General features: G+C 46.2%; 119 protein-coding genes and 2 pseudogenes (1 of these 121 only partly in view). 35 read left to right on the top strand and 86 right to left on the bottom strand.

Features of this window, described 5'->3' with window-relative positions:
- A protein-coding gene (locus ABRS97_RS09785) for an alpha/beta fold hydrolase (RefSeq protein WP_367813309.1) crosses the window boundary here: on the bottom strand, positions 1-597 show its 5' portion. It extends 240 nt beyond the left edge of the window; 597 of the gene's 837 nt are visible here — the first part of the coding sequence; the start codon lies at positions 595-597; its stop codon lies off the left edge, out of view.
- A 34-nt stretch (positions 598-631) separates the two neighbouring features.
- The gene (locus ABRS97_RS09790) at positions 632-1,906 is read right to left on the bottom strand and encodes an amidohydrolase family protein (protein WP_367813311.1); all 1,275 of its coding nucleotides are present in this window, start codon (positions 1,904-1,906) and stop codon (positions 632-634) included.
- Between the two features lie 175 nt (positions 1,907-2,081).
- On the opposite strand from ABRS97_RS09790, the gene ABRS97_RS09795 reads away from it, so the two are divergent.
- Positions 2,082-2,513, top strand: a complete 432-nt coding sequence (locus tag ABRS97_RS09795; RefSeq protein ID WP_367813313.1) for a MarR family winged helix-turn-helix transcriptional regulator — start codon at positions 2,082-2,084, stop codon at positions 2,511-2,513.
- 161 nt (positions 2,514-2,674) lie between these two features.
- Here ABRS97_RS09795 and ABRS97_RS09800 read toward each other — a convergent pair whose 3' ends face one another.
- Positions 2,675-3,136 carry a phage tail protein gene (locus tag ABRS97_RS09800; protein WP_367813315.1) on the bottom strand — a complete coding sequence of 154 codons (462 nt, stop codon included), beginning with the start codon at positions 3,134-3,136 and terminating at the stop codon, positions 2,675-2,677.
- Positions 3,137-3,386: 250 nt separating this feature from the next.
- Complete coding sequence (locus ABRS97_RS09805) at positions 3,387-4,580, bottom strand: MFS transporter (RefSeq protein WP_367813317.1); 1,194 nt, start codon at positions 4,578-4,580, stop codon at positions 3,387-3,389.
- A gap of 264 nt (positions 4,581-4,844) precedes the next feature.
- On the opposite strand from ABRS97_RS09805, the gene ABRS97_RS09810 reads away from it, so the two are divergent.
- Positions 4,845-5,453 (top strand): TetR/AcrR family transcriptional regulator, encoded by a 609-nt coding sequence (locus tag ABRS97_RS09810; protein ID WP_367813319.1) that lies wholly within the window; start codon positions 4,845-4,847, stop codon positions 5,451-5,453.
- A gap of 761 nt (positions 5,454-6,214) precedes the next feature.
- Here the strand turns inward: ABRS97_RS09810 and ABRS97_RS09815 are convergent.
- The gene (locus ABRS97_RS09815) at positions 6,215-6,559 is read right to left on the bottom strand and encodes a winged helix-turn-helix transcriptional regulator (protein ID WP_367813321.1); all 345 of its coding nucleotides are present in this window, start codon (positions 6,557-6,559) and stop codon (positions 6,215-6,217) included.
- Positions 6,560-6,746: 187 nt separating this feature from the next.
- Here ABRS97_RS09815 and ABRS97_RS09820 point away from each other — a divergent pair, with 187 nt between their 5' ends.
- Together ABRS97_RS09820 and ABRS97_RS09825 are read left to right on the top strand one after the other, a co-directional pair.
- A complete protein-coding gene (locus ABRS97_RS09820) occupies positions 6,747-7,640 on the top strand; it encodes an SDR family oxidoreductase (protein WP_367813323.1) in 894 nt (297 codons plus the stop codon).
- Positions 7,641-8,393: 753 nt separating this feature from the next.
- Positions 8,394-8,519: a hypothetical protein gene (locus ABRS97_RS09825; protein WP_367813325.1), complete on the top strand. Its 126-nt coding sequence runs from the start codon at positions 8,394-8,396 to the stop codon at positions 8,517-8,519.
- Between the two features lie 164 nt (positions 8,520-8,683).
- On the opposite strand, the gene ABRS97_RS09830 is transcribed toward ABRS97_RS09825, so the two are convergent.
- From ABRS97_RS09830 to ABRS97_RS09870, 9 genes are all read right to left on the bottom strand, one after another.
- Positions 8,684-8,881 carry a hypothetical protein gene (locus ABRS97_RS09830; RefSeq protein WP_367813327.1) on the bottom strand — a complete coding sequence of 66 codons (198 nt, stop codon included), beginning with the start codon at positions 8,879-8,881 and terminating at the stop codon, positions 8,684-8,686.
- 8 nt (positions 8,882-8,889) lie between these two features.
- Complete coding sequence (locus ABRS97_RS09835) at positions 8,890-9,384, bottom strand: hypothetical protein (RefSeq protein ID WP_367859105.1); 495 nt, start codon at positions 9,382-9,384, stop codon at positions 8,890-8,892.
- Between the two features lie 161 nt (positions 9,385-9,545).
- Positions 9,546-9,968 carry a DoxX family protein gene (locus ABRS97_RS09840; protein ID WP_367859106.1) on the bottom strand — a complete coding sequence of 141 codons (423 nt, stop codon included), beginning with the start codon at positions 9,966-9,968 and terminating at the stop codon, positions 9,546-9,548.
- Positions 9,969-10,281: 313 nt separating this feature from the next.
- On the bottom strand, positions 10,282-11,694 hold the full coding sequence (locus ABRS97_RS09845) for a DHA2 family efflux MFS transporter permease subunit (RefSeq protein ID WP_367813332.1): 1,413 nt from the start codon (positions 11,692-11,694) through the stop codon (positions 10,282-10,284).
- Between the two features lie 69 nt (positions 11,695-11,763).
- Positions 11,764-12,393, bottom strand: a complete 630-nt coding sequence (locus tag ABRS97_RS09850; protein WP_367813334.1) for a TetR/AcrR family transcriptional regulator — start codon at positions 12,391-12,393, stop codon at positions 11,764-11,766.
- A 268-nt stretch (positions 12,394-12,661) separates the two neighbouring features.
- Entirely contained in the window at positions 12,662-13,141 is a 480-nt protein-coding gene (locus tag ABRS97_RS09855) for a hypothetical protein (protein WP_367859107.1), read from the bottom strand.
- A gap of 161 nt (positions 13,142-13,302) precedes the next feature.
- Entirely contained in the window at positions 13,303-13,725 is a 423-nt protein-coding gene (locus ABRS97_RS09860; protein WP_367859108.1) for a DoxX family protein, read from the bottom strand.
- Positions 13,726-13,821: 96 nt separating this feature from the next.
- Positions 13,822-14,289, bottom strand: coding sequence for a phage tail protein (locus tag ABRS97_RS09865; protein ID WP_367813338.1), 468 nt, complete (start codon positions 14,287-14,289; stop codon positions 13,822-13,824).
- Positions 14,290-14,315: 26 nt separating this feature from the next.
- Entirely contained in the window at positions 14,316-14,795 is a 480-nt protein-coding gene (locus ABRS97_RS09870) for a GyrI-like domain-containing protein (protein WP_367813340.1), read from the bottom strand.
- A 399-nt stretch (positions 14,796-15,194) separates the two neighbouring features.
- Between ABRS97_RS09870 and ABRS97_RS09875 the strand changes: the two genes are divergently transcribed.
- Positions 15,195-16,163 carry a helix-turn-helix transcriptional regulator gene (locus tag ABRS97_RS09875; protein WP_367813342.1) on the top strand — a complete coding sequence of 323 codons (969 nt, stop codon included), beginning with the start codon at positions 15,195-15,197 and terminating at the stop codon, positions 16,161-16,163.
- A gap of 146 nt (positions 16,164-16,309) precedes the next feature.
- Here ABRS97_RS09875 and ABRS97_RS09880 read toward each other — a convergent pair whose 3' ends face one another.
- Both ABRS97_RS09880 and ABRS97_RS09885 read right to left on the bottom strand, forming a co-directional pair.
- Entirely contained in the window at positions 16,310-16,444 is a 135-nt protein-coding gene (locus ABRS97_RS09880; protein ID WP_367813344.1) for a hypothetical protein, read from the bottom strand.
- A 200-nt stretch (positions 16,445-16,644) separates the two neighbouring features.
- Positions 16,645-19,215 (bottom strand): helix-turn-helix domain-containing protein, encoded by a 2,571-nt coding sequence (locus ABRS97_RS09885; RefSeq protein WP_367813346.1) that lies wholly within the window; start codon positions 19,213-19,215, stop codon positions 16,645-16,647.
- A gap of 221 nt (positions 19,216-19,436) precedes the next feature.
- On the opposite strand from ABRS97_RS09885, the gene nadB reads away from it, so the two are divergent.
- Positions 19,437-21,062: an L-aspartate oxidase gene (nadB, locus tag ABRS97_RS09890; RefSeq protein ID WP_367813347.1), complete on the top strand. Its 1,626-nt coding sequence runs from the start codon at positions 19,437-19,439 to the stop codon at positions 21,060-21,062.
- A pseudogene (locus ABRS97_RS09895) lies at positions 21,056-21,250 on the top strand (serine hydrolase); the annotation flags it as partial. The gene nadB and the pseudogene ABRS97_RS09895, both read left to right, overlap by 7 nt.
- 130 nt (positions 21,251-21,380) lie before the next feature.
- Here ABRS97_RS09895 and ABRS97_RS09900 read toward each other — a convergent pair.
- Positions 21,381-21,950 (bottom strand): 5' nucleotidase, NT5C type, encoded by a 570-nt coding sequence (locus ABRS97_RS09900; RefSeq protein ID WP_367813349.1) that lies wholly within the window; start codon positions 21,948-21,950, stop codon positions 21,381-21,383.
- A gap of 566 nt (positions 21,951-22,516) precedes the next feature.
- Between ABRS97_RS09900 and ABRS97_RS09905 the strand changes: the two genes are divergently transcribed.
- Positions 22,517-22,843, top strand: a complete 327-nt coding sequence (locus ABRS97_RS09905) for an NIPSNAP family protein (RefSeq protein WP_199613863.1) — start codon at positions 22,517-22,519, stop codon at positions 22,841-22,843.
- Positions 22,844-22,957: 114 nt separating this feature from the next.
- Entirely contained in the window at positions 22,958-23,194 is a 237-nt protein-coding gene (locus ABRS97_RS09910) for a hypothetical protein (protein WP_367813351.1), read from the top strand.
- Between the two features lie 434 nt (positions 23,195-23,628).
- Here ABRS97_RS09910 and ABRS97_RS09915 read toward each other — a convergent pair whose 3' ends face one another.
- On the bottom strand, positions 23,629-23,751 hold the full coding sequence (locus ABRS97_RS09915) for a hypothetical protein (protein WP_367813353.1): 123 nt from the start codon (positions 23,749-23,751) through the stop codon (positions 23,629-23,631).
- Positions 23,752-23,957: 206 nt separating this feature from the next.
- Here ABRS97_RS09915 and ABRS97_RS09920 point away from each other — a divergent pair, with 206 nt between their 5' ends.
- The gene (locus ABRS97_RS09920; protein ID WP_367813355.1) at positions 23,958-24,719 is read left to right on the top strand and encodes a DUF3800 domain-containing protein; all 762 of its coding nucleotides are present in this window, start codon (positions 23,958-23,960) and stop codon (positions 24,717-24,719) included.
- A 446-nt stretch (positions 24,720-25,165) separates the two neighbouring features.
- On the opposite strand, the gene ABRS97_RS09925 is transcribed toward ABRS97_RS09920, so the two are convergent.
- The 5 genes from ABRS97_RS09925 to ABRS97_RS09945 form a co-directional block, all read right to left on the bottom strand.
- A complete protein-coding gene (locus ABRS97_RS09925; protein ID WP_367813357.1) occupies positions 25,166-25,777 on the bottom strand; it encodes a flavin reductase family protein in 612 nt (203 codons plus the stop codon).
- 31 nt (positions 25,778-25,808) lie between these two features.
- On the bottom strand, positions 25,809-26,417 hold the full coding sequence (locus tag ABRS97_RS09930; RefSeq protein WP_367813359.1) for an alpha/beta hydrolase: 609 nt from the start codon (positions 26,415-26,417) through the stop codon (positions 25,809-25,811).
- The gene (locus ABRS97_RS09935) at positions 26,414-27,367 is read right to left on the bottom strand and encodes a ring-cleaving dioxygenase (protein ID WP_367813361.1); all 954 of its coding nucleotides are present in this window, start codon (positions 27,365-27,367) and stop codon (positions 26,414-26,416) included. Before ABRS97_RS09935 ends, ABRS97_RS09930 begins: the two co-directional genes overlap by 4 nt.
- A gap of 32 nt (positions 27,368-27,399) precedes the next feature.
- Positions 27,400-28,035 (bottom strand): nitroreductase family protein, encoded by a 636-nt coding sequence (locus ABRS97_RS09940; RefSeq protein ID WP_483312438.1) that lies wholly within the window; start codon positions 28,033-28,035, stop codon positions 27,400-27,402.
- Positions 28,036-28,156: 121 nt separating this feature from the next.
- Positions 28,157-28,606, bottom strand: coding sequence for a MarR family winged helix-turn-helix transcriptional regulator (locus ABRS97_RS09945; protein ID WP_367813362.1), 450 nt, complete (start codon positions 28,604-28,606; stop codon positions 28,157-28,159).
- 311 nt (positions 28,607-28,917) lie between these two features.
- On the opposite strand from ABRS97_RS09945, the gene ABRS97_RS09950 reads away from it, so the two are divergent.
- Positions 28,918-29,304: a hypothetical protein gene (locus tag ABRS97_RS09950; protein ID WP_367813364.1), complete on the top strand. Its 387-nt coding sequence runs from the start codon at positions 28,918-28,920 to the stop codon at positions 29,302-29,304.
- On the opposite strand, the gene ABRS97_RS09955 is transcribed toward ABRS97_RS09950, so the two are convergent.
- The 10 genes from ABRS97_RS09955 to ABRS97_RS10000 all read right to left on the bottom strand — a co-directional run bounded on the left by ABRS97_RS09955 (position 29,301) and on the right by ABRS97_RS10000 (position 42,478).
- Positions 29,301-29,849, bottom strand: coding sequence for a DinB family protein (locus ABRS97_RS09955; protein WP_367813366.1), 549 nt, complete (start codon positions 29,847-29,849; stop codon positions 29,301-29,303). The two genes, ABRS97_RS09950 and ABRS97_RS09955, sit on opposite strands and share 4 nt — an antisense overlap.
- A gap of 77 nt (positions 29,850-29,926) precedes the next feature.
- A complete protein-coding gene (locus tag ABRS97_RS09960) occupies positions 29,927-31,690 on the bottom strand; it encodes an ABC transporter ATP-binding protein (protein WP_367813368.1) in 1,764 nt (587 codons plus the stop codon).
- Between the two features lie 696 nt (positions 31,691-32,386).
- Positions 32,387-34,129 carry an ABC transporter ATP-binding protein gene (locus ABRS97_RS09965; RefSeq protein ID WP_367813370.1) on the bottom strand — a complete coding sequence of 581 codons (1,743 nt, stop codon included), beginning with the start codon at positions 34,127-34,129 and terminating at the stop codon, positions 32,387-32,389.
- 294 nt (positions 34,130-34,423) lie between these two features.
- The gene (locus tag ABRS97_RS09970) at positions 34,424-35,881 is read right to left on the bottom strand and encodes a DEAD/DEAH box helicase (protein WP_367813372.1); all 1,458 of its coding nucleotides are present in this window, start codon (positions 35,879-35,881) and stop codon (positions 34,424-34,426) included.
- 415 nt (positions 35,882-36,296) lie between these two features.
- Positions 36,297-38,207, bottom strand: coding sequence for a beta-N-acetylhexosaminidase (locus tag ABRS97_RS09975; protein WP_367813374.1), 1,911 nt, complete (start codon positions 38,205-38,207; stop codon positions 36,297-36,299).
- Between the two features lie 231 nt (positions 38,208-38,438).
- Complete coding sequence (locus ABRS97_RS09980) at positions 38,439-39,110, bottom strand: hypothetical protein (protein WP_367813375.1); 672 nt, start codon at positions 39,108-39,110, stop codon at positions 38,439-38,441.
- A 19-nt stretch (positions 39,111-39,129) separates the two neighbouring features.
- A complete protein-coding gene (locus ABRS97_RS09985) occupies positions 39,130-39,612 on the bottom strand; it encodes a CcdC protein domain-containing protein (protein ID WP_367813377.1) in 483 nt (160 codons plus the stop codon).
- Between the two features lie 132 nt (positions 39,613-39,744).
- Complete coding sequence (locus ABRS97_RS09990) at positions 39,745-40,581, bottom strand: YitT family protein (protein ID WP_367813379.1); 837 nt, start codon at positions 40,579-40,581, stop codon at positions 39,745-39,747.
- The gene (locus ABRS97_RS09995) at positions 40,565-41,725 is read right to left on the bottom strand and encodes a glycerate kinase (RefSeq protein WP_367813380.1); all 1,161 of its coding nucleotides are present in this window, start codon (positions 41,723-41,725) and stop codon (positions 40,565-40,567) included. Before ABRS97_RS09995 ends, ABRS97_RS09990 begins: the two co-directional genes overlap by 17 nt.
- Positions 41,726-41,890: 165 nt before the next feature.
- Entirely contained in the window at positions 41,891-42,478 is a 588-nt protein-coding gene (locus tag ABRS97_RS10000) for an NAD(P)H-dependent oxidoreductase (protein ID WP_367813381.1), read from the bottom strand.
- 141 nt (positions 42,479-42,619) lie between these two features.
- Here ABRS97_RS10000 and ABRS97_RS10005 point away from each other — a divergent pair, with 141 nt between their 5' ends.
- Complete coding sequence (locus ABRS97_RS10005) at positions 42,620-43,066, top strand: MarR family winged helix-turn-helix transcriptional regulator (protein ID WP_367813383.1); 447 nt, start codon at positions 42,620-42,622, stop codon at positions 43,064-43,066.
- A gap of 15 nt (positions 43,067-43,081) precedes the next feature.
- Here ABRS97_RS10005 and ABRS97_RS10010 read toward each other — a convergent pair whose 3' ends face one another.
- The gene (locus ABRS97_RS10010; RefSeq protein WP_367813384.1) at positions 43,082-43,495 is read right to left on the bottom strand and encodes an Lrp/AsnC family transcriptional regulator; all 414 of its coding nucleotides are present in this window, start codon (positions 43,493-43,495) and stop codon (positions 43,082-43,084) included.
- Positions 43,496-43,636: 141 nt separating this feature from the next.
- Here ABRS97_RS10010 and ABRS97_RS10015 point away from each other — a divergent pair, with 141 nt between their 5' ends.
- Positions 43,637-44,080, top strand: a complete 444-nt coding sequence (locus tag ABRS97_RS10015) for a hypothetical protein (RefSeq protein WP_367813386.1) — start codon at positions 43,637-43,639, stop codon at positions 44,078-44,080.
- 399 nt (positions 44,081-44,479) lie between these two features.
- Here the strand turns inward: ABRS97_RS10015 and ABRS97_RS10020 are convergent, their stop codons facing one another.
- Positions 44,480-45,529, bottom strand: a complete 1,050-nt coding sequence (locus ABRS97_RS10020; RefSeq protein ID WP_367813388.1) for an NAD(P)/FAD-dependent oxidoreductase — start codon at positions 45,527-45,529, stop codon at positions 44,480-44,482.
- 192 nt (positions 45,530-45,721) lie between these two features.
- On the opposite strand from ABRS97_RS10020, the gene ABRS97_RS10025 reads away from it, so the two are divergent.
- The 4 genes from ABRS97_RS10025 to ABRS97_RS10040 are packed head-to-tail and all read left to right on the top strand — an operon-like array spanning position 45,722 to position 49,462.
- Entirely contained in the window at positions 45,722-46,567 is an 846-nt protein-coding gene (locus ABRS97_RS10025; RefSeq protein WP_367813389.1) for an ABC transporter ATP-binding protein, read from the top strand.
- Positions 46,518-47,441, top strand: coding sequence for an iron-hydroxamate ABC transporter substrate-binding protein (locus ABRS97_RS10030; RefSeq protein WP_367813390.1), 924 nt, complete (start codon positions 46,518-46,520; stop codon positions 47,439-47,441). The genes ABRS97_RS10025 and ABRS97_RS10030 overlap by 50 nt, the downstream gene beginning before the upstream one ends.
- A 3-nt stretch (positions 47,442-47,444) precedes the next feature.
- Positions 47,445-48,458, top strand: coding sequence for a FecCD family ABC transporter permease (locus tag ABRS97_RS10035; RefSeq protein WP_483312439.1), 1,014 nt, complete (start codon positions 47,445-47,447; stop codon positions 48,456-48,458).
- Positions 48,455-49,462: a FecCD family ABC transporter permease gene (locus ABRS97_RS10040; protein ID WP_367813392.1), complete on the top strand. Its 1,008-nt coding sequence runs from the start codon at positions 48,455-48,457 to the stop codon at positions 49,460-49,462. Before ABRS97_RS10035 ends, ABRS97_RS10040 begins: the two co-directional genes overlap by 4 nt.
- Before the next feature lie 63 nt (positions 49,463-49,525).
- Here the strand turns inward: ABRS97_RS10040 and ABRS97_RS10045 are convergent, their stop codons facing one another.
- The 3 genes from ABRS97_RS10045 to ABRS97_RS10055 all read right to left on the bottom strand — a co-directional run bounded on the left by ABRS97_RS10045 (position 49,526) and on the right by ABRS97_RS10055 (position 50,890).
- A complete protein-coding gene (locus ABRS97_RS10045; RefSeq protein WP_367813637.1) occupies positions 49,526-49,978 on the bottom strand; it encodes a GNAT family N-acetyltransferase in 453 nt (150 codons plus the stop codon).
- A gap of 67 nt (positions 49,979-50,045) precedes the next feature.
- Complete coding sequence (locus ABRS97_RS10050; RefSeq protein ID WP_367813394.1) at positions 50,046-50,414, bottom strand: DUF4180 domain-containing protein; 369 nt, start codon at positions 50,412-50,414, stop codon at positions 50,046-50,048.
- A 98-nt stretch (positions 50,415-50,512) separates the two neighbouring features.
- Positions 50,513-50,890 carry a winged helix-turn-helix transcriptional regulator gene (locus ABRS97_RS10055; protein ID WP_367813395.1) on the bottom strand — a complete coding sequence of 126 codons (378 nt, stop codon included), beginning with the start codon at positions 50,888-50,890 and terminating at the stop codon, positions 50,513-50,515.
- A gap of 154 nt (positions 50,891-51,044) precedes the next feature.
- On the opposite strand from ABRS97_RS10055, the gene ABRS97_RS10060 reads away from it, so the two are divergent.
- The 4 genes from ABRS97_RS10060 (at position 51,045) to ABRS97_RS10075 (ending at position 54,975) form a co-directional block, all read left to right on the top strand.
- On the top strand, positions 51,045-52,262 hold the full coding sequence (locus ABRS97_RS10060; RefSeq protein ID WP_367813396.1) for an MFS transporter: 1,218 nt from the start codon (positions 51,045-51,047) through the stop codon (positions 52,260-52,262).
- Between the two features lie 30 nt (positions 52,263-52,292).
- Entirely contained in the window at positions 52,293-53,135 is an 843-nt protein-coding gene (locus ABRS97_RS10065; RefSeq protein WP_367813397.1) for an aldo/keto reductase, read from the top strand.
- A gap of 389 nt (positions 53,136-53,524) precedes the next feature.
- Positions 53,525-53,986, top strand: a complete 462-nt coding sequence (locus ABRS97_RS10070) for a MarR family winged helix-turn-helix transcriptional regulator (protein WP_367813399.1) — start codon at positions 53,525-53,527, stop codon at positions 53,984-53,986.
- Between the two features lie 110 nt (positions 53,987-54,096).
- Positions 54,097-54,975: a haloalkane dehalogenase gene (locus ABRS97_RS10075; RefSeq protein ID WP_367813401.1), complete on the top strand. Its 879-nt coding sequence runs from the start codon at positions 54,097-54,099 to the stop codon at positions 54,973-54,975.
- Between the two features lie 126 nt (positions 54,976-55,101).
- Here ABRS97_RS10075 and ABRS97_RS10080 read toward each other — a convergent pair whose 3' ends face one another.
- Positions 55,102-56,277, bottom strand: coding sequence for an MFS transporter (locus ABRS97_RS10080; protein WP_367813403.1), 1,176 nt, complete (start codon positions 56,275-56,277; stop codon positions 55,102-55,104).
- Between the two features lie 140 nt (positions 56,278-56,417).
- On the opposite strand from ABRS97_RS10080, the gene ABRS97_RS10085 reads away from it, so the two are divergent.
- Positions 56,418-56,747, top strand: coding sequence for a winged helix-turn-helix transcriptional regulator (locus ABRS97_RS10085; RefSeq protein ID WP_367813405.1), 330 nt, complete (start codon positions 56,418-56,420; stop codon positions 56,745-56,747).
- Positions 56,748-56,874: 127 nt separating this feature from the next.
- On the opposite strand, the gene ABRS97_RS10090 is transcribed toward ABRS97_RS10085, so the two are convergent.
- The 7 genes from ABRS97_RS10090 to ABRS97_RS10120 form a co-directional block, all read right to left on the bottom strand.
- Entirely contained in the window at positions 56,875-57,519 is a 645-nt protein-coding gene (locus ABRS97_RS10090; RefSeq protein ID WP_367813407.1) for a peroxiredoxin family protein, read from the bottom strand.
- A 212-nt stretch (positions 57,520-57,731) separates the two neighbouring features.
- Entirely contained in the window at positions 57,732-58,703 is a 972-nt protein-coding gene (locus tag ABRS97_RS10095; protein WP_367813408.1) for an SDR family NAD(P)-dependent oxidoreductase, read from the bottom strand.
- Between the two features lie 231 nt (positions 58,704-58,934).
- On the bottom strand, positions 58,935-59,384 hold the full coding sequence (locus tag ABRS97_RS10100) for an EVE domain-containing protein (RefSeq protein WP_367813639.1): 450 nt from the start codon (positions 59,382-59,384) through the stop codon (positions 58,935-58,937).
- Positions 59,385-59,590: 206 nt separating this feature from the next.
- Positions 59,591-59,947, bottom strand: a complete 357-nt coding sequence (locus ABRS97_RS10105; protein WP_367813409.1) for a nucleotide excision repair endonuclease — start codon at positions 59,945-59,947, stop codon at positions 59,591-59,593.
- A gap of 27 nt (positions 59,948-59,974) precedes the next feature.
- Entirely contained in the window at positions 59,975-60,316 is a 342-nt protein-coding gene (locus ABRS97_RS10110) for a zinc ribbon domain-containing protein YjdM (protein WP_367813410.1), read from the bottom strand.
- Positions 60,317-60,444: 128 nt separating this feature from the next.
- Positions 60,445-61,080, bottom strand: coding sequence for a stalk domain-containing protein (locus ABRS97_RS10115; RefSeq protein WP_367813412.1), 636 nt, complete (start codon positions 61,078-61,080; stop codon positions 60,445-60,447).
- A 614-nt stretch (positions 61,081-61,694) separates the two neighbouring features.
- Positions 61,695-62,027 carry a hypothetical protein gene (locus tag ABRS97_RS10120; RefSeq protein WP_367813414.1) on the bottom strand — a complete coding sequence of 111 codons (333 nt, stop codon included), beginning with the start codon at positions 62,025-62,027 and terminating at the stop codon, positions 61,695-61,697.
- Between the two features lie 313 nt (positions 62,028-62,340).
- Here ABRS97_RS10120 and ABRS97_RS10125 point away from each other — a divergent pair, with 313 nt between their 5' ends.
- Positions 62,341-63,393, top strand: coding sequence for a bifunctional transcriptional activator/DNA repair enzyme AdaA (locus ABRS97_RS10125; RefSeq protein ID WP_367813416.1), 1,053 nt, complete (start codon positions 62,341-62,343; stop codon positions 63,391-63,393).
- 54 nt (positions 63,394-63,447) lie between these two features.
- On the opposite strand, the gene ABRS97_RS10130 is transcribed toward ABRS97_RS10125, so the two are convergent.
- The 4 genes from ABRS97_RS10130 to ABRS97_RS10145 all read right to left on the bottom strand — a co-directional run bounded on the left by ABRS97_RS10130 (position 63,448) and on the right by ABRS97_RS10145 (position 65,386).
- Positions 63,448-63,582: a type II toxin-antitoxin system RelE/ParE family toxin gene (locus ABRS97_RS10130; protein WP_367813641.1), complete on the bottom strand. Its 135-nt coding sequence runs from the start codon at positions 63,580-63,582 to the stop codon at positions 63,448-63,450.
- A gap of 52 nt (positions 63,583-63,634) precedes the next feature.
- Entirely contained in the window at positions 63,635-63,820 is a 186-nt protein-coding gene (locus ABRS97_RS10135) for a hypothetical protein (RefSeq protein WP_367813418.1), read from the bottom strand.
- 84 nt (positions 63,821-63,904) lie between these two features.
- Positions 63,905-64,384, bottom strand: coding sequence for a GyrI-like domain-containing protein (locus tag ABRS97_RS10140; protein ID WP_367813420.1), 480 nt, complete (start codon positions 64,382-64,384; stop codon positions 63,905-63,907).
- A 63-nt stretch (positions 64,385-64,447) separates the two neighbouring features.
- Positions 64,448-65,386 (bottom strand): helix-turn-helix transcriptional regulator, encoded by a 939-nt coding sequence (locus ABRS97_RS10145; RefSeq protein WP_367813421.1) that lies wholly within the window; start codon positions 65,384-65,386, stop codon positions 64,448-64,450.
- A 235-nt stretch (positions 65,387-65,621) separates the two neighbouring features.
- On the opposite strand from ABRS97_RS10145, the gene ABRS97_RS10150 reads away from it, so the two are divergent.
- The gene (locus ABRS97_RS10150; protein ID WP_367813422.1) at positions 65,622-66,470 is read left to right on the top strand and encodes a LysR family transcriptional regulator; all 849 of its coding nucleotides are present in this window, start codon (positions 65,622-65,624) and stop codon (positions 66,468-66,470) included.
- Here ABRS97_RS10150 and ABRS97_RS10155 read toward each other — a convergent pair.
- Positions 66,467-67,120 carry an NADPH-dependent F420 reductase gene (locus ABRS97_RS10155; RefSeq protein ID WP_367813424.1) on the bottom strand — a complete coding sequence of 218 codons (654 nt, stop codon included), beginning with the start codon at positions 67,118-67,120 and terminating at the stop codon, positions 66,467-66,469. The two genes, ABRS97_RS10150 and ABRS97_RS10155, sit on opposite strands and share 4 nt — an antisense overlap.
- Before the next feature lie 185 nt (positions 67,121-67,305).
- On the opposite strand from ABRS97_RS10155, the gene ABRS97_RS10160 reads away from it, so the two are divergent.
- The gene (locus ABRS97_RS10160; RefSeq protein WP_367813425.1) at positions 67,306-67,599 is read left to right on the top strand and encodes a Dabb family protein; all 294 of its coding nucleotides are present in this window, start codon (positions 67,306-67,308) and stop codon (positions 67,597-67,599) included.
- 110 nt (positions 67,600-67,709) lie between these two features.
- Here ABRS97_RS10160 and ABRS97_RS10165 read toward each other — a convergent pair whose 3' ends face one another.
- The 3 genes from ABRS97_RS10165 to ABRS97_RS10175 all read right to left on the bottom strand — a co-directional run bounded on the left by ABRS97_RS10165 (position 67,710) and on the right by ABRS97_RS10175 (position 70,417).
- On the bottom strand, positions 67,710-68,480 hold the full coding sequence (locus tag ABRS97_RS10165; protein WP_367813427.1) for an SDR family NAD(P)-dependent oxidoreductase: 771 nt from the start codon (positions 68,478-68,480) through the stop codon (positions 67,710-67,712).
- Between the two features lie 60 nt (positions 68,481-68,540).
- Positions 68,541-69,113, bottom strand: coding sequence for a TetR/AcrR family transcriptional regulator (locus ABRS97_RS10170; protein WP_367813429.1), 573 nt, complete (start codon positions 69,111-69,113; stop codon positions 68,541-68,543).
- A 110-nt stretch (positions 69,114-69,223) separates the two neighbouring features.
- On the bottom strand, positions 69,224-70,417 hold the full coding sequence (locus tag ABRS97_RS10175; RefSeq protein ID WP_367813430.1) for an MFS transporter: 1,194 nt from the start codon (positions 70,415-70,417) through the stop codon (positions 69,224-69,226).
- Positions 70,418-70,699: 282 nt separating this feature from the next.
- Between ABRS97_RS10175 and ABRS97_RS10180 the strand changes: the two genes are divergently transcribed.
- From ABRS97_RS10180 to ABRS97_RS10195, 4 genes are all read left to right on the top strand, one after another.
- The gene (locus ABRS97_RS10180; RefSeq protein ID WP_367813432.1) at positions 70,700-71,278 is read left to right on the top strand and encodes a TetR/AcrR family transcriptional regulator; all 579 of its coding nucleotides are present in this window, start codon (positions 70,700-70,702) and stop codon (positions 71,276-71,278) included.
- A gap of 512 nt (positions 71,279-71,790) precedes the next feature.
- Positions 71,791-72,108, top strand: coding sequence for an ArsR/SmtB family transcription factor (locus ABRS97_RS10185; protein ID WP_367813434.1), 318 nt, complete (start codon positions 71,791-71,793; stop codon positions 72,106-72,108).
- Positions 72,101-72,544: an SRPBCC family protein gene (locus tag ABRS97_RS10190; RefSeq protein WP_367813436.1), complete on the top strand. Its 444-nt coding sequence runs from the start codon at positions 72,101-72,103 to the stop codon at positions 72,542-72,544. The genes ABRS97_RS10185 and ABRS97_RS10190 overlap by 8 nt, the downstream gene beginning before the upstream one ends.
- 136 nt (positions 72,545-72,680) lie before the next feature.
- The gene (locus ABRS97_RS10195; RefSeq protein WP_367813438.1) at positions 72,681-73,172 is read left to right on the top strand and encodes an SRPBCC family protein; all 492 of its coding nucleotides are present in this window, start codon (positions 72,681-72,683) and stop codon (positions 73,170-73,172) included.
- A 350-nt stretch (positions 73,173-73,522) separates the two neighbouring features.
- On the opposite strand, the gene ABRS97_RS10200 is transcribed toward ABRS97_RS10195, so the two are convergent.
- The 6 genes and pseudogenes from ABRS97_RS10200 to ABRS97_RS28190 form a co-directional block, all read right to left on the bottom strand.
- Entirely contained in the window at positions 73,523-74,512 is a 990-nt protein-coding gene (locus ABRS97_RS10200) for a zinc-binding dehydrogenase (protein ID WP_367813440.1), read from the bottom strand.
- Positions 74,513-74,669: 157 nt separating this feature from the next.
- Positions 74,670-75,236, bottom strand: coding sequence for a TetR/AcrR family transcriptional regulator (locus tag ABRS97_RS10205; protein WP_367813442.1), 567 nt, complete (start codon positions 75,234-75,236; stop codon positions 74,670-74,672).
- 248 nt (positions 75,237-75,484) lie between these two features.
- Complete coding sequence (locus tag ABRS97_RS10210) at positions 75,485-75,949, bottom strand: methyltransferase family protein (RefSeq protein ID WP_367813443.1); 465 nt, start codon at positions 75,947-75,949, stop codon at positions 75,485-75,487.
- 95 nt (positions 75,950-76,044) lie between these two features.
- Positions 76,045-76,647: a class I SAM-dependent methyltransferase gene (locus ABRS97_RS10215; protein WP_367813445.1), complete on the bottom strand. Its 603-nt coding sequence runs from the start codon at positions 76,645-76,647 to the stop codon at positions 76,045-76,047.
- Between the two features lie 49 nt (positions 76,648-76,696).
- Positions 76,697-77,404 (bottom strand): DNA alkylation repair protein, encoded by a 708-nt coding sequence (locus ABRS97_RS10220; protein ID WP_367813447.1) that lies wholly within the window; start codon positions 77,402-77,404, stop codon positions 76,697-76,699.
- Positions 77,405-77,497: 93 nt separating this feature from the next.
- A pseudogene (locus ABRS97_RS28190) lies at positions 77,498-77,578 on the bottom strand (YdeI/OmpD-associated family protein); the annotation flags it as partial.
- A gap of 154 nt (positions 77,579-77,732) precedes the next feature.
- On the opposite strand from ABRS97_RS28190, the gene ABRS97_RS10225 reads away from it, so the two are divergent.
- Both ABRS97_RS10225 and ABRS97_RS10230 read left to right on the top strand, forming a co-directional pair.
- Positions 77,733-78,650, top strand: a complete 918-nt coding sequence (locus ABRS97_RS10225) for a helix-turn-helix transcriptional regulator (RefSeq protein WP_367813449.1) — start codon at positions 77,733-77,735, stop codon at positions 78,648-78,650.
- A 578-nt stretch (positions 78,651-79,228) separates the two neighbouring features.
- The gene (locus ABRS97_RS10230) at positions 79,229-80,320 is read left to right on the top strand and encodes a sensor domain-containing diguanylate cyclase (protein WP_367813451.1); all 1,092 of its coding nucleotides are present in this window, start codon (positions 79,229-79,231) and stop codon (positions 80,318-80,320) included.
- Positions 80,321-80,436: 116 nt separating this feature from the next.
- On the opposite strand, the gene ABRS97_RS10235 is transcribed toward ABRS97_RS10230, so the two are convergent.
- The 4 genes from ABRS97_RS10235 to ABRS97_RS10250 all read right to left on the bottom strand — a co-directional run bounded on the left by ABRS97_RS10235 (position 80,437) and on the right by ABRS97_RS10250 (position 86,569).
- Positions 80,437-81,426: a quinone oxidoreductase family protein gene (locus ABRS97_RS10235; RefSeq protein WP_367813453.1), complete on the bottom strand. Its 990-nt coding sequence runs from the start codon at positions 81,424-81,426 to the stop codon at positions 80,437-80,439.
- 95 nt (positions 81,427-81,521) lie between these two features.
- Entirely contained in the window at positions 81,522-82,355 is an 834-nt protein-coding gene (locus ABRS97_RS10240; RefSeq protein WP_367813455.1) for a helix-turn-helix transcriptional regulator, read from the bottom strand.
- A 297-nt stretch (positions 82,356-82,652) separates the two neighbouring features.
- The gene (locus tag ABRS97_RS10245) at positions 82,653-84,257 is read right to left on the bottom strand and encodes a chitinase (protein WP_367813457.1); all 1,605 of its coding nucleotides are present in this window, start codon (positions 84,255-84,257) and stop codon (positions 82,653-82,655) included.
- Positions 84,254-86,569, bottom strand: coding sequence for a glycosyltransferase family 2 protein (locus ABRS97_RS10250; protein WP_367813459.1), 2,316 nt, complete (start codon positions 86,567-86,569; stop codon positions 84,254-84,256). Before ABRS97_RS10250 ends, ABRS97_RS10245 begins: the two co-directional genes overlap by 4 nt.
- 209 nt (positions 86,570-86,778) lie before the next feature.
- Between ABRS97_RS10250 and ABRS97_RS10255 the strand changes: the two genes are divergently transcribed.
- Positions 86,779-87,243, top strand: coding sequence for an ATP-binding cassette domain-containing protein (locus ABRS97_RS10255; RefSeq protein WP_367813461.1), 465 nt, complete (start codon positions 86,779-86,781; stop codon positions 87,241-87,243).
- Between the two features lie 320 nt (positions 87,244-87,563).
- Here the strand turns inward: ABRS97_RS10255 and ABRS97_RS10260 are convergent, their stop codons facing one another.
- The 9 genes from ABRS97_RS10260 to ABRS97_RS10300 form a co-directional block, all read right to left on the bottom strand.
- The gene (locus ABRS97_RS10260) at positions 87,564-88,325 is read right to left on the bottom strand and encodes an SDR family NAD(P)-dependent oxidoreductase (protein ID WP_367813463.1); all 762 of its coding nucleotides are present in this window, start codon (positions 88,323-88,325) and stop codon (positions 87,564-87,566) included.
- 1 nt (position 88,326) lies between these two features.
- Positions 88,327-89,997: an alpha-amylase family glycosyl hydrolase gene (locus ABRS97_RS10265; protein WP_367813464.1), complete on the bottom strand. Its 1,671-nt coding sequence runs from the start codon at positions 89,995-89,997 to the stop codon at positions 88,327-88,329.
- Complete coding sequence (locus tag ABRS97_RS10270) at positions 89,991-91,709, bottom strand: glycoside hydrolase family 13 protein (RefSeq protein ID WP_367813466.1); 1,719 nt, start codon at positions 91,707-91,709, stop codon at positions 89,991-89,993. Before ABRS97_RS10270 ends, ABRS97_RS10265 begins: the two co-directional genes overlap by 7 nt.
- A 109-nt stretch (positions 91,710-91,818) precedes the next feature.
- The gene (locus tag ABRS97_RS10275; protein ID WP_367813468.1) at positions 91,819-92,712 is read right to left on the bottom strand and encodes an AraC family transcriptional regulator; all 894 of its coding nucleotides are present in this window, start codon (positions 92,710-92,712) and stop codon (positions 91,819-91,821) included.
- A 633-nt stretch (positions 92,713-93,345) separates the two neighbouring features.
- Positions 93,346-93,627 carry a hypothetical protein gene (locus tag ABRS97_RS10280; RefSeq protein WP_367813470.1) on the bottom strand — a complete coding sequence of 94 codons (282 nt, stop codon included), beginning with the start codon at positions 93,625-93,627 and terminating at the stop codon, positions 93,346-93,348.
- A 79-nt stretch (positions 93,628-93,706) separates the two neighbouring features.
- Complete coding sequence (locus tag ABRS97_RS10285) at positions 93,707-93,994, bottom strand: hypothetical protein (protein WP_367813472.1); 288 nt, start codon at positions 93,992-93,994, stop codon at positions 93,707-93,709.
- A 91-nt stretch (positions 93,995-94,085) separates the two neighbouring features.
- Positions 94,086-94,712 (bottom strand): type 1 glutamine amidotransferase family protein, encoded by a 627-nt coding sequence (locus ABRS97_RS10290; protein WP_367813474.1) that lies wholly within the window; start codon positions 94,710-94,712, stop codon positions 94,086-94,088.
- 110 nt (positions 94,713-94,822) lie between these two features.
- Entirely contained in the window at positions 94,823-95,785 is a 963-nt protein-coding gene (locus ABRS97_RS10295) for a helix-turn-helix transcriptional regulator (RefSeq protein WP_367813476.1), read from the bottom strand.
- A gap of 403 nt (positions 95,786-96,188) precedes the next feature.
- On the bottom strand, positions 96,189-96,560 hold the full coding sequence (locus tag ABRS97_RS10300; protein ID WP_367813478.1) for a MerR family transcriptional regulator: 372 nt from the start codon (positions 96,558-96,560) through the stop codon (positions 96,189-96,191).
- 135 nt (positions 96,561-96,695) lie between these two features.
- On the opposite strand from ABRS97_RS10300, the gene ABRS97_RS10305 reads away from it, so the two are divergent.
- The gene (locus tag ABRS97_RS10305; RefSeq protein WP_367813480.1) at positions 96,696-97,454 is read left to right on the top strand and encodes an SDR family NAD(P)-dependent oxidoreductase; all 759 of its coding nucleotides are present in this window, start codon (positions 96,696-96,698) and stop codon (positions 97,452-97,454) included.
- Positions 97,455-97,688: 234 nt separating this feature from the next.
- Here ABRS97_RS10305 and ABRS97_RS10310 read toward each other — a convergent pair whose 3' ends face one another.
- Entirely contained in the window at positions 97,689-98,867 is a 1,179-nt protein-coding gene (locus ABRS97_RS10310) for an MFS transporter (RefSeq protein WP_367813482.1), read from the bottom strand.
- Between the two features lie 115 nt (positions 98,868-98,982).
- On the opposite strand from ABRS97_RS10310, the gene pdxR reads away from it, so the two are divergent.
- On the top strand, positions 98,983-100,398 hold the full coding sequence (gene pdxR / locus ABRS97_RS10315) for a MocR-like pyridoxine biosynthesis transcription factor PdxR (RefSeq protein ID WP_367813483.1): 1,416 nt from the start codon (positions 98,983-98,985) through the stop codon (positions 100,396-100,398).
- A 74-nt stretch (positions 100,399-100,472) separates the two neighbouring features.
- Here the strand turns inward: pdxR and ABRS97_RS10320 are convergent, their stop codons facing one another.
- The 4 genes from ABRS97_RS10320 to ABRS97_RS10335 all read right to left on the bottom strand — a co-directional run bounded on the left by ABRS97_RS10320 (position 100,473) and on the right by ABRS97_RS10335 (position 104,614).
- Positions 100,473-101,042, bottom strand: coding sequence for a hypothetical protein (locus ABRS97_RS10320; RefSeq protein ID WP_367813485.1), 570 nt, complete (start codon positions 101,040-101,042; stop codon positions 100,473-100,475).
- Positions 101,043-101,290: 248 nt separating this feature from the next.
- The gene (locus tag ABRS97_RS10325; RefSeq protein ID WP_367813486.1) at positions 101,291-101,986 is read right to left on the bottom strand and encodes a response regulator transcription factor; all 696 of its coding nucleotides are present in this window, start codon (positions 101,984-101,986) and stop codon (positions 101,291-101,293) included.
- Positions 101,983-103,404, bottom strand: a complete 1,422-nt coding sequence (locus tag ABRS97_RS10330) for a HAMP domain-containing sensor histidine kinase (protein ID WP_367813488.1) — start codon at positions 103,402-103,404, stop codon at positions 101,983-101,985. Before ABRS97_RS10330 ends, ABRS97_RS10325 begins: the two co-directional genes overlap by 4 nt.
- A 238-nt stretch (positions 103,405-103,642) precedes the next feature.
- Positions 103,643-104,614 carry a helix-turn-helix transcriptional regulator gene (locus ABRS97_RS10335; RefSeq protein ID WP_367813490.1) on the bottom strand — a complete coding sequence of 324 codons (972 nt, stop codon included), beginning with the start codon at positions 104,612-104,614 and terminating at the stop codon, positions 103,643-103,645.
- Between the two features lie 127 nt (positions 104,615-104,741).
- On the opposite strand from ABRS97_RS10335, the gene ABRS97_RS10340 reads away from it, so the two are divergent.
- Complete coding sequence (locus ABRS97_RS10340) at positions 104,742-105,635, top strand: alpha/beta hydrolase (RefSeq protein ID WP_367813492.1); 894 nt, start codon at positions 104,742-104,744, stop codon at positions 105,633-105,635.
- 252 nt (positions 105,636-105,887) lie between these two features.
- Here ABRS97_RS10340 and ABRS97_RS10345 read toward each other — a convergent pair whose 3' ends face one another.
- The 8 genes from ABRS97_RS10345 to ABRS97_RS10380 form a co-directional block, all read right to left on the bottom strand.
- Positions 105,888-107,156, bottom strand: coding sequence for a phytoene desaturase family protein (locus ABRS97_RS10345; protein ID WP_367813494.1), 1,269 nt, complete (start codon positions 107,154-107,156; stop codon positions 105,888-105,890).
- A 5-nt stretch (positions 107,157-107,161) separates the two neighbouring features.
- Positions 107,162-107,383, bottom strand: a complete 222-nt coding sequence (locus ABRS97_RS10350; protein ID WP_367813496.1) for a hypothetical protein — start codon at positions 107,381-107,383, stop codon at positions 107,162-107,164.
- A 519-nt stretch (positions 107,384-107,902) separates the two neighbouring features.
- Positions 107,903-108,649 carry an ABC transporter permease gene (locus ABRS97_RS10355; RefSeq protein ID WP_367813498.1) on the bottom strand — a complete coding sequence of 249 codons (747 nt, stop codon included), beginning with the start codon at positions 108,647-108,649 and terminating at the stop codon, positions 107,903-107,905.
- Between the two features lie 2 nt (positions 108,650-108,651).
- On the bottom strand, positions 108,652-109,572 hold the full coding sequence (locus ABRS97_RS10360; protein WP_367813499.1) for an ABC transporter ATP-binding protein: 921 nt from the start codon (positions 109,570-109,572) through the stop codon (positions 108,652-108,654).
- A 22-nt stretch (positions 109,573-109,594) separates the two neighbouring features.
- Positions 109,595-110,755 (bottom strand): YhgE/Pip domain-containing protein, encoded by a 1,161-nt coding sequence (locus tag ABRS97_RS10365; protein WP_367813501.1) that lies wholly within the window; start codon positions 110,753-110,755, stop codon positions 109,595-109,597.
- Between the two features lie 65 nt (positions 110,756-110,820).
- Positions 110,821-111,489 (bottom strand): TetR/AcrR family transcriptional regulator, encoded by a 669-nt coding sequence (locus ABRS97_RS10370; protein ID WP_367813503.1) that lies wholly within the window; start codon positions 111,487-111,489, stop codon positions 110,821-110,823.
- A 653-nt stretch (positions 111,490-112,142) separates the two neighbouring features.
- On the bottom strand, positions 112,143-113,312 hold the full coding sequence (locus ABRS97_RS10375) for an Abi family protein (protein WP_367813505.1): 1,170 nt from the start codon (positions 113,310-113,312) through the stop codon (positions 112,143-112,145).
- A gap of 493 nt (positions 113,313-113,805) precedes the next feature.
- A complete protein-coding gene (locus tag ABRS97_RS10380; RefSeq protein WP_367813506.1) occupies positions 113,806-115,101 on the bottom strand; it encodes an FRG domain-containing protein in 1,296 nt (431 codons plus the stop codon).
- Positions 115,102-115,343: the final 242 nt, after the last annotated feature.

A 115,343-nucleotide genomic window follows, 5' to 3' on the forward strand; every position in this document is an offset into this window, starting at 1 on the left:
AAGCGTGCCTTTCGGCGATGCTACGGCCGCAATATCGCGATTGTACAGGCGGAACGCTTCACTGACTAAGTCCGTTCTGTCCCCCGCGGCGAAGAAATTAGTCGTGAATGCGTCTAGGAACGCCAGTCGGTCCGCCTGCACTCCGTCTTGGAATCCTTTGATCGCTGCATCGTCGAACCCTCCGTCCGGGTTATCCGCGGATTTGTATAAATATGGTGGAATCGCCCCTGCTAGCACTGCTTTCGAGACCTGTTTCGTTCCGTAGGTGCCGATATAACGCGCAACCTCGCCTCCACCCATGGAGAAGCCGACTAGCGTTACATCGCTAAGATCCAGATGCACAATCAACTTGTGCAGATCATGCGCGAATGTATCGTAATCGTAACCGTTCCACGGCTGAGAAGACTGACCAAACCCACGACGGTCATAGGTAATTACGCGGTAACCAGCGCCCACCAGTGCAGGGACTTGCTTCTCCCAGGACCTTCCGCTAAGCGGCCATCCATGAATCAATACAATTGGTTTGCCCGAACCTACATCCTCATAATGCAGCTCGATCACATTTCCATTTTCTTTTCCTACGCTAACCTTTGCCATGATTCATTCCTCCATTTTTTAATAAAAGTATTTTTTATTTTGTTTTTCGAATACCACGTTGCCATACTTCACGGATCGATAGCGTATCTGCAATACTCGTCGTCGGATCTCCATCAACTAAGACCAAGTCCGCTCTAGCCCCCAGCACGATACGTCCACGATCGTCCAGACCGAATCGGCGAGCTGTTACGGAAGTAGCAGACTTAAGGGCCTCTATAGGTGTGAAACCCGCTTCAACTAAGAGCTGCATCTCATGGTGTACGCTGGCGCCATGGGCAAGCCCACCTAGCGTTGGAACCGGCACAGACACATCTGTACCCACCAGGATGTCTACACCTGCACGATGAAGGTCCATCACATTTCGATAGTTGTCCTCCATGCTGCCTTGCGGGTAGGTATCGAAACTGGCATTCAGCGTATCGATCCATTCCGGACTTAGCTTGGAGCTCACGCGCGGGTCTCTCGCCAATTCCGCAGCGGGATTACCAATAATTGAGGAGTTCAAGACGAGGCACGGCGTAACAAAAGCACCGGACTCCGCAATCCTTCTCACCAGCTCCGGGGTGGTCTCGGGGCGGTCGATAAATAAGTGAGCGAGTCCATCGACCCCGACTTCAATCGCTTTCAGCGAAGATTCAACAGTCAATACATGGGCAATTGCAATCTTGTTCTGCCGATGAGCTTCCTCTACAGCCGTTCTCAGAATATCTTGACTTAAGACAGGTAATCCGGGTGCCGCTAACACAGTCCCTTCCTCGATCATAATCTTGATATAATCGGCACCCTGCTTGACTTGTTCACCCACGAATGCTAGTGCTTCATCCCGGTTCGTTACCGTTGGCGCCTCTCCATGATCGTGCGCATGTGCGGCCAACATGGCGTTCCGGTCTTCCTCGCTCATCTTCTCTAACTCTTTCCTTACGAACTCCGGAATTTCCCCGTCTCCTGGCATGAGTTCATCGGGATGTCCACCAGGAGCCGTGACCCCCATCCCAGCAGAACGTACATCGGCGATATCCTCCACTCCTTTCAATTGTGCCTCGCGGCCGCTTTTCGTGAACCCGCCCATCATTTCCAGTTCCGTCGTAATGCCGAATTTCAGAGCATCTCGCAGGCCTTCTACGGAAGTGTGAACGTGAGCGTCGATCAGTCCCGGTAACAAAGTCCCTCCTTCTGCATCGATAATGACCGCATGTTCCGGTATTTCTCCGCCAATCGATATGATCTTTTCACCTTCGATCAGAAGCGTTGTGGCTCCAATTACTTTCTCCCCATCAAAAATACGCGCATTGGTAATTGCTGTAATCATTGCGTTCCCTCCTGTAATTATAATGTGTTATTGATTGAAATATAACAGTTAGAATTCTAAGTGTCAACAATAAAAACTAAATGACTTCTAACAATAAGAGATTGACAAGATGAGGTTCGAAAACTAAGATAATCTTATTATTAGAATCCTAACTATAACAAGGGAGTCATACAGGATGACGAAGCAAGCTTTCTTTACCCCCTATTCGGATTTGATCCGAGACGTCGGAATGAAAATCAGAAGCATGGCGAATACCCGACTATCAGAGTTGGGACTGAACACTCAGCAAGGGCAGATGATGGGATACATTTTTGAAAAACAGGACAAAGGCGTAATCCAGAAGGATTTGGCTGATCACTTTAACCGTAAAGGCGCTACCATTACCAGTATGCTTCAAGGGTTGGAGAAGAAAGGTTACATCAAACGGGTGATACCAGAAGATAATGAACGGCAGAAAAAAATATATTTATTGAAAAAAGGAACCGATCTTGTCGAAGAATTCAACGAAATATTCATGGAAGTTGAAAAAAGCATTACCCAGGGCCTTACCGCGGAAGAAAGCGACACCTTCATGAAGTTATTAATTAAAGTTAAAGCGACCCTATAACAAGGACAGGCGGAAATTTCGACTTACTTATGATACGGTTCAACGTAACAGCTAAAGAGCGAAATCGAAAGGCACCCGTGCGGGTGCCCTCGTCTGAATGGCATCAACTACTCGCCTATGTATGGTAGGGCTGGATTCCTCCACTTGCGCTTTTGCTTACTTTAGTATTGCCCTTTAATTACAAAAAACGAACCCCGAATTGTTCCAGCTAATGCAGACTTCTGCCTAGCAAACTTAAACTTCCCTTCTAACTCCTGTGGTACCTCCATCCCCTCAGAAAGCTTAAAACCAACGGCCCGCTTCTTAGCGTCATCAACCGTGTACATGACATTGATCGCAAGACCATCCTCATAAAAGACGTAGGCAAATTTAATATTTTCCACTTGAAAACGCGACGTTTCTAAAGGTTTGGCCGCAAACTCAATATCACGCTCTTTCAAAATTCCGTTCACATAATCAAGGGTCTCCTGACTTTCACTAGCTGGTACAACCGTAAATTCATGCTTGTATTTGTTCATAAAGTAACGGGCTTCATTGGCACGTAAACCAGCAAGCGCTTCTATTACAGGTGAAGTCTCTAAACCAACCGTAGACACATTTTTAAAATCAACCCTATAGGACATTTCCATCTCTCCTTTAATCTCTTTATTTCCTAACAACGTTACGAGTCTTAAAACCACTGTATCATAATACACACTACAAAAAAACTTGCCATTACTTTTGGGTACGATAGAAAAAGCCGACAGTTTAGTCGACTTTTAAGGTATTTATTCTTAAGTTAGATCATGTTCCGACCAGACTTGCTGTATTAGATCTATGCTCTAGGATCTTCGTCTTGATCAAGATCATTGAGCTGCCCTTCACAAAATCCGCTCACCCAAGCTTTACGCTGCTTGGCGTTGGTCGGAGTTTGCTTTTTCCGGACTGTAAAACGACTCTCCATGCAATAGCCACCAGGCTAAGCGCAAGGAATAATAAGCCGGCCCAAATGACATAGTGGGTTCCCATATTTGCAATAAATGACCCGCCAATAAAGGTACCGACCGTGATGCCTAGATTAGCGAAGGCTACAAACAAACCGTTAGCGAAGTCGGGCGCTTCCGGCGCAGCAGAAGTAATCCAATATTGAGAGATATTGAGTCCCAAGGTGAACAGAATGCCCCATACTGCGATAATCATCATCATTGGAGTGGAGTAATAACCCAAGAAGTACACGAGCAAATAAATGGCTCCGAAGACAATGGGATAAACTAGCGCTGTTGGCAACGCTTTTTTGCTAAGGGTCTTGCCGGCCACTAGATTGCCTACTATGCCGGTTACACCGAATAGAACTAACATTAGGCTTATTTGTTTGCCTGACATGTGGGTGACCGCATCCAGATACTCGGCGAAGTAACTATAAACGGCATACATCGCAGAGTTAATCAAAATGACGGTCACAATGCTAAGCCAAACCAAGGGTTTTTTCAAGACCCTTAACTGTGCTCCGTAAGTTAGTTTCTCCTTGACCGGCATCGACGGCACGAAGATAAGTATAGCTGTGAACGTAATCGCGTTGACTATGGCAAAGAACCAGAGTGAGGCTTCAAGCGAAACGGCGTCAGCGATAAAAGAAGTAATCGGCGTGCCGATGACCATCCCGGCGGTAACGCCCATGAACACTTTGGCCGTTACCCTCGTGACTTGTTCTTGGCTGACGGTATTTGCTGCTGCCACGAAAGCCACCGAGAAATAAACGGGGTGCAGGAATGCGGGCACGATCCGGGCAAATAAAAGTGTGGCAAAGTTAGGCGCAAAAACGGATACCACATTGGTAATGACGAAAAGTCCAATGACCATGAGCATCGCCGTCTTGCGATTCATTCCTGAGAACAATAAGGGCATAACCGGGCCGGAAATCGCAACAGCCAATGCGAAAAGACTGACAAGTAAACCGGCCTGGGATGCGCTAATGTTAAATTGTTGGGCAATCTGGGGCAAAATTCCGATTACGCCCATTTCGGTATTGATGATGCCAAAGACACCGAAAGCAAGAATGTAAACAATTAAGGTTTTGTATGTTGGCATGTTCTCCTGCTCCTTCCACTATATTCGAATCTGGTTACGAATGAAGCTCGATCTGAAGAGACGAATGTGATAACGGCCGCCGTTTCTTCCGTCGTATTCTCCTTTCTTTTAATTTACCATAAAGAAAGTTATAACATAACAAATGGTAAATTATAACTTAACAAATGTCAAGTAAATAACTTTACTAAATTCAAATTAAACTTGACATTAGTCAAATAACTATCTACCATGAACATTATTATTACATATGGGAAGGTAACGAATATGGGGGAAATACGTAATGCGGACCGTACGCGCAAGTGTATACTTGATGCAGCTAAAGCTGAATTTTTCGAAAAAGGATATTCCGGAGCACGTATAGAATCAATCGCGCAAAGAGCTGAAGTCAAAAAGCAACTGCTCTATCATTACTTCAAAGGGAAAGATGAGTTGTATGACGAGGTAATGGGGTATATTCTCTCTCAGGTCCCTCAAGAGGGCTTTATGCTTCCTGCCAATCCTGTGCGTATTGCGGAACACCGGTTTAAAGTAAACTCGGAGCACTTATTGGATTTTTTACGATTTACCTTGTTAGAGGTGATCGACGCTCGCCCCGGCAATTTAATGGGGGAAGCACAAAGAAAAAGCGTACTCCAGTCCTATAATAACGATATGAAAGAAAAGCAAGAGATGGGGCTTGTACCCGATGATCTGGATCCAGCAATGTTGACTTTAGCGATATCCAGTTTGACCATCTATCCGCTTATTTTTGAAGAAGTGACTCGAATGATAACGGGGAATCTGCCTTCGGATTCTGAATTCCAAGAGAAATGGACGATTTTTCTCCAAAAATTCAGCGAGAGAATGTTTAGAAACCTACGAGAGAATGAATAATCCGAACGACAGAAGGGTAGCGGGAGGATCTTGTCCATCCATCCGTACATCAGTGGTTAGCCTCCGGTGTTGATAAACTTAAATCCATTCCTGGACCTTTTCTAAGTTCAAGTTGGGTGTATGGACGACGGCGAATTGTGGATTTGCCAAGCTACGGCTGAGCATGTTGAGTCCCTTTCCTCTAATTTAGTTATTAGTAAAGGCCCGTAGTAGCTCTAATACAAGCTAATCGGGCCCTATCTTTTTCATCCCTCACCTATGCCTCTTATCGCGCCGGTACGGTTCACCGGTCTATTTCTATCAGCAAGTTAAAGCCTTCTCGGTCATTTTCAATTCGCGGTTCTCACAGGTGTAATTAAGAATAGGGTGGACGATAGATCGTTTAATGGCTGTATGATAATTGGACTTACGCAAGATCAAAGAAAGGGCCATTCCTGGAATGGCCCTAAAACTTGCCGTTACAGACAACGCGGAGATGCGTATCGCGCATACTGGTACAGCAGAAAGTAGAGTTGCGCGTAGAAGCGGAAATGTTAAATTTGCAGATTGGTGTTTAAGTTACAGCACTCGACACAAGTGGAGTGCTGTGTGTTGCTGGTGAGTGAGTAGTGACTGGAACCACACTTACCTAAAATTATACCTAATAAGCATCTTTTGCTCTCTATTAATGGGTAGCAGAGGTGCTTTTTTCTTCACTAAATGAGATTGTCAGCTGCTTTTTCACGAAAAAATAGTCCATTATAAGGAATAATGTTGCCTCCCTAGACAAGCTCTTGCTCTCGCCCTGCCTCCCGCTCCAAGTAACTCTCGCCCCAGTTGCTCAGCAGCATTAACAATGGAATTAGGCTCTTACCTGTCTCTGTTAAGGAATATTCCACCTTGGGTGGAATTTCGGTGTATATTTTACGGTGGACGAGGTCGTCATTCTCCAACTCTCGTAATTGCCTGGTCAAAGTGCGCTGGGTAATGTCAGGAAAAACCCTTCGGAGCTCGTTAAATCTCTTGATACCGTGCGTTGCTAGTTGATAGAGGATAACAAGCTTCCATTTACCTCCGATTAGGTTAACGGTTGCTTCCACTGGACATTGTGCTTCTAACTTCTTCAACTTACTCGCCCCCCTTATATGGTAGTATCAAATAGGATACTATATATCAATAATGTGCGTACTTACAGGAATCACTTCTTTATTCTATTATAAGGTATAAGGACAGGCAAACAAACCTTACAAGTGATTTTACTGTAGAGGACTTAGAGGGACTTAAGAATCTAGAAGCGAAGAAGGGATGATGAACGTGACGAATACAAATAAAGTTCTCGTATATGGAGCAGCAGGTGTACAAGGAGGGGCAGCAGCAAGAAAGCTGCTAGCGGAGGGTTATATTGTTCAAGCCATTGCGAGGAATCAGAAGAAAGCCGACCAGCTTGCAGAACAGGGCATCCATGCACTCATTGGAGATATGGCTGATTATGATAGCCTAGTCGCAGCTAGCCAAGGTGTTAGCATTGTTTTGCTCTCTATTCCAGTGGAATTTAATTTGGAGCGCGCTCGAAAATATTATCGTAATGCAGTCGATGCAGCCAAGCAGGCAAATGTCGAACTATTAGTGGTCAATACCAGTGTCTATGTACCGAATGAACGCACTGATCTGGTCGCAATCGAGCTCAAGCGAGAACTGATTGACTATGTCAAACAAAGTGGAGTTCCGTCCATTATTCTTCAGCCTACTCTTTACTTGGAGAACTTTTTAATTCCAGGTATTCTGAATAATCAGACACTGGCTTATCCCGTACCTGCGGAGGAAGCTATTGCGTGGGTTAGTATAGAGGATGCTGCCAGCTATGCAGTTTATGCTTGTAACCATCCCGAGCTGGAAGGAACAACCATAAATGTAACGGGTCCTGAGGCGCTTACTGGTAATCAATTAGCCGAACTCTTCAGTCAAACTCTTGAACAGGATGTACATTTCTACTCACTTCCAGTCGAGACTTTCGAAGCAGCTATCACCCCCTTATTAGGCACAGAAACTGCTTCTGGATTAGCTGGCTTGTATCATTGGGTAGCAGCTAACACGGCATCATTACCACAGCATGAGGGAATACATTCTGCTATACGATCCGCGATTCCAGGCACCTTAGTAGCGGAATGGATCAACGGAATGATTAAACAAGGATATATTACTAAATAATTCGACTAGTTTAGTCGCAGGTCTCTGGCGGGTTACTCTGCGGGCGGTCGAACAAACCGCTTGAGGAGTAACCCTTGTTTTATTTCTATGTTGAATATCGATGGTTCGAAATGCATGATGAGTGAGCGTTAAATAGCCCTCGACTCTCAGTTAATTAGGAGCGATGGAGGGGGATTTGTGTTGACTCTGCTTACTCCACACATGTGGAGTGTTGTGTGTCGCTAGTAAAAAAATATTGATTTGGAGCCACATTTACCTATAATATAACCTGAAAAAGCTCAAGCGGGTACAATGCTTGAGCTTTTCTTTATCATGAAGAAAGATACTTGTGAACACTCCCCTTCCAAGCTATCATACCAACATTATATCAAGGTTAGGGGAATTACTTATGAACGCTATAACAGAAAATATCGTTTCGATATCCACTGATGAAACCGTAGTACGAAATCGCTATTCCTTAATTGGACTGGATGTGGACGATACGACATCGGAATAATTGTTAGAAGTCGCTAGCCGACACTGCAAGCTCGTTCTTGAACACGGCAGAGCGACCACGCCAACGGATCGGCGGCGCGAAATCATCGAAGAAATTCAGAGTTTACGGTCGACAAGGCATGCTCTTATCGAGCAATTGAGAGTATCGCAAAATATCGAGCTTGTTTGGTGAAAATGCGGTTGATCCGAAACTGGATATTGAAAACAATCCCCTTCTACGGTGTGCTGAACGAACTTTTACCTTGGGAGGGGATTTCTATGTCACATGACAGTTGTCCAGATTGGTTAAAGCAAGCACTTGGCGAAAGGTTCAATTCTCTGGCAAGAATAGTGACTACGCTTGAAACAGATCGAACCATTACGACAGCAGCAGTCGAACATTGAGAAGCAGTTGAAACAAGAACTGACAGCGGATCAGTTCCAGAAAGAGTATTAAGAATATCGTCTTCTGGTTTACAGAAGACGATTACTTTATGAAATCTGCTGTACCAGTGAGCGATGTGCGGGAGAACCCTATCACAAGTAACGGCAAGTTTTTTCGCGGATCCTTATTTTTTAACCACAGGCACCCAAAATTCGCCGTAGAAAGTGCCGTCGCCATTTCCTGCGACCACGATGTACTCGCTCTCTGGAAACCCGATGATGCGCGTTGCGTCAGCCACTGATTTACGAGCTTCTACCTCGAAATAATTCCACGGTTTGCCTTGATAAACCTCGTTGACTGACCATTCGCGATTTGTGTTCAAGTGTGTAATCAGCCTTGCGGGTGCTCCTTATCTACTTTTTTTGCGCGAAGCCACATTTCGCCGTAGAATTCACCGTTTTCAGCTGCTTTGACGAATGTTGAGTTACCAGGCCCAACGTATTTGTAGTCTGTGATTTCTTGTGACATGCCGCCGAAAAATTTGCCTGTGATTTCGTCAGCAAGGCGGTCTTTGTCAGCGCCTGTGCCTGGCACAACAAGGTAGTCGCCAGCGAGGAAATCGAGGACGACCGTGCCTTCCACGTCGAACTCGCCCATCACGCCGAAGCCGCGCCAAGCCTTGCTGTCTATGATGTAGTTGATTTGATATTCTTGCCCGTCAGCGAGCGCGAGTAGCTCAGCAAGCTTGCCGTTTTCGGTGATTTCAGCTTTTTTCGCTGCCGTTTTTGCTGCATTACCTGCCCAGTCGTTGAAGTCTTCAAAAGTAACACCGAATGCAGTCATTTTGTAGTTTTCCGAGATGGTTTTGATTGAGTAGTTAGACATTTTGTTCTCTCCTTGTGGTTTTATTTTGTACAAGATTGATTCTATATGCTGAATGTATCAAAAAATGATACTCTTTATTGCCTTTAAAATCGCCAGACTTTTCAATACATCTATGTAGGAAATTTAACATTTGAGAAAGAAAATCTAATATATATCAAGTCTTAAAGTTTGCGGTTCTTCGGACGTAGCGCCCACGAGACGAGAGCTAGGATTGCAAGACCAAGAGTGCTCCAAATATGGTACCCATAAGCCCCGTAGTCCCCCACGAATGCATGTGATGCAGCTGCACCCGTCATTCCAAAGAATATGCCTGCATACGCCCATTCCTTAAGCCGCGGAAAGCGCGGCACGAGGATGGCTATCGTCCCAAGTACTTTCCAAATCCCGAGAATGGTCAGAAAGTACACCGGATACTCTACGATCTCCACTGTATCGAGCGTTCCCCATTGATGGGTTAGTTCCCCAATTCCACCGCTCCCCTCAACGAATGCAAGCAGCGCAGTTGTAATCCAATAGGCGACAACTTTTCCCCGGGGATAGGTTTCTTCTTTTAAGTTTGTTACCGCATCGACTATCTTGCTCACTTGTTTCCTCCTCAAAGTCTAATTAGACACCATTTACTGTCTTGTCAACAGTTGTTTTTCATCTTCACATGAAACAGTTTCTGTGGAAAGAAGTTGGACCTATTAGCCTCGTACGCGTTGCCGTTCATTTCAAGAAAGGGAATCAAATTCGTACTCACAACAATCATCTCCTAGGTTCAATTTTATTATTGCCAAGTGCCGAGCCGTTTTCCTTGCCGCTAATCATTTCGTATTTCGCATGCTTCTTATCGTTCGAATATCACCACCTCCAAATAAAAGCCTTACCAGGTATTCGATCGGCATATGACTCAACTCAGCGAGCCGCCGTTCCGGCCGGCGTCCCTGCCTGTGCTTTCGACGGAGCCTTCCCCTTCATAAACATGGCAAGCATTAGCCCTACGAAAGCCATTCCGGCTGTTACAAGCGAAGCTACATTCATGCCGTGAATCATGCCGCTCGCTCCTCCCGTCCCGCCGCCGTGCGTCATAATCGTCACGAGCAATGCCGTTCCAATCGCGCCGGCAACCGTCCGGACCGTGGTGTTGACCGGTACCCCGTGAGGAATAAGCGCCGGCGCAAGCGTGCTCATGCTGCTGGTGACGGATGGCATCATGCACAAGCTGATTCCGATCATGCGGATGACGTACACCACGATCAAATAGGAGTAAGAAGTAGACGTCGTCAATTGCGCGAATAGGACCGACGTGATGATCGTCAAGACAAGTCCGATCGAGATAACGACCTTCCCTCCCAACCTGTCGAACAGCTTTCCGGCGATCGGCGACATCACTCCGTTCACGAGGGCACCGGGCAACAGCATAAGCCCTGCCTTCAGCGGCGAATACCCCAGCATGATCTGCATGAAGATCGGAAGCAGCAATTGCGAGCTCAGCATGACGACCATCAAGATCATGCTGATCAAAGTGCCTGTCGTATAGTTCTTGTTTTTGAATACGCGCAATTCCAGAAGCGGATTTTCCTTCATCAATTGCCGCCAACCGAACAGTCCAAGCGAGACTGCGCCGATGAAGAGCGCTATCCAAGTCTCCGAGCTGCTCCAACCGACGTTGCCCGATATGCTGAATCCGTAGAGTACGCCGCCAAAGCCTAACGAAGAGAGCAGGACGGACAACACATCCAACTTGATCGCGACTTGCTTCGTCACATTGCGAACCAAGAACAAACCGACGGCAAAAATCAGAAGGGATAGCGGGGCCATGAGTTGGAACAACAAGCGCCAGGAGTGAGTTTGCACCAACCAACCCGATAACACCGGTCCGATCGCCGGAGCGAAGGAAACCGCCAAACCTACGATCCCCATGAAAAATCCGCGATTAGCGGCAGGTACATGCGTAAACACAAGTGTCTGCAGCAGCGGAAGCATGATCCCCGCTCCTACCGCCTGCACGACCCGACCCGTAAGCAGTAAGCCGAAGCTCGGAGAGATTGCACAGATGCACGTGCCCGCGATCAGGAAGCCCATCGAGGTCACGAACACTTGCCTAGTCGTGAACCGTCGAACAAGAAAAGCCGTTGCCGGCACAACGATCCCTGTCACCAACGCGAAAGCCGTCGTCAGCCATTGTGCCGTGTTCGCCGAAATGCCCAAATCCAACATAATGGCATGCAATGCCGTATTGACCGCCGATTGATTCATTAATGCCACGATCGTACTGAAAATCATGATAATGATCGTAGATAATGCACCCTTTTGCATTTTATCCATAATTATTCCTCCTCATATAATTAATTCACCCAACGTTCATTGAGTTAAATTCCTAAAAGAAAATGGTCCCTAGATAGACCATATCTCCACATAGTAGTCAACCATTCGTTCCAGGTGCTCCGCAGCTCTTTCTTTGCCAAACAATATATTCTGAAATGCTCCGATCGCCGCATGCGAGCTAAGTTGGGACGCTGCCATCTCAAAATCCATCTGACGAATTTCCCCGAGCTCCGCCCGACTCCTCAAGAAGCCGACCAACGCCTCGGAGGGCTGCTTCGCCATGCGATTTAACCCATCCATCTGCTGCTCCTCTAACAGATTACGTTCACGGAGCAAAATCTGAAAGTATTCCTTGTCGTTCATAAATCGCTCATCAAAGCCGCGAATAGCGTTCAGCAGCACTTCCCGCAGCTGCAAATCGTCACGGAACGTATCAGCGAATGAGGTACGAATGTTGGCCATTCGCTTTTCCTGCGCATTCAGCAATACGGCCTGTAAAATCTCCTGTTTGCCACCGGGAAAATAATGATAGGTCAGCGCGTCGGCCATTCCGATTTCTTTATTCAATTCGCGCATGGAAGTCGCATGAAACCCTTTCTCCGCGAACAATCGCTTGGCGATATCGAGGATCTGCTGCCTCCTCTCCTCCGCCAGAAGATCGCGATTTGTCTTTTTTCTTGTGCCAATGTCTGGAGCCATTTCGCCCTCCTTTTTTTCACCAAGCATTCGTTGAGTTAAATATACATGGATATTTTTACCTTGTCAAGGGGTTGGAAAACAACTAACTTTCGACGATTGTGACTGAGAATGATTGGATTTCGCCCTACTTATGATAACGTTCTCCGTATCACTTATTACGCAAAATGAAAGGGCGCCTGTTCTGGCGCCCTTTCATTTATTCTTGAATAATTCCAACGATCCCCAAATCGATCAAACGAGAAGCCTTCTTTGCCACCAAAAGCTTGCATTAGCCTTCGACTTTTTTTGCGCGAAGCCACATTTCGCCGTAGAATTCACCGTTTTCGGCTGCTTTGACGAATGTTGAGTTACCAGGACCAATGTATTTGTAGTCTGTGATTTCTTGCATCATGCCGCCGAAAACTTTGCCTGTGATTTCGTCAGCAAGGCGGTCTTTGTCAGCGCCTGTGCCTGGCACAACAAGGTAGTCGCCAGCGAGGAAATCGAGGACGACCGTGCCTTCCACGTCGAACTCGCCCATCACGCCGAAGCCGCGCCAAGCCTTGCTGTCTATGATGTAGTTGATTTGATATTCTTGCCCGTCAGCGAGCGCGAGTAGCTCAGCAAGCTTGCCGTTTTCGGTGATTTCAGCTTTTTTCGCTGCCGTTTTTGCTGCATTACCTGCCCAGTCGTTGAAGTCTTCAAAAGTAACACCGAATGCAGTCATTTTGTAGTTTTCCGAGATGGTTTTGATTGAGTAGTTAGACATTTTGTTCTCTCCTTGTGGTTTTATTTTGTACAAGATTGATTCTATATGCTGAATGTATCAAAAAATGATACTCTTTATTGCCTTTAAAATCGCCAGACTTTTCAATACATCTATGTAGGAAATTTAACATTTGAGAAAGAAAATCTAATATATATCAAGTCTTAAAGTTTGCGGTTCTTCGGACGTAGCGCCCACGAGACGAGAGCTAGGATTGCAAGACCAAGAGTGCTCCAAATATGGTACCCATAAGCCCCGTAGTCCCCCACGAATGCATGTGATGCAGCTGCACCCGTCATTCCAAAGAATATGCCTGCATACGCCCATTCCTTAAGCCGCGGAAAGCGCGGCACGAGGATGGCTATCGTCCCAAGTACTTTCCAAATCCCGAGAATGGTCAGAAAGTACACCGGATACTCTACGATCTCCACTGTATCGAGCGTTCCCCATTGATGGGTTAGTTCCCCAATTCCACCGCTCCCCTCAACGAATGCAAGCAGCGCAGTTGTAATCCAATAGGCGACAACTTTTCCCCGGGGATAGGCTTCTTCTTTTGAGTTTGTTACCGCATCGACTATCTTGCTCATTTGTTTCCTCCTCAAAGTCTAATTAGACACCATTTACTGTTTTGTCAACAGTTTCCTTGCCGCAAGGTAATTAATTGTCTCGATAGCTTGACTGCTTCAATATTCCCCTTTAATGACGAAGAACGTACCTCGAATGGTCCCCGCAAGTTTGGACTTCTGTCTTGCGAATTTGAATTTCTTCTCTTCCAGCTCCTTGGGTACTTCCATCCCCTCAGATAGCTTAAACCCTACGGCCCGCTTCTTAGGATCATCCACCGTATACAGAACGTTGACCGCTAGACCGTCCTCATAAAAGACGAAGGCCCATTTGATATTTTCTACTTGAAAACACGATGTTTCCAGCGGTTGGGCCGCAAACTCAATACCACGTTCTTCTTTCAAAACTCGATTCACATAATCAAGCGTCTCCTGGCTTTCGGCCGCTGGTACGATCTTAAATTCGTGCTTGTATTTGTTCATGAAGTAACGGGCTTCATTCGCACGCAAACCAGCTAGCGCTTCTGCTACCGGCGAAGATTCCAGACCAACCGCAGACACATTTTTAAAATCAACGATAATTGACATTCCCTCATTCCTCCTACTGATCTCGTTTACTTCTTCACAACCGGAATCCACATTTCCCCATATACAAGGCTGTCTCGTTGCCCCATCTCAACCGTTGCATTGGGCCCTCCAACATAGGCGTAATTATCGGCTGCTGGCAAGACTTGACCAAAGGCAATGCCAGTAAGCATACTACTCAACTCATCAGCCGACTTCCCCTCGCCTTTAACGACGAGGTATTGTCCCTTAGGGAATTGGATCACTCTGTGTTCTTCCGGTACCGATGAATCTGTCATCACGCCAGCATAATACATCATCTTGTGATTTACCGCTTCGTTTACGGCAAAAATATAGTCGTTTGCAGCAATCGCCTTTAACGTGCCAAGCCTTCCATCCTGCTCCACTGACCGCCAAAAGTTTTCCTTCTCCTTATTCATGCCTGCATAATCCGTGTAATCGCTCTTCAGTTCCGTTCCAATACCAAGAACGATAAAGCTTTCTTTTTCCTCAAAGGTATACGTTGCCATGATTCCAGCTCCTTTTTTGAATGAATCAATTAATTTGTTTATTCACTTGATAGGTTTATCATAACCTTGAATCATGTCAAAATATGATACTGTTTAGAGTTCAACCAATTGTTCTCTCCCACAGCACCTACCCACCTAATATTAGTGTCTTTGGTAGAAAGAGTCTATCGGATTCGCGAATGGGCTGGCGTTAATTTCACTTCCACTAGAGTCTTAGTCCGTGTACTCGCTCTTCAGTTCAATTCCAATACCTACAACGATAAAGCAGTCTTTCTCCTCAAGGGTATGTGCTGCCATCATCCTCCTTTTTTTGATTGGATTAAATCATTTGTTTTTTTACTTGATAGGTTTATAATAACGATAAATCATGTCAAAATATGATACTGTTTAGAGGGCCCGATGAAAAAAGTAGAACGGATTAACATCATTATGCGGTACATCAACAACCGCGCCCATTTTACCATTTCGGAAATCATGCATGAGTTTAACATCTCCCGTTCGACTGCGATTCGAGACATCAGGGAAATTGAAGCGATGGGAATGCCGCTAGTCGCCGAAGTCGGGAGGGACGGGGGCTACTTTGTGATGAACAACTCCTTCCTGCCCACTGTCCGCTTTACCGATAATGAGATTAAAGCTCTTTTTATCGCCTTCATGGCCACACGCAATCTGCAACTCCCTTATCTCAAGAGCCGCCACTCTTTAGCGGAAAAATTGCTCGGCCTCATCTCTCAAAACCAGCAAGATGATCTTGTTCTGTTAAATCAAATCTTGCTCTTCGAAGGTACCAACCCCCACAATCCTGACCTGCTTGATCTATCAGATCTGCCCCATCCTATGTTAGAACAACTCATCCAGATCCTTCTTGAAGACTGCTACTTAGTGGTTTCCGTCGAAGAAGGAAGAGAAATCAAGTCTTATCCCATCTATCTCATGCGCCTATATCGTGAGAAAAGCTCTTGGCAAATTGAAGGCTTCGACCTAAAGGAGGAGAAGAGGCGGATTATTCCTGTCGACAATCTCACCGCTGTCAAACCATACCCCGAGAAAAAAAGAATAAGCAAGAAGAAGATTGTAGAACAACTAAGCAAGCAGGAAGAAGCAATCAACCTAGTCCTCGAACTTGGTCCCAAGGCGATTGCCCAGTTCAAAAAGTACCATCCTTTAAAAATTACAATTTCATATACGAATCCTTATCAAACTACAGCTATTTTAAAGACCTTCATCAATGTTCATCATCCGGATGAATTGACCGAAATCACAAATTGGCTTCTTTTCCTAGGTGGAGATATCAAGGTCAGGGAAATACCGAAGGAAGTTTTAGAGGGATTTCAGGAGAGAGTGGATGTGTTGGGAAGAAGTAATTGACCCTAGCGCGCCTCCCGGCGCGCGGTGTCTACCGACTGTAAAGCTCATTGAAGATACAGCGATCGCATAGTTTCGATTTTCAAAGATGACATTTCCGCCCTCCACGAGGTTAAGGACGATTATTTTCGCCCTACTTATGATACGGTTCAGCTTAACGGGTCTATCGGCGAAAACAAATGGCGGCCCTGTGGCCGCCAAGCTTCAACTTCGCTAATGATCGCCGTGACTTTATCGGCTACCGCTTTCCCCCACGTTTTAAGCTTCTGCGCAATCACACCCACGCCAATAAACCACTTTAAAATTCTCTACTTTAGAGGGCTTGGTCATGTCAGCCTTTTTACAGGGGGAGGCGAAACAGATGGTGGCCCTGTGTGGCAGAATGCTTGTTGGAGTGGCTGAATTAAAATCGGACAGCGACTCGCTGCCGCCGAAGAAGAAAATACCAAGCGTTGCTCGACAAACGGCGCAACAAGGAATGCCCTTACACCTCTAACGCAAAAGAAACGGCCTGCTCTCTCGTCATTCCTCTTCCAATCGCAATGGCCTCGTTAAACGGCGCATCGCCGCATTCTAGCCTGCAGGTTCGTTTCGCCTGCTCGTAAATCCATTGAAACTGGGGCTGGGCCGCGGAGCCAAGATTGGCTCGTAATTTCTCGGAGACTCCGATCAGCGTAGCGGCCGCCCGGTATTCTCCCAGCCCGCACAACGCGCTTGCAAGCCCCTCGACTCCTCGCGCGAGGAACCACGTTCCTGGATACGTTTGGCAGATGGCGATGCCTCTCTTGAAAAGTGCCAACGCTTCTCTGGGTTTCTGCCGGTTTAACGCAATATATCCCAAGGCCCGAAAAGGTCCCGACAACTCCAAGTCGTCTTTTGCTTTCTCGAATAGCGTGGCACTTTCGACGAGCAAGGGTTCCGCCCGTTCCCACTGCTGCTGCGCCACCAGGATGTTACTCAGAGAACCTAAGGATGACGCAAGGCTCCAATCGTCACCTGAATTCCTGGCATGAAGCACGCTCTCTTCCGCGAGCCGGATCGCCTCGTCCGCTAAGCCCGAATGCGATGCCATCTGAGTCAGCATGCGAAGCTGAGATGCCAGGAGCGCCGGATGTGCGAGCTTCCGAGCTTCATCCGCGCTTTGTCTGGCCAAGTCTTTGGCTGCATCGACTTCTCCCATGACCCACAGCAACACGCTCAGACCATGCTTCGCCTTGACCGCGTGTTCTTGAACGGAAGTTTGACAGTGCGTCGCCAGAGCCGCACGCAGCTGCGCGGATCCTTCCTGCAAAGTCCCTTCATGCAGCCAGTAATAATAGAGGCAGGACGTCATTCGTATTGCAGCTCCCGCCTCCCGCGGATGATCGCAGGCTAGTTTCAGCGCGGAGCGAATGTTGGCGTATTCCCGCCGAATCGCCACGAATGCGGCATCCCGGTCTCGACTACGGAATCCCCGTTCCGCTCTCTCGACGAACCGACAGTAGTGCTCGACGAAGCGGCTGTTCAGCCGTTCGCGTTCCTCGTCCGTGCAGTGCCTCTCCCATTGTTCGCTTCCAAATTGTTTAATCGTCTCGAGCATCGCATATCTGCGCCTAGGTCCGCTACTAACCAAATCAACAGATAGAAACGATTTATTGAATAGGCTCGCAATCAAGCTTAAGGCTTCCTGACGATCGAACCGTCCGAGTGAGGGGTCCGATTCTTCATCCGCGCATATCTGTTCGACCGCGTCTAGCTCGAATCCTCCGGTAAAAGCACTCAGCTTCCGCAGCAGCAACCGCTCTTGCTCTGTCAGCAGGGCGAAGCTCCATTCCAGGGTGGCTCGAAGCGATTGATGACGGGGGGCAGCCGTTCGCTTCCCAGCTGTAAGGACGGCAAACAAATCGGACAGCCGTTCGTCGATTTGTTCGATGCTAAGCACGTCCGTCCGGGCGGCAGCCAGCTCGATAGACAGCGGGATGCCCTCCAGACGTTCGCAGATTCGCCCGAGCATCTTGACGTCCGCTTCCGTAACGCGGAAGGTGGGAGATAGGGCGGTCGCGCGCTCGATGAACAGCTGAACGGACTCGCAGGATAGAATGGCGTCATCCACTGCATGATCCCGCAGCTCATTTTCCGTGGGGAACGTAAGCGGCGGAATCCTCCATACGCGCTCCATGCCGATGTTCAACGGCTCCTGGCTGGTGGCCAAAATGGCGACCTTAGGGGATTCCGACAACAACCGCTCGATGAGAGCAGAGTAATAATCGATCAAGTGCTCGCAGTTGTCGAACACGAGAAGCATGCATTTGTTCCGGATATGGTCGAGCAAGGACTCGATAAGCAGCCTTTCCTTCTGTTCCTTGACGCCCAATACCGACGTGATGACTCTCAGCGCCGAGAGCGTATCCATCGCCGAAGCGAGCTCGAACAGCCACACGCCGTCAGGATAAGAAAGGCAGGCGTCCGATGCGACCTTATACGCCAGGCGCGTCTTGCCACTTCCCCCGGCACCCGCGAGCGTGACGAGGGGGGAATCGGCAAGATGTTGCCGAATCTCCCCGACCTGTTCGAGGCGGCCGATAAATGAGGACATTCTGCTTGGTAGATTCGTTGCTCCATATGGTGCGGTAGCACTTCGCGGCGATTCATCGGTCCTGTGTGCCGGCGAACCTGCCGATCGGATTCCGGAGTCAACATCAGCCTCTCTACCCGCAGAAGCAGCAGCGAGAATCGCCTCGAACCATGGTTCGTCAAAAAGGGGATACATCCGGTTGTTTCCTGACCTGTCGTCATGGAATCGACGGACCGTCTCCCAAAGCAACTGAGCCTCCGCGCGCTCGGAACCGCGAAGAAACTTTTGTTCAACGACAAAAAGTTGAATCAGCAATTGCAGATTATGAGCGCTCGGCAGCCGTTCGCCATTTTCCCACTGCTGAATCGTCCTTGTCTCCACCCCGATCCGCTTGGACAGATCGATCTGCCGCAGCTTCGCCCTTCCGGCCGGGCCCGGTCTCTGCCGCAGTTTGCGAATCATCTCTTCCGGCCATATCCGTTCCGTTTGATTACCAGCCATTTATTCTCCTCCCGATAACACGAACTTACACGAACTCTTCGTACGAACTCGCCTGCATTCTTAGCATAGACGTCATCGTGCTAAGATTCAATAGATTCAATCATACCGAACACGCCGAGTAAGCGTGAGGAAAAGACTAAGGGAAAACGAGAAGGAGGAATGCGGCATGCCATTCGTACGCATCGCATTGATGAAGGGCAAATCGGCGGAGTATCAAAAGAATGTTCCCACGCTATTTGGTTGATTTCGATGTGCAGAAGCTCCCTCGCGTCCGGACGGATGTGATCGTCATTGGGGCGGGGATTGCCGGATTGTTTACTGCGATTAAAGCGAGCGAGACGAAGTCGGTGGTAATGATTACGAAAAAATCGCTGCTCGATAGCAATACCCGATACTCCCAAGGCGGCATCGCGGCGGTCATCTCCGATGAAGACTCGCCGGAGTTTCATAGGCAAGACACCTTGGTTGCCGGAGCGGGTTTGTGTGACGAAGCAGCGGTTAGCGTGCTTGTGCACGAAGGGCCGGACGGCGTCCGCGACCTGATTCGAATGGGGACCGTATTTGACGAGGAGAACGGCGAATTGGCCTTGACGAAAGAAGGGGCCCATAGCCATCGACGTATCCTGCATGCCCATGGGGACGCGACGGGGGCGGAGATCGTACGCTCGCTGTCGGAACGGACGAAGCTAGACCCGAACATCGAGCTGTGGGATGACCATTATGTGATCGATCTGTTGACCGAGAATGGCGAATGCCGCGGTGCGCTTGTGCAGAAGCCGGATGGGACAAGAGTTGTGGTGGAGGCGGACGCCACGATTCTCTGCTCCGGAGGGGCAGGACAACTGTTCCGCTATACGACGAATCCGGACATTGCTACGGGCGACGGCATCGCGATCGCCCTTAGAGCCGGTGCGGAAATTCGTGATGTCGAATTAGTCCAGTTCCATCCGACCGCCTTGTGCTATCCGGGTGCGCCGCGGTTTTTGATTTCCGAGGCGGTGCGCGGCGAGGGTGCGCTCCTGCGCAACATGAAGGGTGAGCGCTTCATGGCCCGATATCACGAGCAGCTTGAACTGGCTCCGCGCGATGTTGTAGCGAGAGCTATTCTCGATGAGATGGAAGCAACGAAGTCGACGTTTGTCTACATTGATATTACGCATGAATCGGAAGAATTCGTCAAGCGCCGCTTTCCAACCATCTACGACTTCTGTCTGCAATTTGGGCTCGATCTGTCCACGGACTGGATCCCGGTTGCACCGGCGGCACACTACATGATGGGCGGCGTCAAGACGGACCTGTATGGGGAGACAACGGTGAAACGGTTGTTTGCCTGCGGCGAAGTGTCGTCGACTGGCGTGCACGGGGGGAATCGGCTGGGCAGCAATTCGCTGTCGGAGGCGATTGTGTTCGGGCGCCGCATTATCGAGCGAATCGCAGCGCTGCCGCCGCTTGGCCAGGGGGTGCAGCAGCTCTGCGTGGCGACGCACCGGCAAGAACCGCCGCGGCAGTCGATTGTGGAAAAGCGGCTTAAGCTGCAGAAAATCATGCTGCGCGAAGCCGGTATAAGGCGCGATGCGAAGGGGCTCCAACGCGGATTGAACGAGCTGAAGCGGCAAGTCGCATTCTTTGACGGGGCATTAACGAAGCAGGAAGAATATGAATTTGCCAATTTGCTTACGTGCGCGTTGCTTACTACGAAAGCCGCTCTGCGACGCGAAGAGAGCCGCGGCGGACATTATCGGGTCGATTACCCGAAGCGTGACGACGACCGCTGGATACGTCATATCGTCTTTCGGTTAACGCCCGAAGGACAGTTGGAGGAGAGCATTCAAGAGGCTGGGAGCTAATGACTACCAACCGCCTCACGCCTGAGCAGCAAGCGGCCCGGCACGCGATGGCTGCGATGGCTGTCAATAACGTCCATGTGTCATTCGGCCAAGGACAGCACGGCGGCTGGGGCATGGAGATGGCGGGGCGCACCTACCGCGGCGACTACGCCCCGATCGGCCAATTCGGCTGGGATGGCGGGGCGGGGCAAAAAGGTGGAGAGTAGGGGCAATAACGGCGCTGGTCCGCAACTGACGAAGTAATGCCATATGTTCTAAAATAGCGTACCTCATGTCCATAACCCACTTCGGAAACGCCAAGCGCCATGAGCAGTATATTTAGCGCCTGCCAAGCACTATTTCGTCGATATGCTGCTTCACCTCGAGCCAATTCGCCGCGCGGCGCACATGTGCGCCGGTCACGGTGCGGTTGTAGGGCTGGTCGTATAGGATAACGGGCATGCCGGCCGCGGTGAATTGCTCGGCGTAATGCGGGCCGTCGTCGATGAGCACATCGACCTCCGAATCGACGCAGTGACGGAGCTTGTCTGCGGTAAGCGCGATCGCGTGGTAATCGACGCCGTGATGGCGGAGCCATCGGACGGTAACCTCGCGGAACAACGGCGGCCGGGCCGTAATGATAGACAACCGGTGCCGCGCGAACAGCTCCCGCAGCACCTCCACGGCCATCGGCAAAGGCAGGGAATTCCAGTGAATGTCGTGCCCGTGCGCCTCGTAGATCGCATTTCGTTCTGCCTCGTCCCACCCGTACAACCGGTACAAATAAAAGTCGTTCACGTCCTCCGGCGTAAACGCCAAGCCCGACGCCTTGTTGTAGTAATGCAGATGCGCCGAGGTGGCGTCCAGTATTGTATTATCCAGATCGATGCCAATATGCAGCGGAATCATCTCCTCACCAAATCGTGAATCGATTATACGTCCGGGCGGGTAGACTGGCAAGTGCCGCAGGCAAGAAAGGAAGCTGGTGAACGAGCCGGGGAGAGCTGCGAAAGTCAACTCAATGCCTTTCCTGGCCAAGTTTCATCCGCAATGCTGGGTAGCGGCGATCAAGAATAGCGAAAGGTAGCCCTTGGTTCTTTCATGGGGCTGCTTGTGGTAAATGCTTATATAAATCTGGTCGTCAAGTATGAGCTCCCCTATTTGGTCGGGAAGTTGTGCACGTTACCGCCGGCACTCCCGGCGGCCAGACTCCTCCTTTGCGCTTTTTTCTTAAATCGTTTTAGCGGTTCCACATTCCAGTATAATGAAGGATGGACCGTTCGTATTGTAAATATCGGACTGGTTTAGAACGAGCCGAAGCTGTAGAATCATGGGCTTAACGAAACGAACAAGGAGAGCGGTTTCGAGGTCGGTAGTCCATCTATTAGTAGGTAATAATCGACATCGCTTGCAGGGATAATCAAATTGATCCCGCGACCGTTACACTTGCGAATTTGACCGAGGAGGCGAGAACTTTGTTATATGAATTGCGGGTTTATCATATTCACCCGGGCAAGATGAAAGCGATCCAGGACCGGTTCCGGGACCATGTCCTTGCTTTGTTCGCGAAGCACGGCATGAACGTAACGCAGTTCTGGGAAGACTGGGACGAAAGCGAGAATCGGCTATACTATCTCGTCGAGCATGAAGACATGGACGCGCGCAACTTGAACTACGACCGCTTCCGCAGCGATCCGGAATGGTTGGCGATCAAACAGGTGTCCGAGCTTGACGGTCCGCTCGTGGCGAAGCTGGAAAGCCTGTTCATGAAGAACGCGGCCTTCTTCACGGCCATGTCATGAAATGAAGTCCCAATCAACGATGGCGCGCACTGCTTGACGACCATTCTGCCGCCGTATACGCCAACGATACGTCCAACGTGACCGAATATAACGAACCGCAGCGGGGTACGCGAGTTGATAAGTGGATTCCACCAAGTACTCATCACTGCGTCATACGAACAGCGAAAAACGTTGCTGCACATGTTTATCAAGCGGATTACGATGAACACACGCAAGAAAATCGAGACGGTTGAGCTGAGCTTCGATGAAAATGTGGATTCCTATTTCTCCGCTCCTCCTGTCGCAGCAGCGGTGGGGGAATCTCACCGGCCACAAGCAGGGAAGCGGGAGAAAATCGAAATAGCGATTTAAAATGATGTAACACTGCATCGTAACTGCTCGCCTTAGCGCATAGGGTGAGCAGTTGTTTTATGGAAACAGCGAACAAACAACTTGACAGCCAAATACTCTGCCTGCACATAGCCTATCGGCTTGGTGACGCCTATTGTAGCAAGTAGCACGGGAGGCAATGGAAGTACATAGATAACTTAAGGAGAACGACTATAATGAACGTTCTTTTCTGGGCTGGCTTAGTGGAGCGTGCGTTGTAGAAATGAAGCTGATGGAACATGTGTGTCTAGCTGCGTCTATTCAGTTCCTCAGCTATCTGAACAAATATGCTTGAAAGGGTAATTTCCGATCCGCCTGTAGTTTGATTCATATGAAAGCCAGAATTACTAAAAAAGCATTTCATTAAAGCTTTATCTGTCAGCATCTCATTTACATCATCAATTCGGTCTAAGAGTTCAAAATTCCTCAGCTCTCTCAATATATCTTCTTGAACCAAAAAGTTGACATTCCTGAAGCAACTCTTCTTTCGGAACTTTTCTGTACACCTCTGGAATATCTTCTTCTTTATCAATAAGCACAATCCACCGCCCCCTAATCTCAAATCTTTACGGCATATCTAACATATTGTTAAAAGCGGTAATCACCCATAATAACAAAACTTTTTCGCCGTCACTTATGGTAGGGTTCTCCGTAACTGTAATGGTAAAGCACAATTATATTTTCATATCAATATCAGCATCATCTGGTATAATTGATCCAAATGCTTCTGAAAGTAGGCGTTCTTGTGACTTTATATGGATTTTATACAGATGAGTCTGGAAACAATGGTTTTGGTGACATAAGAAACCAACCAGTCCTCTGTTATGCAGGAATACTAGTCCCCATACACTATCAAATAGTTTTGCATAATGAGGTCCAGAAGATAAAAGACAATTTAGAAAAAGATATAAAAGCTAAAATTCATGGTATTCCAGTCGACCAGTTCTCAACCATCGATTTTTTCAAGAAGTTCGAGATCCATGGGAAAGCATTTATTGATGGCGAGGACTTCTATTATAATTTATCAGATGTGGAACGGTTCAAAGTCGTTGATGATTTGCTGTCTTTAGCGAATGCTGCTGATATAAAAGTTGTAGCGTCAATTACCAATAAACAACTCTACCAATCCAATACAGGAGATACTAATCATAACCGGATGCATATTCATACTTATACAGAGCTTGTTAAATGCATCTCAACCGAATTGAGTAATTCTGATTCCTACGCTTTTGTAATATGCGACGACGGGAAGCCTAGCGAAATAAATAATTTCTGTGACGCTTTAAGAAACCCCATAAACAGTAGGGTATATCCAGACCTTCAAGTGAAACTTTCACATGACAAGAACTGTAATTTGATTCAACTGGCTGATATGATAAATTTCATCACTTCAGTCCACTTCCGCGATGTCTATGGTTTTCCGGCAAGAAAGAGACACCAATCACAAATTCTTGATTTTTATTCAAGACATCTGAACCATAAAATAATCAAATGTGAGTACAAATAAGAAGAGGAGTTCGCACACAACGTGCGAACTCCTCTCTTCGGTCGTACACAACGTGCGACCTATTACCATAGTATCCAGAAACCAATAAGAGTATGCCAATAAAAATTTAAAACATTCCGTTCATAGGTCAAACCCAACGTTTGAGCTACACACGGAATGTCTTAAGTACAGATTTAGTCGTACACAACGTGCGAGCAAATCCGTACCTTTATTATGGTGTCATGCAAGAATTTTGTCAAGAAAAATTGACAAGACATTCTACACAACCTATTTCTCTACTTTCCACCGTTACTTCAACTCTCCGCTTTACCACTATTTGTGATACGGTTCAGTGCAGTTAATCTTGAACTATTCGTATCAGCCCCTCCAGACTTTAATCCTGAAGAAAAAACCCACTACCGCTCATCATAGCGGAGTGGGCCTTTTTATGTCATGTGTGTCACCTGTCATTCTGGACGTTCAATCGAGAACAGCTCCCCTAATTTCGCGTACGAGCTGCCCGCCAGCCGGCTCACCGGCTTCAGTCCGACCGGATCGATATGTCCTCGATCATACAGAGCCTCAGCAATGTGAAACTGGACGACGCGTCCGATAAGCAAATCCGCTGCGGGAGCGGCATCCGTTCCGCCAAGCGGTATCGCTTGATCGAGAACGCACTCCATCCGAATGCTGGCCTCGGCGATGCCGGGGACAGCGATCTTTTCACTCGCAACCGCTGTAAGACCGGCCAGCGATGCTTCGCTTTCATCAGGCGGCAAATTCGCCGCCGTTTGATTGATGGCCTGGATATACGATTCATCCGATATATGAACCACGAAAGCGCCGGCGTTAATTGCATTGCGCGAAGTATCCTTGCGCACGCCCATCTTCCTCTGCACAGAAATCGCGACCATCGGTGGATTCGCCGTCACAATTGTGAAATAACTAAAGGGCGCCGCATTCAGCACCCCCTCCAGCGAGAGGGTCGTCACGAAGGCAATCGGTCTAGGAATGATGCTGCCTATCATCAGCTTGTAGTTCTCCCGTTCGCTTTGACTTAAGGGATCAATCGATATCATCAGCATCACCTCCCTATCATCCACGTAATTTTCATGAAAAATTCCGCTTAAACCATTCGGCTGCCGCGCCAACCTCGCTGTGCGTTAACTGATGCCCTGCCCGCTCCCAATGGACCTCGACGGGTGCGCCTGCACTGCTCAGCAGCTCCTTCAGCTCCTCTGTCTCCTGCGGCGAACAGATCGGATCATTCTCGCCTGCTCCGATGAAAACTGGCACGCCGGACAAATCCGGCAGCTCAACACCGCGTCGCGGCACCATCGGATGATGGAGAATTGCTCCCCGCAGAGCGCCAGGATAATGGAACAGCAGACTGCCCGCGATGTTAGCGCCATTCGAGTAGCCGATTGCTACAAGCTGATGGCGATCGAAGCCATACTCCCCGGCAGCCTCATCGAGGAAATCGTTCAATTCCTTCGTCCGAAAGAGGAGGTCCTCCTCATCGAAAATACCCTCAGCCAGCCGCCGGAAAAACCGCGGCATCCCATTTTCAAGCACATTGCCTCTGACACTGAGCACCGATGAAGCAGGCGCAATGGCCTGTGCTAACGGCAGCAGATCGTTCTCTGTGCCACCCGTTCCGTGGAACAGCACAACGACAGGTGCATACGGGTCCGTACCTTGACGAAAGATATGTTTCATCCTTGATCCTCCTCCAATACGCGTACTTGAATAGGCGGCAAATTAACCTCGATTTGGGCGCGATGCTCTTCAAACCATTCCGGCAGCATCAGTTTCTCGCCAAGCGCTTCCGGTTTCTCATCCCGCGCGAAGCCTGGAGGATCCGTTGCAATTTCGAACAAGATGCCGCCTTCTTCGCGGAAATAGATCGCGTTGAAATACTGACGATCCACAATTGGCGTCGGCTGGAATCCGCTTTTCTCCACGTGACTTCTCCAAAGTCTGTGCTCGGCATCATCTTTGGCGCGCCAAGCGATATGATGCACCGTACCTGCGCCGCCAGCGCCATACGGCATTGGGGTCACATTTACGTCGATGATATTGCCCAAGTCGCCTGTCGATTTAAAGCGGGCATACGCACCCTCTTGCCCTACTTTTTGAAGACCCATGACAGTCTCGAGCAGCTGTGCAGTTTTGTCAGGCGCTGTGCTGTATAGCACTGCACCCGCGAAGCCTTTGATCGCTTTATCTACGGGCACGCCGCCGAAAGACCACTGGCTGAGCGGGCCTTCTTCGCGTTCAACGATCTCCAGCTGAAGACCGTCGCGATCCTCGAATTGAAGATACGTTTCTGCGAATCTCACCGTTTTCTGAACAGGGATATTAAACTTCTGCAACCGCGCTTCCCAGAACGGAAGACTCCCGACTGGAACCACGTAAGAGGTGATCCCAACTTGACCGCCACCGATTCGGCCTTTCCGTGAATGGGCCCAAGGGAAAAAGGTAATGATCGTGCCCGGGCTCCCCATTTCATTGCCGAAATAGAGGTGATACACTTCCGGCGCGTCGAAATTGATCGTCTTTTTAATCATCCGAAGTCCCAGCACGCCTGCATAGAAGTCGACATTGTCCTGCGCATTTTGCACGAAAGCTGTGATATGGTGAATTCCCGCTGTAGGTTGTTGAGTCATTGTCATCCATCTCCTTTTATACGATTAATTTCTTAAAATGCATTGTAGCTAACAAACTCGCCTAACGGCTTGCGGTAACCGCGCGGCCTTTGGCTCGCAGTATCCTCTTTGCCGATCGTAATAAGAAGCGCCGGAATATGCGTGTCCGGCAGGTTCAAGGCTGATCTCAACGCCTCGGGGTCAAAGCCAATCATCGGGCAGGTATCCCAACCTTTTTCCTTGGCTATGAGCATGAAGAGCATCGCGGATAAGCTCGCGTTCCGAATCGCTTCTTCGTGCTTGAACCTTTCGCCCCGGCTTTCATAAAAGCTTAGAACCGACTCAACAGTCATGTCATATTCCTGCTTATTGATAACGCCTAGTGCAAGCAGCCCTTCATTCATACGGGCCACATCCTTGTAGGCATCCTTATTGCCTAGAACAACAATCGCGGCGGAAGCTGACTGCACTTTATATTGTTTATTAGCCGCTTCATAAACCTTGTTTTTAAGATCGGGATCTTTGACAACCACATAGTGCGTATGCTGCAAATTGAAGGCGGACGGAGCGAATTTGACAAGATTAAAAATCTCATTCAATTCTTCATCCAGTATGTCCACACCCGGAATAAATTTATTAGCGGACCTGCGCGCTTTGACTAGCGACGTTATTTCATTGATTGTATTCATCGGAATGTCCCTCCTGGGTATCTGCTTAATAGTAAGGCCGAAAATTTATTTTACTTTAAGAATCTTTATTTAGAGATATTGGCCAAAAGTTTAAGCAGTTCTCCCCTGCTTTCAGGGCAAACTACTTAAAGCCTTCCTGCGCGAATTTGCCTAGCTTTTTGAGCAGCTGGCTGGCGACCTTTTTCTCGTCATCCGTTAGCCCTGCGACCGCTTGATGAATAACATCGGCATGCTTCGGAAAGATATCTTCGATGAATGCCTTCCCTTGCTCCGTAATCTCCGCATAGATGAGACGGCGGTCTTCGGTTGAGGTTCTGCGCGTCACGAATTGCTTCTTCTCCAGCTTATCAACGACATACGTGATATTGCCGCTGCTCATCAGCACCTTGCCGCCGATTTGTTGAATCGGTTGCGAGCCTTTATGATACAGCAGTTCGAGCACTCCGAACTCCGTGCGATTCAAACCGTGCTGCCGAATATCCCGGTCCGCATGCGAGTTGACCCATTGGCTGGCTCTGGAAAGTGCGATATATAGACCTAAGGAATCTTCTTTTGCCTTCGATTCACTCATCGGATTCACCTCTTTTCGAGCGGGTGTGTGCAACCCTGTTTTTATCTTAAATTTAAGATAATACAATTGCAGATAAATGTCAAGTCTATTGTGCCAAAACTTTTGTCACGCGGCTCCTTTACGCTTCCCGCTTCGAAAGCTATCATTTCTTATAGACTTGAGTTGAAATGTTAGGTCGCTCATGAGAAAATCGGATGGAACGAAGCCTGTCTAAATAAGCAAAATACAAGAAACCTTACATGCATCGGCGCACATAAGACCCCTTGTATTTAATAGCTGTACCCTATTTATATGATAAGGAGAGTGGGTTCATGAAGTTTCGAGCCGTGTCCGACGAGACCAAATTCAACTACATGATTTGGAGTATTAAGCAAGAAATCCATAGAGAAAATAAATATTTGGGGTCTCTTGGCTACGATCCTACGCCGATCCTGGATGCCGTGAAGCAGCACATTGATACATGGGATCCCCTTCAGCTATTGGCACTGAATAGTCCTTCCGACGAGTATGACGGTGAAACTCGAACTATTGCCATCTATATAACCAAGCATCTTGAGGATTTGGACGCGTCATCCCTGAGTTCAGCCATCAATAATGTATTCCGGAAATCACTTCAGGAAGAATTTCATCAACAAGCCGAGTCCATTGATATTGCAAACCAAATCCTGCATACCTTGCGTGCTGCAAGCGAGCGTTAACCCGCCATCTCTGTATGGTTCAAAAAGGATTTCAACCGCTCCAGTTGGAGCAGGTGGTGGCGGTAATGCATCTCGACGAGAGCAAACCATTCTTTTGCATTAAGCCCGCCAAGTCTGGGATGCATAACGACATGTGCCGGAGAGATTGCCTCAAGCGCAGGGGCGATCTCCTTCATTTTTTGGAGCACCGCTTGCATGCCTTCAATGATCTGCTCCTTGCTCTCGGGCTGCTCAGGCGTATACAGCGGGGAAGACGGAACCCGAATTCGTTCGGGCGGAAAGCCGCCTAGCGCAAAGATAGCTTCACCTGCTTCTGTTTTCTCGCTTGCAGCCGCGGCCCCATCTATACTTTGAATTCTGCATTTTTCAACATTGCCAAGCTGCATGTAAAGTGCGGTCTTAACGAGATGGAGGTACGTCTGTCCCAGCGACCAGTCTTCCTCGTTTGGCTGGCGTCTTAGCTGCTCTAAGCTGAAAGGCTGTAATTCCTCCAGATAGCGTTTAGTTAATTCCTCGAATTGTTGCAGGGTTTCGGTTGTTTGCATCAATTGTTAAGCTCCTTTCGAATCATCTTAACTTGATTATACCTAGCAACCGCTGACAACAGTGTGGCAGTAATGTTTTAAACTTTTCCCGTGGCGGTCGAAGTCTCCGATTCCCCTTTTTGCAGCTGATACATCTTGGCATATCGGCCACCCAGCGCCATGAGCGTATCATGGTTGCCGCGTTCAGCAATCTCACCCCGATGCAGCACTAGAATCTGGTCGGCATCCCGAATGGTCGACAGACGATGGGCGATGACGAGCGTCGTTCGGCCCTCGCTGACAACCTTGAGCGCTTTCTGAATCAGTCCCTCTGTCTCGCTGTCGATGCTGGCTGTCGCTTCATCCAAGATCAGAATGGAGGGATCGAACGCTAAGGCTCTGGCAAAAGAAATGAGCTGCCTTTGACCGGAGGACAGCGTGCTGCCCCGCTCCACCACCTGCTCGTCGTAACCGTTCGGCAGCTGTTCAATGAAAGGCGCGGCGCCCACATCGCGCAGCGCGGTTTTCACACGATCCAGCGTAATGTCCTGATTATAAAGGCTTACATTGAACTTAATATCCCCGGCAAACAGGAACGGGTCCTGCAATACAATGCCCATGTGCTTACGAAGCGCTTGTTTGGAGAGCGTCGTAATATCTACGCCGTCAATCGTGATCTGGCCTTCACCCGGTTCATAGAAACCGAGCAGCAGGTTCATGATGGAGCTTTTGCCTGACCCTGTATGGCCGACAAGCGCCACCGTCTCTCCTTTGCGTGCCTCGAACGAAATCTGCTTCAGCACGTTGTCGCCTGCTTTATAAGCGAACGATACGTTGTCGAATTTCACAACGCCTTCTGGGCGGCTAACATGATCGGTCTTCGCGACCTCCTCGCCTTCCATATCCAGAATCGAGAACACCTTCTCAGCGGAAACGAACGCTCTCTGCGCATTCGTCAGTTGATCGAATATCCCAATAATCGGCATAAAAATGCGCCCCAGGTAATCGATAAACGCATATAACACCCCAAAGGAAATCGCCGTTTGCAGCGATTCCTTGCCAAAATACCAGATGACCATCGCAGTCACCAAGCTGCCGATCGTGCCTACAATATTACGGGATGATAACGAAAAAATGCGGAATTGCTTGATCTGATTCACATACCGGTCTTCATTGAGCACTTCAAATTCTTGAATCGTGACTTTCTCACGGCGAAAAGCTTGAATGATCGGCATCACCACGATTGATTCATTAATCATTGCATTCATATCACTCAGCCGCGCGCGCATGATCGTGATAAATATTTTCGAATATTTCAAATGGATCGTCATAATGACCGCGAATAGCGGCGGCAGCAACAAGCAATACATCGCCAGATGCCAATCGAGCACGAACAAAGCCACGAATATGCCGATCAGCTGCACCATGCTCACAACGAACGTCGCCATGAAGCTCATGAACAAGTCACGGATCGCCTCCGTGTCATTGGCGATTCTCGATACGACCTGACCAATCGGCGTATTGTCAAAATAACGCAGCGAGATGCGCTGAATGTGCGCCATCAAATCCATTCGCATGTTTTTGATAATTTTCAGCGCTGTGGATTGCAGGATATATGCTTGCGTGAAATTACATATACTTGCCGTTAGCACTAAGCCTAAGACCAAGGCAAGCAGCTTAAGAACTGGCCCCAAATCACGGATACCCGGGGACAGATGGTGATCAATAATCGTTTTGGTTATATAAGGTCCGCCCAGTTCGGCGCCCACCGCACAGCAAAGAATCAGCAGCGCGCCGATAATTCTGAACTTATAGACGAGAGCATACGTGAGCAGTCTTCTCGTCGTGGACTGCATTGGCATTATAGCGTCCTCCTTCGCGTTTCTGCAGGTAAAACTTCCTCCGAAAACAATTGCTGAATGTTACGCGGCAAAACTTTCTCCGCAAGCGATGGTATAAGCGGACACCCGATCTTCGGGGGATTCAGCTCCGGGGAGTGAGCTTGAGCGGTCCATTCGTTCAAAATGCGGGTTTTACTAGCTCAGAAGCACTAACCCTTAGTCGTTGCAGCAGGTTCGCGCACAAGATTTCCCTTGAGTAGCCTGCTTCGCGGAACGTGAGTGCCTTATTCCACGTGTTTGCCACTTTTTGAGCTCTTTGGTGGATCGTCAGTGCGCTATTAGGGCGCATTCCTGCTTTTTGAGCCTATTTCCCCCTAAATAGCGCACTGTAGTTCCCCTCTGGCCCTCAAAAAGGGGGCTATTCACGAAATAGCGCATCTCAGTTCCGCGAAACTCATGCGCACTCCGTGGAGACCCCGTGCGCCCCAGTTACGCATTGGGGAGAGATAGCCTCGGGTGCGCTCCAGCTACGCACTGGGGAGGAATACCCTCGGGTGCGCTCCAGCTACGCACTGGGGAGGGATACCCTTGGTTGCGCTCCAATTACCGTGTGCCAACTTCCCTTGCTGCGTCAGAATGCCCGCAGTCTGCTTTCGTTTCACACCTTGTTGCGACACGGCCTAGTGCGCCCCCCAGCTTCAACTGCAACGCTTTACTTCAATCTTCCAAGCTAGCTTCCATCTGCTGGCGATCCCACTGCTCTTTGTACCAACCGCCGAACAGCATGAGCTCCTCGTGGGTGCCTTCCTCGACAATCCGCCCCTCATCTAGAACAAGGATCCAGTTCGCATGGCTGACCGCAGAAAGGCGGTGTGTGGTTATGAATGTCGTCTTACCCGCACGCTCCAACCGGACATGGTGCAGAATCCGGCTCTCGGTCCGTGCATCGACCGCTGACAGCGCGTCGTCGAGCAGCAAGATTTCCGAGTCGATCAACAGCGCCCGTGCAATCGCTAACCGCTGCTTCTGTCCGCCGGACAGCATGACGCCGTTTTCACCGACGATAGTCGATAAACCCTCCGGCATTTGCTCGATGTCCTGTGTAAAAGAAGCCATTTCGATGGCTCTGGCCATCTCTTCCGCCGTCGCCTCTGGCTTGCCGAGTGCGATATTATCGCGAATCGACTTGGAGAGCAGCAGATGCTCCTGCGGCACATACGCGATCCAGCGCTTCATTTGATCAAGAGCAATCCGTTCGACGGGAACGTCTGCAACAAGCAGTTGCTCCGGTTCCACTGGGTACTGACGCAGCAATTGCTTCAGCAGCGTGCTCTTTCCGCTGCCCGTTTTACCGACGATGCCCAATGTTTGTCCGCGCTCCAATCGGAAAGAAACATGAGACAGGCTTGGATGGTTGGAGGTTGGATAGGTGAATGTTAATTGTCTCATTTCAATAGAATCCGGCAATCCCATGCTTGCAGGCGCGTCCGCATCGGCAATATCCGATTCTTGAGCAAGCGCGGTTTCCAGTCGGTCTGCCGAGGCGCTGCCGCGCTGGAGAACATTAATGAACTCGCCGAAGGCAATCATAGGCCAGATCAGCATACCTAAATAAATGTTAAAAGAAATCAGCTGCCCCAGCGTAATTTCATCATGAAAAACAAGATAAGATCCATACCCGATGCCAATAGAATAGCTGACTCCGACAATGAGCGAAATGAGCGGTTGAAAGAGCGCATTCAGAAGCGATACGCGTCTGTTTTTATCCATAACTTCTGATGTGACTTTATCAAAAGCGGTAAGATCATGCTCCTCTTGCACATAGGAACGGATCACACGGATGCCGGAAATCGATTCCAGCGCATGATCGTTCATTTTGCCGAAAGAGGCCTGCGCCGCGAGAAAGCGGATCCTTACCCTTTCACCCAACTTGTTAATAACGACAACCAGGAAAGGCAGCGGAATCAGCGCCGCAAGCATTAATTTGAAGCTGATAAAGGAAATCATCATAATAATTACGACCGATGCGCCAACCAGCGTATTCACCAGCGTCATCACGCCATAGCCGGCCGTTTGCCCGATGGCCAGCACGTCGTTCGTTGCCAGCGCCATGAGCTGCCCCGTACTATTGCGTTGGAAGAAGGCCGGCGTCATCTTCGTCAGATGCGCAAGCAGCCGTCCGCGAAGCACCTTCTCAATCAGCGCCGAGTTCCCGAACAAGGTAGTGATCCATACATACGCCATCACATATAACAACACGGAGAGACCAACAAGCAAGAGAACTGTCTGGCTTAAGCCGGACGCCGTCAAATCGCCGTTGCGAATGTGATCGATGGTATTCCCAATCATTTTGGGCGGTATGGTCGAGAGCAAGCTGACACACGACATCAAACTGATAGCCAGCACATAGCGGCTCCAACGCCATTTGAAAAACCACTGCAGTCGAATGACAAAAGACAAAAATTCCACCTCTTTCCAATTAAGCATATACCCTGATTCTATAGCTTCATTCTATCGAAGTCCACCTCTACTCACGTTTTAATCAAAGTTTCCGATTTACTCACAAAGCGAAGCGGAACAAACGTATGCCCTCTATGATCGATGCTGGTTGCGGCAGAGGCATCCCCGTGGCGAAAAATGCCGTTACGATTAGAGCCCTACCTATTTTCTTCACAATCTTGTCTCCTTCTGTCCACAAAAAAAACGGCTGTCCCCTCATGGACAACCATTCACGCATCCTGTTTAACTCTGATCTCAAAATCCTGCTTGTTTGTTCGCCTTATGGACCTTCAACAGCTTCCCCTTGATCGTCGTTTGCTTCATAACGTCCAGGACATGCGGGCCTTTGCCATTCAAAATATCCACATAGGTGACATTGTCCTGAATCGTAATAATGCCTATATCCTCGGCTGTAACGCCGTCAATTTTAGCAATTGTTCCCACAAAATCCACGGCTCTGAGCTTCTTTTTCTTGCCGCCGTTGAAATACAGTTTCATGATTTCTTTATTTATAAGCTCGCTTTTATCTTTGATCATGCGGGGCTGAACATTGATTTTCTTTTCAAAAGCAGCCGCATAATCGAGAACTTCAGCCTCGGATGGCGCTGTCGCTTTAGGAATCTCAAAGCCTATGTAAGCTTGAATGTCCGCCAAATACTTCCCCTCATGGGGCGTAATGAAGGTGATCGCTCTCCCGGTTTGACCGGCGCGCCCGGTACGTCCCGTGCGATGCACATAGCTTTCCTTCTCTAAGGGAAGGTCATAGTTAATCACATGCGAAATATTTTTAATATCAATGCCTCTTGCCGCGACATCGGTGGCGATTAAGTATCGGAATTGCCCTCTTTTAAAAGCGTTCATCACTTCGAATCGCTCTTCTTGCACCATGCCGCCATGGATTTTATCGCAAGGGTAGTCCAGATCGGCCAGCTGCCTAAACAGGTGATTGACTTGCTCTTGCGTCCGGCAAAAAATAATGCAGCTATCCGGGTTTTCGACAACGGTTACATCTCTAAGCAACGCGAGTTTATCCGCTTCACTCACTTCGTATAGCGCGTGTTCAATGGTCGCTGTCGTAATCCCTTCCGCCTTGATCTCGATTTGAACCGGATCGTTCATATACTTAAGAGATAAATTCTCCACGTCTGCCGGCAGCGTAGCGGAGAACAGCATCGTCACACGCTCGCTCGGCAGCCTCTGGATAATCGCCTCCACTTGCTCGATAAAGCCCATATTCAGCATTTCATCCGCTTCGTCGATGACGAGGTAGGCCAATCGCCCCAAGGCGAGCGTGCCTTTTTCAATATGATCCAACACACGTCCAGGCGTCCCTACGACCACGTGATTTTTTTGATGTAATTCTACCTTCTGTCTCGCGAATGGCTCTCTGCCATAAATGGCCGCCGCTTTAATGCGCTTAAACCGCCCAATATTCGTGAAATCCTCTTTCACTTGTGCAGCAAGCTCGCGCGTAGGCGTTAAGATCAACGCTTGCGGTTTGTTCTCATTCCAATCGACCAGATCGCATATCGGAATGCCGAATGCGGCAGTTTTCCCACTGCCTGTCTGCGATTTTACAACTAAATCCCTGCGCTCCAGCGCTACGGGAATGACTTCGCTCTGAACATCTGTCGGCTGCTCGTATCCCAAGCCTTCCAGCGCTCTTAGGATGTCATCGCTTAATGGGTAGTCCTTAAAACGTTTGTCACTCATACAGGTACCTCTTCTATTCAATAAGTTCTTCTTTGCATTATAGCACGTTGTCTCTGCTAGCGTTTTGCATGTTGGGGCGAGCGCTTCAAATGAGCAGAAACAGCGCCCAGCTCAGATCTGTGATTAGCAATGGAACATCGATCCGCCATCTCGCGGAACTACAAGGCGTTAATCTTCCAAATTGCCCATTTCCCGACCGCGCCAGGGAACTACGATGCATGATTCAGTATTTATGAACCTACAACCTGTCATTTCCTTATGGATAGCGAACTGACGTTCCACAAAACGACCATCGAGGCTCGAATCTCTGCAAATAACGCCCCCACGTTCCGCGGGGAATCCATTTATCATCCCCTAAATCTCACTTGCGTTACTTATATAAATAAAGAGCGCCCTCAGCGGACGCCCTTCCTGTTTAAAAAGGATTCAACACATGAAAGAACACGTTCGGCGACGCTATCCGGTAGTAATAGCTGCACCAGCCTACCCCCTTGTTGGTGAATCGGTTCGTGGTGCTGTACAACAAACGCTCCTGCTCCAGCTCTTCGATTCGCCCGATCCGACCCTCCACATAGTCGAGAAGCCTTAGCGAAGCCGTATCCAGCCGGTTGACAACACCGCCATAGCGAATGTCGATGACTTCCCAGCCGAACGGCTTGAACATGCGCAGCCACTGGGCGCGATGGGCGGCGCGCAACTCCCGCACAGCTTCCGCAATCGCAGGCAGCACGTCCGTCGCGATACGTCTCAGCGCCGCCGTATCCTTGGCGTCGTAAGCTCGCTTCAGCTCGATGCCGATCTCGCTCTTGATCTTCAGCACCGCGCATAGCTTCTCCGGCACGTCGAACAAATAATCCAGCTCGGCGTCGCTAACGCGGCGGCTGTGAATATCCCGCTCCACCTTCGCATAGTGTGCCGCCATATCCAGCCCCTCGATCTGCTTGTCGAACATGCCCAGCAACACATCCTGATACAATAGGAACTTGGAAGGATTGCTCTGCTTCCGGTTATCCGGCTCAGATCCCGGCGTCTCATCCAAATATTTGAGCTGCAAATACGCGTCAGCCTCGATGCCCGTACAGAATTTGACCCTGTCCGCCAAGCGCTGCCAATCCAGCTTATCCTCCGAGTAGGCATGCTCCGCATACAGTTGCAAGCCCAGCAGCGCAATGAACGGGTTGCTTTCCATGCCGTCGTCGCCCCACATCGTCGCATACACTTCGCGGATGCCCTCTTGCTTGCACACCTGCAGCGCCGTATCCGAGGCGTGCAGTGACAAGCCGTAGTTGACGCCGAACGTGTTAAATACCCACACAGCGCCAGCGAAAACCAGATTACAGCCAAGCGGGCGGTGCTTGGCAATCAAGCTTTCGTATTCCTCACGTTCTGTATGTACATAGTCCCAATACACCATATCCACATCTTTCGGGATGCGGTCGGCCATATCCTCCGGGATTTGCGTGTCTTCATCGTAATATTCGCTGCCTCCATAGGAAGCAAGCTTCAAGAACATATCGCTCCACATCATCGGCCTCAGACCGCGGCGGCGGGCAACATTCAGCACTTTCTCCAAATGCCCGGTCATAATGTCAAAGCGGCTCACATAACCGTTAAGGTCCAAATATTTTCCACGTCCCAGCTCTTCCGCTTCATCCATGCCAACATGAATTTTGCGGCTGCGAAATGGCGCACTGGCGGCTTCGATCATCTTCTCCACCAACTGATCCGTCTTCTCTTCCCCGACCAGCAGCGCACCCTTCGTATCCTTATAATGTTTCACCGGCTCCCATTTCAGAAACTCCTCCAAATGCGCAAGGGTCTGGATACTCGGAAAAGCTTCAATGCCGAACTGATCCGCGTAATCGTCAATCTCTTTAAGCTCCGCTTGTGTATAGCGCCCCCGCATATACCCGAAATAGGGCTCACCGCTGATTTCATAGGTGTCTTCCAAATACAGCATGACGGTATTCAGTCCCATCAAAGCCATTTTATTCAACATGAATTTGAAGCTGTCCAGGGTCAGCACCGCATTGCGAGACAGATCGAACATGGGACCGATCGTATCGAACTGCTGTTTTTCCTGTATATGAAAAGTTTCTCCGCTGCGGCCATGCTGAACAAGCAGTCCGAGTCCACGGAAAAACTGATGCTTTTGCCCATAGCGTATATACGCTTCGCCCTGCTCTATCCCTGCTGCCAATTCACCTGCCGACGGCTCGACGCGCACAATCATGCCATCCTCCGCTTCCGTAATCCGAAGCTCTTGCGATAACACCGCTATGCCGGGCAGCAGCGCGGCCATATCCCCAACGAAACGCAACTTCATTTGTATGTCCTCCTAGACTGGTGTCAGTATCTGCTACTTTGAAGCTTACACGATTTCATCTTTATTATCCATATATTTAATTAAAATCGCGCAATAATAACTAAATTTATGACGTTTTCAATCATATTAACACCAAACCTATGAAATGATACAAGAACAGAATTCCCGCAGCAGCAACAAAAAATACCACCTCTACCTGGTAGAAGTGGCACTGAACGATCTCATAGATTGCTATTTTTTGCTCAATTCCAAGTTATCTTCGATATGCAGCATTAACGTTTCCAAGGGATTCACAATACTGCTGCCCGTTTCTTCTTCGATACATCTAGCCGCTTCTGCCATAGATAACTGCGCTACCGCAATCTCTTTATCCGGTTGTGATGACAGCAAATGGTGCATATAAGCGGTCAACGCACGCAGGTACTCCTCTTTTTTCCCTTGCATGATCAATTCGAAAGTATGCTCAATGATGCGCACGTCCACCACCGGAGATTTCCCGCATGCTTCTGCATAAGCATGAAGACGTTCCAGCGTGCCTTCAACCGTAGCCGTGTTCGTGAAAAGCAGGATTTGCGGCTGTTCCCGGGCACATATCGCCTGAAAAAATGGCTCATCAATTTTGATGATCGGAACGGTTGTCGAGAGCTTCTCCTCTTGAAGCAGGGCTACATAGTTCGTACATGTTACCAAGATCGCATCGACGTGACAGGAGGCGATCCACGCTATTTGATCGTTTACTTTTTGTTGCGCATCCTCCAGGCTAAATGCCTCATCCGATCCCACGCGGGATACCAGGCCAGGGTCTACAAAGTGAAGCAGCTCAGCTTCATAGGAGGCGAAGGCCTGTTCCATATACGCAATGTTCGAATAATGGGCATGCAAGCAGCCGATACGCTTTTTCAAAATAAACGCCCACCTTCCATTATGCTCTGGCTTGCAATAAGTTCCCCTTGATGCTACTACGAAACTTGATAAAAGTCACGATCCGCCATGTCGCTAAGTAGCTCAGCGTAACCAAGTTGCTCAAGAATCCCAGCGTGCTTGGATCGATCGCATGTATCGTAGCGACAACAATAAACCGAAGCGCGAAGATCGCAATCAAAATCACAAACACCCTATTGTCCCGCTTAAAATAGGTATTTCCATCTTCGCGAACTTCAAACTTCGTCACAGCGATAAGCGGTAATGAAATGACCAGACCCAGCAACAACGCGATGAAGACTTCCGCTGCTTGCAAGTGGAGCCGCGGATCCGTTAATTGAAGCAACGATGTCGAGATGTACAGAATCGGCAGCAGCAGCGCGATCCCTGACTTGGCAATCGGCGTTTTCGTACCGCGTAATTGACCGCGCATAATCAAAATAAATATCACCAGCGAAATACCTAAAGAAATTGTCGAATTCATGTTACCAACACTCCCTTAATCGATTTGATTTGATATTCAAATTATCTCTCATAAGGCAGTGTTCAAGAAGTGAAAGAAGTAAGCAGTTGAGGGTGACAAACGTCACCACCTTTTCTGTCCGTTCTCTATTTGTTACTTGGCCAACTCGACAAATCCTCTTCCGAAAACATCACGCACATCATGTATTGCGACGAATGCTTGCTTATCGTGCGCTTTCACGATTTTTTTGAGCAAACTCACCTCTTGCTTGCTGACAACGATATACAGAACCTCTCTTGGTGTTTTGGCATAATAGCCTCGGCCATATAGAACCGTAACTCCTCTGTCCATCAACACATTCACTTGTTCGGCAATCGCATCCTGCTGCTCGGATATGATCGTAACCGCCTTCTTGGGATTAACGCCTTCAATAATGAAATCCATCACTTTCGTCGCGATGTACAGCATGACAATGGTGAGCATCAAACTCTGGGCACCAATGACAAAATAAGAGGATACCGCCACGATCAAATCGAAAAACAACAACGAGTAACTGACATTCCAGTCCAAATACTTACTGGCAATCCTGGCCAAAATCGTAGATCCCGCTGTGGTCCCGCCCACCCGGATGATCAAGCCTAAGCCAATACCGGCGAAGACCCCGCCGAAGATGGCATTGAGCAGCGGTTCATTAGAAGCAATGCGCCAGCCCTCTGTCAGGTATAGAAAAAAAGAATTAAAGACCACAGCAATGATCGTATACAGCATCGTCATTTTATCCAGAAATTTATAGCCTATCAGGAGAAGCAGCGAGTTCAGCACCAGATTAACGAGCCCGGGTGACCAATGGAAGAGATAAAATAAAATGATGTTGACACCCGTGACCCCACCTTCACCGAACTTGTTGGGAATGACAAATAGATTAACAGCCAACGCAAACATCAAAGATCCCGCTAACAGAAAAAGAATATCCTTACCTTTTTGTTTCATGATCGTGTCCACCCGCCTTAAGCTGAATCATGCGCAAAATTTGCTCGGCCGCCTCTTCAAGCAGCGGCTCCGTCTGTTCCATTGCCTCCGCAAGCGTCATGGGACGATTCACTATGCTGACCACCGCCGACACACCCTGGTCGTACAAGCTGTCTATTCCTTGGCCGATGGAGCCCGCCACAACAATAACAGGGACGCCGTGGGTCTTGGCGACTTGAGCGACGCCCAACGGCGTCTTACCGTGGGCCGTTTGGGCATCCACCCGGCCCTCGCCGGTGATAACCAGATCGGCTTTCCGAACAGCCGCTTCCAGTCCTGTGATTCGGGTCACAATGGATATCCCCGACTCCAGTTCTCCGCTTAAGAAAGCCAAAATGCCGCCGGACAGGCCGCCAGCCGCGCCTGCGCCCGGAACGTCATGAATGGCTACGCCTTGCGTGCCTTCAATGACATCCGCGAATTGCTTCAACCCCCGCTCCAGCTTCGCAACCATTGCGGTTGTCGCGCCTTTCTGAGGCCCGAATACGGCGGAGGCCCCATTCGGACCGATGAAGGGATTGTCCACATCGCAGGCGACAGTGAACCGGCAGTCCGCAAGACGCGGGTCCAGACCGTTCGTGCGAATGGCTGCTACGCTCTCCAATTCACCGCCGCCATAGCCGATTGGCTGTCCATCCTGATCTAGAAGCTCCACGCCCAAAGCTTGCAGCATGCCTGCCCCGCCATCATTCGTTGCACTGCCGCCCAAAGCCAGAATGAATGTTCGGCAGCCTTGATCAAGTGCCGCGCGTATCAATTGGCCGAACCCATAAGTTGTCGTTTTTAACGGATTGCGTTCCGCACTTTCAATCAGGCATAGCCCGGATGACATCGCCATTTCAACGATACAGGTTGTGCCGTCTCCCAGTAGGCCGAATCCGGAATCGATCATGCGCCCCAGCGGGTCTTGCACAGAAACGCGCACGAATCTCCCCTGTGTGGCGGCGATCAAACAGTCCATGGTTCCTTCGCCGCCATCGGCCATCGGGAAGACTTGGGTAACGCTTGCAGGCGATGCCCGCTTAATGCCTCTTTCTATCGCACGCCCAACACGTTGAGCAGTCAAGCTTCCTTTAAACGAATCTGGCGCGATGACAATGTTCACCTTGCATCCTCCCAACATGGCAACTTCTGCCTCTGCTGACTATTATACAGGCTGTCTATTGTCCTGATAAGCAGTTTTAGCTGTTCGCGCCAGCCCACAGAAATAAGCCTGGAGCTGATCAAGAGATCGACCCCAGGCTTTCCGATTTTCTGGCAAGCTATGCAACTAGCTGGCTATCGTTTTAAAATACTGATAAATTTTGTTTAATTTCACTTCCTGTTTTCCCTTCGGACTCTCCATACTGCCGAATTCAAAAAATTTCACTTTTTTTATCCCTACATATTGGAATAAAGCTTTTCTCATTAATATTTTGTGCGCATTATACAACCAGAACAGCGGATACAGTGCAGGTCCCTTCATCGTCGACACGCAAACAACCGACTTCTCTTTCATAAGCCCCTCTGGTAAGATACGGCCGTTATTCTTGAAAGCAAAGCCTGAGACAAACATCTTATCGATGTACCCCATAAGCATAGCCGGCGGGCGTCCCCACCAGATCGGGTACACCAGCACGATTTTATCCGCCCACATCAGCTGCTCGCGGTACTTAAGAAGCTCAGGATCGGCGTGCAATTCCCTTCTGCGCTTGGTTTCGTTGAAAACCAGCACCGGGTTAAACCCTTCCTCATATAAATCCAGCACCTTGATCTCCGTGATCTGGGGGTTCTCTGTGCTGCCTTGGATGACTTTTTGCAAAAATGCATAGCTTAAGCTTTGATGATTCGGATGTGTATATATGACCAATGTGTTCAATCATTCCACCTCTTTACTTATCATTTGATAAGCAAATCATATCACATCCATATTTTAGTTGTCAAATGATAATTGTTTTATGATAATTGTTTTTTGATAATTAATTTGTTATCTTTGTCAATAAGAAGCGAGGTGGTTGCTGTGGACAAAACAGCTCTTTTCCATAGATTTGTAACCTTCATTACAGCTGTTCATCATGCACAGCATGAAATGGCGAAGGATGTTAAATTTGATGCCATTACTCCTCTCCAATATAGCATTCTGGAATACATCGCGGTCAGCCAGCCCGTGACCCTTAGTGAAATCAGCGATTGCCAGCACATGTCCATGCCGAATACAAGCCGTGAACTGAAGAAGCTGACCGAAAAGAATCTATGCGAGAAATTCGAGGTCGCCGAAGACAGGCGCAAACAATATATTCGCCTATCCGAGCAAGGCCAGACGATGATGAACAATGCATTCGCTAGCATCAAAGGCCGCTTCCTGCAGCGGTTAAAAGATACATCCGAAGGCGAGCTGGAAGAAATCCAACATGCGCTGGATGTGCTTCAATCCAAATTTTTCCATTCCGGCAAATCCCCACAATAAGCGCAGAGCTGCCTGTTATTTGCACTGACCTATGGAAATATTAATTTTGTAACTGCCATAGACTAGAATTTCATCCAAGAGCTTTGACAGCAGGTTATGATCAGGTACTTGGACTTTTAAAATAAAGCAGGGCTCGCCGCTAACACGGTGAGCCTCTTTGATTTCATCGCGTTCCTGGATGAATGCTTGAAACTTCGTATGCTTATAGTCCCTTATCATCACGGTTACAAAAATGCAGAAGGTATTCCCCAGCAATTTCTCATTCAGCCGGACCGTATATCCCTCTATAACCCCTAATTCCTCTAACCGCCCAATACGATTAGCTACCGCCACGCCAGACATATGAACGATCTCCCCAATTTGTTTCCATTGCAATCTGGAGTTCGTTTGCAAACAACGCAGGATTTCCATATCGATGTGATCAATCACTCCGGTTCATCCTTTCATAGACTAAGTAATAGGGTAAAAACACTTTCATGAATGTATGTAAGGGGACGATTGTATGCGCTAGAATGCTTACTAGAGGGTCCTCGAAATACAATTATTACCTACTTGGGAGGGTTAAGACAAGTGATAAAACAGCTATTTATTCTATTTTCAATATGCCTAGTATTCGTTGGTGTGGTTGGTTGTGGCGGCAACCCTGCAGCGGGTGCGAGTAAGGTGGCAAATGCTTCCCCTCATGATCAGCACACGCAACAACCAGCAAAAGCCGGTCAAGCTGCCAAATATTCGCTTGATGCTACCGTTTCTAAAGAAAACGACAGTTATATTCTGAAAGTGACTACCAACTTGAAGCTTTCAAGTGAACACTATGAGGGGGCGCCAGTAGACGGAGAAGGCCATATCCACTTTTATCTGAATGGCACATTAGTTGGCCCAATCAAGGACACAGCTCCTTATCCTCTTCAAGGTTTGCAGAAAGGCACGAATAAGATCAAACTCGCGCTGGCCGAGAACAATCATACCGAAATCGGCGTGTTCAAAGAGCTCAGCGTAGAGAAAGCTGATTAACTTCCTTAAAACCCAACGCGGAAGATCAAGGATCACCGCTAGGTCCTTCATTAAAGGTAACGACGGAACTACAATCTCTTATTTCTTGGAATAGCCCCGGTTTTAATAGTCACGGGGAACTACGGTACGTTAAACAAGTTGTTTTCAGCCTGTAATCCCCGATTTCTGGTAAATAGGGAACTGCAGTTCCGCGAAATGACCATTGAAGCCGATATGCCTAGCCATAACGCACTGTAGTTCCGCTTGCCCGCGTATGAAGACGATCTCTTTCGAACTTAAACTTCCTGGCTACAAAGAAAAACAGCCACTTTCATCGAAAATGATGGAAGCGGCTGTTCTTTTTATACGAATTCACCGTTGCTGCGAATCGTTTAGCCGGTGATCCACTGCACGTTCCCATCAGCTCATCATCTGTTTCACTAATTCCCGATTACGCAGCTTAAAGACTTCGTTATGCGAGGATACCATCCCGACTTTATCCGCTTCAGGCTGAATATATTGTTTCGCTCTGTTGACAGCATTGGCGGCATCTTGGAAGGCACCCGCGATCAAGCGAACTTTTCCATCATGCTTCAAAATATCCCCGGCCGCATAAAGCCCTTCTATCGAAGATTCACTGGCGGCATTGCCTGCGATATAAAAATTTTCAACAAGCGTGATATCCAGTTCACTATTTTCAAGCAATGTGCTGTCACGCTCATAACCATGATTAATAATCACTTCATCAATAGCCAAATAGGAAACTTCACCTGTCTCATGGTTGGTCAGCTCAACCCGTTCAATGGCTTCATGATTCGCACTGGCCGCTAGCTTGGTGATCGATGTGTTTAAATAGCTAATTACAGAGCTGTTCACAAGCTGCTTTACTTGAGATTCATGCCCCGTCAGCTCGCTTTTGCGATAGGTAATATACACTTGTTTGGCGATCGGCTCTAGTTCATTCGCCCAATCGATGGCCGAGTTGCCTCCGCCTGAAATGATCACGGTTTTGCCTTTGAACCGCTGTAAAGATTTCACGGTATAATTTAAATTCGAGACCTCGTAACGCTCTGCGCCTTCAATCTCCAGCTTCTGAGGATTCAGAATGCCGGTGCCGACGGCAACAATGACCGTCTTCGAATAATGTTGTTGGCCGGAGGCCGCCTTTAATACGAAAATGCCATCCTCATTCCTTGTAATCGACTCCACTTTTTCATTCAAAACAACCTCAGGATTGAACGTCAATCCTTGCTCCACAAGCTTTTCAATCAGCTTGGCCCCTGAAATTGGCGTATGTCCGCCCACATCCCAAATCATTTTCTCCGGATATACATGAATTTTGCCGCCTAGTCGTGGCTGGTACTCAATCAGCTTGGCCTTCATTTCTCTAAGTCCGCTATAAAATGTCGAGTAAAGCCCCGCCGGACCCCCTCCAATTACTGTCACATCGTATAATTCCTGTTGTTCCATTGTTCCACTCCTTTGCGCCAAATGTAATTGATTATCATTCTCATTTAAATATACGCCGTTTCTCCCACTTTTACAATCATAAATAGCGGTTGACAAATGAAACGACCAGGATTAAAGTGTGTAATGTAATTGATTTTGATAATCATTATCAATATATACAGTCATGTTGGATCAACAAATGGAGGTTACGAAATGGTTCGCCTATATACAGATGAACTGAACATTGGTTATGGTGAACGGCTAATTGTGAAAAATCTCAGTGTCTCGTTTCCTGATAAAAAAATTACCACAATTATCGGAGCGAACGGCTGCGGGAAATCTACCCTATTAAAGGCGAGCACCCGAATAATTCCGCATGATTCAGGAGCCGTCGTGCTTGATGGTGAGCTGATTACCAAAGAACATACGAAGACCCTCGCTAGAAAAATGGCGATCCTCCCACAAGCCCCAGAGAGTGCAAGCGGACTTACCGTTGGAGAGTTGGTATCTTACGGCCGTTTTCCGTATCAGACAGGCTTCGGCCGCCTCACGAAAAAGGATTATGAAGTCATTGACTGGGCGCTTGAAGTGACCGGAACGAAAGAATTTAAGTATCGTCCTGTCGATGCGCTATCGGGAGGCCAACGACAGCGCGTATGGATTGCTATGGCACTTGCGCAAGAAACAGACATCATCTTCCTCGACGAGCCTACTACCTATCTGGACTTGGCGCATCAATTAGAGGTGCTGGAGCTGCTTCAAAAGCTGAACATTGAGCAAGAGCGCACGATTGTCATGGTGCTTCACGATTTGAATCAAGCTGCCCGGTTTGCTGACTATATCATCGCTCTCAAAGACGGTGAAGTTGTAAAGGCCGGGAGCTGCGAAGAAGTGATTACTCCTGAGGTGCTGAAAAAAGTGTTCCATATTGATGCCGAAATTGGCCGAGACCCTCGCACGAACAAGCCTATGTGTTTCACATACAATTTATTAAAAGGGGAAGAAAATAATGAAAAAACAAATGATTCCATTCCTGTTCTTAGTCATGCTATCCGTTAGTGCCTGCGGCAGCGGAACAGCCAAACAAGAGGGCAGCGCAGCTAACGCGGGTAACAAAGCCACAACCATCACCTATCAATCTGAAAATGGTCCCATCGATGTTCCTGCCAACCCTCAACGCGTGATTGTTCTTTCTGCTTTTGCAGGAAATGTAATGTCTCTGAACGTAAAGCTTGTCGGTGTAGAATCTTGGTCCAAAATGAACCCCCGCTTTGATAAAACACTAAAAGATGTTCAAGAAGTATCTGATGAAAGCTTGGAAAAAATTATCGAGTTGAAGCCCGACCTCATCATCGGTCTCTCCACGATTAAAAACGTTGATAAATTGAAACAGATCGCTCCCACGGTTACGTACACGTATGGGAAGGTCGATTATTTAACGCAGCATCTTGAAATCGGCAAGCTTTTGAACAAAGAAAAAGAAGCTAAAACATGGGTCGATGACTTCAAAAAACGGGCTCAAAAAGCCGGAGAGGACATTAAAGCGAAGCTCGGCGCTGACAAAACTATTTCTGTCATTGAAAGCTTCGACAAGCAGTTATACGTCTACGGCGACCACTGGGGCCGCGGTACTGAGATTCTATATCAGGAAATGAAACTCGGCATGCCTCAGAAGGTCAAAGAAATGGTTGAAAAAGACGGTTACTACGCGTTGTCTCTGGAAGTATTCCCTCAATATGCCGGCGATTACGTCATCTTAAGTAAAAATCCGGATGCTGATAATTCGTTCCAGCAAACCGATACGTACAAAAACACGCCGGCTGTTAAAAACAAACAACTATTCGAAGTAAATGCCAAAGAATTCTATTTCAACGATCCGTTAACGCTGGATTACCAACTGGACTCTTTTACGAAAAACTTGCTCGGTAAATAACGAATGATCATCAAAGAAAATCAACGTTTCATCCCCTTTGGCTATAAACTTGCAGTTGGAATCCTCGTATTCGTGGCGATGTTTGTTATTTCCCTGGTATTCGGAGCCGCTGATGCAACCGTCAGAGATGTATGGCTGGCATTAACTACTCACGCGGCTGGCGAAAAAATTTCGATCATCCGAGAAATCCGATTCCCGCGTGAAGTGGCGGCGATATTTGTCGGCGCTGCGCTAGCCGTATCCGGCGCCATCATGCAAGGCATGACGAGAAACCCGCTCGCTGACCCGGGGCTGCTAGGTTTGACTGCTGGCGCACAAGCGGCTCTTGCCTGTACGATTGCGTTCGTCCCTTCAGCCAATTACTTCAGCCTGATGATCGCTTGTTTTATCGGTGCTGCTGTGGGAGCAGTTATGGTTTTCGGGATTGGCTCGATGAAAAAGGGCGGTTTCTCTCCGCTTCGTATTGTACTGGCCGGCGCTTCGGTCTCCGCCTTTCTCTACGCTGTCTCGGAGGGTATCGGGATTTATTTCAAAATCTCTAAAGATGTATCCATGTGGACGGCTGGCGGTCTGATCGGCACTTCATGGGGCCAGCTCCAAATCATTGCCCCCTTGATTGCCCTGGGGATTGCCATATCCCTGCTGCTTTCCAAACAGCTGACCGTGCTTAGTTTAAGCGAAGAAGTGGCGGTTGGATTAGGGCAAAAGACGATTCAAGTTAAAACCGTCCTGTTCATCATCATCATTTTACTTGCAGGAGCCTCTGTGGCGCTTGTCGGCAATATGGCATTCATCGGTCTCATGATTCCTCACATTGTTCGCGCCATCGTTGGAACGGATTATCGCTTCATTATCCCGATGTCGGCTATATCCGGTGCTGCTTTCATGCTCCTTGCCGATACCCTTGGGCGGACGATCAATTCACCTTACGAAACGCCTGTAGCGGCTATTGTTGCGATGCTGGGTTTGCCTTTCTTCCTGTTCATCGTGAGTAAAGGAGGCAAGGCCTTCTCATGATCCATCCCGCTATACTTAGAAAACAACGAATTATTCTAGTCGTTTCGCTTGGGCTTATTCTGGCCACAATTCTCGTCGGGATGGGCATCGGATACTCCTCTGTGTCCTATGATAGGCTGATTCCTACGCTTCTGGGTCAGGGTACGTTCAAAGAGCATTTTGTCATCTTCTCCATTCGATTGCCTCGAATGATCGTTACCTTGCTCGCGGGCATGGCTCTGTCCTTATCCGGCGCGATCCTGCAAGGCATTACGCGCAATGATTTGGCCGATCCCGGAATCATCGGCATTAACTCGGGCGCTGGCGTCGCGATTGCACTTTTCTTTTTGTTCTTCCCTGTCAAAGCCGGGGCTTTCGTGTACGTGCTTCCGCTGGTCGCTTTTGTCGGCGCTATCGTAACGGCATGTCTCATTTACGTGTTCTCATTTAATCGCAAAGTCGGCCTGCAGCCCGTGAGATTAGTCCTGATTGGCGTCGGGTTCTCGACCGCGCTATCCGGGATTATGATTGTTATTATTTCATCGGCTGAACGTACCAAAGTCGATTTTATCGCGAAATGGTTAGCCGGCAATATCTGGGGGACGGACTGGCCCTTCATTTGGTCCATCCTGCCCTGGTTAGCTATTCTCATCCCATTTACTATCTACAAAGCAAATAAACTGAATCTCCTTGGCCTTAACGAGCCTGTGGCTATCGGTGTTGGCGTGTTAGTTGAAAAGGAACGCATCGTATTGCTTCTAACGGCTGTCGCCTTGGCGGCTTCCGCGGTTTCTGTTACAGGAGGCATTGCTTTTATTGGACTCATGGCTCCACATATGGCTAAGGCTCTAGTAGGGCCGAGAAATCAGTTATTTATCCCCGTCGCCATTCTAATTGGGGGATGGCTGTTACTATTTGCGGACACTGTCGGCCGCAATCTCGTTGACCCCGATGGTATTCCAGCGGGTATCATGGTTGCGTTGATCGGTGCGCCATACTTTATGTATTTATTATTGAAAAAATGAGAAATGGCGGTAGTCGGCTGCGTTATTGGGAATAACGCGCTCATCTACCGCCATTTTTCATAGCTACAACGTTTGTGATAATCGAACCATATCTGTGCATGGAATGCCCTGTTCAACAATGGGTTCGGCATAATGCTTAATAAAAAAATCTCTGTCAATCCAGTCCATCCGAAAGCCGCATTTTTGATAAAGTGCTAGTTGGTCTATGCTTGAATTGCCCGTACCCACCTCAATGGTTAGGTAGCCATGTTGGCGAGCCATGCATATAGCATGATTGACTAGCAGTTTACCAATGCCCCTACCTTGCTCTTCGTCACTTACAGCTATATTAACAAGTTCTATCGTTCCAGGTCTGGTTGGCAAAAGAACGTACACCCCTATGATTACGCTGTTTCGCTCCGCGATGTAACATTCACCCCGGCTCAAGTATTCCCTCACAATGATTTCCGAGGGGTCAGCTAGCAGCAATAAATCTAACGGCACCGGTTCCTCAGGTCTTAAGCCTCTGACTACAATTTCCATCTTGCTCACACTCGTCTTTCATGAACACCTAGTATTCGGATGCCTCAAAATTTTATCCCATTCAAATGACAGCGTGAAGCGCCTGCAGCGCAGCCTGCTCATCTTTCAAGAAAAATACTTGCTTCCCCTTGTTGCACTCATAGATAAAATCCTTAAGACTCTTGCTTGCATACACATCAAAATCGCCAACAATGGCAATTTTCAATTGGTAATTCGTATATTTTTGCAAAATCTCACCGGCAAGTCTGGTGCTTAAATCGAAGAAAGCTTCCGTAATATTTGCTTTATGAATAATAACTTTGTCGCATTGTTCGTTATACCTAACTGAACTCATCAAATCCAGCGCCTCTTGAACGTCACTAATGAGCACTTCTGAGCTATCTATCAGGGCTACCTTCGAACTTCCCTCTTGGTCAATGCGTATTTCCATCAAGGCTCCACCTTTCACTACCCAATCCAACTTTGGAATATTTAACCACATTATATATGGGCTTGGTTCAGATGGTCAATCAATCCCGCGCTAACCGCCTATGATTCCGCTCGAGTATGATTTAAATAACTATCTTCCAATACCGCAAATTTATCCCCATATTCTTTAATAATATGGTTTTCACCCCACGTACATAACGCATTCAAAATCGACTCCAAACTCGCCCCGTATTCACTCAATTCATATTCCACCTTCGGGGGGATTTGATTGTAAATCGTTCGGTTCACAATCCCGTCCTTCTCTAATTCTCTCAACTGCTGCGTTAACATCTTTTGCGTGATGCCGGGCATCACTCGCTTCAAATCGCTAGTTCTCTTCTTGCCATGCGTCAAATGGCAGAGGATGACGCATTTCCATTTCCCGCCGATGACTTCTAATGTTGCTTCCACCGAAATGTTATATTTTTTCTGGCTCACGCCTGTTTCCTCCTAATCATCTTACAGGTACTTTTTTGTTCCTATAGTACTTTTCAGTACCTACCACACTTGAAAGTACGTACTATCCATTTTCATTCGATTCACTCATAATAACATCTACCGGCCGGTGAATACCAACTAGGAGTGAATACAAATGTCTCTCGATAGAAAGCGAAGCACCCTGGCGCTGCTTGCCTTAGCGATAAGCGCCTTTGCCATTGGAACAACAGAGTTCATCAGCGTGGGGCTTCTGCCTCTCATTGCTGAAGACTTACAAATATCTTTGACTACTGCGGGATTAACCGTTTCTTTATATGCACTAGGCGTAACGGTGGGAGCGCCGATTCTGACTTCCTTGACCGCTAAAGTATCGCGTAAAACATTGCTGCTGGTGATTATGCTTGTCTTTATCGCAGGCAACAGCCTTGCTGCCGCGGCAGATGGCATTGCTGTTCTTCTGGCAGCCCGCGTCATCTCTGCGTTCGCACATGGTATCTTTATGTCCATCGGCTCAACCATTGCCGCCGATCTCGTGCCTGACAACCGCAGGGCCAGCGCCATTGCGATGATGTTCTCCGGCCTTACCGTAGCGACGGTTACTGGCGTGCCCTTAGGTACCTGGATTGGCCAACAAATGGGTTGGCGAACGGCCTTTATCGCGATTGTGATCATCGGCATCGTGGCTTTCATCGCTAATCTGATTCTGGTCCCTTCGAGTTTGCGCCAAGGAACCTCCACGCCGATTCGCGAGCAACTTAAAGTGATCACCAATGGACGATTGCTGCTTGCCTTCGCCATCACAGCCTTAGGCTACGGGGGAACGTTTGTCGTCTTTACTTATTTATCCCCGTTGCTCCACAGCATAACCGGATTTGACGAGAAAACGATCGTCGCCATTCTTCTTGTATACGGCATTACCATTGCCATCGGTAATAGTATCGGTGGGAAACTTGCCAATCGTAAGCCTATTGTTGCATTGTTCTATATGTTTGCTATACAAGCCATTGTCCTACTTCTGTTGACGTTCACGGCTCCGTTTAAAATTGCTGGCTTAATTACGATCCTTTTTATGGGATTGTTAGCCTTTATGAATGTGCCGGGACTTCAAGTGTATGTCGTTATTTTGGCTGAACGCTACACACCCAAGGCGGTGGATGTTGCTTCTGCCTTCAATATTGCCGCGTTTAACGCGGGCATTGCAATTGGGGCCTACTTAGGCGGTCTGATTACGAACACAATAGGCCTAATCCATACGCCATGGATTGGTTCCTTAATGGTACTGGGAGCCGTCGTCTTAACCAGATGGATGCGCGCCCTGGAGAAGCAAGATCAGACAAGCGCTCAAAGTCATAGCCGTATCGTATCCGCATAACTCATTCTAATATCTCAGGAGGCTTCTATTATGATAAACAACTTACAAGCGACTACAACATTAACCAACGGTGTTCCTATGCCCTGGTTCGGGCTCGGCGTATTTAAAGTAGAAGAAGGCGCGGAGCTGGTCCAAGCTGTACAATCAGCCATACGGCATGGGTATCGCAGCATCGATACAGCCGCCATATACGGCAATGAAACGGGGGTTGGACAAGGGATTCGAGAAGCCATTCTCGAAACGGGAATCTCTAGAGAAAAGCTCTTCGTCACTTCAAAGGTCTGGAACGCAGACCTAGGGTACGAATCCACACTGGCAGCCTATGAATTGAGTCTCAGTAAGCTCGGTTTGGATTATCTTGATTTGTATCTCATACATTGGCCTGTAAAGGGTAAATATAAAGAGGCATGGAGAGCACTGGAGACTTTATATGCCGAAGGCCGGGTAAAGGCGATTGGCGTGAGCAATTTCCAAACGCATCACCTCGAAGACTTGATGGCAGAAGCCACGATCAAACCGATGGTGAACCAAGTGGAGTTCCATCCTTATTTAGCCCAGCAACAGCTGCGCCAATTCTGCAAGGAACGAAATATTCAGCTGGAAGCATGGTCACCGCTCATGCAAGGGCAATTGCTGGATAATCCCGTGTTACAAGAAATCGCAGATCAACATGGCAAATCCGTCGCCCAAATCATACTGCGTTGGGACTTGCAGCACGGCATTGTAACGATTCCTAAGTCGACGAAAGAACACCGCATTATCGAAAATGCGTCCGTATTCGACTTTGAGCTAACGAGCGAGAATATGGCTCGCATTGACGCTTTGAACCAGAATCATCGCGTTGGCCCAGATCCCGACAACTTCGATTTCTAATTGGCCGTCGACATTGACGCCGCCTCTTTCCACAGTGAAAGAGGCGGCTTTTCGCATGGCGCCATGCGGCGGCTCACAACGCGCGCCCAGGATCCGCACCGGCACTGCCGGTAAGAATATTTTTCCTGCATATCGATTAATCATTAATAGCTTAATATTGAAGAGATATGTTTGGTTCATACAAGAAGATTTGTTCTACTTTAAAAGCAGGCATTAAATCCTTCGCAAACTCTTTAAGAGACTCCCCGATTTATAGTTACTAAAACTCCTAAACATTAATTAAGGATCAATAGTTAAATTATACCAAAAAAATAGTTGCAATAGCATCCTATATGGCGTATCATGAAATTAGTTGCAATAACATCCTATTCAAAAAAAGGGGGGATAATTTGAGCGAGCATTGGAGACAGAATGGCAAGGGCGCAGCAGAATCGCACGGTCCATACATCTCAGCCATCTACCGACACATGCAGATATTGATATCAGCTGAGTTGGCGCCATATCGAATCGGAAGCGGACAGTACATTTTCCTGATGGCGATAGCGGTTCAGCAACCAATCACTCAGAAGGAGCTAAGTGAGAAACTGCTCATTGACAAAACGACTACCGCCAAAGCGATTACCAAGCTGGAAGCAGAAGGTTACGTACGGTGGGAAGCCGATCCCGACGACAACCGCTATCATCTGCTTTATTTGACGGACTCGGGACGTGAGGTAGTACCTAATGTGCAAGAAGCGCTGGCACGCGTTAAGAACAAAACCAGGAAAGGTATTAGCGATAAGGAGTATGAGTTGCTAATAAGCCTACTGAAAATTGTGCTTCGTAATCTGACCGAGCAGGAAGAGACATAAGATGAGCTGGCACGCGGGGATCAGACTTGATGGATGAGCTGTTAACTTGGGCTGGTGTCACAAAGCCTCCTCATCGGTTCGGAAAATAAAATTGAAGGGTGAGATGAAAAATGATTAACGAGACATTTCCCTATGAGAAAAAGCGAATTCAAGTATTCGGATTAGAGATGGCATATGTGGAGGAAGGAAGCGGCGACCCGATCGTCTTCCTACACGGCAATCCGACATCCTCCTATCTCTGGCGCAACATTATTCCTTATGCCCAGAAGTTTGGCCGCTGCATTGTGCCTGATCTCATTGGAATGGGGGACTCCGCAAAGCTTCCGGATAGCGGGCCTCACGCGTACACCTTTGCCCAGCACCGCCGCTATCTTGATGAGCTACTCGATCAGCTTGGCGTGAGCGATCGTGTGACCTTCGTGGTGCACGACTGGGGATCAGCGCTGGGCTTCAACTGGAGTAAGCGCCATCCCGACGCGGTCAGAGGCATCGCTTACATGGAAGCGATTATTAAGCCGCGCAGTTGGAGTGAAATGCCGGAGAATGGACGTAAAATCTTCCAAACTCTCCGGACGCCGGAAGGGGAGCAAATGGTGCTAGAGCAAAATTCGTTCATCGAGTTCAACCTGCCGGTCGGCATATTGCGCAAGCTGACGGATGAAGAGATGGCACAGTACCGTCGACCGTTCCTGGAGCCGGGCGAAAGCCGCCGTCCAATGCTCAGCTGGGTACGACAGCTTCCTTTCGTTGAAGATTCGACTGATGTTCCAGAGATTGTCACTGAATATGGAGAATGGCTGGCGCAAAGCGCTGTTCCCAAACTATTCGTTCAATGCGCCCCCGGCTTACTGCCGCAATCCCACATCGATTTCTGCCGTACATGGCCATCGCAGACCGAAGTTACTGTGCCAGGCCGCCACTATCCCCAAGAAGACGCACCCGATGAAGTTGGCGAAGCGCTTGCCGTATGGCTGGGAAATTTGAATTAGCGTTACGTTTAACGAATTGTAAAATTGATTAAAAACAGCAGCAGTCTTGGACTTTAATTCCAAGGTTGCTGCTGTTTCTGCGTAAATTAAGGGAGACCCTGACTTGTGGCGTGCTTTGAACTGCCTTCACCCCTGGTTTTGAAGCTCAACTACACGCTTTCTCCGCATCGAAAAACTAACAATGGCCGCCGCTAACCCGAGGGCAACAATCAAGCTTGCCAGCCATGGATTATAGAGCACGGTGGAAGTAGCACTGACCATCACTCCCCCCACTCCGGCTCCTGCCGCCAATCCCAAATGAACGATCGATGTGTTCAAACTGAGAACGAGTTCGGATGAACCAGGTGCCTGTTGAATAAAATACGTTTGGATGGCCGGACCGGACACAAACATAACGAGCACCATGAGTGCAATCAACAATAGCTCGATTCCTATTGAGTCCTTAAAAAGGGGGAGCAGGGCTAGCACTGCCACATGAACGATAATGCTATACGTAATGATAGTGGAAGCTCCCCATCGATCGACGCCGTAACCGCCCAATCGCGAGCCGATGGTTCCAAAAATACCTAACACAAGCATAATCATACTAATATTTGATGCCTCCATATGAAGGATGTCCTTAATGAAAGTCGTTAGATACGTAAACAGGATGGAATTGCCCGATTCCCTGAAAAAGGTGAGCAGCAAGCCACTTACAATGACGACACTGCCCAACACTTTAAATTGTTGTCGAAAAGGTACCGGTTCGCCCCCCTCGATCTCTGGAAGAAGACGGTATATGATGCATGTAACCAGCAGGCTAAGCAGGCCTAGAATCAAGAAAATGGCTTGCCAATTCAACCAGTTGGTAATGGCTATCCCAATAGGAACACCTAGGATCATAGCACTGCTAAATCCGAGAATAATCGTCCCGATTGCACTGCCGAGTTTCTCGGCTGGCACTATTTTGGAGACCGCACCGAATGCTACGACAAGATACACGCCTGCGCTTACCCCCAGGACAACTCGGGAAATCATCAACACCGTGATATCCGAGCTGCTAGAGGAGAGCAAGCAGCCAAGGATAAAAACAACCAACGAACCCACCAGCACCTTCCTTCGTTTCAAACGGGAAGTCAGCGAGACGAGGATGGGCGTTCCGATGGCAAAAGCAAGAGAATACACGGTAACTAATTGCCCGGCTAAGGCAATGGAAATGGCTAAGTCTTTGGCAATCATGTTGAGAATACCAGAGACAACTAGCTCGGAAGTGGCTGTGAGGAATACCCCTAGCGCCAGAACATAAATAGACAGTCGATTCATACGATTCATCCCTTTCGTTATCTTTGCAAGATCACTTTATTGGATTATAATTTAGCTACAGAAACATTGTAAGAACGCAAAATATTTGGATATAATCCAATTATTTTGACTAACTAATTATAAGTAAGTAGGTGAGCTGCATGGACGCTGTACGAAATGAAGCGAATAATTCCCTTCCCATCTGTTCAGTGCTGCAAATTCTGGACTCTAAATGGTCGTTCTTGGTCATCTCTGAGCTGTCCAGCGGAGCCAAAAGGTTTAACCAGCTCCATCGGGATCTGGCCATCGTCAAAACGCAGTCTTTAACGAATGTTCTGCGGCATTTGGAGCAAAGCGGCATTGTTCAGCGTCAAGTATTCCCTACGGTACCGGTGACGGTCGAATATGCCTTGACAGAAAAGGGGCTGGATTTCCAGACATCGCTGAAGGAAATGGAAAAGTGGGCCGCCAAGTGGAATACCATGAGCTGACAACTATAGCATTCCAGCAACGTCAAATAGCCCGCACCCTGTTTTAAAGGTGCGGGCTATTTGACGTTTGCTTATCTTCTACTATTCATAATGAATGAGGCCGAGAGGATCTCTTTTTATACTTCTCTCAGAGTTTCTTCAATTGATCGATGATGTCCTGAGGCTCCATCCGTTCCATGAAGTCCGGGTTGACGTAGGCGTGGCGGACGATTCCTTCCTTATCGATAATGTACGTCGCCGGAACCGGCAGCACCCAGCGATCGCTTTTATTGAACTCAGCGAGATTCCGTTTGAGCGTATTTATGAAGGTATTTTGAAGATAATCGGGCAATTCAAACAAAATATTGTAGCTGTCGGCGACAAGTCCATTCGGATCGCTCAGCACCTCGAAGGTCAGGCTTTCTTTCTCCTGCTGGGACAACGAGCTATCGGGAGTTTGCGGAGAGACGGCAATCAGTTGGCCGCCGTGCTCCTGAATCTCCGACAGCACTTGCTGGTAAGCCCGAAGCTGGACATTGCAGAACGGGCACCAGCTGCCGCGGTAGAAGGCCAGGACAACCGGGCTTTTGGCTAGCTCGTCGTACAGGGTTACTTGCTCGCCGACCTGATTGGATAACGAAAAATTGGGCGCCTTGTCCCCTTCTTTCAAACCGAAAACGATACCGGATTGCTGTTGCTCCTTAATATGACGCAGAATCTCCACCTGAGCCTCTACGGGCACCTTAGCAGTAAAGCCCGCCTTTGTTTGTTCCAGTTGTTCTTTAACCGACATGGTACAACTCTCCTTTTTGAATTAAATGATGGAGCTTAAGTATCGAATATCCCGCCCTCTCCCTATTTCATACAATAAAAGATACCGAACGGTTTCTTTTATTGTAGCATACATCCAGTAAATGGCAAGGGTACAATTGTAAATTTGTTATATTGAATAATTGGAATATTGTTCGAGCGGCGGACTAGCCCCATCATTTAGACCAAGTCCCGTTACGAGCCGCTCGCTCGATTGCGATCCATCAGATTACGAATCGTCTCTGCAATTGCATGTTCGTGCGGCGTCCAAGAGATCGGTCCGATCAATCGTTCATACTTGTCACCGCTCAGTAAGAAAGGTTCCTCGGTGAGGTAGAGCATTTCTACAACTTCTCTCATCACGGGATTAAACAGTCCAAGAAGTTTCAGGGCGTTGCGGCCGAGAGGGATAACTGCCTTGCGTTGCCCGCTCGCCTGCTGTGCGATGTCTACCAATTCGCGGCCAGATAGGACGCCGGGACCTGGAATGTGCCAATTCTGCCGATAGGCGTCTTCTCGTCCGGCGATCTCTACAATCATTCGCGCCGCATCGGGCAAATACACATATTCACGCGGGATGTTCATGTTCCCAATGAAGGCCGTCAGCTTGCCGGCCGCGATCGCTTCCATCGTTACGGAGAGATAGGATGCCTGCGCAGAAGGTCCATAATAGTCCGGCAGCCTTACAATAAGCGGCTTCGCCTTATGCCACCGCTGGTCGAACAGCAACTCCTCATAGGCAAGCCTTACTTTGCCCTTGCGAGTATGGGGACGCTTGGGGTGGTCCTCTGCGGCCTTCGCCATGGTCGTCCTTCTGCCATAGGGATAGATCCCATCCACGATAACTACCTTTGCCCCCAGACTGCTCGCGGCTTGCATCACCGATTCTCCGAGCGGCAAGAGCCGTGCCTCCATCTCATGATAAGGAATATTAGCACTATGGAAAATTACATCAGCCCCGCTGGCAGCCCTGGCGATATCCTCCGGATTAAAAGCATCGCCTGTCACAAGGCGAAGGTTAGAAGGAGTGCCGAGCTCCTCGGCCAGACTCTCCAGCTTCCTCATCGATCGGCCGAAAGCTACGGTTTCCACTCCTCTTTTAACCAATTCCTCCGTCAGTGGACTCCCTACCCCGCCAGTCGCTCCCAGTACAATTGCCTTTTTCATACGTATAACCCTCTTTCATATTTTATTATTGATTAACCAATTACTAATGCTTAAAAAAATCACTGCTTCTTCACCATCAAATCCGGCATCTCCATCACAATAACCACATGATTTATTATTGATTGACCAATTACTAATTGAATAGAGTATATGTCATCCTTCCACTATTTTCAATATAAAATCTTTTCGTAACCGCGGTACTCCCATGTGTATAGCTTACCAGAGGTGAAGTCACCCCTGGTCGCCTAGCATCGCGCCGGCAATCGTCAAAAAATCTTCCCGGTTGATCTCAAAATGCCCGTAGCGGAAGGTATATCCCCAATTCCGGTTGCCACGCGTGAAACTAAGCTGTTCCAGCAGATTGGCTATCTTCACTTCCCGACACGGCTTGTAACGGATGTCTCGACGAAATGGCACAAAGGTTTCCGACATTTGATATTCATAAACGGTGTCGTTCACGACCTGCCCGATAGCCGTGAACGCCTGAAGCGCCTCTCCTTTCCCCATCTCTTTCCGCGGAGAATAGTAAATCAGCCAGTCGCCAGCATGCATGCGCCGCAAAGGCGCTGACTTGCCGTGACAGAGCTGGGCAAACCCGCCCTGCACCCCCCGCTCAACATGAGAAGCAGATACGACGCCAACCCAGTAGCGGCTTTGTTCATTAATTGGTTCCAACAGCATATTATTATGTTCGCCTCCATTTTCCACAACTTCATCACCTAATCTCACTATACGACAACGCCACTGACAACTGTCTGTCAGTGGCGTTATTATATAAGCTTAAAAAGCCCGGTCGTTACGAAGTTTCGGCTGTTGCCAAATTCAGTACGGGTAAGGGGAACAATAGGCAAGACTATGAACTGGAGACAAATGCAGCAACGATTGAACTATTTGAATAACACTTTCTCTATATTGTATTTGGCCTGCAATTTATTAATTATATACGTCTCATAGATTTCTCTATCGAGGGGGTCCTCAACAACGCAAACATCAATTTTCACTACTTCTTCTCTATTATTTTTGATTGGGGATACGGTATCTTCAAAATGTTTCTTAATCCTTGGTCTTAGCTTCCTTGCTTTGCCAGCGAGCAATAATTCATCATTTTCGTTGAAAAACATAAAAATACCACCCTTATCTCTCGGAATCAGGTGAAAATCCGTAAACCCGTAAATATGACTTAGCTCGGGTGCAACCTGTTTGGTAATAGAAACATCTGGTGTTGGAATGGTAATGTTGATCATTTTCGTTCACTTCTCCCCCATAAAATTTCAGATCTTTTTAACAAATTCGGATTTTAACTTCATCGCTCCAAAACTATCAATTTTACAGTCGATATCATGATCTCCGTCAATCAAACGTATATTTTTTACTTTCGTCCCTATTTTTATGACTAATGAACTTCCTTTTACCTTAAGGTCTTTGATGACTGTTACTGAATCGCCATCCTTTAAAATATTCCCATTCGCATCTTTGATAATCCTTGTGTCTTCAGGATGTTCGGTTTCTGCTTGTAACGTCCACTCATGAGCACATTCTGGGCACATATAAAGGCTGCCGTCTTCGTACGTATAGGCTGAGTTGCACTTTGGACAATTTGGCAAATTCGACATTGGTATCGTGCCCTCCATTTCTTATAAAGTTCCCGTTACAAGTATAGGGGATATTCAGCAACGATTCCACTACAAACAAAAGCCCGCTTCGGCCTTTACAAACGGCTTAGCGGGCTTTCCTGCTAATCTTATTTTATGACAATAGGATGTGCTTCAACGCGGTTAAACGTATCTCCATCCGTAGATCCGTCTATCATGAAATCAATGGTCTTGATATCATCCAAGTTAGAGTCTACTTTAACTACAATTTTCCCTTTTTTCACATCCTGATTGGCATATTTACCGTCCAAGTCATCCGAGTATGAGATGGGATTGCTGATTTCAATGATTTCATTCTTGTTCAATTGTATTTTCCCCTTTGTCGGGGACCAGCTTAATTTCGAGTAAGATGTGTTTTCGATACTGACATCCATGATGATGGCATGTATAGGGTTCGGAGTCTTACTGTTCTGGTAAGCTGTATCCAAGGTTACATTGGAAATTTTCATCATCAACGACCCCGACCACACAGTGCTATCCACTTGATAAGTTTTCGTTGATTTGATATTAATCGTGCGGTTGGTTTCATCCCATTTCACATCGGCTCCCAGCGCTTCCGACACCGTGCGTAAGGGCACATAACTCGAACCATTGATAATCTGAATATCGGCGTTAACTTGCTTTCCATGAACAAAAAGTCGAATATCCGACGATGCATATACGCCGATTCCTATACCAAATATCAGGATGAAAGACATACAGATGATGAGTACTGTTTTATTCAATTTTAACTATCTCCTTCATTTGGGATTTAGTTGCTCCAGGAGATAATTCGACATTATTTGGAATTTTCCTGCCAGTTCGACATGTAGAATGGGTAAACCATCTGTCGGGGAAAGTAAAACGCCTCGCGGCGTCCTTGGTATAAAACCATATGTTGGCGCATGGGGAGTGGACTTAAGACTGGGGTTCCGCGCTAACGCTTCTCCAGTCCCATCCCCTCTGTTCTACTTTGTGCTGCCTTCCACTTCTCTTTTCCATCACCGGTTATCGCCCAGCTGTTACGACGGAACTACAGTACGTTATTTCTTTAAATTTCCTGTTTTTTTACCATGACGAGGAACTAGGATGCGTTAAACAGGTAATTGCTAGCGTGTAATCCCAAATTTCTTCTGCATAACGTACTGCAGTTCCGCGAAATGCCCATTCAAGCCTATATGACTAGCCATAACGCACCGTAGTTCCGCTAGCCTGCTCATGATATGTCTTTCAAAGAATCCCATGGTTCGATGAACCGCTTACAGTACCATCTCTCCAAACCAAGCTTGTTCCCTTAAAACAACATATAAACTCTATAACCCAATAAAAACCCTCCACGGAAGGAGGTTTTTTAACCTACTTATTTCTGATCTTGCGGACTCATAAATTTCTCAAAAGCCTTCTCAAACTCATCCTTGGTTGCGGCTTGTTTATAGAAAAACACGCCATTCACGTCCCTGATTTCATGTTCTTCAAGATTAATTGCTTCATACAGATTAGCAACATCATCTGGCGATCCTTCGACAACAATTTCGACGCCTTTTATTTTTGGTGAAACGATATAGGCAACTTTGTACTTCGAAGACGAGGCATGGAACAGAATAAAGGTACCCTTACGTGTCATATAATCAAGCTTTTCCGGATAGGTTCTTTTAGTCCCGCATGGCAATTTATACGATGACATTAGCGACATTTTGGGCATATCTCCTTTTAAATTAAGTAGGTAAGTCTGTATTGATTCTTATTTTATCATTTCTTGGCAGTTGCCGACAGCGACAAGCCCACCTTCTACGCTATACCGGCTAACAATGTCCCGTTTTTAGCGTAATGGGGGCGTTAGTGGATCGAAAAAGCCATTCGAAGTCATCTATTTGTTGTGGTGGTATGCGGGGCCTATGAATCATATTCCTTATATGAATATGGATGCCTGAATTTCGGCGACGCTAATTGAAGAGCGGTTATATAATAAGAACATAGTATATATACGGTTAGGACGAGGTGTGCCGATGATATCGAACGAATACAACGATGAATATTACAGGGCATTAATAGAAAAAAACACGGAATACGAAGGCGTTTTTTATGTAGGTGTCAAAACAACGGGTGTATTTTGCCGCCCGACTTGCCCGGCACGGAAGCCACTGTCTAAGAATTGCGAATTTTTCGAGACCGCGCAGCAGGCTCTTCTGGCCTCTTATCGGCCATGTCAGCGATGCCGTCCGTTATCACATCCAAATCACGTTTCAGACATAGTTCGCGTACTTGTTGAGGCTGTTGAGAATAATCCTGAAAAAAGATGGAAAGAACAAGATTTCAGAGAACTATCCGTTGATGAATCAACAGCACGTCGTCAATTCAAAAAGCGATTCGGTATGACATTTGTTGAATACGCACGTGCACGCCGCATGGGACTTGCCTTGAAGAACATCAGGGCTGGCCACACAGTCATTGATACTCAGTTATCGGCGGGCTATGAGTCCAGCAGTGGTTTCAGAGATGCATTCTCACGAATCATGGGAGCAGCGCCTACATTACTAGATGACGGGAATATTCTGAGAGCATCTTGGATTGACACGCGTCTTGGCCCCATGATTGCTATCGGGGATGAACATGCACTTCATCTTTTAGAATTTGTTGATCGCCGAGGCCTTGAGCGCGAAGTGGAACTACTTAGGCAGCGGACGAGATCTGCGATTATCCCCGGAATTACTGAACCGATTCGGTCGGTTGAAAAGGAGTTGACCCAATACTTTGAAGGGACGCTGACCACATTCAAGACCCCCGTCTTTTTATTGGGATCACCTTTTCAAAAAAGTGTATGGGAGCAATTAATGAAAATACCGCCCGGTGAAACTCGTTCGTATCTCGACATTGCCCATTCACTCGGGAAACCAACCGCCTTTCGCGCTGTGGCCCAAGCCAACGGGGCCAATCAACTTGCCATTCTGATTCCATGCCACCGCGTCATTAACTCAAATGGCGATTTGGGTGGCTACGGCGGAGGCTTATCACGTAAAAACTGGTTATTAACTCATGAAAAACAAGGCTCGACCGTTTAACTAAATAGCCACTCAAAATTCGAGCGGCTATTTTTGCAGTTAAAAAATGTTTTATTACAACGTGCCAAACAATTCACGAAGGTAATCTCTACGCCCGTGCAAAATACGGTGGATGATAACTATATCATCCACGATACGATAGAAGACCACATACGGATTCACGACAATAAATCGGTAGCCACGCTGTATAAGCGTATATTCTTCCGCGACCGCATAGTCGTTTCATCTATTCTTCCATTATCTATCTACTCTTTTGCTTTTTTAATTTGGTCGAACCGTTATAGACAAAGGCAACCGCAGAAACCCCCAAGCATATCGAAGTCCAAATATTCTCTGGGTGAATATCCAAAAAGATCAATCCAATAAATAAAAAGGCAAAGATAAATTCACCAACACCTATATAGAAATCTACTTTTTTATTATTCATGGTCAAACGCACCTCTTTCATAACGATTTCGAATTGGTTTTGCAAATAAAACAAAGACGTCGGGATCCCGGCGTCTTTCCTGTTCTATTTAATTGCAATGTAAATCTGCACTTCGGTGTCAGTAGGATCAAAATTCCGAGAATCGTAAAGCTCAAAATCCCCCGTATAAGCCCTTGCCTCCGGATATTCCTTGAAATATGCCCAGATATCCCCCCACGCTTGGGCTACCACTTCATAAACGGGCCCTCTTCTAGTCGTAAATACGATATACTTGCTTTCCGGTATAACCCTACACGTATAGTTTTCGTCCTGAACCGCTTCTTCACCCGCTTCATGCCCTATAAGAGTCGTATACGCTCCGGTTGCATCACTTTCGTAATCCGTGTACAACGCATAAATAAAATGAGGGTTGTTGGTCCCAGTCCTGGATGCAATGTTGCTCCCAAAGTAGGTTTCCCAAAGCCCCGGCAATCGCCCGTTCGGTCCTGCTTCCTCCGCATTTGTTGTACGTACACTTACGCCAATCAACGTTATATCTGGTTTTTCAGTCGTGTAGGTATTCATGGATCATCCTCTTCCCCTGTATTTAATACTAGTATATAACGGAAAAGTGGACGCCTATATGTCCTAGTTTGAGTACTGTTCAATAATTTTTTTTGCCCGGTGCATGACTTCTCTTGCTACGCTAACCGGTTGCTCTACTTTGACATAATCGCCATAACTTAGAAGCATACCATAAAACCATTCGTCATCCGTAAATTTCCCTTTTACCTGTATCGAACCATCCTCTAGCATGGTTATCCGCTCATGAGGAAACGTATCTTCAATTCTGTAGCGGACTTTTGGGTGAAAATGAAGAAGCATTTCTTTCTCTGTCTCTTTGGACCAATCCGAATCCCATACATATCTCTCTAACGACGGAATCTCGCGATGCACAAAATGCTCCGTCAGCATCCGCAAGCCCTGAATACGGGACAACCGAAATACTCGAAAATCGCTTCTTAGCGTGCAGTATGCCTGCAAATACCATAAATACCCTTTCAAAATTAGGTTCGATGGTTCAATTATTCTCTCACTCTCTGTCCCATTGCTATTCAAGTATTGAATTCTCACTCTTAGTGATTTTTCTATCGCTTGCCTCAAACTATTTATTTTTTCACGTGCAAGAGCACTCTGGCCCCAAGGGTTAAAATCAAAAATAATCCCCGTTCCTTTTATCTCGCCATCTAGCCGATCTGATTTACTGAGCAGCGCCATAACCTTCTCAAGGAGAGTAGCTAACGAACCATCATCCAGCACAGAAGTAATGCCTTTTACTGCAGCAACAATGGCGGCTATTTCTTTAAGCGTTAGAAACTGGCGATTAATCGTGTATTGTTCCATGATTTCAAATCCGCCCGATATACCCTTATGTGCCATAATGGGGATTCCCGATTGACTCAATGTTTCCATATCTCGATAAATCGTCTTCGTTGAAACTTCAAAGCGGTCAGCTAACTCTTTGGCACTGACTCGTTCACGATTTAGTAATAGGACGATCATCGCTAACAAGCGATCAATTTTCATTTGTTTCTCTCCTGGCCCCTTCTAGCATGTAACAGAAATTACTATATCATTATATACCTTATTACCATCTGGGATAGTTATCGGTCAACCTTATACCAGAATAAACTTTTCCATCTTACAGCAGTCCAGAAGATGATCGTGCATAGAGCATAAACAGGATCGTATTTCTTGTACTTCCACATCTATCAATATATGATAAATATCATACCAACATACTAGGGATGAGAGTGAGTTCGTGAATACGGAATTTTTAAAAGGATTTTTAGAAGTGGCTCGGACGAAAAGTATATCTAAAGCAAGCGAAGTACTGCATATTTCGCATACCGCACTCAGCAAACAGTTGAGAAGCCTGGAGCAGCAGTTTGATGTGCAGCTTTTTGTACGTTCCTCTCAAGGCGTTGAATTAACGGATGCTGGAAACGTCCTGTATGAATCCTCAAGGGTGTTACTTGATCAGCTATCTGTATTAACAAGGGCTCTTGAGCCCTATAAGGCATGGCAGCGTATTCGAATTGGAACGGTCCCGGATATCGCTTCGCAGTATCTATTGGCTTCGCTGCATAAATTGGAAAAACATGGACATGAAGTGGAATTGGTTTGCCGTCCATCCACATCCGAGGTATACAAGATGTTATTCGACGGGGAAGTGGATCTGCTCGTTGCAGAACGAATCTCCATGCATCCTTCCTTATGGATCGGTGATCTGCATCGGGAGCCTTTATTTGTGGTCATGCCGAAGGAACATCCGTTTGCAGAAAAACCGGCAGTCACACTAACCGAATTAAGCAATCAGCCCCTCGTTCTTTATGCTGAAGGTTGCACGATTCGCGCCAAATTGACGGATTTATTCGCGGCAGTGAATCATCCCATGCATATAAAAACCGAGGTCAACTTCAAAGAAGTTATCCTCGGTTATGTGGACAATGGCGGAGGGCTCACGGTGCTGCCTGAACCCTACATTTCGCAGTTATCCAAAGATCGATTAGTCGGCGTACCCTTGAGTCATCCTGATGCCCAACGAACGATTGCCGTATTTAGTACGAACCGGGCCAAAGGCCAGAAGATTTTCCGATTACTGAGTTAATTAGCAAGTACAGCTTCCTTAATACCAAATAATTGGAGTGAAATATAAGGGTAAGTACCATAACGCACAGCAAGCTCCAATTCCAGCAATGTGAAACGTTCAATCGTACGATTATTGGCGAGCTTACCTGCATGGATGAAACGAAATGGGAGCGGGTTAAAACGCTCAATGAAACGGTGAACAGCCTCTTCATCATCCCCAGTAACAAGCACATCGCTTTTTTGATCCTGAAATACCGGGTTCTCAAACACCTTGAAGAATGTATTTTTAAAGGCACCTACCACTTTGGATTCAGGCAGCAAAGACTGAAGGCGTTCAGCAGAAGATTCACCCCAGGCGGTAGTGAATCCGCTGAAGTCATCATTAAAAGGATTTGAAATATCCACAACTATTTTACCCTTTATTTGCTCTTTATTGGCTAGCGCCCAATCTATTAATGCCGTTGAGGGGAAAGCGGGAATGATGATATCTGCCTGCAGTGCTTCCTCATAAGAGGTGGTCACGATCTGATCCAGCTGGAAGCTTTTCGCCAGCCTTGCTGCTTCTTCCGGATTGCGTGAACCCCACAATACTTGACCCTCTACATATGCTGCTGCTTGTTTCACCAAAGCCTTCCCCATATTACCTGTTCCTAGTACGCTGATTTTCATAATCATCACTCCTTCTTTGAATTGATTTCAGCTTATCAAAGAAGAGTGACCTCCAGAAGTTCTACAATTTCGTACCCCTCCCACTTTTGGTTTCGGCATCGATTCTTGGATATGCAATTGATATCTACTCCGTCTAACTGTAAGATGGACAAGAAACAACATCTTCATCACCGGAGGGAAAATATATGATTCAACGTACCGTGCTTTTGAAATTTGCTGAGACAACAACACAAGAGCAGCTTCAAGAAGTCGTGAAACGCTTCAAGGCATTAAAAGACGCAATCGCAGGAATCGCTGAAATTCAAGCGGGGCTCAACATAGCCGAAAAAAGCAAAGAATACCAAGTTGTGCTTATGGTGAGATTTGAGAATCAAGACGCATTGGATGCCTACACGGTGAACGAAGACCATCAGGCTATCGTCTCCTATATTCACGAAGTTGGTAGAATCGACAGTATCGGCGTAGATATTAAGATTTAAATTTTTCAATAAAAAGGAGACCCCTATGTCAAGGGGTCATCCTGATCTGAATACTATTATCTTATTTGAATCATCAAATAAGGTTTGTTTTTCTAATATCTAACTATCAATTAATGCTTGCCCGCAGTTACCCCACCATCCACAGGTAGAATGGCTCCCGTTATCCAACTCGCTTCATCACTAGCCAAGAATAAGATGGCGGACACCATGTCCTTAGGCTGACCAATTCTTCCGAGCGGATGAAAGGCATGAAAACTATCCAATACACTCCTAATTTGATCTTGAGGGATAAAGCTATTGTAAACAGGTGTTTCTACTACAGCAGGAGCGACTGTATTTACACGTATTTGATCTTTGGCAAATTCGATAGCCAGATTGCGTGTTAATGCATGTCTGCCCGCCATGGCAGCCGAGTATGCACTTGAAGGTGTGGCACCGATTGCTTGAATGGCCCACATGGAACCCACGGAGACGATTGCTCCGCCACCACGCTTTATCATTTCAGGGATGACGGCTTGTGCGATAAAAAATGTTCCTTTCACGATGGTATCTATATAGGAGTCGAAGTCTGTCTCGGTGTGATCCAGAAAGGGTGTGGGCTTGAAAATTCCTGTACTTGAAATCAATACATCAATTCCGCCAAATTTTTTAACGGTTTCTTTGACAAGATTTGTAGAAGTTTCAAGCTGTCTGATATCTCCTGCTATCGGAAGCACATGTTTTCCTGTTGGATCAATTTCTCTGGCAGCATCCAATAATACCTGCTCCCGCCGGCCATTAATGACAACCTTAGCCCCCAACTTCACTAATTCAATTGCTGCTGCCTTCCCTATGCCGCTTCCGCCGCCTGTAATAACAGCCACTTTACCTTGAAAATTCATATTTACAAGCTCCTTTTATTTACCTACTAATAGGTAGGTTTTATTTAGAAAATAACTGCTTTAGTTAGGATCTAAAGCAGTTATTAATTCTTCGGCTATCTCATCGAATTTCTCGATGTCCTTGAAACTGCGTGCGAGCAATTGCGCACCCTGGAGTGCTGCAAGAAACTTATGGGCTTGAGCCTCTGCCGTACCCTTGAAAGTTAGCGTTCCAGCCTCTCGTCCATGATTCATGACTTGCCCCAGCCATGTCAGATTAGTAGAAAAGTATTGGGTGAGATTTTCTTGCACTTTCTCTGGTAACGTAATGTAATCGGTTGAGTACATAACACCTAGACAAAGCCGGAAGTCTTGCTTGGGCCCTGCTTTGTAAAGTCCAGCAAATTTACGCAGTCTTTCCAAATCATTTTGAGTTTGTGCATCAATTTGCGTTAAAGCGGCAGTAAAGTGAATATGATACCGCGCAACTAACGCCTCTCCCAAATCTGCTTTGTTGGGAAAATGATAATGAATGCTTGCTTTTCGGATTCCGATTTCTTTTGAAATGTCGGCATAACTAAATGCATTAAAGCCCACTGATTGAACGAGCAGCTGTGCTGTATCCAAAATTTGATCTAATGTGTTATTGTTCATATCCACATATTACCTACCAGTAGGTAGGGTGTCAAGCATTTTTTCTGCCTGCTTCAAGCTGATATTACACATAAGGGACTCTCGACCTCGAATTCGCACAGTTCATAAAATTACTTCTTCTCTGTCGCAAAATAAAGAATGGCCGCGATCGGGAAAGCCATTCCAATCCATAACACGGCACTCCATCCTTCCGTGGCGTATGTCCATCCCCCGATTGCGGATCCAATGGCACCGCCAAAAAAGAAAATAGCCATAAAAAGCCCATTCAAACGACTTCGAATTTCCGGACTCAGCGAGAAGAGCACGCGTTGTCCAAGCACAAGATTTGCGGATACACCGGCGTCCAATAATATGGCTGAAACGACGAGAATAGCTACTCCGATAGATGAACCAGTACGGATCATAAGCGGCAACAGCATAGAAATGACGACAGTTGCGAGTGCAATCCCCGTTGCAGGTTTAGTCCAGCCGCGGTCGGCCAACCGTCCGGCCACAGGCGCAGCTATTGCGCCAGCGACTCCGACAAGCGCGAACAACGCAATGTTTTTCTGTGAAAAATGAAAGAGCGGGCTAGATAACAATAACGGAACTGTTGTCCAAAATAAGCTGAAAGTTGCAAACACACATGCATGATAAGCAGCTCGGCGGCGTAAGATCGGGGTTGTTCGCAGCAAGTGCCACATCGAACCGAGTAGAGCTGTATAGCGCGAGTCTGACGAGGGCTTTCTTACAGGTAACACCTTCGACAGTACGATAGCCAAAATAAAAATAGCTGTGGAAGACAAGGCGAATACGGCATGCCAGCCAAAGAAGTCGGCTACCATGCTCGATAAAGGACGCGAGAGCATAATACCAAGTAACAAACCACTCATGACATTCCCTACAACGCGACCGCGTGAAGATTCGGATGCCAGGTATGACGCAAAAGGCACGAGTACTTGCGCAGCGACCGACCCTAAACCGATTACAAACGAAGCCGCTAAGAATGGCACAGCTTGTTTCGACACTGCCGGGATTGCAAGGGCAATGCCTGTGAGAAGTAAAGATACGACAACCAACCTTCGATTTTCAACGATATCTCCCATAGGTACGATAAATAACAAGCCAACTGCATAACCAATCTGCGTTAACGTCACGATAAAGCCAGAACTGTTTGCGGACAGCCCGATTGAAGAACCGATTACCCCAACCAAGGGCTGTGCATAGTAAAGATTAGCTGCAATGATACCGCATGCGGTAGCCAGAAGTAGGGTTAACCATGTCGGGATATTTTTCTCGATGGTTTGTTTTTTTATTGCAGTCATTTTAAGCAACTCCTTATATAGAAATATACTGTGTCCTACAGTCAAAACTTCATTACTTCACGGCAACTGCAATTCCATGCGGCTTTCCCCTCATGTTAATTCCTCCTCCCTCAATTTTAAATACTGAACGTATAGTTTATAAATTATAATAAAATAATATACTGAACGTATAGTTTTGTAAATAGGTGATTTCAACTTTGCTTTTTATCTATAATTGGTATACTGAACGTATAGTTTATTTTTATCAGTTAGGATATATACTCACGAAAGGTGACGATTACGATGAATGGCAAAAGAGGCAGGCCGCGTAATGTAGAAGCGCAAAAGTCTATTCTTTCTGCATCTTATGAGTTATTGTTGGAAAATGGCTTTCAAGCCGTCACAGTTGATAAAATTGCCGATCGTGCCCAAGTTAGCAAGGCCACGATTTATAAATGGTGGCCTAACAAGGCTGCCGTGGTCATGGATAGCTTCCTGTATGCCGCCACAGCAAGATTGCCCGTGCCTGATACGGGTTCGGCATTAGATAATATTCTAATTCACGCCACGAATTTAACCCGGTTTTTGACAAGCCGGGAGGGGATCATCATTACGGAGTTATTAGGCGTAGGGCAGTTTGATTCAGGATTGGCGGAGGCCTATCGAACTCGATTTTTCCAACCTCGCCGACTTGAGGCAAGAAGTCTCTTGGAGAAGGGGATTCAACTCGGGGAACTAAAAAAAGACCTCGACATTGGCATATGCATTGATCTCATTTATGGGCCGATTTTCTATCGTTTGCTTGTGACAGGCGAAACGTTGGACGAACCCTATGTGCATCATTTAGTAAATTACGCGTTTGAAGGGATTCGTTCTACCTGAGTCGTATGTTTCGCAACATCCAACGATTTTCAAAATAATTTGTATAGACAAGACTAAGGCCCCTTGCAATATGCAATATGGGGGCCTTTTTGTATACATCGATTGTAAAAAACTTGCCATTACTTATGATAAGGTTCTCCTCTCTTCTTGTTTTGATAAAGCATTGAACTCACTTTTCCTCGATTTCCCGTTCAAGATGGGCTATGACACGCTTGCACTCATTTAATTCCAATTCCAAAACCTCGGATAAACGATTAACAAGTTCAGCCTTAATCTTCTCTTCATACTGTGCTTCGGGACTCTCACTTTTGAGCCTGTTCATAATACCGTCTACAATCTAATCATCGGCGAGGATCGTCCGAAATAAATTGGAGCATTTTGCTTCCCTTGATTAGTTTTATAATCAAATGCAATAGGACTTGACATGCAACAATTTAGTTGCATATAATAGAGATAAATTTATGCAACTAAATTGTTGCATATAATAGAGGCGAGGAGGTGAACGTTTTGACATGGAAAAAGTTTTCAAGGCACTTGCTGATGGAACACGCAGGGAATTACTTGACCTCTTGTTCGCAAATAACGGACGATCCTTAACAGATCTCTGCACACAAATGGCAATGAGCCGTCAAGCTGTTACGAAGCACCTTCTGCTGCTGGAAGAGGCAAATCTTATCACTGTCGTCTGGCATGGCCGCGAAAAGCTTCATTATCTAAACCCCATACCAATCGGGGAAATTTATGAACGTTGGATCGGTAAGTTCGAGCGTCACCGGATTGAGGCATTAAACACCCTAAAGCAAGCATTGGAGGAGGATAATCATGAATAAAACGTCATTCGTGTATGTGACTTACATCGCAACTACACCCGAGAAGCTTTGGGCAGCCCTAACGAACAGTGAATTCACCAAACAGTATTTTTTCGGTCGTGAAATCGTTTCAGATTGGCAGGTTGGTTCTAGCTTTGAAATGATGAATAAAGGTAAGGTTGTTGATTACGGCGAGATTCTTATATACGAACCGTATCGCTTACTCACAGTTTCCTGGAGCGTCAAAGACGTTGAAGGAGATCGATCCTCTAAGGTTACATATGAATTAACACCCATGAACTCTACTATAAAACTGACGCTCCTACACGAGGATTTATTAGAGAAAGATATTCGCAAAGACGAAGGCAAGTTTGAAGGATTTAATAATGGCTGGCCTGCCATTCTCAGCAACTTAAAGAGCCTGCTCGAAACAGGCAGCCTCCTGGCAGCCTTTTAGTTAACATTGGTCAGGCTAATTCTACTGTAATTTGCACTTCTTTCGGACGGCCTACGTTTCATGGATTTGGAAAATGGATAATAGAGGATCTCAACGACTCATATGTGAGTCAACAATAACGAGAGGAGTAATTTGCATGAATCAAAATTATAGTACTTCTTATACGGTAGACCAAAGCCCCGAAGAGGTCTTTGACGCCATTAACAACGTTCGCGGATGGTGGTCGGAAGTAATCGAAGGCGATACCGATAAGCTTGGTGAGTTTAAATACATCTACAAAGACATTCACCGCTGCACCATTAAAATCACCGAACTTGTTCCAGGTCAAAAGGTGGTTTGGCACGTATTAGAAAACTCCTTTGACTTTATAAAAGATGGGAGAGAGTTTAAGAACACGACTGAGTGGAAGGACACCGACATTGTTTTTGAAATGGCCAAAAAGGGCGACAAAACAGAGCTCCGCTTCACGCACGTTGGTCTCGTGCCCGAATATGAATGTTACGAAATATGTTCAGACGCCTGGGGCGACTTCATCAAAGGCAGCTTGCGCAAACTGATTACCACGGGTAAGGGCCACCCCCAAGTAAACGAGGAGATTCTCGACAGACATGGCATAGAAAACGCTTAATGAGCTTTGATGAAGTTAAAGATAACATTAAGATGAATATATCAACGAAAAGTATGAACAGATGATGGCGGACTTGGTAAAGAAAGCCGCCGTTGAAATGAACCAGCACGTGTGGGACGAAGAAGTTAAGAGCACTCAATAGGGGTACTCCCGATGGGTGCTCTTATTCCTGATATCAACTGCAATAAGTACAAATCGCGCATACCAAGGGCAGGGCAAGCCTTAGAAGACGAGCTTGCCTTTCCTCACGTCTTGAGCAACCCCGCAACGAAGGAGACCGATGCCGCGAAGCACGCGACGGTCCGGACATGGTTCCACACCAGCCAGACGGGAACGATGCGCGTCAGCCCTTACATTTTAATGAACCTTTTGCCTTGATCAGTATCGTGAAGACTTTTGAAAACGGCCGTTTGGAAGTCCTCCAAAGGATGAAATCCTCCCACTTGAATTTTTAATTCGGGCCCTCTTGAAGCTTCGGCTATCTTGGCCATCAGCTTCATATGCTCCGCCTTAGGGGGGACGAAGAAGTACCGATAAGCATAGGACGAGATCGCCGCGGCTTTCATCAGAAGATCGAAGTTATGCAATTCAAATTTACTTTCGCTGAACCCCCCGTAGATTACGAGCTGCCCTCCCAGCGCTAACGACTGAACCAACTCCCCGGCCAGAGGCCCTCCGACGCAATCGATCGCGCCGTTCAGACCGTTCCCCACCGTCATCTCCAGCAATTTCTCCGCAACTCCCGTCGTTAAGCTGCTTAATTCCAGCACCTGGACGGCTCCGAGCGCGCGCAAATCCAGATGATCGTATTTGTTTCTGACGATGGAGACAACCTTTACTCCTCTTTGGGCCGCTAATTGCGAAACCAACGTCGCCAACGTCGAGTTTCCCGCTGTTACCGCCAACCATCCGCCTGCCTGCACCTTGGATTGTTCAAGCAAATCCCACGCCGTGACGATATTCGAGAACTGTGAGGCTTTCTCTATCGGATAATCCTCCGGGAGGGGAATGACCCATTCGGCCGGTAACACCGTATATTCCGCCCAAGTATTAAAATAATTAAAATGAACGAAGGTGCCCTCCTTCATCTCGACATTCTTACCGACCCCCGCAATGATTCCCGCTCCGTGATTGCCCGCGATTTGCCCGGGAAAAGTCGGCTTCTTCGGCTCCGGATACAACCCTTGAATGAAGAGGAAATCCCCGGGATTAATCGACGCCGCTACCATCCGAACAAGAACATCATTGTCACCGAGCTTGGGAATCGGAACATCGGTAAGCCGGAGGGTGGCTAGGTTGTCGGCGAATGAGCCGAGCTCATCAAATACAACTGCTTTCATGAATTCACCTCATAAATTAGAATAATTTCAACACTTCATAACAATACAGAACTGTTCTGTTACGCATTGTTATGAAGTATACAGTACAGTTCTGTCTCGTGTCAACGCATAAAAATAAGACCCCGCTATTTTTGCGGAGTCTCCCCTTAAGCAACCTTTAGATATGCGCGTCGATCAATTGCATCGCGATCGCCTTAAGATGGATGGCAGGACTCTCGGGGCCCAACAGCGGCACCGAGACGAGCGCTCCATTAATAACCAACAACAGTTGATCGGCCAACGCCTCATTGCCGTCGCCGGCTTTCCTGCACAGCTGAAGCAACCGCAATCTTAACGCGTGCTTAAACTCGACGGCGAGTCGATGCGCAGGATGATCAGCCTCAGAGAACTCGGCCAGCGCGTTTAACTGCGCGCAGCCGCGATAACCGGGCTCCGTCATAATCTCCATAGTGGCATCGATTAAGGCAAGCAGTTGCTCTTTGGGCGAGCCATCATGCTCGGCAACGACCTTATCGAACCATTGCCAATGCAAATTACCATTCCGCTCCAAATATGCGGCGATCAGATCGTCCTTGGTCGGAAAATGACGATAGAGCGTCGCTTTCCCTACCCCGGCTTTCTCCACGATCGTATCTACTCCGATGGAGCGAATTCCTTCTCTATAAAACAAATCGGACGCTACGTCCAAAAGGCGCTGGCGCGCGGCAGAAATTGATTCAGACATGCTCTCACCTAACCTACTTCGGAATATTGCACACCGCAGAGCTGCTTCGCGGAATGATACAGAACTGTTCTGTCACCAATTTTAGCATGAAGATTCATTGACCGCAATCGACTGGCCGCTAAACGGATGATGCTTCATAGGATCGTTCATTCAAACCCTCGTAACCAGTCTGCTCATCTCCAGGAGCTTTGTGCTTCATCTCCGGATCATATAACGAATTAGAAAGGTGGCGTCGAATCTCCTCGAGATTAAATCCATCTCCTGGTCGAATCCTTGTATTGTAAGTAGTCCCTACCGAATTTGGCAGTCATATTCTTCTCCTCCGACTTGATATACCACCGATTGACAATAATGAGGAAAGTAAATAATAGCAATATTGGCGATACAGCACCCAATAAAATAAATATCCCCGCCAACGAAACAAGAAAACCCAAGTACATGGGGTTTCTTGAGTATTTATACAAGCCCTCTACAATCAGTTTATCAGGCTCTTTAAAGGTATGAATATTGGTTTGGTTCTTGCTGAATGTCCGCGACCCCCAAATCGATAAAATCAGGCCTAAACCAATCAACATAAGTCCAATGAGGTTGTACGGAAGCGACAACCAAATAATAACGGGATAATAGATTCGCAGCATCAACATGCCAATGCAACATACCAGAAACAACTGAGGCGGCAGCAAATACATTTTTGTTTCCGCGCTTTTCTTCAATTAGATCCCCCCTAACTTAGTAATTCCAATTGTAGGGGCTGTATCTGCTTTTTTCATTAACATATGATAACGATTGGGCATTTCCGCCTAAACGTTCATTTTTGAGAATCAAGAATAAACATCGATGCATCCTGTCCCATGAATATTTTACTTCCATCATAAAAAGTTTTGGATCGAATATTCCTGTACCCTATTTTGGCCATAATATCAGTTAGTTTTCCTTGATTAAATCCGTTATGGACTAGATCTGAAACTACTTGTTCATTTTTATTAAAATCAACGATCAGTAAATGTCCTCCTTCATTTAGAACATCAAATAATCTGGATAAAACGAACTCAACATCATGAATATGGAGTAGAACCTGAGCCATAAAAATATAGTCAGCATGTAAATCCGATAGACCTGCCTTTTCAAAATCAAAGCATAATGTATCTACATTCTGAATATGAAAATCAGAAATTTTCTGCTTTATTTGATTAATCATGTTTTGTGAAGTATCCAGAAAAAGCATCGAATTAAACTCGTTTACCAAGTTCATTCCGACAAGACCCGTTCCGCACCCAAAATCAATAGCATTCTTGCTATTGGCGTCGACTACATATTCACGGATGGCATCAGATGATACTTTTGCAATTTGAATTCTTTCAGGAGTGTCATATATATTAGCTATCATTTCAAACTTATCCGTATTTCCCATTATTCCATCTCCAATGTAAAAATTCTTGTACAATTACAGACAGCTAGTTCTAACACCTGACATATTTGCGTTTGAAGCCGAGCTGGCCTTTATCTACCGCCTTTTGAATATTAGCGGACGCGTTCAGTTGCTTGCTTTTTGCGGTACCACGATTGACCTCTACCGGGCCTACTTCCTTCGCGATATCGACCACCTTATCATGGAGCGGCATATAAGATACTGCCACCGTATACATGAAATTGTTCATCGCGTATTTCGCGCGCTCGGGAGCATCATGAATCGTATTTTTGACAAGTTCCAACATGCTGGCGATTTTCTCTTCAGAGAATTCATGGTCCGGCCGATTGCCGAGCAGCCAGCAGTAACAGCTCCAGCCCGCCGACATTTTCAGCTCTACATCGCTTGCAATCCATTTGTCTGATACTTCTTGTGCAATATCCGTTTCCGCCAAAGTTACTGCAACCACATAGTCCGAAAGCATATAGAAATAAGCCCCATCCATCCACCGTTCAAAATCCACTTCCGTCATCGCTTTAGGGTCTGCAATCACCCCCGCAAAATACATGGCATCGTAATTACCCGTGGCATAAAGCTGCTCAGCCAATAGTTGGTTGCGTTTTATTTTTCTGAAGATGGGCTTCATCGCGCCAGTAGCCACGCCAAAAAGCGGTTCGTGCGCCCCATTGGATTGATATATTTTCTTGGTGCGTTCCTTGCCGAGCCCTTCAAGCTCCTGCATAACCATTTCCAGATTCATTTTTCGCGCTTCCTTTTTATTAGTTTGTCGTTAGTGATTAAGCCGTCTTAACTTGAATATATCATAAAGCGGCCTTAATCCAATGGAATCTGGATTCTTATTGCTTTGTATCGTGTCGATCCGAACTCTTTTATAAAGATCTGGGAATGCCATGAAATTCTCATATGCTTGCTTCGAGGCGTCATACTACGATGACTCCGTAATCATATTCAACTCATTTTCTGGCTCCTTCTTGTAATACATGAAGTATAAGCTACAATAAGTGACAGCTACTTTGTCACCTATTAGAGCTTTGTAAAATTTATTTTTTATAGCCGGGAGGGGTAATATGGAGAAAATCGAAAGATTAATATCTATAGTAATGATCTTGCTGCAAAAGAATGTTGTTTCAACAACCGAGTTCTCACAATTATTTAACGTGTCTAAGAGAACGATTCTACGTGATATGGAAACCCTCAGTCTTTCTAATATACCTATTTATTCTATAAATGGAGTTTACGGCGGCTACGGGATTATGGATGAATACAAATTAGATAAACGACTTTTAAGCAGTAACGACTTAGAAAACATCCTAACCGCACTAGGTGGATTGGGACAAATTTTATTTAGTGATGAAGTAGAACTAACTCTTAAAAAAATCGAAGCGATGATAGGCTCAGCATCCTGGAAAGGTTCAATCCAACTGTCATTTTATGACTGGGAGGGTCGGTCTGAGATTCTTCAAATCTTGAAGACATGTCAAGAATCAATATTAAAAAGAAAGTTAATTTCATTTGATTATATTGATAAAAATGGCATTAAAACGAATAGAAATGTCGAGCCCTATCAGCTTCATTTTAGCGAAACGAGTTGGTATTTGAAGGGATTCTGTCTACATCGTCAGAGATATAGAACATATAAATTATCTAGGATCGATAATCTTAATATGGATAAAACAACATTTAAGCCTAGAGATAATTTGTTAAAACAAGAACATGAAACAAGTTATCAACCGCAACTAGTCGCTATTAAGGCGTTGATTTCACCTAGCATAAAAGATCAATTCATTGAACGGTACGGTCGAAAGAGTATTGAAAACTATAGTTCTGAATATTTCTTAGCAACAATCTATGTTCCTCAAAACAGTATTGGATATCAATTTTTAGCAAGTTTCGGTACAAATCTAGAAATAGTAGAGCCCAAAACATATGTTGAAGAATTTCGGAATTATTTAAGTAAAATGATGGAGAAATACTCGCAACGATAAAGAATAATATCTCCTCAATTCTTTACACGTGGTAAGGTTCTCCCTATCATCAAACAAACGAAAGACGCCTCAACGGGCGTCTTTCTTCATGTAAAGCTCGGTTATGAAATTGTGAGGACTCCGACTCCGTCTCCCTGGCAACTTGCTGTCCCGGTCCCCAGACATGGAGGCCATCCAACCGAACGGATGACCTCCGTAGCCAGAACGAGCCCTCGTTCACCGCGACCGTCGGGCCTGGAGGTCCCGAATAAAATCCTCAGCCAGTTCCCTCGGGACAAGTTGAGCTGGATCGCGCCCGCTGCCCCTTCCGCTGACCATAAAGCTGAAGGGGCTATTTCTAATCCTCGGTTGATTGTGGCCTTCAGGCCGAGACTCGTAATTGTGCCGCGGGCTGCGGAACAAATTGCAGCCGGATTGGGATAGTTTAGTACAGTAGAAAACATATAAGACGCAAGAGATGCAACGCCCCCTACTGTCCCCCACGTTCGGAGCTCTGCTGACAAACCAGGTTAAAAGTGCTAGCATGTACCTAATGATGGCCGACAGATTACTATGCGAAGCATGGAGGAATTGGGACGATGTTTGAGAACCGTCACCTTAAAGTCATAATGGAAGTCCAACAGCAGATGCTGTTATCTAACTTTGATTTGAAGCTGTTTATGCAGACGATCTGCGATCGGATGTGTCTGTTAACTGATGCCGACGGCTCTACCATCGAGATGCTAGCGGGCGATGAAATGGTTTATGCCGCCGTCAGCGGCACCTTGCAGCCTCATCTCGGAATTCGATTAAATAAGAACGGCAGTTTATCGGGCTTGTGCGTGACGGAGAAGGAAATCTTGTATTCGCCGGATACGCAGCAGGACGATCGTGTCAACAAGGAAGCGACTATGAAAGTCGGCGCGCGGAGCATGGTCTGCGTTCCCCTGTTCGAATCTAGCAATGCCGTCGGTGTGTTGAAAGTCATCTCCGACCGTCCCGATGCTTTCTCCAGCCGCGATATCGAGACATTGCAGTTGTTATCGCTCGCCCTAGGCTCGGAGCTAGGCAAGCAAATCAACTACGACGACAAAATTCGGATTCTGAACGATTACGAACAATTATTGGTTCAATTAAGAGCCGAAATTAAAAGACGCGAAAAACTAGAAAGCGAGCTTATTCAATTGACAGAGCGCGACATTCTGACGGGATTGCTGAATCGTAGAGGCTTTAGCGGTCGAATCCAAGGCTGGATTAATCGGGTCAGTCGAGAAGAAGGCTTATTCGGGGTGTTTTACCTCGATTTGAATAAATTCAAGCAATGCAACGATACTTACGGACATGAAGTCGGCGATCTCGTGCTTGTAGAATTCGCTAAACGCATCAAGGAAGCGGTTCGCGAATCCGATCTGATCGCGCGCGTAGGCGGCGATGAGTTCGTGGTGGCGGCATGGCTGCAGAACGGCTACGATGGCTTGATGCAGGTTGCCAAGCGTTTGATCGAGCAACTAGAGTCGTCGCCGATGCGGATTAAGGATCTTCAACTGCCGATGTCCACCAGCGTCGGCTGTACGCTATGGGCAGAGGGCAAAACGGAGCTCGATCTCATTCGCGCGGCGGACCAATCGATGTATATCGCCAAGTCCAACGGCACCAACCGGATTGCGGTTAATGGGGAGCTCGTGGGGTAATTTCCCCTAAAGGAATTTCGCAAAAAATGATAGGGTTCAGCGTATACACAATAACTCACTAAAGGGGGCTTACCGCAGCAGCTCCTTTCAGTGAGTTATTTGAGGTTACTTCGAGTTTATATTTGCAAAACGAGTTTACCGACAGTGTTTTTTTGTTCTAAATGTGTAAGAGCTTCTGCCGCCTTTTCCAGAGGATACACGCCATGAATCTCAGCTTGGATTTCTTTTCTTGCCAGCATGCTTAGCGCTTCCCGTGCCGCTTTCCCGGTCTCTGCAGGATTGCTTTCGGCGTATCCGCCTAATGTAAAACCAGCAGACTGCTTGTTGGAAAACCATATTTGGTTAAAAGAATGCGAGACATCCTGTTCGCCGCTGGCGTTTCCAACAACGATCAAATGGCCCATCGGGCGAAGCACCTCTAAGCTTTGTTTACGCATGCTTCCCCCGACCGGGTCAAAGACAGCATGAACGCCTTTTTGCCCTGTAGCCTTCAGAGTCTGCTCAACAAAATCGGACCGGACAAATAATTCGTCGTATCCGAAGGAAGCGGCAAACTTGACTTTCTCTGGGCTTCCAACGGTCCCCCATACTTTTCCGGCTCCCAAACGTTTTGCAACTTGTCCTAAAAAGCCGCCCAACCCGCCTACGGCCGCATGAACAAGTACGTTGTCACCTTTTCTCATTCTATACACATCTTTGATTGCCAGGTAAGCTGTCGTCAGATTTACAATTGATGCTGCCGCTGTCGCCAAGTCAAGATCCGCTCCTAATTGATCCAGCGGAACCGTCAACTCCGGTCGTACGTTTGCCATAGATGCAAACCCATTAAAATCAAGCAGCGTCATAGATGCAACGGGTTGACCGACGTAGAACCCCTCTACACCCTCCCCAATGGCACGTACATGCCCAGACACTTCTAAACCGGGAGTAAGCGGCATTGGAAAATCCGACATAAATTCGCCACGGCTCAGCAGCACTTCAAAATAACCAACTCCGGCATATGCAACATCAATGGTAAGCATACCAGGGGTCGGCTGCAGATCCGGCTTCTCGCACCATTTTAAACTTGCTGGTCCTCCTGGTTGATCGATTACAATGGCTTTCATTTTCAATGACCTCCTAGATTGGGAATGAGCTCATTATATTTCGTATCCAAGGAGGCAACCAGTTTGCCTTTATACAGGTATCCCGACTAATAGGATTATTTTCGCAACTCCGCTAATTTTTCTTCCATACCGGTATTTGCAATAGGAGTAAATATGCAACAATGAAGGTCTTCATCACCATTAATATTAGAAAAAGTATTCAATTGGAAAAACAGTCGCCCAGCGACACAATGATCAAACGTGTAAAGGGTGGCTTTCTTTTGCTGAACATTATGCAATCTCCATAACAGCTGAAACTCCTCGCATTCGAGGCACATCTGCTGGACGAAAGCCTCGAACCAACGATCGCCGGCCTTTTGGTCATAATACATCCGAAATACGCCCATCGTATAATTCGCAAATTCATTCCAGTTTACCAGCTGCTCACGCAGATTTGGATCTGCAAATATTAATCGCGTCATTACGCGCTCATCAGCGGGAATGGCATGGAAATCCGTAATAATTTCGGTTGCCATCCGATTGTAAGCCAGCACCTCAGTTCGATGATTTGCAATAATGGCGGGGTAATTTATTTGGTCAATAATGGTCTGAAGTTCAGGGTATGCCTCCCCGGTATTCGAACTAGCGTTCCTCTCTCCTCCGTAATCGGCCAATCGAAGCAAATGAACCTGTTCATCCGTAGATAACTGCAAGGCGCGTGCGACGCTCTCAATGACTTCCCTTGATACGGAAGCAACTCTGCCCTGTTCCAGCCAGGTGTACCAAGTAATGCTCACTCCCGCAAGCTGAGCAACCTCTTCTCTACGTAATCCCGGCGTTCTCCTTCTTCCAAATCGGCTAGCAATCTCTATTCGTTCCGGTTTGATCCGTTCTCGGCGGGATTTCAAAAAGTCTCCAAGTATTTTAATCTTTTCGTTTTCCAAGACCATTTAACCACACCTTACAACAGAATTTATCCAGCGCTTGTTTTCAAGAGGCATCTTAATAAGATTTGGTAGATCCCAACAATATCTGCTAACGCTTTATTCGAAAAATGAGTAAACGCCCCACTCTGTAACAACTATTCTTCAGAAAAAGTCCATTCCCTTTTTTGGTAACGTGGTTCTAAAGTGATTTTAAAGGTACAACCGTCAAAAACAAAAAAATGCAGCCCAGCCTCGTTACTAGGTGGGCTACATTTTGCTAGTAGCTTCATCATTTTATGGGCCCTGGTTAACCCATGGTAATTACTGTCCTTTTGCTGCCCTTTTTTGTAGTTTTGATACTATAGCATTTATCTGGGCCTGTGTGAGTGGCGCCCATGCGGAGCTATCAGGATCTGATAATGCAGAAGCGGGGCTTTCACCCTGACTCCACCATTTGGCTTGATAGGGTACTCCTTCGAAGATTACCCGCTGACCGGCATCATATATAGCCGCTTCTAACCAGGAAGGATAGGTGTTTTTCGGTACTGTAGGCTGTGGAATCGGTTTTTCGCCAGGCAATACCGGCCCTATGAGATTCCATGGCGTTTGCCATGACTGAAGAACCGGATTGTCAGGAACGTCGCCTTTTGTCCACCACTTAGCCTCATAGACGTTATGGTGCTGAACGACTTTTTGACCGGTAAGGTATATGGCCTTTGGTGACCATATCTGATAGGGACTTGTCGCCGGGTCATCAGGTTCCTGTTGACTGGCCGACACTTGATCTGACGTTGTTATGAGACCAGCACTCGTAACAATATTCCCTTTATAACCCATACCTAGTAAATCAGAAAAGCCGTACTGCGTTTGTTGCACGCCGCTACAAGCGTTTGAAACCATACTAACGTCAACATAATTACTTCCACACATAATATCCCGATTAACCGACCACATGGACATCCGGCCAACACCATGAGAAAGAGCAAACTTGTTTAGGGCCTGCGCGTCATTCAAGGTAAAAACCTCGTTTCTATAATCGTTTTGGCCGATCATGGGCGTTGCGCCAATCTTCGACCATAAGGTTGTATCACTTAGGGGCATACCTGCCTGTTGGTAAAGTATCTTGAGTTGGCGTTCAGTCTGTATTAAAGCGCTTTCTGAAGCAGTCAGCATCGTCTGATCCGACGATAGACTTGAACCGTAATCCATCGTCATCGCGTTTACTCCCGCTAGGTCGACGCCATCCTTAAGCAGTTGTGCGACAGCATTCGTACCATCCTGACTCAAACCTTGAGGCGAGACAGGTAGTGTCACCCATACCGCCAGTTGCTTGCCAGCTGCCCGTCTTTCTGACTGTAATTTGGCAATTGCCGCAGCACGACGGCTGCCAGCAGCAGTATCCGTAAGTCCAGCATTTTCGAGATCCAAGTCTATTGTATTCAAATTATATCTGTCAACAACCGAATGGTATGCGGATAAGAGTTTATCCGTGGCTGTACACCCGACTGCCAGTTCATTGTTTTTCATACCGCCGAAGGAAACGGCAACACTCCCCCCTTGTTGTTGTAACCGAGCCATGCGTCGATCTAGATCGAGACTTTCACTGGCTTGATTCAATGTGTAAGTACCGCCCCAGGATGGTGCACAAGGATTTGTCGGATCAGAAACAATGAATGCAAGAACAGCGTCCTTATGTTCGGTGGAGCCTAGGTTTTGGAACATAAACATGGGGGTAGCCGTAACGTCAACGTAGGGTGCAAACCATTGATTCTGCACTGCAGCCCGAGCGAACCACAAATTTCCCATAAGACCAGTAGCACCGAAGATACCAAAGGTGATAAGACCAGCAAGGACCATACATAGAAGTATCAAGCGCAATGGCGATAATCGCCGTTCCTCTACTAAACTCTTCGCGACGCTGGTCATGAGGACATCACTTCGTTTTCTTCTAAGTGTGGTGTTAGGGTAGTCAATGTAAGCTGATGGGATGCATGATCAGACAGCCGCATCTCGGCATCGCCGTGATAAAGAATTGCTTGCCAGCCAAGACGTTGTGTATGCTCCTTCTCCTGATCCGTCTGCTTTTTCTTTACCGGAACGTATAACCAATTTATGATGCTGAGCCATACGTCAACAACTGTATTTTTGATGCCGATAAATTCCACTATAGCCCATGCAGCTGTGATTGCATTGAATGCTGCGAAAGCAGCATTTCCCCAGTTCTGCAGCACGATGCCACGCCACAAAATAAACAGTGAAATTCCAATAATGAGATATGGTGAAATAACGTACAGCATTGGAGATACTGTACGTTCCTTAATTTTAGGAGTCCGAGCAAATGGAATTTTTTTAGCACTTAAGGCCTGCTGCATGGATTTCAGCACGCCAGCCAAATTCACGGGTAAGAGTATTAAGTTGAAACCGTAAATCCTGAAGATGTCGCTCCGTTTATAGCTGCAATATTTTAGATCGCTGGACATCGCTAAGAAGTATGGCAACGCCGCAAAAAGTACAAATGGACTCAGGAGGCGCCCGTCTATGGGATAAGCTAACATAAATACCAACCCAAAGCTTGCCCACGCAATGGAAGCCAGATAGTTCAAACGAAGTAATATCTCGGCCTTCGATACCACGTTTCCTTGTCTTTTACGATCTCGAACCAAAGACCACAGCTTCGGCAAGACGATAAGCCCCCCATTCGCCCATCGACGTCGTTGTACAATAAGCGAACCAAAATCAGGCGGTGTTGCGCTGTAACTTAGACGTTCTGGATAGTTGATAAGCGTCCAATCATGTCTGGCTAGATCGACACTAGATTCCGTATCTTCGATAACGGTGCGGTCCTGAATAAACCTTCTTATTTCAAAGCCGCCCACCCATTCCGCCTCACCGATGTCTTCCAATGCAGATTTCCGTATAATAGCATTAGCTCCGACCCAGAATGTTGCGTTATAGTAAGTCATGCCCTGGTGCAAAATATGTTGGATGTCTGTTGTAGCTCCAGCAATCCGCTCAATGCGGGTAGCGGCTCCGCGGAATGAAGAATATGGTGTCTGAACGACCGCAACGCGGGCATTATCCGGTTGCTGCAAGAAATAGACCAGGCGTAAGCAGTAACCGGGACGCAGTATGGAATCTGCATCTAAGGTAAGTACGAATTCGCTATCCGGAAATGTAATACTCTCGCCGTTCCGAATTTCGGTCGCGGGCACCAGTATAGGACCATCCGGCGTATGTACCTGATTACACGTGTGGCCCATAAGTCCGATATAGGAATTAAGGTTCATGGCTTTATTGGGTTCATGAGATAATGAAGCGAATTTTTTCCGTTCGAAGACATCCAGTTCCGTATGAAATATCCAGGTCAAACGTTGATAGAGCTGACTGACCCTGGAAACGGGAAGACTCACCCTTTCGTTGTAGGAGGCAATCAAAGCTTCATGAACCAAGCGCAACTCCTTTGATAAACCACCCACCACTTCACCTGCAAAAAATTCCCCGACATGGTCACCCATCTCTTCCTTCTTGACCAACTGATCTAACCAATTCGCCGCCCAGGCATAGTGTTCAGCCAGTTCCTTCGTAACTGCCAGCCTAATATGCGATGACGATGCCTGTTCGCGAAGGAATTCTGCAAGTTTGGACTCAAACAGCTGACGGGGGTCAGCAAATAAATCAGTGATATCCTTAGCCAACTGCCGAGTGGCGTTGAGTCGAGCTGAAGCTGCTGGGTCAGTCGGGTATGGGGCGTCATCCAAAAGGAGAACGATTCGAATACGGGGATACTCCTGTAGAGCAGCAGATAACAGGGTCTTTCGAACAACTTCCAGCTCTTCATCATATGACGGTACCAATACGGTGATCGTCGGCTGGTTCTTCTCGAAGTATCTATCAATCTCAGCACGAGGTACACGTACATGTTTACTAAATCGCTGCAAGGCACCCTGTCGTGCTAGGAGATACATTAGGGCTGAAAAAGTCAGAAGCGTGACAATGATCAGATATCCAAGAGACTCCATCACGAACTGAAACGTATTCGGACCCTTGAAATACTGCTTTATAATTGTCGTTATTACATAAACACTCCAAAATCCGATAGTCAAAATAATAGCTAAGCGGCTATATACCATTTTCCGGGTGGACGGCTTGTCATGAAAAATGGACAGTGGCGTTGAGTGACGCTCCGTACCCCACTGCCGTTTCCGTGCCAGTTTCCTAGTGCGTCGAAAACGTATCATTTTATGAGTTAGACCTCCTTCAACATGATATCTACACCAAGACTTTTATAAAGCCCGACAGCTATTGGTTGTCTTTGATTGTAAATAATATGGACAGAGTTCTAATTATATTCTGGATTTCGAGAACTAGGTTCGGTCATTCTTAAGGATTCATTTTTCTGAAATCTGAATGTCCAGATAAGTGATTGTTGGGCGGGAGATGATCGGAAATGAGCACAATTCTTGCTTGCTCGAACCTAACCAAAAGCTACGGAAAAAATGATGCTGTCAGCAATCTCGAAATGAAGCTGAACGAGAACACCATCTATGGGTTGCTTGGTCGCAACGGAGCCGGAAAAACGACTCTACTGAATATGATCACAGGCGGCATATTCCCCAGTTACGGTCAAATCGAAATCGCAGGGTCTCGGCTCCAGAAAGGGGAAACTCCTCAAGACGTCTGCTATATACGGGAGAAAAATCTATTCTTTAGCGGCGCGAAAGTTATGGAGATCCTGCAGCTTGCATCCGTGTTTCACAAGTACTGGGATTGGTCTTTCGCCCATGAACTGCTTAGAACCTTCAACCTCAACCCAAACAAGAAAATCCGCCAGCTCTCTAGGGGTATGGAATCCCTGGTGGGCAAGACGCGCCTTAATCTAAGTCAGGATTCCCAAAAAAATCGAAAAGGATGAGGACAATGATCTTTGCCCTGCGAAACGGGCACGAATCGCTTTGACTGTTCTCCTTGGTGGAATCGGCACACTACCCGTATCGGGAAGGTTCATTAAGATGTAGCATGTGGGAGCACGGTAGCTGCAGGAATCAGAAGAAGAAGTCCCTCACCGCCGGATGGCGGTTGAAGGACTTCTAGTGTGTTCAAAACCCCGTTAGCCTAGCTTTGTCATCAAGCAGGATCGCCTGAGTGCTTCAAAAGACTCGCAGTGATTTCCGCGTCAAATAAGGGCTTTTGCCAAAAAAATTCGCCGTTACTTGTGATACCGGTCAAAGTCATTTACTGCGCAGTCCAGCCTCCATCAACCATTAGAGTGACACCCGTTACCATATCGCTTGCTGGTGAAGCAAGATAGATGACAGCACCTGCGACATCACTAATCTCTGCTAAACGTTGATTAGGTATTCTCGCCAGTACCCCTTCTAAATAAGCGGGATCATCCAGACGCTCTGAATTTCCTGGCGTATATGTAAAGGTTGGTCCGACTGCGTTCACATTCACGCCCTTAGCAGACCATTCCAATGCCAGAACTTTCGTCAGCTGATTAACCCCGCCCTTGGAGGTGCAATAAACAGCGTGATCTACTATGCCAACGACACTAGCCTGTGAGCTCATATTTATGATCTTGCCATATCCCTGAGCAAGCATAATCTTCCCTGCCGATTGACAACAGAAAAACAAGCCTTTGAGATTAACGTCCATCATATTGTCCCAGTCTTCTTCCGTCACATCGACTGCTGGATGATTAGCGCCCAGTCCGGCATTGTTAACTAGGATATCCAATCTTCCAAATTGCATCTTCACCTGATTTATTACCGAATCGATCTCCTTAACATCCCGAACATCCAGTGTGAAAGCTACAACGTCGCCTCCGTCAGCCCGGATTTCTGATACTAAATGATCTAGTTGTTCCCTGTTTCTTGCTGCAACAGCAACCTTCGCGCCAGCGTGAGCCATTGCTTTTGCAAGCCCAAACCCGATCCCTTTACTAGCTCCTGTGATCATGGCAACCTTGCCAGTCAAATCAAATTGCGGGTACATCCTAGAGGCCCCCCTCTTTCATGCATTCACCCATTTTATATATGATAGTTTCATAGCTATTCACCCATAATGCTGAAGAATCTTTCTCGGTGTGAAGATCGTCACTTCCCGTGCGGTAGAGCATATTTCTCCTATCTTTGATAAATTCGTCTGCTAGGGATTCCTTATCAAAATGAACGAGCAAAGCATCCTCTGACAAATTAACGATAATCATAAACTTGATGCCATTCTGCTGCCTTATGTAGGATAATACCATCTCTTCCGAATTACGAATGAACGTTAATTCTCCCATCCACATAGCCGGAATATTGGTTCGAAGATGGATCAGGAATTTATAGTGCTCGAACATCCTTGCATCAAACGAATCCCAGTTGAGTTTATACTCATCGAATAAGGACGTCCATGTTTCCATTGTATTCTCATTAAATTCCTGTCCCATCATGATGAGGGGAACACCTTCAAGCGTCAGTAAGATCGAAGCAGCAGGTCCTGCATGCTCCATGCCTAAATACTCGCAGATTCTGGACTGTTCTTTGTCCTCAAGCCAATTCATCCTTAGAGCATTTTTAGGAAAGCTGTACTTGTAAGAGTTATAAATCGTTATAAAATCAGTCTGTGTAATCGTTCTTTCGATCATCTGACGAATAAGAATGCGAGGATTCCCGTTGTAGGTCAAATCACAGGATTCAAGATGATGATATTCATCGTATGACTGAGAGATCAGGATGAGATCAGCTTTGACTTCCTGCAGGGCTTGCTTGATCTCGACGAGGAAATCATAGGGAGTAATGTCCGAATCATCCAATCGAATTCCGTCAAAATCAAACTCGGTAATCCAGTATTTCATAGCCTCAATTACATATCTCCTCATGTCGCGACTGCTAAATTCCAGACCGGCAAAATATTCACGATTAGGCACATCATAGTAGATCTCACCTTGTTCATTATGCGTAAAATAGCCCGGATGACTTTCTGTCAGAATATGATCCCTACTGGTGCGGTTCAAGACCCAATCCAAAATGACCCTGATCCCGTTCGCATGAGCTTTGCGCATAAATAACAATAAATCATCTCTGGTCCCGAATTCTGGATCTATCGAATAAAAATCTTTTACCGCATAGGGGTCACCGTATTTACCAATCCTACGTTCATGTCCCACTTCATTAAACGGCATCAGCCAAAGCGTATTGATTCCCAGTTCTTTGTAATAGTCTATCTTATCAGCCAGTCCTTGGAAACCGGTTTCTGTGTACGCGCGGAGATGAAGCTCATAAATGACCGATTTTTTAATCCATTCAGGACTAGAAAGGGCTGTAAAGTTCTCATACATATATCCCGGGTGATGATTTGAAATCTCATTTGTTCTGATCAGTACATCACCATATTCAGTTACCGTAATCGCAGAGTTATTCTGCCCATCTTCCGATACACTCGGATTCAACGGGTCTAAAATCCACGCTTCCCCATTCACCACAAATTTATAGAGATGTCTTCCCTTAAGAATAGGTAATTCAATCTCCCAGCCTGTCGCATCTTCCATTCTGTTCATGTAGTTTCTATCGCCATTCCAATTATTAAAAGTCCCTGCTAGAGCAACACTATCAACAGGAGTATCCGTATAATAAACAAATCGTACGCCTTTAGATCCCTTTGTTGGAAATTTAGTCAGCATGGTATGACCTCCTTTAAATAGATTCTTGACTCATAGGGCTGAAGACGGCCATCAACTAACGTTTCATCCGTAGCTGACTCTACATTGGATAGCAGTAATCCAATAGATTTGTCAGCTAGCACCCCAGGGATTTCCAGGTGTGCCGATGTGGCTGAGAAGTTCATAACAACGACCAGTTGTTCATTTCCCAAAGTCCTTGTGAAGCCTAGAATGGACGAATGATCAAGAAGAATGGGTTCATATTTGCCATAGACTGCAACGAGATGCTGTTTGCGAAGAGAAATTAATTTCTTGTAATAGTTCAATATGGAATTTGGTTCTTTCTCAGCAGACTCCACATTAATCCAGCTCGCATTGGGATTAGCTTGAATCCATGGCGTTCCGGTTGTGAACCCACCATGAGAATGATCATTCCATTGCATTGGCGTTCGGGCGTTGTCTCTGCTTGATTGGTGAATGGCCCTCATGATCCGATTCTCCGTCCAACCTTCCTTTTGGGCCAGACGATAAAAATGATGGGTAACGCTATCTCGATAGTCATCAATAGAATCTAACTTTATATTCGTCATGCCGATTTCTTCCCCTTGGTAGATATAAGGGGTGCCTTCCAGCATAAACATCAGTGTTGCCAATAGCTTCGCCGACTCTATACGGAACTCTTGATCATTACCAAAACGAGAAACAGCGCGCGGCTGATCATGGTTACTCCAGAAGTTAGCATTCCATCCCTTATTGTGTAGCTTGGTTTGCCATTGGTTTATTATTTCTTTTAGCTGAGACAATTGCCAAGGAGTCTTCTCCCAGCCCTCAAGACCTCCATTGTTGCTGTCCATGCTTATATGCTCAAAGTGAAAAACCATATTAAGCTCGTCCCGATTTTCATCCACATACAACAAAGCCTCTTCTGGACCCGTGTTTGCGGCTTCCCCGACGGTCATGATGTCATAGTGACTAAACACTTCTCGATGGAGATTTTGAATATGATCGTGTACTTTGGGCAGATTTGAGAATAAATGATGCGCGGATACGATTTTCTCATGAGCTGGCGCTTCTGCATCTGGATAATTGTCCATCTTGACGATATGATTGATAGCATCGATACGAAAGCCATCCAAGCCTTTATCAAGCCACCATCGTACCATTCGATGAAGCTCCTCAATTACAAGCGGATTCTCCCAATTCAGATCCGGTTGCTTTCGGTTGAAAATATGCAAATAATATTCCCCTGATTGTTCATCATATTCCCATGCAGAACCGCCGAAGAATGATCCCCAGTTCGATGGGGGCTCTTTGTTTTCTTTTGCTTTTTTCCATATGTAATAATCTCGTTTAGGGCTGTCTTTGGATTCACGGGATTCTACGAACCATGGATGCTCGTCCGAAGTATGGTTTAAGACGAGATCGGCGATAACCTTGATCCCCTTGCGATGAGCTTCCGCCAATAATTGTTCAAAATCTTCCATAGTTCCGAATTCTTCAGACACAGCATAATAATCACTAATATCATAACCGTTATCATCGTTTGGAGTTTTGTAGAAGGGACAGATCCAAATCACGTCAACGCCTAAATGATGTAGATAATCAAGCTTCGAAGTAATTCCTTTAAGGTCTCCAATGCCATCTCCATTGGTATCCATGAAACTTCTCGGGTAAATTTGATACACTACACTTTCTTTCCACCATTTTCTTTTATAATCTGCTTCTTGCACCATATGAAGTCACCTCGAAGATTTTATATTTAATCTCTTCTTCTATCGTATCTGTATTGAAACAGGCTTCCAATATCCGATACTACTCCATAATGATGCTATTCTGTTGTGATCATCCGCCACTACCATGAATGGTTTCGTTAGCTCTGGCTATGATGGTGTCTTTAAAGCTTTTAGGGGAACAATGATGAACTCGTTTAAACAACTTGTAGAAATGTGATAGGTTCGGCAAACCGACCTGCTCAGCAATCTGGGCAATGCTGAGATCTTCGGTCAGAAGCAGGCGTTCTGCATATTTGATTCTGCGATGAATGACATACTCAGTGAAAGTAATGCCTAGGGTCTGTTTAAAATATTTAAGGAAATAGGTATAGCTGAAATTGACAAGAAGACAAGCCTGCTCAACCGTTATTTTATCGGATAAATGCGCTTCCACATAATCAAAGACTAACTTTAGCTTGGCATAGTTCATCGATCGGTTATATTCTAATAACCCCTCATTGTCATGACGTAATAATAAAAAAAGACATTTCTTTACCAAATAGTTAATGGCCATCTCATAGCCTCTTTGCTTCTGTTCATGTTCCCACTGCAATTCTATTACCGTGCTGTATAATTGTTGACGCAATTCCGAATTATCCCTAGACAATGAGTTTAACCTTACCAAAGGCAGCAATGACTCCTGAAACAAATAAAGGAAAGGAAGCATGTTGGAATCTAAGAATGCCTCCAGCTCGAATTGGATCACAACATAATCAACAACTTCGTTTTCTTTTCTTAGATCGAGATGGGGTTGGCAAGAACCTAAAATTAACACATCACCCGCTCGTAAGTGATAAACTTCAGCTGGTGTATGGATTTCCATTCTCCCAGATCGTACAGCAATAATCTCTAGCTGCGGATGAAAATGCCACCCATGCTGACATATTGCCGTACTGTGAAAGCTAAGCACTTGAATACGAAGTAGTGGGTTGTTATAAAGAATTGGCTCTTTAACTAATTCCATGAGCTAGATACCTCCAGAGCAGAGTTAATTCATAGATTAAAAAAATTCGCCGTCATTTATGGTACGGTTCTCCGCGCATCGCTAACTGGTAAAGCAAAATCCGTAAAAGAATCGTCTTCCGTAAACCAGAAGACGATATTTTTAATTCTTTTGCGGTCAGCTTCCATGTGGACTTCCTTAATCAGCACCCGTAGTAGTGCTCGTTTGGGACATTTCATTCTCATAAGATCTTATTTCATTCTATCAAAACACGATTACCCTGAACATCCACAATTTTCCCCAAAACGCCAACGAGACTGCCCTTGATTTATACCCGAATAGTGAAGCCGTTATCGAAGCATAAAGCATATTATCCACCAAACGAACTGCATCGAATATATCTCTTTTGCATGAATATACTATCTTTTTCCGTAGCTAACTGTCTGAGCACATTGAAACATAACCCAGTACAAAATAACTCACCGTTTTAGTATATATCGCGGCTTATTAACATTATGTAAATATTTTACATTTCGTTGACTATTGAGAAACATTAAGCAGCTATGCGTCTCATGTATGACCCTCAGCTGAGAAAGCAAATAAGAGCGAGGCGTTAGGCATTAGTCGCCCACGTCTCGCTCTCATTCTTGATACTCACTGACTATAAAAGATTCGTGCCATTTGAATGCCATCTTTAAGTCCGGCATGGTACATCCATTCCAATGCCATCGTATGCCGATAGTTCAGCGTTTCTTCCCATTCTAGGATGAGTTGAAACTGCATAGATATAAGCTCTTGTTTTAATTGCTGCTCGACCTCTACTTGTTTATCATGCAGCAGGACGGCTTCATCCAATTTACTAACGATTTGTGCCAACTCATTAAACCGCTCATCAAGCGCGGGCTTCATCCAATCCGGTAAAGGCTGCGGCGGCAACAAAATCCCCTCCCACGGTAAATTGTTGTTCATGTTACCTTGGGAGGGGATAGTTGGCAATATGCAGTTGCGCGCTCGTTCACGATTCAAGCTCGTTTTTTTCCGCTGCTCTCCATTCCGCAATAAGATCATCGCGCATCGAAAGTAAACACTGAATTTTTTCGCGGATTTGCTGCCACTGCTCTGGTGTCGTATCGGCTCTGCCATGCTCGACGCCGAGCTTACAGTGGCGTCTTATGATAGACAAAAGCATTTGCGTTTGGGTGTCGTTCAGAGCAAGCCCAATCAGAGAATTTCGATTCGATCCATGTACATCTTTACATGGATTAGCAATAACCGTCATATAAAGCTCAAGCGCTAATAGCACCTGAGCTTCGTCTTATAGGTAAATGTGGCTCCAATAAACTATATCCTGATAAGCGACACACACATTCAACATGCCTTGTATTCCTATACTGTCATTGGATTGAATTCATTAACTCGTAGAAATATTTAGGTTCATGAGTTTTATTAAGACGATACCAAGCGTCTAATGTTTTTGGAGAAAACACATCTAGCGCTTTTAAAACATGAACAGAAAATTCTAATGGAGCTACTCCGGATGCGGTGATCAATTTCCCATCGGTGACTGCAGATTCCACTTTGTAATATTCTTCTCCCGTGTAAGAAGGGCAAACCATTTTAAGGTAGGCCAAATCATTGCTTGTGTGCCAATGTGAATCCAGCAATCCTGCTTGAGCAAGTCCTAAGGTAGCGCCGCAAATTGCTCCAACGACTATCCCTTCCTTTAAACAAATCTCGGCCATTTTTAATATGGGTACGTGAATAGCTTCTGTCCATGTATTCCCACCAGGTAAAATCAGTGCATCTACGCTTTTAATGCTGCACTCATCCACTTTGATGTCAGGCATTATTTTCAATCCGCCCATTGTAGTTACTGGAGTCTTTTCTATCCCAACGGTGACTATTTTGGCAGGAGCCAGCCCCTGTCTGAAGTATCTTCCAGAGTTCAGTTCGGCGGCTAAATAACCTATTTCCCAATCGGACATGGTATCAAACACATAAAGATATACGGTATTATTCATTTCTAAGTGCTCCTCATCAAGTTTATTAGGTAACAGCAACCATTCATCTATAATGAGTGGTTATCCTTATAATAAAACAGCTTCACTGACAAATGCTGTCAGTGAAGCTGTTAAACTTGATAATATTCCATTAACTCTGAAGCAACCGCCACAAGTCTATTCTTTAGATTCTGTGGCTCTATAACTCGAATGGATTTCCCATAAGGAAGAATGATTAACGGAACATGTGTATACAGTGCTTCTTCCTCAAGTAAAAAAATGGCTTGCGTCGATGTCCGCTCCTGCAAATGATGCTCCAAAAACCAATGTATGCATAGATCATCCAACGCCTCTGCCTTGCCACTAATAATTAAAGAAATGTATCCAGATTTACCTGCTACATCTGGTAACAGATTATTCATAAAAAAAGTACGCGCTGAAAATTCATTGGGACGCCTAAATGAGAATGGCGTGCGTGTGATGTTCAGAATTCGTTCTACCCGAAAGCTGCGGATCTCATTCCGCAGGTGGCAATATGCAATTGTGTACCACTTATTGTTCCAATTAACCACACCATAGGGGTCTATTACCCTATTTGGGGACTGCTCTTCATGACTGTTACGATAAGAAATTTCTACAGACCATTCATTTGCTACAGCGTGCTCCAATTCCTGCAATACCGGCTGAATAGCGGGGTATCCCCTGCGGTTTATTACTTCAAATCCGGCTAAATGATGGCTTAGTATACTTTCCTGCTCCTGATTCGAATACATTTTCAACTTGGATGTTGCATTCTCTAATGCCTCACTCAAAGGATATCCGGCTTCTTTTGCAAATAGGGCAGCATGAAGCAGTGTCTTTTTTTCATCAATACTAAATAGCAGAGGAGATTTGATAAAATTGTGCAGCAAGCTGTACCCGCCATTGTGCCCTGTGTCGGATATGATAGGGACGCCACTGGCACATAGTGCATCAATATACCGATAAACTGTTCTTATATTTATCTCTAACTTTTCCGATATTTGCTTTGCAGTCAATTTCTCCCCCGAATTCAACATCCATAGAATTGTTAGCATATTATCATTTTTTGGCATAACATAACCCTCACCTTTGATTACCACTATACTTAACTTCTAACAAGCACCTTAAGTGATTTGTTTGCTAATCCACTGTATTCCTTTATTCTGATCCTTGTAGTGTTGATACACTCCTGAATTCCTTGTTATTAGTAATCAACTCCGTTAGTGTTACCGGAGTGAAGGACAAGGTGCTTTTTCCTCTAAGTTTGCTCCATCCTTTCTAAGCTGTTATTTTAAAAAGTCTTATATTAAGTCCATTATACATTTCATATAACAAGGAGCGCAGCCTATTTAGGCACGCTCCCCCATTCCATCAATATGACTGATTCCACATGTGCCGCATGCTTAAGCCCTTCTTTGGGCATTCAGCATCACCGCATCCACCTTCAGCGAGAGCCTTTTTTCTTTTCCGTTAAGGTCAACAGGTTGTGTTCCTTTTACTAATAAATTCTTTGTAGGCTGCAATTTTGTTTTTCAGCATCTTCTCTGTGGCTGTTAAGTCTTTGATTTGATTCTCAACAGAATCTCTATGGCTTTCAAGAAGGTTTAAGCGGGCTTGGGCCGTATGCTCTCCTTCTATATATAACTGGGCATAATCTCTAATTCGTGCGATCGGCATTTGGGTTTGTTTCAACCTCATCACAAATCGCAGCCAAGCAAGATGGGAGTCATCATACATTCTTTCCCCATTCGTATTACGCATCGGAGCACTGATCGCTTCCTTCTCATAATATCTCAGTGTATGTGTGGTTATTCCCAATAGCTTGGCTACCTCACTGATCGTGTACATACAACCCCTCCCCATCCTATTTTTTGACTTTTCAGATTCTCCCATGATTATAAAAAACATTTGACTTAGAGTAAACTCTAAGCCTTATACTCAAATCATTGTTGCATTCTTGTTGAATACAAAGGAGGGAATCACTTGAAATATACTGTAGTTACCGGCGCCAGTTCAGGTATAGGCTATGAAACAGCTCTAGCTTTTGCATCACGAGGGAAAAACTTAATTGTTACAGCCCGAAGAGAGGAACAGCTAGAGGAATTAAAGTCTGAAATCGCTCGTAGCTATCCTGAGGTAGATGTTATCATTCGCACGACTGACTTATCCATTCCCAATAATGCGTATAACCTTTACGAAAGCCTTCAAGGGTTTCAAATCGAAACCTGGATCAACAACGCGGGATTCGGCAACTTTGCCTCCGTGGCCATGCAAGATTTAAATAAGATAACTACAATGCTGCATCTGAACATTGAAGCGTTAACCATACTATCTTCCCTCTTCGTTCGTGATTACTCCCATGTTGAAGGAACACAATTAATCAACGTTTCATCGGGTGGCGGTTACACGATTGTTGGAAATGCCATTACGTACTGCGCGACCAAGTTTTATGTGAGCGCCTTTACTGAAGGACTATCCCATGAGTTGAAAAGTCAAGGTGCACAAATGCAAGCTAAAGTGTTGGCACCTGCTGCAACAGAAACAGAATTCGCGAAGCGTTCTTTCGACATCACGGAATTTGAATATCACGGCACTGTGCCGAAGTTCCATACCGCAAAGGAAATGGCTACATTCATGCTCGACTTGTATGATAGCAATTACGTTGTGGGAATTGTGGATGGTTTGACGTATGAGTTTGCGCTGAGAGATACCCTTTTAAATTATGTAGAGAGAACGAGATAGTCTCTAATGATACGGTTCCGCAGACTTTAGAATTCCGCCCTATTTGTAGTATGGTTCCCGCTTAACAGGCTTATCAGCGAAGTTAGGACACCCTCTAATGAAGGTGCCCTAACTTTAAGCTCTTAACTAACTGTCCATGATAAATTGCTGGCTTTATACTGTTCCGATAATGAGGCTAACATTAACGCAAATGTCGTAATCCAATTCAAGGGGGTGATCCCAAAGTAAGATCCATTAGAGAGACCTCTCTGGATAGATCACTTTTTCATTTCCTTGTCTTATTACCCTTGATGATAAAATAATGCAAGCTACCGTAAGAACGACCCCAAAGCCTACCAAGCCCACACTAGCTCCTGCTAGATCGATCAGATATCCAAGTCCAAAGCTCGGCAAACATAACCCGAGATATGCCCATATTAAAAATCCAGAAACCGCTCGAGCTTTATGGTCACCTGAAGTTTTTGATACTCTTCCCACCCCCGCTGAATAAATAAATCCATAAGCCGCTGCACCCGAAATCGTGCTCCCCAACATAAGCAACAGAGGAGATTCTATTTTCATTCCAGCCAACAAGATCGTATACCCCAGTACCAATAAAGCACAGCCCGCTTGTACCGCATGTTCATATCGAAATCGATAAATAAACGGTTGAATCACGGCACCGGTAGCAGTCACAAGAAAAATACAAAATGGAGCAAATCCCTTTAATCCAACTGTCTCCAAGCGTATAGGCACGATTGCGATAACTACACCTGCCACCGCCCATGCTGTACAAATGCTCCAACATGCAATCAAAGACCCTGAAGGAACGAAAGGAGCTTTAAATGTATGAAATACTTGTAACAAAGAAGGTCGCTTTCGAGAAGTGCGATCATTGGGCAATGTAACTAGGAATCCCATACAGATACCAATACCAATCAGCAGTACCACATAAGAGTAAGGAATTATTGAATCATGCAGGTATAGCGAGCCCGCTGTCATCACAGGACCACTTCCGAATCCAAATGCACTGCTTAGAGCAACCCATCTGACAGATTGGTTGGAGCTCTTAGATGAACCTCGATATTCACTTAAATAAGCCGTACCCGTACCCAAAGTAAGCCCGACACCGACCCCCTCCAAAATGCGCGATAGGAGCAAGACTTGAAAGCTTGGAAACAAAACTAATAGAAAGTTTGCTGAGAAGCTGGCAGTCATACCTATTAGAAATATATTCCTTTTACCCCAATACTCTGAAACCCCTCCCAAGAAAACAATAACAGGAAGCACACCTAATAAATAGGCAGCAAAGACTGTTGTCGAAAGCCATACCCCAGATCCAATCTGCGCCGCATAAGCACTGTATAAGGGAGTCTGTGCATTTACACTAGCCGTAACGAAGAATATCCCCGCCACTATGATCATTCTATTCATGTTCTCATCACCACATCCTTGTTTACTGATCTAACCATAAACAAATTATGGATGTTATACTATAGCCATAATCATATCGTTATTGCAATCCATAAACAGCTTAAGTTGGTGTAATATGTTCATTTCGCTGGATCGTACAATCAAAAAACCATTATGGCTACAGATAGCCGATGCTTTACTCGAAGCCATACGCAAAGGCCAGTTGAAGTCCAATGAAACGATCTGGCCTTCCAGAGTGTACGCCAAGGAACTAGGAGTATCACGATCTACTGTACAGCTAGCTTTCGAAGAACTAGTTGCACAAGGCTACTTAGTTACCTTTGGCAAGGGTGGAACAAGAGTTGCTGAATTAACATATCCCACCGAAAAGATTCCCCAACTTGACCCACCAAAGATCGACAATAGTCAGAATTCCCAGCCAATAGATTGGTTGCGAATTCCGAAGTCCCATCACGTCGATATTCATTTCATGCATCACGAGCCTTACATTGACCACATCTTTATGAATGCATGGGCAAGCAGCTCAGCAGCCGCTATGAAAAGGATGAAAGATAGCGATTGGGGCTACACAGATGCTAGGGGAGCAGTTGAAGCACGCCAACAAATTCGTCAATACCTTGCTTTGGAGAAGGGCTTACACCTATCACTTGCCCAGGTTATGCTGCTACCGGGTACACAACGTATTATTGATTTGATCGCGCAGGGACTGCTAAACCCTGGTGATCGGGTCGCAGTTGAGGATCCTGGTTACCCTGCTGCACAGATAGGATTTTTGTTTCGCGGCATGATCGTGGATTGCATTCCAGTTGATGCGCATGGTCTACGAGTTGACCTGTTGCATCCCAAGACCAAGCTTATCTTCGTCACGCCAGCTCATCAGCGTCCCACAGGTATCGTCATGTCCGCACCCAGACGAATGGCATTAGTGGCATTCGCCAATCAACACCACGCTTGGATCGTCGAGGATGATTATGACGGTGAATATCGTTATCATGGCAGTCCGCTGCCAACTCTATATTCCAGCGCCATGCATACCACTCTATACATAAAATCCTTTTCTAAATTGTTAGCCCCTGGCTTACGGCTATCTGCACTTGTTGGACCTGCCCAAGCGTTGGATCGTATTGCTAATGTGATGCGAATAACGGAACGACAGGCTTCTATTCTGGAGCAGCAAACTCTAGCGGAATTTTTCGCTAGCGGATTGTTCGCTAAACATTTAAGCCGGCTCCGTAGAATTTATCGCAAACGACATGATGTGTTGTTATCGTCACTGCATGAATATAAGATTCTCCAACGCTTACAGCTGGTAGGGGCGGAAACGGGGTTAAATGTTTTATTGGAGGGGGAGACGCGATTCCAAGAAGCTAAAATTATTGAGGCGGCGTTGCAGCGACGGATAGGTTTACACGGACTGCAGCCCTACTGTTTCCAAGTTCAGCGCAAAGGTTTATTAATTGGATTTTCCAAGACGGATGAAGCCTCCATACAGACAGGAATTAGACAGCTAGCCGCAATCTTGGAGTTGTAACAACGAAGAACGGAGAAATTGAAAGGCACCCGATTGTGCCTCATTTTAGCTGCGTTTCAGTAGCGTTTTTCACACTATTGCGGAGCTGATTTTGTAATTTTTACAATGATCCATACAGCTCCACATATCGCCGCGGAGATGAGTGATGCGATGAATAAAGCACCTCCAGCATGGATAAGCAAAAATGGAACCCAAGCGATACTCAGCATACGGTGAACACTTCGCATCCACACGTTTCGAACCTGTTTAATCAGCATTCCATAGCCCCCGATGGCTAGCAGAACGGCAAATGCCGCAAGTCCGACGAACGTCTCCGGTTTGAGCGCCGTGAAAAATAAGAAGTAGGCTCCGTGTGCAACAATAACAGCAATAGTCAGGTACCCTGCAAGCTCATGAATAGAGCGAACCCATTTGCTAAGCTTCCGAATAAAGAAAGGAGACGACTTTCGTAAATTCTTAAAACGAAGCCAAAGAAAACTGGCCGCGCCAAGGAAAACAGCAACCCTGCCGAAGTTATTAAACAGCTCCGCTGTCGGATTACGCCCCGTAATAACGTGTTCAACAAAATAAGAGTAAATCAATAAACCTAATGCTATCCATGTAACAAGAACTGCTGGAATCCAAATTAATTTACTTTTGGACATTTTCATTGCCCCCTTTTCATTGGCTGATCATCCTTTACGAAAGATCAGGTTCCCTCATTATTCGTATCGAATCGATCGGGTCTTCTAGTATTCGATCAACTGTACTGTTATCAATGATAACAAGTCACCCTAAACTGGCAGATGAGAAGATCTAAACGATTCCTAAACAAAGAAAAACCATGCCGCCGGCAAATAAACGGGAGCATGGTTTCGCTTGTTTCCATATGTATGGTTCTACCCTCTGTCCATTACAGGTTTAGCCGATAGCCAGCACCCCAGACAGTTTCAATCATTCTTGGTTTCGATGGATCTTCCTCGATTTTCTCCCGAATGCGGTTGATGTGAACCGTAACCGTGGCGCTGTCGCCGCCGTAATCATAGCCCCAAATCTTTTCAAAAAGATGGTCTTTGGAGAAAACGATGTTCGGGTTCGTCGCAAGGAATTTCAACAGTTCAAACTCCCGGTTTGGAAATTTGATTTCCTGTCCGTCACGATATACCTTCCAGCTCCGGGTCATAATTCTCAGATTGCCAATTTGAATTGCGCTTTCTTCCGAATTTCGAGAGGACGCATGGGTAAGACGGTCATAACGACTCAAATGAGACTTGACCCTGGCCACCAGTTCCGCAGGGTCGAAAGGCTTTGCAATATAGTCATCCGCCCCTAAGCCAAGACCGCGGATTTTATCAATGGATTCCGTTTTGGCCGTCACCATCAGAATCGGAATATCAATCTGATTACGAATTTCACGACAAATCTCATAGCCGCTGCATCCGGGAAGCATAAGGTCTAAAATCAAAAGGTCATAGCTTCCATCCAAGATGGTTTTCACTACCTTGCTGCCGTCCGCCACAATTTCTATTTCAAAGCCGTTGATTTCCAAGTAATCCCTTTCCAGAATGGCGATTTCGGCATCGTCTTCGGCAATCAATATTTTCGTCATGTTTTTCCACCTTTCACCGAGGGCAGAGTGATCGTAAATTTCAACCCCTGATCGTTTTTGACGGCAACAGTTCCGCCCTGCGCCTCAATGATGTATTTCACGATATACAGTCCAAGACCGGTTCCATCGCTGTTTTTGCTGTTTCTTGATTCATCGCCGCGATAAAACTGTTCGAACAGGTGAGGTAGCTTTTCCGGCGAGACCCCGTTTCCGTTATCTGCAAAGCGAAGAACTACATTTTCGTTTGCCTGTGTAACCGTAAGAGAGAGCTTTAACGATTCTGCGCCCGCATATTTCAGTGCATTCTCCACGAGATTGGACAGCACCTGCCTCATTTGCTCGGTATCGATCTGTACCCGGTGACTGCCATCGGATTTATCAAAGCTGATAGAAGCATTCTTCTGCTTCAAATCATCCTGAATATCCAGCGCATATTTCTTCATGAACTTGCCAAGGTCTGTTTCTACCGGAAAGAACGGCAGATTACCTGTTTCCAGCTTGGAGAAATAAAATAATCTTTGCAGCAGCACGTCCATATCGCAAGCCTTTTTGTATGCAATGGAGAGATATTCCTTTTGTTTTTCCGGTGTGCTTGCAACTCCGTCCTGCAAACCTTTGATATATCCTTTGACAGAGGTGAGTGGTGTTCTTAAATCATGAGAAATGCCGGAAATCATATCCGTACGAGCCTTTTCATAAGTGGCGTTTTTATCCTGTTCATTTTTAAGATGCACCTGCATCTGATTGAACGAGGTGCATACGGATTCAAATTCATCCTCGCCTTTATAGACGATGGGCTTTGAAAAATCGCCTTCTTCGATGCGCTTAGCGCTTTCGGTCAACTTATTGATCGGCGTCATGATGCGCTTGACAAGCCGCTTGGTAAACAACTGACTGATAAGCAAAAGGACAGCAATGGCGGCAAGTCCCACAAGCAGGAAGGTAATCAGGAAAACTTCAAATTGGCTCCGATCTGCGCCAAACCATTTGATATGATTTTTTCTAGTGGTTGCACCCACGAGATAAGTTTTATCTCCGACAGAGATAAGCTGTCCAATCGTCGTCACGCCATCCTCAAAAAACACGCTTGGCTGTTCGGTGCTCAATTCGACTTTTTGCAGATAAGATGCGATTTCAGGGTGCTCCAAATTGGAGTAAACCAATATATTGCCCTGTTCAACATGAAGTTCATACCCATATTCTTCCAGTGAAGCGCCGAGAGCAGACCAATCAGGAACGGTGCCTTGTTGTTGTCCCAAAATAAACTCAACCTTGAAAAGGTTACCGTCAAGTTGAGATTTTTTGACGAACCCTGTATGGTTCATCCCAATCATGCCGCCGCCGATAGCAAGCAACACCACCAAAGATAACAACACCATCAAGTTATTTGAAATAAATATTCGCTTTCCTATTTTCATCGCGGCACCTCAAAAGAATTGCAATTCATTTCTGCCAAACCGATACCTACAGATAAATTCAGTTTCTTAAGACAAATGATAATAGCAAATCATAAATAGCAAGATGGGATTTTCTAAACAAATGCTAAACAAATACCACACATTGAAAAAAATTCGCCCTACTCGTGGTACGGTTCAGCGTAACGGGGCTAACGGCGGCATGCAATAGAAGCTATAATATAAAATCGGAATCAGGAGGCTAGTTTGGGACAGTATACTCTTCGAGAGTACGGACTAACTTCCTTCTGACAGCTTCTCTTAATTCTTCTGGTTGGAGCACGACCGCTTCAGCGCCGAACGAAAAGAAATATTCAGCAAAGAATAGTATTTCTGAGCGGAAGATACCCATCTCTAGTATGCCTGTGCCGTTATCGGAACTATGTACTTCTCCCCAAGGGAAAATCCAGCTCTTATCTCGGAATAACTCGATCCCTTTTGCCGTTAATTTCACTTTGACATCTACGCTTTCTTGTTTGCTGTAGAAATGAAGTCCCCAGTTCGTTAAATCCACCTCTGAAACATCCACTGTAGTCGATAACGCTTCGGCATCCGCCAAAACGGCTGACCGTATCCGATCTGCCCGAAACAATCGGTAGGCTTTTCGCAGAAAGCAGTAGGCTGGGCAAAACCAATATCCCTCATGGGCATATATACCGATGGGTTGAATCGTTCTTTGATTAGTCTCATTCTCCCGAATTCCATAATTAATTGTCACGGGCAACCTTCTAATGGATGCTTGGAGCAATATCTCAAGGTAGTCAGCTCGTTCTTGGCGGGTATGCGTAAAGAAGTCAACTCGGTGTCGCATCTCATCTATCTGAAGTTTCACATCTTCCGATAAATACCTGTAAAATTTTCGAAGTGCGGATTCTGCAGATGCCTCGAAGGGCAGCGAGCTGAAGTGTCGAAGAGCATGGGAAGCAAAAAATATTGAGAATGCCTCATTTTCCGTAAATGAAATCGGTGGAAGGCTTCGCTCTGCAAGAACTTGGTATCCACCTCCTGCACCAACTTGAGAGTATAATGGCACTCCCATTCCACTCAGCTCCTGCAAATCGCGCAGCATGGTTCGGGTAGACACACCAAATTCTTCAGCAAGCTCTTTGACGGTGAATTTCCGCTTCCGATTTATTGCCATCATCAATTCAATCAGGCGCCTCGACTTTCCCATTATATTCACCTCCCTAAAAAATATAGTGACAAGTTTTGTCACAATTATATTATACACTATGAATAAGCCGGATCGCCGGGAGTGATCACGGTAGAAAACGATTAAAAGAGGAAAAGGAGAACAACATATGAGTAGAGAACAGCGTAAGAATTTGGATAAAATGCTGCGGCGTTCCGAGTCCACCAAGCCGCAAAGCGTAGAGGAGATGCGCGCGAACTTCGCTGCCCTGATGGCAACGATGAAGGTACCTGAAGGCATTCGAACCACGCCGACGACCCTGGGTAATCGGCCCGGTGTGACCTTTGACCCCGAACAGGATGCCCGCCCAGGAATCATTCTCTATTTCCATGGCGGCTCGTATATTATGGGTTCCCCCTACACTGCCATGTCCGTTACCGCGAATCTAGTGAACAAAACCCATATCCGGTCCGTTTCACTCGATTATCGACTGGCTCCGGAACATCCGTTTCCTGCGGCTCTTGACGATGCTCTCGCCGCCTATCGTGAGCTTCTGGACAACGGAGTTGAGGCGGCGTCTATTGCGTTTGCTGGTGAATCTGCCGGCGGCGGTATTGCTGTCTCGGCTTGCCTGATGGCACGAGACGCAGGTCTGCCGATGCCAGCAGCAGTAGTGGCGTTCTCGCCGGGGGTGGATAAGACGCGCTCCGGAGCAAGTATGGATAGCAAAATGGGGATCGACCCATTCTTCACCCGTGAGGGCTTTACATTGACGGATACGATGTACCTTGCTGGACAGGATCCGAATCATGAACTCGTGAGCCCCGCCAGGTTCGCCGATCTTACCGGATTCCCACCACTCCTGCTACAGGTTGGAACGAACGAGCTACTCCTTGACGACTCCACGCAGTTAGCCGACCGTGCACGGGCAGCAGGCGTGGATGTAATCCTTGACGTTACTGCCGACGTCCCGCATGTTTTCCAGGCGTTCACTGGTATTCTCGATGAAGCCGATCAAGCCCTGGACCGTGCTGCGTTCTTCATCACACAGCATCTCAGTTGAACATTTGATCCTATCGAATACGAGTGTTGAAATCGTATAATAGGAGAGCCCTCATATTCAGATGGCTCTCCTTATTAACTTGCTGGTTCTTTTTCGTTATCTTATCAGGTCGAAGTTCATTGGTTTGCTCCACGCATGAACTCGGATTAACATTTGCGTCATTTATGATACGGTTCAGCATAACGGGTCTATCGGCGAAAATGCGAAAAGGAGCTGTCGTGGCAGCTCCCTTTTCACTTCGAAGCTGATTCGTTAATTTGTATAGCGAAGCACCTCTTCGGCGGCTTGCTTGGCGCTGGCCATGCCCGCATCTGCTAGTCGTCCCTCTGCTCCTACCCAATCGCCGGCGACATATAGACCCGGAACCTCCGGAACGACCGGACCAGGAGCCGGACCTGCCCCATTGTGGTGTATGGTATGTGAATCGTAGCCCACGAGAACATTAGGAGAAAAACGCATGGAAACAACTTCCTTCTCCCAGCCCGGCTCCAGTAGATCCATAAGATCGATCAGCGCCTTCTCGTCCGCTTGTGCATCTCTCAAATTATCGTTATCGTTATACCGCATTGCATGTAGTACGAGTGCGCCGTTATCGCTTAGGGTGACAGGCCCCGAATGCTTTGAGAAGTAGAGAGGTTCATCTAACCCGAGCGCAAACACTCGCTCCGGGTACGGAAATTGTTTCAAAGCCACATCCAAGCATGCGGCATAGAGAGGCCGAGATTCTTCTTTCCATCTGCCGATCGATAGCCGATCCGCTCCCGGCAAGAGCCGGCAAAGCTCCTGCGGCCCCGTTGCCGCGATGACGGCGGACGCCTTGATCTCCGTACCGTCCGATAACTGGACGCCGCATACGCGTTCGTTCTTGACCTGAATTTGCCGGACACCATTACCCGTAACGAAGGAAGCTCCTGCCTGAGCCGCCGCATCGCGCAAACTGTCAACGACGATCTGCCAGCCTCCCTCTACATACCGGACACCTTTGCCAGCGAGCTGGCCTTGCCGGATCGCGAATCCAGCGCTCATCACGTTCATCCCGTCGCAGTAAGTCCACTGTCGGCACATGGCGAGGAAGAGGAGACGAACCCGCTCGTGAAAAATGTTGTCGTCTACCCACTTTCGCAGGTTGACCGATAGGATCGACTCGGTATCAATTTGGCCGATACCGCTCATCAGGGCGCCCCACTCCCGGGACTCTTCCGGGGTAAGATCGTTCGGCACCTCTACGATTTTTCCCTGCAAGATCCCGATCATGCTGCCCTTGAACGCGTAACCTCCATTGGGCAGGCAGCCGAGCTCGCTTAAGATGCGAAGCGCGGCTCCTCCTTCATACATCGCATGGGGACCCAGGTTAAATAGCGCGCCATTCATCTTTGCCGTTTGGGCAAGACCACCCAGTCTGCTTTCTTTTTCAAAAACGATTACGGATTTCCCTGCCCTCGCCAAATAAACGGCAGCCGTCAGTCCGGTAAGTCCCCCGCCCACCACGGCGGTGTCATAAACCTTCTTTTCCAATGTCATACGAATCATCCTCTCCCTAGTAAAATATCCGTCAGTACATACTGACATTCCAGATTGGCTTCGTACGTCTCCTTCGTGACTCCGTCGACTCCCGTTTCTTTACCGGTCTCCATCGCTCTGTGACTTTCCCTAAATGCTTGCGCATCGATGAAATGTCCGATCGATGTGAACCGTAGCTTCGGGTCGGCTTTTGCCTTCTCTGCTATTCTTGCTAATTTCATTTCCATTTTTTTCTCCACCTCGGGGTGTGGTAAATGTGTCCTTACCAAGATCGATTTGTGTCGCCTGCCTTTCCTCCACCAGCATTACACCGACTTCACGGGTACTATGCGGCGATCCGACTCCCTGACTACCGTTTGGCATTCTCACGTTTTACGGCTTGTTTGCCATACTCCCGCAGTTTTTCCTAAAGAGTACTTTACTTTCAGAAGAGTATCAGGGTCTCCCGAGTTGCTGAGTAACCATTGGTATACATGCCTGGCTCTTCGACCCCGGGGAAGCTCCCTCAGTCTGGCCTGTTTCGTCTGAGGGGGTGTTGTCTTCCGAGTAGTAAAGCTCGTCGACCTTCCCATTATCCTAAATTTCGAGGCTCAATCACTTTCAGGCCTGCATCCTGACTGTCTACGCTTAAACGACACTGTTACCATTGTCGCTCCAAGACTCGCTATTGGTGGCGTGGCCCTCGCCTTTCCAAGCAGGGTTTACACTACTAAACTACTCAACCTATGCTCGGTCGCTCTCACAGCTTAGGTCTGATCGGCAAAACGCCACCAGGCGAGTGTGCCGACGATGCCAATTACGCCGGTTGCATAAGGAAGAATAAAGCTTACAGACTCCAAATTCACGTTTTCATCTCCGGCAGCGCCGCTGAACAATCCCGGAATCGCCCATGGGAAGTAATCCGCTATTCCTATTGCCCCGGAAAGTTGGGCGGCCACGATCGTTAATAAAACAAATCCAAGCGAGTTAAGATAGCCGCGGCCCACGCTGGCACTCCATGCTACAGGCATGGACAAACAGATGACCATGTAAGCAGTCACAATGAATCTGCCCAAACAATACACAACGACTTGACCAACCATTCCGTCCATCTGAACGAACCATGCCGTGAAACAACCGAATCCGAAAGTGAGTAAAGCGAGTATGGTACACCACACAGCGGCAATGATTAACTTGGCGGCAGCAATCTTCGAACGGGAGATCGGCAACGCCAGCAAATCTTTGGCTGTACGGTCGGAATACTCTCGGCCGAAAACCCAACTGAATACGAAGCCGAATCCGATCAGTCCTCCCATCGAGACTACGATCCCAAGCTGATCAAGATATGCGCGCAAATCAGATTTCCCTTCAAACGCCGAATTGTCGCCAACCAAGCCTGACATGATCAATCCGAGCAGAACAGGCAACAAGCAGGAAACTATCAAGGAAACCCAAATGATTCTGGAACGTCGAATTTTCAAGCTTTCCGCCCACATTGCGTTCAATATGTTCATGCTTACGCATCCCCTTTATTCCCGATCGTTCTTAGAAAATAGGTTTCGAGATCCTCTTCCTCAACCTTTAATAGGATAGGCGGCAAATCGTTATTTACCAACAACCTGGCAATGGTGTCCGGGCTTGCAATTGCTTCTCCGCTTGTAATGACCAAAGCCCCTTCTTCCGATAACCGCACTGGATAACCTGCCTCCATCAGCTTTAATCTTGCGGTTTCCGAATCGCGGGTATTCACGACAAGACGTTTTTGGAGAACGTGCTGCAATTGACTGACATCCGATTCCTGCACAAGCTTTCCTTGATGGATGATCCCAATCCGCGTTGCCAGTTTGGTTACCTCCCCCAAAAGATGGCTTGACAGAAAGATCGTTACACCATGCCGGGCGGCAAGATCACGAAGCAGTTCCCGGATTTCGACAATTCCCGCCGGATCCAATCCGTTTGTCGGTTCATCCAGGATTAAAACCTCCGGTTCATGAAGCATCGCCTTAGCGAGCCCCAGCCGTTGCGCATTCCCAAGCGATAAGGATTTCGCTTTTTGATCCCGATACGGCGTGAGATGCAGTTTTTCCATTACCCCATCAATCGCGCGGGACTTTGTGAATTGTCGCAACCGTCGAACGATCTCCAGATTTTCATATACCGTCAATTCAGGATATGAGTAGGGTGTTTCCACCATATAACCTACTCTGGCCCACACATCGAGGCTGCCGTCTGTCACCTGCTTGCCCATCAAATAAGAGGCCCCGGAATCGGGCCGGATCATCCCCAGCAGCATACGGATGGTCGTCGTTTTTCCGGCTCCGTTGAGACCAAGAAATCCGTAGATTTCGCCTTTCCTTACATGAAGCGAGATTCCGTTTACTACACTGGTCTTGTTGAAGCTTTTGGTCAACTGATGGGTTTGGATCACAGCTTCCATTGTCCGTTTCCTCCCTTAGTGGTCAATTAAAGCGGGAAGCCATCGGATTCCTCGACAAATCCTTGCTTCCCAGTTTCAAAGCAGAAAGAAGAATCAGGGCCCCACAGGCTGCCGTAATTGCGGCTGCGATCGTTAGCATCAAGGGAAAATCCGCATGTCCGTTAAAGAACAGGATACTTTTAAAGCCTTCCGAGCCGAATCGGATCGGAATCCATGAGTAAATTCCGTACCGGTAAAACCCGGCCAGAAACTCGGGGGGCGTGCTGATGAGAGGGACGCCGAACAACCATACCAGTATAAGAAGTGGCCAACCTTTGAATCCAAGCCAGTTCAGGACATTGCTCTGGATCAGGAAAAACATGAATGCGATGAGCATGATAAAAGGGACTAATACGCTATAGTTAACAACATGCAATCCCATCAACCCTCTGGTGATCAATAGCGTTGAGCAACCTTGGAGAACTGCAATAATCGCTCCGCCCGCCAATTGCATGGATAAAAACCCTTTCGCCGTTTGATTCTCGCGATGAAGGGACAACCACATCATCAAGGAACCGATCAAGCTGCCCATCCAGAGCAGCACCGTTAACATCGTCGGCAATTGAGCATCCGCCGCGCTATCCGCAGAATTGATTTTCTTAATGTCCAACTCGATCGTCCGATCTAACGCTTTGACTTGCGAAACGGTAAGCTGTCCCCCCGATTTCTCCATGTTTGAAAGGAGCTCTTCTTTGATTTTTACGGACAAGCCTTTTACCATTTCGGCCATAACCGTTTCCGCCATTTTTGCTCCACTAGAATTTTGCCCTTCATTCACCGTAGCTTTAAGATTCGGTAAAATCGGCTGATTGGTATTTAGAGATAGCATCGACTGCGAAAAGTTGTCAGGTATGACCATGCCGCCATAAAGCGCTTTATGATCCATTTCTTGTTTCATTTCTTCTTCTGTTGCGAAGGTGGTCCACTTGACTTCCTTCGCCGCTTGTTGCGTCAGTTGATTTTGAACCGTGCTCCCGTAGTTGAGCCCGGATGCACCTAAATCGTGATTCACGATTCCTATCGGCAGGCCGCTCACCTTCATGCTGACGCTTGGACCGAAACTGGCATACGACATTAGAAGATGTATGACAAGTATCAATACCAATACTCCGAAAAACTTTCTGCTTAACAAAAAAACTTTCATTTTGCTTTCCTCCTCTTTTTAAACTAACCAGTTAGTTATAATTGGGCAAAAGTTAAGCCGCCCGATTACAGCAATGACGGCTTCATGATTCCGTGAATTACGAATTTCACGATTTGTTCGATGATCTGCTCCTGCTGTTGCGGAGAATCCATTTGTCCGGGCAAATCCCTGAATCGGGAAAAAGAGTGAAGTGTAGCCGTGACCACATTCATGATCAAGATCGGAAACATAACAGGATCGAAATCTGCCCGAAGTATCCCATTGTGTTTTGCGGCGTTCGCCAGTTCATAAAACTGGGAAATATCGTCCGGACGGTAGGTGATTTGATTCCATGTTTTCCATTCTTCCGCGGCTTCCCAAAAAAGAATTTTCCGATACCGGGGATGCTGGAGCAAAAACTCATACATTGTCCGGATAGTTGTCGCCATGAAATCCTTAAATTTCTCCGGGTTGGACGTTACTGACTTATCTTTCAAAAATTCTGCAACAGCTTGGCCCGCCACTAGATCGCCTACCTGGTCTGCCCGTTTGACCACTTCGGTATAAAGCCCGAGCTTATCACCGAAGTATTGATAGATTAAGCTTTTGTTATACCCCGACGCCTTGGCGATCGCATCGATCCGTGCCGCTGAATAGCCAAGCTCGGCGAACGCCTCTTCTGCGGCATCAAGTATGATCTCTCTCGTTCGGGCGGCGTCGTAAGTTCGGGAACGCTTCTTTATTTCTGTCGACATATATTTTCACCACCAATTATAACTAACTGGTTAGATTTTATTTGATTTATTGAGCAATGTCAAGAGTGTGAAGCCTCGGCCTTTAGTTAGCTGTGGTGATAATTATGTTTATTGAGCCTAGGGGGATGTCTGAATCTGGCTTTTCACTTCACTGAGCACCCTCTGGTAGTTAAATACCCAATGGTGGACTCCCCCGGTCCGTTTTTTTCCTAATCATATAGAAATAAAAATTGCATCTTATGGTTTTTTAAACTCGCTATTAATTTCACTTTCTGCTTCGCCCTACTTGTGATACGGTTCAGCGTATCCTCTATAGAGCGAAATTTAAAGGGCGCCAAGAACGTGATGCCCTTACTTCATCTGGCAACTTAAGAAGCCTATCCAAGATTTAATGATCCTGAACAAGCTTCTTTACTTTTAACTCAAACCACGCTTATTTATGCGATCTTCCATTATCGGAGTTAATATGACTTTAATTTTAGATATTAAAAAAATCCCTAAAACAATTATACCAGTAATAATTGTTTTAAGGATTTTTCGTTTCCTTTAATCTAGAGATAGCTGTTACCCTATTTTCCAGACGACCTTTCGGAAGGGTCTTTCATATGAAAGCAATTTTATCACGACACAATAATCAAGTCAATAAAAATATCTTAGGGTTCCACTTTATAGTTTTTGATCAACTTAAGTAGAACATACATTATTTCCCCAAATTCTTGATGATCCTCATAATAATACTTCTTCAACCTACATCTTTTAATGAGACTCACTAATTCTTTTTTACGTTCAATTCTTGGAATCTTTCCTTTAACATAATAATCATGTAAATACAGTAAGGCACTAATGTCATGTACTTTAAGATTTCTTAACTTATTGTTAGTAATTGAATCACTTATGTTACAATTTTGAGTTAAATAATTTCGAACCTGTAATTTAATATGCTTGTCTCCAGATATTAAAAATTGATTCGGTCCTACAACATTAAAAATAATGGGTCTACTATGTGCAGATGAATCTCTAATATTTTTCGAATCAAATAATAGGCTATTCGCTAAGCTTAACTCTCTATATTTATATTTCTTTTTTTGGACATAGAATTTAATAAAGGAACATAATTGACCGTAAGACATTAATTCAATAAGTACCCAAATGGAAGGTTTATTCTTTCTTTTAACAATTAAATCGTAGCTATAATCTCTTTTAGACTTATATGATTCCAATAACTTGTCATCTATAGTTTTATACTTTTTCATTCTATCTTCAATTTCTTTAAGTGATAGTGACGATCCTTTTTCTACAAGTTTTTGTCTATAACCTTCTAACTCAAATGATTTATACTCATCAATAATTTTAAAACCATCTTCATCACTCTCAGTTATCAAGCGAATAATTAAAGATTTTATATTATGCTCGATATCTAGAGATAACTTTAAGAATAAGTACCTAAAATGCATGTCTATTGTAGCTAGGTCATTTAAAATGGAAAAATCAACATTTTTGTATTTATTATCTTTATCTTTTTTAAAGTTTTTTCTAAAAGCAGTAACTTTATAATAATAAGTTCTATCCATTAATATTTCTTTAGCTAATGACTCATTATAGGAATTAAAAGTAATACCCTTGAATTTTAAATACTCGATCTGCTCTTCTACTGATAACTTCTCTTTTAATTTCACCTTTTCCAATAAATTCACAATACAGTCTCTACTCACAACCGGTAATGCTTCTACCGTAGCTGCAACTTCATCTTTTGCCTCTATTTCTTTAAGTAGACTTAAAGATTGTTTAAATTGCATTAAATCCTCTCTTGATGCTCTTTTCATTAAACGTACTCACCTACCTACTAAATGACAATGTGTTAATGTCAATTATATCATGTATTACCTGCCATCAATGAGCTAAATCTAACTCTTTGTTACGAAACCTGTTTAATAAACAACCTGCATTACTTTTTATAAAAATTTCGCCCTACTTGTGATACGGTTCAGCATATCATCTCTTAAGGCGAAAAAAGAGGCTGATCCTTTAAAGGATCAGACTCATCATTTGCCTAACGACTTCTGCCGCGGATGGCAAACCAAATATTTCTAATTGACCATTACAAATGCGATAAAAGACCTTGTATAGGTCGGACTTTCCTATTCATATAGTGATCAGTACCATCCTTAAATCGACAAGCATCTTATTTATGATGACTTGGCGACCTGGAATATGCACCGAATAATCCTGACATCTAGCATATTCCTCAATAGTTTATTAGTTATTTGATTGATTAAAATCGCTGGAAAATATTTGATTTGCAGTAAGATCTTCAAACTATTTACTTGTAAATTCGAATTTCGCTGCTATATATTTTGCTGTATTTTCAATATAGGGAAAAACTGTGCTATCATTAATATTCAATACATCAAGTTCATCTAAAATCTCTTTTTTGTTTCTAATAGTTATCCTCTGTACTGCGATGTCCTCGGTCCCATTTTCATCCATAACTGCTTCATGACCAAAAAGTAAAAATGCTCCTGACTGAGAATATATCCTACTATTTGTTCTTTTGCTTTTAATACATAAAATATCTTGTAAATCTGCTGGTACTATTCTTGGTTGGAAAAATGGCTTTTCTTCCATAATATAATGAAGTAATCTTCCAACAACTTGTTGTTTGTTAAATTTTTCTATGTCACTATCAAACACAATATTCTCTTTGTCCCGTTTGGACAACTTCGCCAGATTTGAAATACAACTTGCTTTATCAGAATCGAAGTACTTAATATGACTCTTTTTTACTTTAAAAATAATAACTTCTCCTTCAATATTCATTTTATCAATTGACGAACATGCAAAATACAAAGCAATAAGTGGGTTGGATGTTATATCTAACAGCCGAGTGGGTAACGAATAATGTTGCATTCTTACTAATTTATCTAAAGTACTTGAATCCGTTGAGAAATCAGAAGAGTTTGATAAGATCATCTCATTAAACATCACATTTTCATTATCAAGGAATTTATAGTTCCCTGATTTATCTTTCCTAAAAAGAGATGGTACAAGTTTATATTCTATTTTATCTGAATGCCCTCTATAAAAAATATTATTATCTTTGTTATTACCTAAATTAAAAATCGCTTCAATATATGACTTTACTGATGTTACCTCTAAAGAATCAATTTCTGATGGTTTAGGTAACTCAACTTTCTCATTAATTACTTCAAAATTAATAAGTTTCGCATCACTCAACCTTATTAATAGGTCTTCATCTTTAATTGCCCAGTGCGTTCTGTTAATCTCCCACCCCCTAATATCTAATAATAATGAAATATTTTCTAATTCCACAGATGGAATTGGTGGTATTTTTTCATCAAATGAATATTCAATCAAGTACGTTTTTCCTCTATCAGATATCTTTTTTAGATAACCAACTTTTGAAATCCCTTCAAAACCTTCATAAGTGAATAAACAAGGAAATTCTTTAATTGCATCAAATTGCTCTTGTTTGGCATTCTTAAAAACATCACTGATGTCCATATTTGTATACTCTAGAAATCTACTTTTTTCGATGCTATAGTAAAGTTTTTCCCAGCCTTCATCCTCGCCAGTAATAAAAAGATTATACATTTTATCGCTCCTATTTTGTTTGTTGAACCGTCTTTCAGATGACGTTACTGTATTCACGAACCCGTAGGGTTGTCTGCCTGATGCTACTTCCTCGATTTATCTTCGGGCAGGCCTAGGAGCCGTAGGCTCCTACAAAGGAGGAAGGTGGAAATAGAAAGTCAGATAAACGAGAACAATACTGGGACGGTATCCGCGGCGGTAGTGAAGGGTATTTTAGGGGAGTTTGTAAACTGTTCGATAAG

This window comes from Paenibacillus tabacirhizosphaerae, assembly GCF_040812395.1.
Classification (GTDB): Bacteria; Bacillota; Bacilli; order Paenibacillales; family NBRC-103111; genus Paenibacillus_E.

Bases quoted from the DNA above. Each gene is read 5' to 3' on its own strand.
- ABRS97_RS10105 (WP_367813409.1), bottom strand. From the start codon at position 59,947: ATGATCAACATTACCATTCCAACACCAGATGTTTCTATTACCAAACAG.
- ABRS97_RS10230 (WP_367813451.1), top strand. From the start codon at position 79,229: ATGTTTGAGAACCGTCACCTTAAAGTCATAATGGAAGTCCAACAGCAG.
- ABRS97_RS10110 (WP_367813410.1), bottom strand. From the start codon at position 60,316: ATGTCGAATTTGCCAAATTGTCCAAAGTGCAACTCAGCCTATACGTAC.
- ABRS97_RS10350 (WP_367813496.1), bottom strand. From the start codon at position 107,383: ATGGAAATGAAATTAGCAAGAATAGCAGAGAAGGCAAAAGCCGACCCG.
- ABRS97_RS10265 (WP_367813464.1), bottom strand. From the start codon at position 89,997: ATGCTGACTAAATTTCCAACAAAGGGATCTAAAGGCGTACGATTTGTT.
- ABRS97_RS10365 (WP_367813501.1), bottom strand. From the start codon at position 110,755: ATGAAAGTTTTTTTGTTAAGCAGAAAGTTTTTCGGAGTATTGGTATTG.
- ABRS97_RS10250 (WP_367813459.1), bottom strand. From the start codon at position 86,569: ATGATACGTTTTCGACGCACTAGGAAACTGGCACGGAAACGGCAGTGG.
- ABRS97_RS10200 (WP_367813440.1), bottom strand. From the start codon at position 74,512: ATGAAAGCAGTTGTATTTGATGAGCTCGGCTCATTCGCCGACAACCTA.
- ABRS97_RS09975 (WP_367813374.1), bottom strand. From the start codon at position 38,207: ATGAAGTTGCGTTTCGTTGGGGATATGGCCGCGCTGCTGCCCGGCATA.
- ABRS97_RS10185 (WP_367813434.1), top strand. From the start codon at position 71,791: ATGGAAAAAGTTTTCAAGGCACTTGCTGATGGAACACGCAGGGAATTA.
- ABRS97_RS09955 (WP_367813366.1), bottom strand. From the start codon at position 29,849: ATGCAAACAACCGAAACCCTGCAACAATTCGAGGAATTAACTAAACGC.
- ABRS97_RS10370 (WP_367813503.1), bottom strand. From the start codon at position 111,489: ATGTCGACAGAAATAAAGAAGCGTTCCCGAACTTACGACGCCGCCCGA.
- ABRS97_RS10035 (WP_483312439.1), top strand. From the start codon at position 47,445: ATGATCATCAAAGAAAATCAACGTTTCATCCCCTTTGGCTATAAACTT.
- ABRS97_RS10275 (WP_367813468.1), bottom strand. From the start codon at position 92,712: ATGGAATTAGTTAAAGAGCCAATTCTTTATAACAACCCACTACTTCGT.
- ABRS97_RS09945 (WP_367813362.1), bottom strand. From the start codon at position 28,606: ATGAGTGAATCGAAGGCAAAAGAAGATTCCTTAGGTCTATATATCGCA.
- ABRS97_RS10085 (WP_367813405.1), top strand. From the start codon at position 56,418: ATGGACGCTGTACGAAATGAAGCGAATAATTCCCTTCCCATCTGTTCA.
- ABRS97_RS10245 (WP_367813457.1), bottom strand. From the start codon at position 84,257: ATGACCAGCGTCGCGAAGAGTTTAGTAGAGGAACGGCGATTATCGCCA.
- ABRS97_RS10255 (WP_367813461.1), top strand. From the start codon at position 86,779: ATGAGCACAATTCTTGCTTGCTCGAACCTAACCAAAAGCTACGGAAAA.
- ABRS97_RS10050 (WP_367813394.1), bottom strand. From the start codon at position 50,414: ATGGAAATACGCATTGACCAAGAGGGAAGTTCGAAGGTAGCCCTGATA.
- ABRS97_RS09935 (WP_367813361.1), bottom strand. From the start codon at position 27,367: ATGACTCAACAACCTACAGCGGGAATTCACCATATCACAGCTTTCGTG.
- ABRS97_RS10195 (WP_367813438.1), top strand. From the start codon at position 72,681: ATGAATCAAAATTATAGTACTTCTTATACGGTAGACCAAAGCCCCGAA.
- ABRS97_RS09790 (WP_367813311.1), bottom strand. From the start codon at position 1,906: ATGATTACAGCAATTACCAATGCGCGTATTTTTGATGGGGAGAAAGTA.
- ABRS97_RS09805 (WP_367813317.1), bottom strand. From the start codon at position 4,580: ATGCCAACATACAAAACCTTAATTGTTTACATTCTTGCTTTCGGTGTC.
- ABRS97_RS09810 (WP_367813319.1), top strand. From the start codon at position 4,845: ATGGGGGAAATACGTAATGCGGACCGTACGCGCAAGTGTATACTTGAT.
- ABRS97_RS10290 (WP_367813474.1), bottom strand. From the start codon at position 94,712: ATGAATAATACCGTATATCTTTATGTGTTTGATACCATGTCCGATTGG.
- ABRS97_RS09865 (WP_367813338.1), bottom strand. From the start codon at position 14,289: ATGTCAATTATCGTTGATTTTAAAAATGTGTCTGCGGTTGGTCTGGAA.
- ABRS97_RS09925 (WP_367813357.1), bottom strand. From the start codon at position 25,777: ATGATATCGATTGATCCCTTAAGTCAAAGCGAACGGGAGAACTACAAG.
- ABRS97_RS10095 (WP_367813408.1), bottom strand. From the start codon at position 58,703: ATGAAAAAGGCAATTGTACTGGGAGCGACTGGCGGGGTAGGGAGTCCA.
- ABRS97_RS09845 (WP_367813332.1), bottom strand. From the start codon at position 11,694: ATGGATAAAATGCAAAAGGGTGCATTATCTACGATCATTATCATGATT.
- ABRS97_RS10300 (WP_367813478.1), bottom strand. From the start codon at position 96,560: ATGTACACGATCAGTGAGGTAGCCAAGCTATTGGGAATAACCACACAT.
- ABRS97_RS10330 (WP_367813488.1), bottom strand. From the start codon at position 103,404: ATGAAAATAGGAAAGCGAATATTTATTTCAAATAACTTGATGGTGTTG.
- ABRS97_RS09870 (WP_367813340.1), bottom strand. From the start codon at position 14,795: ATGGCAACGTATACCTTTGAGGAAAAAGAAAGCTTTATCGTTCTTGGT.
- ABRS97_RS10295 (WP_367813476.1), bottom strand. From the start codon at position 95,785: ATGCCAAAAAATGATAATATGCTAACAATTCTATGGATGTTGAATTCG.
- ABRS97_RS10205 (WP_367813442.1), bottom strand. From the start codon at position 75,236: ATGTCTGAATCAATTTCTGCCGCGCGCCAGCGCCTTTTGGACGTAGCG.
- ABRS97_RS10190 (WP_367813436.1), top strand. From the start codon at position 72,101: ATGAATAAAACGTCATTCGTGTATGTGACTTACATCGCAACTACACCC.
- ABRS97_RS10320 (WP_367813485.1), bottom strand. From the start codon at position 101,042: ATGTCCAAAAGTAAATTAATTTGGATTCCAGCAGTTCTTGTTACATGG.
- ABRS97_RS10180 (WP_367813432.1), top strand. From the start codon at position 70,700: ATGAATGGCAAAAGAGGCAGGCCGCGTAATGTAGAAGCGCAAAAGTCT.
- ABRS97_RS10125 (WP_367813416.1), top strand. From the start codon at position 62,341: ATGATATCGAACGAATACAACGATGAATATTACAGGGCATTAATAGAA.
- ABRS97_RS10155 (WP_367813424.1), bottom strand. From the start codon at position 67,120: ATGAAAATCAGCGTACTAGGAACAGGTAATATGGGGAAGGCTTTGGTG.
- ABRS97_RS10235 (WP_367813453.1), bottom strand. From the start codon at position 81,426: ATGAAAGCCATTGTAATCGATCAACCAGGAGGACCAGCAAGTTTAAAA.
- pdxR (WP_367813483.1), top strand. From the start codon at position 98,983: ATGTTCATTTCGCTGGATCGTACAATCAAAAAACCATTATGGCTACAG.
- ABRS97_RS09860 (WP_367859108.1), bottom strand. From the start codon at position 13,725: ATGAGCAAGATAGTCGATGCGGTAACAAACTCAAAAGAAGAAGCCTAT.
- ABRS97_RS10135 (WP_367813418.1), bottom strand. From the start codon at position 63,820: ATGAATAATAAAAAAGTAGATTTCTATATAGGTGTTGGTGAATTTATC.
- ABRS97_RS10140 (WP_367813420.1), bottom strand. From the start codon at position 64,384: ATGAATACCTACACGACTGAAAAACCAGATATAACGTTGATTGGCGTA.
- ABRS97_RS10090 (WP_367813407.1), bottom strand. From the start codon at position 57,519: ATGTCGGTTAAAGAACAACTGGAACAAACAAAGGCGGGCTTTACTGCT.
- ABRS97_RS10100 (WP_367813639.1), bottom strand. From the start codon at position 59,384: ATGCTGTTGGAACCAATTAATGAACAAAGCCGCTACTGGGTTGGCGTC.
- ABRS97_RS10325 (WP_367813486.1), bottom strand. From the start codon at position 101,986: ATGACGAAAATATTGATTGCCGAAGACGATGCCGAAATCGCCATTCTG.
- ABRS97_RS10380 (WP_367813506.1), bottom strand. From the start codon at position 115,101: ATGTATAATCTTTTTATTACTGGCGAGGATGAAGGCTGGGAAAAACTT.
- ABRS97_RS10175 (WP_367813430.1), bottom strand. From the start codon at position 70,417: ATGACTGCAATAAAAAAACAAACCATCGAGAAAAATATCCCGACATGG.
- ABRS97_RS10165 (WP_367813427.1), bottom strand. From the start codon at position 68,480: ATGAATTTTCAAGGTAAAGTGGCTGTTATTACAGGCGGCGGAAGCGGC.
- ABRS97_RS10215 (WP_367813445.1), bottom strand. From the start codon at position 76,647: ATGGGAAATACGGATAAGTTTGAAATGATAGCTAATATATATGACACT.
- ABRS97_RS10020 (WP_367813388.1), bottom strand. From the start codon at position 45,529: ATGGAACAACAGGAATTATACGATGTGACAGTAATTGGAGGGGGTCCG.
- ABRS97_RS10310 (WP_367813482.1), bottom strand. From the start codon at position 98,867: ATGAATAGAATGATCATAGTGGCGGGGATATTCTTCGTTACGGCTAGT.
- ABRS97_RS10335 (WP_367813490.1), bottom strand. From the start codon at position 104,614: ATGGGAAAGTCGAGGCGCCTGATTGAATTGATGATGGCAATAAATCGG.
- ABRS97_RS09900 (WP_367813349.1), bottom strand. From the start codon at position 21,950: ATGATTCCGCTGCATATTGGCATCGATCTGGATAATACAATACTGGAC.
- ABRS97_RS09985 (WP_367813377.1), bottom strand. From the start codon at position 39,612: ATGAATTCGACAATTTCTTTAGGTATTTCGCTGGTGATATTTATTTTG.
- ABRS97_RS09835 (WP_367859105.1), bottom strand. From the start codon at position 9,384: ATGTCTAACTACTCAATCAAAACCATCTCGGAAAACTACAAAATGACT.
- ABRS97_RS09875 (WP_367813342.1), top strand. From the start codon at position 15,195: ATGAAAAAAGTAGAACGGATTAACATCATTATGCGGTACATCAACAAC.
- ABRS97_RS10270 (WP_367813466.1), bottom strand. From the start codon at position 91,709: ATGGTGCAAGAAGCAGATTATAAAAGAAAATGGTGGAAAGAAAGTGTA.
- ABRS97_RS09940 (WP_483312438.1), bottom strand. From the start codon at position 28,035: ATGAATACAATCAATGAAATAACGTCGCTAGTCAAAGCGCGCAGGTCC.
- ABRS97_RS09800 (WP_367813315.1), bottom strand. From the start codon at position 3,136: ATGTCCTATAGGGTTGATTTTAAAAATGTGTCTACGGTTGGTTTAGAG.
- ABRS97_RS10170 (WP_367813429.1), bottom strand. From the start codon at position 69,113: ATGAACAATAACACATTAGATCAAATTTTGGATACAGCACAGCTGCTC.
- nadB (WP_367813347.1), top strand. From the start codon at position 19,437: ATGTTCCCACGCTATTTGGTTGATTTCGATGTGCAGAAGCTCCCTCGC.
- ABRS97_RS10240 (WP_367813455.1), bottom strand. From the start codon at position 82,355: ATGGTCTTGGAAAACGAAAAGATTAAAATACTTGGAGACTTTTTGAAA.
- ABRS97_RS09885 (WP_367813346.1), bottom strand. From the start codon at position 19,215: ATGGCTGGTAATCAAACGGAACGGATATGGCCGGAAGAGATGATTCGC.
- ABRS97_RS10145 (WP_367813421.1), bottom strand. From the start codon at position 65,386: ATGAAAATTGATCGCTTGTTAGCGATGATCGTCCTATTACTAAATCGT.
- ABRS97_RS10075 (WP_367813401.1), top strand. From the start codon at position 54,097: ATGATTAACGAGACATTTCCCTATGAGAAAAAGCGAATTCAAGTATTC.
- ABRS97_RS09990 (WP_367813379.1), bottom strand. From the start codon at position 40,581: ATGAAACAAAAAGGTAAGGATATTCTTTTTCTGTTAGCGGGATCTTTG.
- ABRS97_RS10065 (WP_367813397.1), top strand. From the start codon at position 52,293: ATGATAAACAACTTACAAGCGACTACAACATTAACCAACGGTGTTCCT.
- ABRS97_RS09950 (WP_367813364.1), top strand. From the start codon at position 28,918: ATGAAGTTTCGAGCCGTGTCCGACGAGACCAAATTCAACTACATGATT.
- ABRS97_RS10375 (WP_367813505.1), bottom strand. From the start codon at position 113,312: ATGAAAAGAGCATCAAGAGAGGATTTAATGCAATTTAAACAATCTTTA.
- ABRS97_RS10120 (WP_367813414.1), bottom strand. From the start codon at position 62,027: ATGTCGCTAATGTCATCGTATAAATTGCCATGCGGGACTAAAAGAACC.
- ABRS97_RS09855 (WP_367859107.1), bottom strand. From the start codon at position 13,141: ATGTCTAACTACTCAATCAAAACCATCTCGGAAAACTACAAAATGACT.
- ABRS97_RS10160 (WP_367813425.1), top strand. From the start codon at position 67,306: ATGATTCAACGTACCGTGCTTTTGAAATTTGCTGAGACAACAACACAA.
- ABRS97_RS09795 (WP_367813313.1), top strand. From the start codon at position 2,082: ATGACGAAGCAAGCTTTCTTTACCCCCTATTCGGATTTGATCCGAGAC.
- ABRS97_RS10220 (WP_367813447.1), bottom strand. From the start codon at position 77,404: ATGAATCTGGAAATGGTTATGCAGGAGCTTGAAGGGCTCGGCAAGGAA.
- ABRS97_RS10025 (WP_367813389.1), top strand. From the start codon at position 45,722: ATGGTTCGCCTATATACAGATGAACTGAACATTGGTTATGGTGAACGG.
- ABRS97_RS10080 (WP_367813403.1), bottom strand. From the start codon at position 56,277: ATGAATCGACTGTCTATTTATGTTCTGGCGCTAGGGGTATTCCTCACA.
- ABRS97_RS10030 (WP_367813390.1), top strand. From the start codon at position 46,518: ATGAAAAAACAAATGATTCCATTCCTGTTCTTAGTCATGCTATCCGTT.
- ABRS97_RS10225 (WP_367813449.1), top strand. From the start codon at position 77,733: ATGGAGAAAATCGAAAGATTAATATCTATAGTAATGATCTTGCTGCAA.
- ABRS97_RS09960 (WP_367813368.1), bottom strand. From the start codon at position 31,690: ATGCCAATGCAGTCCACGACGAGAAGACTGCTCACGTATGCTCTCGTC.
- ABRS97_RS10260 (WP_367813463.1), bottom strand. From the start codon at position 88,325: ATGTACCCGCAATTTGATTTGACTGGCAAGGTTGCCATGATCACAGGA.
- ABRS97_RS09970 (WP_367813372.1), bottom strand. From the start codon at position 35,881: ATGAGTGACAAACGTTTTAAGGACTACCCATTAAGCGATGACATCCTA.
- ABRS97_RS10060 (WP_367813396.1), top strand. From the start codon at position 51,045: ATGTCTCTCGATAGAAAGCGAAGCACCCTGGCGCTGCTTGCCTTAGCG.
- ABRS97_RS09850 (WP_367813334.1), bottom strand. From the start codon at position 12,393: ATGGCTCCAGACATTGGCACAAGAAAAAAGACAAATCGCGATCTTCTG.
- ABRS97_RS09825 (WP_367813325.1), top strand. From the start codon at position 8,394: ATGTCACATGACAGTTGTCCAGATTGGTTAAAGCAAGCACTTGGCGAA.
- ABRS97_RS10360 (WP_367813499.1), bottom strand. From the start codon at position 109,572: ATGGAAGCTGTGATCCAAACCCATCAGTTGACCAAAAGCTTCAACAAG.
- ABRS97_RS10340 (WP_367813492.1), top strand. From the start codon at position 104,742: ATGAGTAGAGAACAGCGTAAGAATTTGGATAAAATGCTGCGGCGTTCC.
- ABRS97_RS10355 (WP_367813498.1), bottom strand. From the start codon at position 108,649: ATGAACATATTGAACGCAATGTGGGCGGAAAGCTTGAAAATTCGACGT.
- ABRS97_RS10040 (WP_367813392.1), top strand. From the start codon at position 48,455: ATGATCCATCCCGCTATACTTAGAAAACAACGAATTATTCTAGTCGTT.
- ABRS97_RS09930 (WP_367813359.1), bottom strand. From the start codon at position 26,417: ATGAAACATATCTTTCGTCAAGGTACGGACCCGTATGCACCTGTCGTT.
- ABRS97_RS10345 (WP_367813494.1), bottom strand. From the start codon at position 107,156: ATGACATTGGAAAAGAAGGTTTATGACACCGCCGTGGTGGGCGGGGGA.